We start from the raw sequence: 113181 nt of genomic DNA on the forward strand, positions 1-113181 counted from the left end.
GGCGGACCCGCCCGGCCGTCTCTGCCGGCAGAGACGGCGACACGGACGAAGGGGCCCGCGCGGGAGAGCCACCAGGCCCTCCCGCGCGGGCCCCGCTGGTCCGGCGGGCCGGAGCGCCGGCTACCCGGCCAGCTCCAGGCCGGTGGCGATGATGCGTTCCAATGCGGCCACGTGCTCGGGCGTCGCGTCCACCAGCGGGGCGCGCACGCTGCCCGCGTTGAGCCCGCGCAGCCGTACGCCCGCCTTCACCAGCGACACCGCGTAGCCCGGCACGAGGTCGCGCAGCTCGACCAGCGGCAGGTAGAACGAGGTCAGCAGCCGCTGGACCAGCACCTCGTCCCCGCCCGTCACCGCCTTGTAGAAGGCGAGCGCGATCTCGGGGGCGAAGGCGAACACCGCGCTGGAGTACAGGGGCACGCCGAGTCCCCTGTAGGCGGGAACCGTCAGCTCGGCCGTGGGCAGGCCGTTGAAGAAGGTGAAGTCGCGATCGGTCGCCTCCCGTACGCGCAGGATGATCCGCTGGAGCAGGTCGAAGTCGCCGAGGCCGTCCTTGAAGCCGATGACGCTGGGCAGTTCGGTCAGCGCGACGGCGGCCGTCGGGGTGAACCTGGCCGTGCCCCGCTGGTAGACGATGATCGGCAGGTCGGTGACGGCGGCGACCTGCCGTACGTAGTCGACCAGACCCGTCGCGGGGGCTGTCACCAGGTAGGGCGGCATCAGCAGCAGGCCGTCGGCGCCGGCCTCGGCGGCGGCCCTCGCGCACGACTGCGCGAACGGGAGCGACCCGCCCGCGCCCGACAGGACTGGCGCATGACCGGAGGCGGCTGCGACCGAGGTGGCGACCACGGTGGCGTACTCGTCCAGGCTCAGGGCGTTGAACTCACCGGTGCCGCAGGCGGCGAACACCCCTCCGGCCCCCGCGGCGACCCCCTTGGCGACATGCGCGGCCAACGCCTGGCCGTTCACGGACCCGTCAGTATCGAAGGGGGTCACCGGGAAGAAGAGAACACCATCAAGACGCATTTTTCCTCCAGAAATGCGCCGGATGATGATTTATCGGATGCCCTCCCGGCGCAGAGTGGCAGCGAACTTGCGGGTATGCCTGATGACGGCCTCGGCGATCCGCTCGATCTCTTCCTGAGGCAGCTCCGCGGGCATCGAGCAGCTGATGGCGTCGGTGGCGGGGATGCGGTAGTCCACGGCCACGGCCACGCAGGCGACGCCGGGGGTGCCCTGCTCGCGCTCGAGCGCGTAGCCCCGGGCGCGCACCTGGTCCAGCTCGTCGGTGAACTTGGTCAGGTCGGTGATCGACTGCTCGGTGAGCGCGGGCAGCGGATCCGGCAGCAGCGCCGCCACCTCGTCGTCGGTCAGCTGCGCCAGCAGCGCCTGGCCGAGCGCCGTGACACTGGCGGGAAGTCTGCGGCCCACCCTGGAGATCGCGTGCCTGTCGCGGGACTCCCTCGTCGCCAGGTAGAGGACGTGCCCGTCGTCGCGGCGGGCGAAGTGCACCGTGTGCCCGATCTCCTCGCGCAGGTCCTCCAGCGCGTCGTGCGCCAGCGGCAGCGCCGGGTCCTTGTCGAGGTAGGCGGTGCCCGTCAGCAGCGCGTGCGGCCCGATCCCGTAGGCCGAACTGCCCGTGTCGGCCTCGATCCACTTCAGCTCGACCAGCGTGCGCATCAGCGCGTGCAGGCTGCTGCGGGGGAAGCCGGTGCGCTTCTGAAGCTCCGACAGCGTCAGGCGTTCCGGTGAGGCGGCCAACGCCTCGAGGATCCGGACCGTCCGCTCCGCTGACTTGACCATCGAGGGCTCCATGGGTGCCAGAATAATGGATGCCATCCATATACATGGACATCTAACCCTTGATAGCGCCGCTGGTGAGACCCCGCATGAACTGCCGCTGGAAAGCCAGGAAGGCGATCACCGAGGGCAGCAGCGCCAGGAGCGAGGCGGCCAGCAGGATGCCGATGCCCACCTCCTCGTCCGAACGCAGCGAGCGCAGCGCGATGGGGAGTGTCCAGTGGCTCGACTCGTTGGCCACGATCAGCGGCAGGAGGTACTGGTCCCAGATCATGGTGAATCCGAAGACGCCGATCACGCCGAGCGCGGGCTTGCACAGCGGCAGGATGATCGTGAAGAAGGTGCGCAGCTCGCCCGCGCCGTCGATGCGCGCCGCCTCCTCCAGCTCGACCGGCACCTCCTTCATGAACTCGGTCATGACGAGGATGGAGAAGCCCCACGCGCCGACCGGCAGGATCATGCCCGCGTAGCTGTTGATCAGGTTGGCGTGGATGAGCGGCATGTCGGCGAGCACCAGGGAGAGCGGGATCGCGATGATCTCCTCGGGCAGCATCATCGTGGCCAGCATGATCAGCATGACGAACGTCATGCCCCTGAACTTCTTGCGGGCCAGCGAGTAGGCGGCGAAGACGCTCACGATCATCTGCAGCGCCAGGCCGAACCCGACGACCACGAAGGAGTTGAACAGGTAGAGGTAGACGTTCTTGTCGGCGGCCTGGGTGAAGTTCTCCAGCGTGAACTCGTCGGGCCACAGCGAGAAGCTGGTCGGGTCGAGCGTCTTGCTGAACGCGCTGACCAGCAGCCCGACCAGCGGTCCCGTGAAGACCAGCACCATCACCGAATAGACGAGAACCTTCCCCGTCGTCGCCAGCGGACCCTTCTTCGCCTCCAGGCCGAGCGCGCTGTCGAATCTCATGACGCCTGCCTTCTGCGCATCAGCTGGACCGAGACCGTGAGCACGAGCGTGGCGACGAACAGCACGATGCCGCCTGCCGCCGCGATGCCCAGCTCGCTCCGCTGGAAGCCGAGCTTGTAGATGAGGGTCATGAGCACCTCGGACGAGCCGTTGGGCCCTCCGTTGGTGAGCACGTAGACCTCGACGAACACCCGAAGGCCCCTGATGGCCGCCAGCGTGAACAGGATCCAGAAGACCGGCCGCAGCGCGGGCAGCGTGATGTGCCGCAGCCTGGACCAGGTGCTCGCGCCGTCCACCGCCGCCGCCTCGTACAGGGTCCTGTCGATCCCGACCAGCCCCGCCAGGAAGATCATCATGTCGTACGGCGTGCCGCGCCAGATGCTCATCCCCATGATCGACCAGAGCGAGGTGTCCTCGCTGGCCAGGAAGGGCTGGGGCTCGATCGCCACCCAGCCGAGGATGGAGTTGAGCAGGCCGGTGTCACCGGGGTGGTACATGATCCGCCACACCTCGGCCACCGCCGCCATGGTCGTGACCACGGGCAGGAAGGCGGCCGTCCTGACGAACCACAGGTAGCGGGCGGGGCCCTCGATCAGCAGCGCGAGCGCGAGGCCGAGAACGAGCGAGCCGACCGTCGTGCCCACCGCCAGCAGCACGCTGTGCCAGACGGCGCTGACGAACGCGTCGTCCGACATGATCGTGGCGTAGTTGTCCAGCCCCACCCACTCGTCGCCGAGGAACGGCTGGACCTTGAAGAAGCTCATCCTCAGGCCCTCGAACATGGGGATGAACTTGAAGTACAGGAAGAGGATCAGCGCGGGGGCCAGGAAGAGCCACGCGACGGCGGTGCCGCGCCACCGCCCCCTGCCGGGGCGGCGACGCGGTTCCGTCCGCTGAGACGGCCGCTCGAGGGTGGTGGTCACGATGCCTTCTGCGCCTGCAGTTCCGCGGTCAGCTTGGTGGCCAGGCCGTCCATGCCCGCCTTGACGTCGGCGCCGCAGTCGGCCCACACGGCGTTGATGGCGTCGGCCGTGGTCTGCCTGATGGGCGCCCAGTTCGGCACGGGCGAGCTGTAGACGGCGTCGGCGTAGGCCTCCTGGAAGACCTTCCATCGCGCGTCCGACCGCTCGGCCGCCATGTCCACGCCCTTGTGGACGGGCAGGCGCACGATCGCGCCCGGCGCATCCTTGTTCATGCCGATCCGCTGGCCCTCGGGGGAGACGGCGAACTCGGCGAACTTCTGCTGACCCTCCTCGTTGGCCGATCCGGCCATGAGGTAGACGTTCTCGCCCTCGCCGAGGGTGCCAGGACCGCCGGAGGGGCCCTTGGGTACCTTGACGACCTCGATCTTGTCGGTGCCGATGCTCTTGACGAACCTGGCCAGCACGTAGGGCCCGACCAGGTAGATGCCGCCCTGGCCCTTCTCGAAGACCTCGTGGGTGACGGTCGTGTCGTTGCTGACCGCGCCGGGGTTGACGGTCTTGGCGACGCAGAACTGGTCCTGCAGCCACTTGACCGCCTCGACGGTCTTGGGGTCGGAGACCGCGGGGGTGAACTTGCCGCCGCCCGCGTCGGTGAGGAAGTTGCCGCCGTTGGCGTAGATCAGCGAGGAGGCGTACCAGGACGCGTAGCCGCGCTTGGTGCCCGCCGGGGCGACGAAGCCGAAGGTGTCCTTCTGCCCGTTGCCGTCGGGGTCGTCCTCGGTGAAGGCCTTGGCCAGCTTGCCGAGATCGTCCCAGGTCTGCGGGGGCTCCAGGCCGACCTTCTCCCTCCAGTCCTTCCTGATGATCAGGGCGAAGGCCTGGGCGGAGAACGGCGCCGCGTAGTGCTTGCCGTCGCCGGCCGCCGCTGCCTGCCATGCGCGGTCGGCCAGCTGGTCGCCGCCCTTGAGCTTGGCCTTGTCGACCGGGCGCAGCCAGCCCTGCGACTGCATGTTGCCCAGCTGCGCGGTGTCGTTGATGACGATGTCAGGCAGGTTCTTCTGCGCCGCCTGCTGCTGCAGTTTGGTCTCGAAGTCGTCGAAGAGCGCGACGACCTTGGTCTTCACTCCGCTGGCCTTGGTGAAGGCGTCGGCCAGCTTCACGGCGGTCTTGGCCGAGTCGGAGTCGGGAGCCTGCCGGATCCAGATCTCCAGGGCGTCGTCGCCCGAACCCCCGCCGGAGCCGCAGCCGGCCAGGGTGACGGCGAGCGCCGTGACAATCGCGGCCCCGAGCAGATGACGTGGCATCAGACCGCCTCCTGTTCACATATGTGGACATGTTTCGCGGATGTGTTTCGCGTTCATGTGAACGTAACGAGTGGCCTGGATCACGTCAATATTCCATGGATGTGAATTCGCGTCATATGCGTGTACAACAGTCCCCATGCGAATCCTTGTCACCGGCGCCGCCGGCAAAGTCGGCACCCTGCTCCGCCCGCGGCTCGCCAGGGAGGGACGGATCGTCCGCCTGTCCGACGTGGTCCCGCTGGAGGCGGGCCCCGGCGAGGAGGTCGTGATCGCCGACCTCGCCGACGCCGACGCCGTGGCCGCCGCCATGAAGGGCGTCGACGCCGTGATCCACCTGGGCGGGCAGAGCCGGGAGCACCCCTGGGCCGACATCGTGCGGGCCAACATGGACGGCACGTACGTGCTCATGGAGGCCGCCCGCCAGGAGGGTGTCGGCCACGTCGTCCTGATGGGCAGCCATCACGCGGCGGGCTTCCACACCCGCCCCGCCGACGGCTCGGAGCTGCCCGACTACGCCTTCCCCAGGCCCGACACCCTGTACGGCGTGAGCAAGGTCGTGATGGAGGCGCTGGGCAGCCTGTACCACGACAGGTTCGGCATGAACGTGACGGTGGTCAGGCTCGGCACCTGCAACGAGGGCTCGGCCGACACCAGGGGCCTGTCCACCTGGATCTCACCCGACGACTGCGCCCGCCTGATGGAGGCGGCGCTGACGGCGACCGGCTACCACGTGGTGTGGGGGGTGTCGGACAACACCCGGCGCTGGTGGTCGCTGGAGGAGGCCAAGGCGATCGGCTACGAGTCGCTGGACGACTCGGAGACGCACGCGGGGCCGATCCTCGCCGAGCAGGGCGAGCCCGACCTGACCGAGCCGCTGCACCATCGGGCCGGCGGGGTGTTCACCCTGAACGAGCTCGGCGGCCGGTGGTGACGGCGAGGGCCGGTGATCACGACGATCACCGGCCCTTCGGCTTCACCCGCCGTCAGCCCGGCGCGGGCAGATTCAGCGCGGGCAGATTCAGCGCGGCGGGGCCGGCGTGCTCCAGCACCGTGCGCTTGACCAGGTTGGCGTTGACCAGCGGGCGGTAGGCGTAGACCTCGGCGGGGGCCCAGCCCACGTCGGTGGTGAACTCCAGCGCGGTCCACGCGGGCGGGGCGCTCCCCGTCGCGTCGGCCTTGGCCAGCTCGGCCGCCTTGGCCGCCTCGAACTTGCGCCTGGCCACGGCGACCACGTCGACGGGGCGGCCGTTGAACCAGGAACGCCTGTCGAAGAACCGGTGGGCGTTCCAGTTCTGGACCACGATGTCCTGCGGCCCGTCGTACTCGAAGGCGTTGTGCTCGGAGTAGACCCTGGATTCGATGCCCAGGCCGAGGTAGTGGCTCGGACCGCCGAGGTCGTTGCTGACCAGGGGCTGCTCTCCGGTCACCGACCCCCTGTAGTAGTTGTTGAAGACGTGCACGGCGCCGTAGCGGACGCGTGGCGAGCGCTGCGAGACGCCGTCGAAGAGGTTGCCGTAGTAGGTGACGCGCAGCTTGCCGCGATCCCTGTCGCCTCTGCCGTCGCCGGAGCCGACCAGCATGTTCTTGTCGTGGTTGACGAAGCGGTTGTAGGAGACGGTGATGAGGTCGGAGCCGTCCTCGATGTCGAGCAGGCCGTCGTGGCGGTTGACCGGCTTGCCGTTGGGGCCGGTGGGAGCGTCCCTGTCGAGGTGCTGCCCATCGGTGAAGGCGCAGTGGTCGATCCAGATCCTGGAGCCCGTGACGATCCCGAACGCCTTGAAGCGGGCGTTCCACGAGCCGCTCTCGCCGTCACCGGGGTCCCAGCTGGTGAAGTGATCGATGGGCGACTCCAGCTCGAGGCCGCGCACGATGATGTTCGAGCCGGTGTTGACCGAGAGGAAGACGCCCTCGAGGCGGGCGTCGGCGCCGATGCCGAGCAGCGTGGTGTCGCTCGGCACGGTGAGCTGGATCTGCCGCTTCTGGTTGTTCGAGCCGGTCTGCCTGAGCCTGCGCATCTGGCCGCACCACGCGTGGGCCTGGTCGCTCCACACCTTGCCTCCGACGAAGCAGGCCAGGTACTTGCCGAGGTCGTAGCCCGGCGCGTAGTCCTGCTCGCCGAGCAGGACGCCGTCGTCGGTCTGGTTGCCGTAGATCGTCCCGCGTACGTGGATCGTCTTGGGCCCGCCGGTGGCCAGGGCGTCCTTGAGCTCCTTGCGGGTGGTGACGACGTGGACAGGGCCGCCCGCGCCGCCGGTGGCGTGCTCGCCCCACCCGACGGGGCGGTCCGGATCGGGCAGCGGCGGGACGGCGTGCGCGGGTGGCGCCACGGCCAGCGCGCAGGCGAGTGCGGTGATCAGAGTGAGGGTGCGGCGCACGGTACTCCTTGAGAGGTCGGTGAGCCCGTACGGCTCTGGCGTCGCGGGGCCGTACGGGGAGAAGGAGGAGGGTCAGCCGCTCACGCGACCCCGCCCGCCAGCTCTGCGGCGGCCGCCCTGTCGAGCCGGCCGTCCGCCACGACGGTGACCACGCGCCTGCTCAGCGTGTGCGCGACCTCAAGAGGTCGCTCCCATGCCAGCGCGGGGCCCACGCCGGGATACTCCGACACCCTGACGAACCACGGGTCGGGAGGGCCGCACTGAACGAAGACCAGGCTCCACGCGTCGGACGCCATGGCCAGCCACCGCGTCACGCTTCCGTGGACGTCGCTCTCGCCCTCGGCCTCGGCGGTGAACACCTCCAGGCGCGTGGAGGCCGCGGGCGCCCGCCAGAAGAACCCGCCGTATCCCGCGCCCGGCCGTCCCTTGCACGCCGAGCTCCTGATCTCCAGCGGCTCGGCCACCGTGAGCGTGAAGGAGAAGTCCAGCGCCCACGCCTGGCCATGGGGGCGCGCCAGCACGGTTCTCTGCTCGCGCGCGACGGCCGCGCCGTCGGGCCCGAGCCAGGTCAGCGCCTCCCTGAAGCCCTGCTCGAGCTCCTCGAAGACGTCGTGCCGCTGGTGGCCGTGGTCGTCGAGCCAGGTGGGCCCGCTGCCCTCGACGAAGGTCCTGCCGCCCCAGAAGTTCACGCCGCCGACGTCCGCGACGGCCAGGCTGACACCGAGGTGGTGGACGTGGTCGGCGGGGCGGAACTCGCTCACCTCCACGCCCCCGAGCGTCCGCACCGGATGCAGGTAGGGCCTGGGGGAGTCGGTGACGGGCAGCGCGGGCCTCCAGACGTACGAGGCCACGGGGGTCGTGCCGGCCAGCAGCTCGCGCCTGCCCGCCCACGGCGCGCCCAGCTCGGAGAACAGGGCCAGCCGCTCGGCGCTCAGGTCGGTCAGCTCCCTGACGCCTTCGACCTCGCGGCGGCCTGGGTGGATCCTCTGGTGCTCCTCCGCGATCGGCAGCGGGTCGGGCGCGAGCCGCACCGCCTCGAGGAACTCCATGAACGCCCCCGTCCTGGCCAGCGGAGCCAGGAGCTCGGCGCCGGTCGTGACGTGCTCGACCAGGTTCTCCAGCAGGTCCGCGCGCGGGTGGACGGCGCCGTCGAGCTCGTCGGTGGTGTAGACGAGCCGCGCCGTGCCGCCGGTGCCGTGCACGACCAGGTAGGGCTCGGTGCGCCCCGTGGCGCACAGCGTCACCGCCACCGTGATCACCCGGCCGTCGGCGAGCCTGATCCTGGCGGCTGAGGTGTCGTCCGCCTCGATCGGGTTGGCGTGGAAGAGCTCGAGCTCCACCGAGGCGACGGAGCCGAGCTCCTCGGCCCCCGCGACCGCCAGCGCGGTGGCGGTCGCGTGGGCGAAGGGATTGGTGAGCGCGCCGTCCACCACGTCCTGGCCGTTCAGGCGGCGACGGCCGGACCACGGCGAGCGGGTGAAGTAGTCGGAGGGGCGCTCCCACGCCCCCGCCACCCCGATGCCGTGGATGTCGCCGAGCTCGCCGGAGGCGATGAGCTCGCGCAGCGCGGGCACGGCCGAGGAGCCGAGGCTCTGGAAGCCGACCTGGCAGCCGAGCCCGCTCTCCCGCTGGGCCGAGACGATCCGTTCGAAATCGGCGAGCGAGGCGGCGGGAGGCTTCTCCAGCAGGACGTGCGAGCCGGCCCGCAGGGCGGTGACGGCGAGGTCCGCGTGGGTGTTGATGGGCGTGCACAGGATCGTGATCTCGGCGCCCGTGCCCTTGACCAGCGCGGCGAGGTTGCCGGGGCCCGCCTGCTCCGGAGCGCCCAGACCGTGCAGCGCGGCGGCCTCCACGGGACGCACGTCGCAGATCCCCGCCAGCTCGACCAGGCCGCGCGCCGTGAGCCTGCGCAGGTTGTCCAGGTGCGAGCGGCCGTGGCCGTACGCGCCCGCGAGCACCACCCTCGTCACGCCGCCCACGTCAGCCCCAGCCCGGGGCGCCCTGCCGACCGCAGCGCGGAGCCCTCGATCACCACGGGGTACGGCTCGGCGAGCAGGCCGAGGTCGGCCAGCGACGCGTCCTCGACCAGCTCCACCATCGCGGGATGGGGCAACGTGAGGGCCAGTTGCCCTGACAGCTCCGTGAGCAGGTGCGGATAGACGGGGACGCCGAAGGTGCGGGCCAGCTCCGCGATCCGCAGGAACGGGGTGATCCCGCCGACCCTGACCACGTTGGGCTGGACCACGTCGCACGCGCCCGCCGTCAGCAGGTCGCGGAAGCCGTAGGTGGTGTAGACGTTCTCGCCCACCGCCACGGGGACATCGATGCTGCGGCGCAGCTCCACGTGGGCGGCGAGGTCGTCGGCCTGCAGCGGCTCCTCGATCCAGTGCGGGTCGTACGGCTCGAGCGCGGCGATCGCGCGCCTGGCCCTGTGCAGGTCCCAGCGCTGGTTGGCGTCGATCATCAGGAGCGTGCCAGGACCGACGATCTCGCGCACCGTCGCGACCCGCTCGACGTCCTCCGCCAGGTCGGGCCTGCCCACCTTGACCTTGACGGCGGGCAGGCCCGCCGCCGCCCAGCGTTTGGCCTGCCCGGCCAGCTCGTCGAGCGAGTAGTGCAGGTTGACGCCGCTGCCGTAGACGGGAACGCTCTCGCGGCGCGGTCCGAGCACGTCCACGAGAGAGTCCTGCCCGCAGCGCAGGTCCCAGAGCGCCAGGTCGATCCCCGCCAGAGCGATCGTGGTGATCCCTCCTGCCCCCGCCTCTCGCAGGTGCCGCCACAGCCGGTCCCAGACCAGCTCGGGGTGGGCGGGCAGGCCGATCAGCGCCTCGCGGACGTCATGGTCGAGCAGGGCCCGCACGGCGTGCGCGCCGATCTGCGGCGTCCAGGAGAACCCGGTGCCCTTGCGCCCGTCGGCCAGCGTGATCTCGCAGACGATCACATGGTTGTGCCGCACGTCCTCGCCCCACGGACGGCGCAGCGGCACCGACCTGAGCGTGGTCCTCAGGTCGGTGATCATGCCGATACCAGCCTGAGGCCGGTGCCGATCAGCTCGTCGAGCTCGCGCACGTGCTGGGGTGTGAGGTCGGTCAGCGGCGCCCTGACCGGGCCGACGTCCAGGCCCCGCAGCCGAAGCCCCGCCTTGACCAGGGAGACCGCGTAGCCGGGAACCCTGCTGCGCAGCTCGACCAGCGGCGCGTAGAACTCCTCCAGCAGCCGGTCGTGGCCGTTGAAGTAGGCGACGGCGATCTCGGGGGCGAAGGCGAACACCGCCGAGGAGTAGAGCTCGATGCCGAGAGCGCGGTAGGCGGGCATGGTCAGCTCGGCGGTCGGCAGGCCGTTGAAGAAGGTGAAGCCGGGGCCGATCTCCCTGCGCACCGCCAGCACGGTGCGCTGCAGCCTGTCGACGTCGCCCAGGCCGTCCTTGAGCCCGATCACGCCGGGGACGCGGGCCAGCTCCACCACCGTCTCGGGGTCGAGCACCACCGAGCCGCGCTGGTAGATGATCACCGGCAGCTCGGCGGCCACCGCGCGCACGTAGGCGGTGAACCCCGCTCCGGTGGCCTGCGCCAGGTAGGGCGGCATGAGGAGCAGTCCGTCCGCGCCGGCCGCGCGCGCGGCGCGCGCCTGCTCCAGCGCCGCGCCTAGCGGCCCGCCCGCCCCTGCCAGCACCGGAACCCTGCCCTGAACGGTGTCGGTCGCCACCGCCACGGCACGGGCGTGCTCGTCCTGCGACAGGGCGGAGAACTCTCCCGTGCCGCAGGCCACGAAGACCGCGCCGGGGTCGTTGGCCAGCCCCTTGCCGATGTGCTCGGCGAGCACGTCCTCCGCCAGCGCGCCTTCGGCGTCGAAAGGTGTCACGGGGAAGAACAGGACGCCGCTGAGATCCATGTCAGATGCTCCCTTGAGAGAGTTCGGTGCGCCAGCTGCGCTTGGCCTGCCAGCCGAGGAGTCGTTCGGCCTTGGCGGAGGAGAAGGCGGGGGCGCAGCCGGTGAGAGCGGAGGCGAACTCCGCCGTGGAGGGGATGACCTTCGGCAGCAGCTCGGCCAGCGGCTCGCGGGCGAGGGCGTCCGCCGCGCCGGCGAAGAACACCTCGCCGTTGGGCAGGTCGGGCAGCCGGTCGAGGAGGGTGATCACCAGGTCGGCCGCGTCCCGCGCGTCGATGTAGTTGAACAGCGAGACGCCCGCGATGTCGGGCCTGTCCAGCCGCTCGGTCACGGTGTGGCCCGACTGGGTGGGTGCGCCCTCCCACTCCTCGGGGGCGATCACGAAACAGGGCCTGACGGCGGCCATGCGCGTGGCGGCCGTGCGGGCGAAGGAGCGCATGGTCTCCTCGGCCACCAGTTTGGACAGGCTGTAGGCGTTCCACGGCCTGGCCGGATGGGCCTCGTCGATGGGCAGGTAGTCGGGCGCCCAGCCGTTCGGCGAGCCGTACCCGATGACGGTCGGGCTGCTGGCCACGATCACCTTGCCCACGCCGAGGGCCACCGCGGCGTCGCACACGTTGAAGGCCAGCTGCGTGTTGGTGCGGAAGGTCACCACGTCGCTCCGGCTGAACGGGGTGGCGATCGCGGCCAGGTGGACGACGGCGTCCGGGCGGAAGCGCGCGATCACCTCGTACGCCTCGCCCAGATCCGTCAGGTCGGCGGGTAGCTCGGCGGCGGCGTCGGCGGGGGTGCCCTGCGCCCTGTCCACGCCGATCACCTCGTGGCCTGCGGCGGCCAACGCGGACACGACGCTGCGCCCGAGGCGCCCCGCGCTCCCGGTGACAAGAGTTCTGCTCACGGGTTGTCTTTCCCTTCTGGCAGCCCCGAGCGCGCTCAGGATTGCAACCAGTTGCATGAAACACTGTCGGTGCCAGCCGGAAACGTCAAGAGCGCAATTTGGTGCAGCCCGTTGACCTGCGTCCTTCGGTGCTCTTCGGGTCTTCGCGCGGCCGCAACCGGTCGCAGGATCGGGGGTATCTGGCCTGGTGAGGGTGCAACCGCTTGCGTTAGGGTGCGGCGGAGGGCTGGAGGCGTCATGGCGGTGACGATCAGGGATGTGGCGCGGGCGTCGGGGGTGCATGTCTCGACGGTGTCGCGGACGTTCTCGGCTCCGCATCTGGTGAATGCGGAGACGCGTACGCGGGTGTTGGCGGTGGCTGAGGGGTTGGGGTATCGGCCTAATCGTGCGGCGCGGGCGTTGACGACGGGGCGGACGCATAATTTGGGGTTGATTGTGGCGGATATTGCGAATCCGTTTTTTCCGCCGTTGATCAAGGCTGCTCAGGCTCAGGCGCGGGAGCGGGATTATCACGTGTTCGTGGCGGACACGGATGAGGATCCGTTGTTGGAGCAGGAGTTGATCGAGACGTTGTGCAAGCAGGTGGATGGGGTGTTGTTGTGTAGTCCGCGGTTGTCGAATCGGGTGATCGAGCGGTTGCGGGCGCAGGTGCCGTTTGTGGTGGTGAATCGTCGGTTGAAGGGTTTGACGACGGTGTTGATGGATGTGGGGCAGGGTGCTGGGGTGGCGGTGGAGCATGTGGCGGGGTTGGGTCATCGCAGGATGGCGCTGCTGACGGGGCCGGCGGGATCGTGGACCAGCGGCGAGATACGCCAGGCGGCCACCGACAGGACCGCCGAGCTGGGCGTGGAACTGACGGTGATCGGGCCGAACGAGCCGACCGAGCACGGCGGGCTGGCCGCCGCCCAGGCGGTGGCTGCCTCGGGTGTGACGGCGGTCCTCTGCTACAACGACCTCGTCGCGCTGGGCCTGATCGAGGGGTTGAGGGAGCGCGGGGTGGACGTCCCCGGTGACGTGAGCGTCATCGGCGTGGACGACAGCCTGCCGGGCAGGCTGAGCAGGCCGAAGCTCACGACGATCACGATGCCCACCGCCGCCGCGGGCCGCATGGCCGTCGACCTGTTGCTCGCCACCATCGCGGGCCCTGCCGCCGGCGCGCCTCCGCGCACCACCGTCAGGCTGGAGACCGGCCTGCTGATCAGAGAATCGACTCAGAGAGTGAGTTCATCGTGATATTTGGGACCACGCCCGCGGGCGACACCGTGGACCGGCACGTCCTGTCGAACGGCAGGATGCGCGCGGCGGTCCTGACCCTCGGCGCGATCGTCCAGTCGATCGAGCTGCCCGACGGCGGCGACGTCGTCCTCGGCCTGCCCACCGTGGCCGACTACCTCGAGCGCAGCCGTTACTTCGGCGCCGTGGTCGGCAGGTACGGCAACCGCATCGCCAACGGCCGCTTCACCCTCGACGGTGTCACGTACCAGCTGCCGCTCAACAACAACGGCCACAGCCTCCACGGCGGGGAGCGCGGCTTCGACAAGCGCCTCTGGTACGCCGACCCTGACGGCGAGCGGGCCGTCAGGCTGACCTACGTCAGCAAGGACGGCGAGGAGGGCTACCCGGGCACGCTCACCACCTCGGTCACCTACACGCTCACCGACGAGGACGAGCTGCGCATCGACTACCACGCGACCACGGACGCGCCCACGGTGCTCAACCTGACCAACCACTCCTACTTCACCCTCGGCCGCCCCGCCGACGTGCGCGGGCACATCGTCACGATCGAGGCCGACCACTACCTCGACGTCGACGAGGGCAAGATCCCCCTCCCCGGCCCTCCCACGCCCGTGCAGGGCACGCCGTACGACTTCACCGTCCCGACGCGCGTGGGCGACAGGCTGGACGGCTGCTACGACCACTGCTACGTGCTGCGGCCGGGAGGTGTGGTGCGCGTGGAGGAGCCGGTCAGCGGCAGGGCGATGGAGGTGACGACCACCGAGCCTGGCGTGCAGTTCTACACCGGCCACATGCTGGACGGCGTCGCGACGCCGTACGACAGGTTCGCGGGTCTCTGCCTGGAGACGCAGCGCTTCCCCGACGCGCCCAACCGGCCCGACTTCCCCTCCGCGGTGCTGAGGCCGGGCGAGGAGCACCGCTCGACCACGGCCTACCGCTTCACCTGGTGAGGTAGCCCCGCTCGACCTCGGGAACCGTGACGCGCCCGACTCTCGCGTCACGGTTCCCTTCGTGCTGCTTCCACTGCAACCGCTTGTAGCAACCGGGTCATGTTTTCAAGATTGTTGGACCGTCGACATCTGATGGAAACGCGCTGACCTGCACTGATCATCGTGGCGATATATCGGTAACAGCGGGGTAACGCCTGCAAAGGGTTGACGTAACTTTCCTCGGCGCTATAGGAAAGCGCCATCCATTCACGTCACATCGGGAGGTCCCGTGATGACGACTGAGTCAAAAAATGTCCGGGCTCGATCCATGCAGGGGCCCCGCCGTGGTTGATTCGCTGTCGTTTCCCCCCGCTCCCCAGGGCAGGCGCAGGCGCACCGGCGTCAACCGCTCCCGTCGCGAGGCGCTGACGGCCTACGTCTTCCTGGCGCCGTGGTTCGTGGGCCTGTTCCTGATCACCATCGGTCCCATCGCCGCGTCGCTCTACCTGTCCTTCACCGACTACAGCCTCCTCGACGAGGCGAAATGGGTCGGGCTGGACAACTACACGACGATGTTCGAGCAGGACCCCAGGTTCTGGACGTCGCTGAAGGTGACCACGATCTACGTGGTCGTCTCGGTGCCCCTCCAGCTGGGCTTCGCCCTCGGGCTGGCGCTGCTGCTGGACCGCGGACTGCGGGGCCTGTCGTTCTACCGCTCGATCTACTACCTGCCCTCGCTGCTGGGCGGCAGCGTCGCGATCGCGATCCTGTGGCGGAAGATCTTCGGCGCCGACGGCCTGGTGAACTCGGTGCTCGGCCTCTTCGGCATCCAGGGCACCAGCTACGTCAACAACCCCGACACCGCGCTGGGCACGCTGATCCTCCTGCACGTCTGGACGTTCGGCGCCCCGATGGTCATCTTCCTGGCCGGCTTGCGGCAGATCCCGCGCAGCTACTACGAGGCCGCGGCCGTGGACGGCGCGACCACGCTCAGGCAGTTCAAGACGATCACCCTGCCGCTGCTGACGCCGATCATCTTCTTCAACCTCGTGCTCGAGGTGATCAAGTCGTTCCAGTCGTTCACGCAGTCGTTCATCGTGAGCAACGGCTCGGGCGGTCCCAACGACTCGACGCTCTTCTACACGCTCTACCTCTACGTCAACGGGTTCAAGGAGTACGAGATGGGCTACGCCTCGGCGCTGGCCTGGGTGCTCGTCCTCATCATCGCCGGTCTGACCGGGGTCAACTTCCTCGCGTCCAAGTATTGGGTCTTCTATGGCGACAGCAAGTAGGCGGCTGCCGGTCCTCTACCGGCGCCGCGTCACCAGGGGTGCCAAGCACCTGCTGCTCATCGGCTTCGGCCTGATCATGCTCTACCCACTGCTGTGGATGATCTCCAGCGCGCTCAAGCCGGAGGAGCTGATCTTCAGGGAGCCCGGACTGATCCCGAGCGAGATCACCCTCGAGAACTTCATCGAGGGCTGGACGGCGCTGGCCCACCCGTTCGGCTACTACATGTGGAACTCCGCCATCGTCACAGGGCTGTCGATCGTCGGCAACCTGGCCGCCTGCTCGATGGCCGCCTACGCCTTCGCCAGGCTGAACTTCCCGATGAAGAAGTTCTGGTTCGCGATCATGCTGGGCTCGATCATGCTGCCCCTGCACGTGGTGATCGTCCCGCAGTACATCATGTTCTCCAAGCTCGACATGATCAACACGGTGTGGCCGCTGATCCTGCCGAAGTTCCTGGCCCACGACTCGTTTTTCATCTTCCTGATGGTCCAGTTCATCAGGACGCTGCCGCGCGAGCTCGACGAGGCGGCCTCGATCGACGGAGCCGGATACTGGCGCACGTTCTTCCGCGTCATCCTGCCGCTCTGCACCCCCGCGCTCGCCACCACGGCGATCTTCACCTTCATCTGGACGTGGAACGACTTCCTGAGCCAGCTGCTCTATCTCAACAACCCCGACAACTTCACCGTTCCCGTGGCGCTGCGCACCTTCCTGGACTCCAGCGGTGAGTCGTCATGGGGGCCGATGTTCGCCATGTCGATCATCGCGCTCGGCCCGATCTTCGGCTTCTTCCTGGCCGGCCAGAAGTACCTGATCCGTGGTGTGGCCACCACGGGTCTCAAGTAGTCCTCTTCACCCCCTGCGAACGATCAAGAGGAAGGACGGAGAGATGCGCTCTCTCAAGACCACGGCTCTGCTCGCGGCGGCCGCGATGGCACTGGCGGCCTGCGGCGGAGGCGGCAGCGGCGGCGACGCCTCCGGCGACAAGGTCAAGCTGCGCTTCTCCTACTGGGGCAGCGACTCCAGGCAGAAGCTCACCGAGCAGGTCATCGCCGCGTTCGAGAAGAAGAACCCGACCATCGACGTGGTCGGGGAGTTCTCGGACTGGCCCAGCTACTACGAGTCGCTGGCCACCAAGGTGGCCGCCAACGACGCCCCCGACGTGATGACCATCGAGATCCGCGGCCTGGCCGAGTACGCGGGCCGCGGCGCGCTCGCCGATCTCACCGGCAAGGTCAACACCGCCGACCTCGACCCTCAGGTGCTGGCCTCTGGCAGCGTCGACGGCAAGCAGTACGCCATCCCCACCGGCGTCAACGTCTTCTCGATGCTGGCCAACAAGGCGACCATCGAGAAGGCGGGCCAGAAGCTCCCCGACGACAAGACCTGGACGTGGGACGAGTTCGTCAGCCTCTCCCAGAAGATCACCGCGGGGGGAGACGGCTCGGTCTACGGCGCCGAGTACAACTTCAACCCCGCCTACCTGACCATCTTCGCCGCGCAGCGCGGCGAGAAGTTCTACGACAACGGCAAGATCGGCATCACGCCCGACACGCTCAAGGCGTGGTGGGCGACCTTCACCAAGCTCATCGAGACCAAGGGGTCGCCCGACGCGGCGAAGATGGGTGAGATCGCCGCGGCGGGCCAGGAGCAGTCGCTGATCGCCACCAACAAGGGCGCCTTCGGCATGTGGTGGAGCAACCAGCTCGGCGCGATGTCCAAGTCGTCGGGGCAGGAGCTGACCCTGCTGCGCCTGCCGAAGCTGCCCGACGCGACGAACGCCGGCATGTTCCTGCAGCCCGCCATGCACTGGACCGCCTCCAGCAAGAGCGAGCACCAGGCCGAGGCGCACAAGTTCATCGACTTCCTGATCAACGACCCCGAGGCGGGTGGCCTGCTGCTGAGCGACCGCGGACTGCCGATCAACTCGAAGGTCCTCGAGGCGATCAAGAGCAAGCTGCCCCCCGCCGACCAGCAGACGCTGACCTTCCTCGACTCGGTCAAGAGCGAGCTGTCCCCTGTGATCGTGCCGCCCAAGGGCGGCTCGAAGATGGAGGACATCCTGAAGCGCTACTCCGAGGCCGTGACCTCGGGCCAGCAGAGCCCCGACGAGGCCGCCACCAAGCTGCTCGAAGAGGCCAACGCGGCCCTGGCGGGCTGACGATCACCTTCACCGCCGTACGGCTCGAGCGAGCCGTACGGCACACCCATCGGGGAGACAGATGAGATACGGCATCGCAGGACTCGGGCACCGCGCCCAGATGTACGTCGGCGCGCTGACGGGCGACTGGAGCGACACCGGCGAGATCGTCGCCTTCTGCGACACCAACCAGACCAGGATGGACTACTACAACGAGCTCGTGGGACGGCCGGTGCCGTGCTTCGGGCCTGATGACTTCGCCGCGATGCTGGAGCTGTGCGACGCGGTGATCATCACCACCGTGGACGCCACGCACGCCGCCTACGTCTGCGCGGCGCTGGACGCCGGCAAGCACGTGATCGTGGAGAAGCCGCTCACGACCGACGCCGCAGGCTGCGCGGCGATCGCCGCCGCCGCCGAGCGGAGCACGGCCTCACTGATCGTCACCTTCAACTACCGCTACTCGCCGCGCAACTCCGCGGTGCGGCGCCTGCTCATGGACGGCGCGATCGGCGAGGTCACCTCCGTGCACTTCGAGTGGGCGCTGGACACCATCCACGGCGCCGACTACTTCCGCCGCTGGCACCGCGACAAGGCCATCTCGGGCGGCCTGCTGGTGCACAAGTCCACCCACCACTTCGACCTGGTGAACTGGTGGCTGGCCGCCGCCGCGCGCAGCGTGTACGCCCAGGGCGAGCTGCGCTTCTACGGCGCGCAGAACGCCAAGGCCAGAGGCATGACGGCCAGGCCCGAGCGCGCTCATGGCGCGCCCGAGCTCGGCAGCGACCCCTTCCTGCTCGACCTGTCCGCCGACCCGAGGCTCAAGCGGCTCTACCTGGACGCCGAGCACGAGGACGGCTACCTGCGCGACAGGGACGTCTTCAGCGAGGGCATCACGATCGAGGACAACATGGCGGTCCTGGTGCGCTACGACAGCGGCGCGATGCTCACCTACTCGCTGAACGCCCACGCGCCCCACGAGGGCTACCGCGTCGTGTTCAACGGCACAGGAGGCCGGATCGAGCTGGAGGTGTGCGAGCGGTCGTGGACCTCCCCGCACGCCGCGATCGACCCGAGCGCCTCGTCGAAGGAGCACGCGGCGGGCTCGTGGGAGCGGCTCACGCTGCACCGGCACTGGCAGCAGCCCGGCGAGGTCCCGATCGAGCAGGGCGAGGGCGGGCACGGCGGCGGCGACAGGCTCCTGCTGAACGACCTCTTCCGAGGGGCGGGCGACGACCCCCTCGCCAGGCAGGCCGGCTACGTCGACGGGATCCGCAGCGTCCTGGTGGGCGCGGCGGCCAACGAGTCGATCCGCTCGGGCAGGGCGGTCCTGCTGGCCGACGGCGGCACGCGCATGGCTGAAAGCTGAGCCGTGCCCGGCCCCCTCGACTCGAGTCGCCTGCGACACCTCGGCGACTTCTCCGGGCTCGCCGAGATCGCCATGGCGCAACGGCAGCTGTTCCCCCCACCGGCCCCTGACCTGCGCGACAGGGCACGCGACGCGCTGGGCGTGCTCGCTCTGACCGCCGCGCACGTGCGCACCGAGCGAACCTGGACGGCGGGCGAGCTGTCGGGGGAGGAGGTCTCGTGGGAGGTCGGATTCGGTCCGAGGACACACGCCTACGTGCTGCGCCCGAGGCGCGCCGCGGACGGCGTGCTGCCCGGCGTCGTCGCGCTGCACTGCCACGCGGGGATGAAGTGGGCGGGCAAGGAGAAGATCGCCGACGGCCCCGAGGGTCCCTCACCCGAGGTCGCCAGGCTGAGAGCCACGCTCTACGACGGCAGGGCATGGGCGGCTGAACTGGCCCTGCGCGGGTTCACCGTGCTGGTGCCCGACGTGCTCGGCTGGGGCAGCCGCAGGTTCCCCGCCGCCGACATGCCGGACGGCGTGCCGGACGACCTGGACGCGCCGCTCAGCGAGGCCGACCGCTACGACGTGGCGGCCGCCCGCCACGAGCACGTGCTGGCCAAGTACTGCACCGTGCTGGGCACCTCGTACGCGGGCGTCGTCGCGGGGGAGGACCTCGCCGCGGCGGCCTACCTGCGCTCGCGTCCCGACGTGGGTGCCGTCGGCTGCGCGGGCCTGTCGGGCGGCGGGTTGCGGGCCTCGCTGCTCGGAGCCTTCGACCCCGACGTCGGGGCGGTGGCGGTGGTGGCCATGATCTCCTCCTACCGCGACCTGCTCGACGGCTTCGTGGCCCGCCACACCTGGATGCTGTACCCGCCGGGGCTGTCCCGATTGTGCGATCTTCCCGACCTGGTCGCGAGCGGCGCTCCGAGGCCGTTGCTCGTCTGGTACGGCGAGCGCGACGAGATCCTGCCGCTGAGCGGGATGCGGCGGGCACATGCGATGATCGCGGCACACTATCGGCGGGCTCCGGCCGGCTACACAGGGGTCTTCGCCGACGCGGGGCACAGGTTCGGCCTCGTCGCGCAGGAGCGGGTCTTCGGCTGGCTCGCCCGCCATTTGAAAGCAGACGGAGGTACGGCGTGGCCGTGACGATCAGGGATGTGGCGCGGGCGTCGGGGGTGCATGTCTCGACGGTGTCGCGGACGTTCTCGGCTCCGCATCTGGTGAATGCGGAGACGCGTACGCGGGTGTTGGCGGTGGCTGAGGGGTTGGGGTATCGGCCTAATCGTGCGGCGCGGGCGTTGACGACGGGGCGGACGCATAATTTGGGGTTGATTGTGGCGGATATTGCGAATCCGTTTTTTCCGCCGTTGATCAAGGCTGCTCAGGCTCAGGCGCGGGAGCGGGATTATCACGTGTTCGTGGCGGACACCGATGAGGATCCGTTGTTGGAGCAGGAGTTGATCGAGACGTTGTGCAAGCAGGTGGATGGGGTGTTGTTGTGTAGTCCGCGGTTGTCGAATCGGGTGATCGAGCGGTTGCGGGCGCAGGTGCCTTTTGTGGTGGTGAATCGTCGGTTGAAGGGTTTGACGACGGTGTTGATGGATGTGGGGCAGGGTGCCGGGGTGGCGGTGGAGCATGTGGCGGGGTTGGGTCATCGCAGGATGGCGCTGCTGACAGGCCCGCAGTCCTCCTGGACCAGCGAGGAGATGCTGGCCGCCGCCACGCTCGCCGCCCGCGAGCGCGACATCGAGCTGGTCGTGATGGGGCCGAACGAGCCGACCGAGCACGGCGGGCTGGCCGCCGCCCATGCGGTGGCGGCCTCGGGTGTGACGGCGGTCCTCTGCTACAACGACCTCGTCGCGCTGGGCCTGATCGAGGGGTTGAGGGAGCGCGGGGTGGACGTTCCCGGTGACGTGAGCGTCATCGGCGTGGACGACAGCCTGCCGGGCAGGCTCAACAGGCCGAAGCTCACGACGATCACGATGCCCACCGCCGCCGCGGGCCGCATGGCCGTCGATCTGCTCCTGGCCGCCGTCAACGCGGGCGACGCGGGCACGCCCACGCTCGCCAGGCTGGAGACCCACCTGGTCGTACGCGAGTCGACCGCCGCGCCCGCCCGCGACGGAGGACGCTCCGTCCTGACCCCGACATAAGGGATATCGGCGAGCCTCCACGCCATCGCCCCCGTCTCCGACGTACCTTTGGCATCATGGCCACCCGTACGCCGAAAAGCGCATCGAAGGGGCCGGCGAAGCGGTCGACCTCGTCACGCTCGACTCCGGCCAAGCGGACGACCGCCCAGTCCTCCGCGAGAACCAAGGCGAAGACGACGGCGTCGGCCCGCAGACCCCCCGCCACCCACCAGGACCCGATCAGCTGGGTCTTCACCATGATCGGCAAGCTGATCGTGGGGCTGTGGATGCTGGTGGCCAACGGCATAGGAGGAGCCGCCAGAGCCCTGGGCAACCAGGCGCGCGAACTCGACCCCGTGCACCGACGCGACGGCGTGGGGCTGGCGGTGCTGGCCGGCGCCATCGTGCTGGCCGCCATGACCTGGCGACAGTCCAGGGGCGCGGTCTCCGAGGTCGTCAACGCCGTCGCGCACGGCGTGTTCGGCTCGCTGGCGTGGGCGATCCCGCTGCTGCTCGGCCTGCTGGCCTGGCGCTTCCTGCGTCATCCCGACCAGAACGCCGACACCGGCCGCATGGTGATCGGCTGGGGCGCGCTGCTGACCGGCGTGCTCGGCGTCATCCACGTGGTCAACGACGTGCCGTACCCGGCGGGTGACTCCACCGACGGCATGGACAAGGTGTCGGCCGCCGGTGGCATGGTCGGCTTCATCGTCTCGGCCCCGCCCGCCAGCATCCTGCCCGCGTGGGTGACGATCCCGCTGCTGCTGCTCCTGTCGGGATTCGGCGTGCTCGTGATCACCGCGACGCCCGTGCACAGGATCCCCGAGCGGCTGGGCGAGCTGCGGCACATGCTGTTCGAGAAGAGCGGCACGCCCAAGCAGGGCGACCAGGTCAGGAAGCGGGTCAGGAGCAAGAAGCCCGACCTGCCCGACGGCGTGAAGCCGTACGACACACCGGTGATCGCCGAGAAGGACAAGCACTCTCCCGAGATCGTGCCCGGCCTGGTGGACGACGAGCCGCAGGAGGCCCCCGAGCCGCCGAAGCCGGTCGTGGCCGCGGCGCCCGAGCCGACTCCCGCGCCGCGCAAGGTCGAGCAGCTGGTGCTGTCGCCGCAGGCGGGGCCGTACATCCTGCCCGACCTGCAGTCGCTGAGCGCCGGCAGCGCGCCCAAGCAGGAGACCAAGGCGAACAAGACGGTGGTCAACGCGCTGACCAGCGTGCTGGAGCAGTTCACCATCGACGCGCAGGTGATCGGCTTCACCAGAGGGCCGACCGTCACGCGCTACGAGATCGAGCTCGGCCCCGCGGTGAAGGTGGAGAAGGTCACCGCGCTCACCAAGAACATCGCCTACGCGGTCAAGTCGGCCGACGTGCGCATCCTCTCCCCGATCCCCGGCAAGTCGGCGATCGGGGTCGAGATCCCGAACGCGGACAAGGACCTGGTGGCGCTCGGCGACGTGCTGCGCTCGCAGGTCGCGCAGGCCGACCACCACCCGATGATCGTCGGGCTCGGCAAGGACGTCGAGGGCCGCACCATCGTGGCGAACCTGGCCAAGATGCCGCACCTGCTCATCGCGGGCGCGACGGGCGCGGGCAAGTCCGTCTGCGTCAACGGCCTGATCACCTCGATCCTGCTGCGCGCCACGCCCGACGAGGTGCGCATGGTGCTGGTCGACCCCAAGCGCGTGGAGCTGTCGGTCTACGAGGGCATCCCCCACCTGATCACCCCGATCATCACCAACCCGAAGAAGGCCGCCGAGGCCCTCGAGTGGGTGGTGGGGGAGATGGACCGCCGCTACGACGACCTGGCCGCCAGCGGCTTCAGGCACGTGGACGAGTTCAACAAGGCGGTGCGCGCGGGCAAGCTGGTGCCGCCGCCCGGCAGCGAGCGGGTCTACCAGCCCTACCCCTACCTGCTGGTGATCGTCGACGAGCTGTCCGACCTCATGATGGTCGCCCCCCGCGACGTGGAGGACTCCATCGTCCGCATCACCCAGCTGGCCCGCGCGGCCGGCATCCACCTGGTGATCGCCACCCAGCGGCCCTCGGTGGACGTGGTCACCGGTCTGATCAAGGCCAACGTCCCCTCCCGCCTGGCCTTCGCCGTCTCCAGCCTCACCGACTCACGGGTCATCCTCGACCAGCCAGGCGCCGACAAGCTGATCGGCCAGGGCGACGCGCTGTTCCTGCCGATGGGCGCCAGCAAGCCGATCCGCCTGCAGAACGCCTTCGTCTCCGAGAAGGAGATCGCCGGGATCGTCGCGCACTGCAAGCAGCAGATGCAGGCCGAGTACCGCGACGACGTGGCGGCGGTCGCGGTCAAGAAGGAGATCGACGAGGAGATCGGCGACGACCTCGACGTGCTCATCCAGGCCGCCGAGCTGATCGTCACCACCCAGTTCGGCTCCACCTCGATGCTGCAGCGCAAGCTCAGGGTCGGCTTCGCCAAGGCGGGCAGGCTGATGGACCTGCTGGAGTCGCGTGGCGTGGTCGGGCCGAGCGAGGGATCCAAGGCTCGCGAGGTGCTGCTGAAGCCCGACGATCTGCCCGGACTGCTGGCCGACTTGCGCGGGGAGTGACCCCTGCGCACCCTTGCCCCCGGTTACTGATTGAATATGGGTAACTACGCAACGTCGGGGGCGGGGAGGCGTTCGTCGTGAACGAACAGACCATCGGAACGGTGCTGGCCGAGGCCAGGCACGCGGCAGGGCTGACTGTCGCGCAGCTGAGCGGCGTCACGAAGATTCGTGAGGCGCTGCTGTACGCCATCGAGCGGGACGACTTCTCACTGTGCGGGGGCGATTTCTACATCAGGGGCCACATCAAGGCCATCTCCAAGGCGGTCGGGCTCGATCCCGAGGCCATGGTCCATCTCTACAACGAACAGCACGGCGGGCTGCCGAGGCCGGTGAAGGCCGCGACCGTCTTCCAGAGCAGCAAGGGCGTCAAGCTGCGCGAGCGCGGCTCGCCCAACTGGACCATGGCGCTGGGCGTCGCGCTGGCCATCGTGGTCGTCTTCGGGGTCGTCAAGGTCATGGGCGGCACGGGGCAGATCCCCACGGCCGAGATCACACCCGTGTCCTCCTCGGGGCCTACCGTGCCGCCGAACGCGCCCATCCGGCCTGCTCCGGCGCGCCGTACGGCGGCGCAGTCGACGCAGAACGACAGCGACCTCGTCGTGGTGAAGGTGAAGGCGAACCGCTCGTCCTACATCAACGTGCGCGACTCGGAGGGCAAGCGCCTCTTCGCCGGCACGCTGAGGGCGGGCAGCAGCGACACCTGGACGGCCAAGGCGGGGCTCAATCTGGTGCTGCGTGACGCGGGGGCGGTCTCGCTGCAGGTCAACGGAAGGAACCTGGGCACACCGGGAGCCAGCGGCGAGTTGGTCAGGCGCTCCTACGGTCCGGCGACGCCTCGTCCGAGGTGACTAGTGCGGGGGAGGTGCGACGGTAGTGGCCAAGTGCCGATACCGTAGTGTCCACCATGTCATCCCGCCGAACCGTATCGCTGATCACTCTGGGCTGCGCGCGCAACGAGGTCGACTCCGAGGAGCTCGCCGCGCGACTTGACGCTGCCGGTTGGCAGCTGGGTGACGACGACCCAGACGTCGTCGTCGTCAACACCTGCGGCTTCATCGACTCGGCGAAGAAGGACTCCATCGACACGCTGCTGGCCGCGGCGGACTCGGGCGCCAAGGTGGTCGCCGCGGGCTGCATGGCCGAGCGCTATGGCAACGAGCTGGCCGAGGCGTTGCCCGAGGCCAGCGCGGTCATCTCCTTCGACGACTACACCGAGATCGGCGAGCGCCTCGACGACGTGCTCGCCGGCAAGGCGCTCAAGCCGCACACGCCGCGCGACCGCCGCACGCTGCTGCCCATCTCGCCCGTCGAGCGCGCCTCAGCCGCCAAGACCAACATCCCGGGCCATGGCGACCTGCCGGCGGGCCTGGCGCCGGCCAGCGGTCCTCGCGTGCTGCGCAAGCGGCTCGACGAGAGCCCTGTGGCCTCGCTGAAGCTGGCCTCGGGCTGCGACCGCCGCTGCTCGTTCTGCGCCATCCCCGCCTTCCGCGGCGCCTACGTCTCGCGTGCGCCCGAGGAGCTGCTCGCCGAGGCCGACTGGCTGGCCCACCGCGGGGTCAGGGAGCTGGTCCTCGTGAGCGAGAACTCCACCTCCTACGGCAAGGACCTGGGCGACCTGCGCGCCCTGGAGAAGCTGCTGCCGCAGCTGGCCGCCGTCGAGGGCATCGAGCGGGTGCGCGCCAGCTACCTGCAGCCCGCCGAGCTGCGCCCCGGGCTGCTCGACGTCATCGCCGCCAGCGAGGGCATCGCGCCCTACTTCGACCTGTCCTTCCAGCACGCCAGCGGCACCGTGCTGCGCAGGATGCGGCGCTTCGGCGACCCCGAGCGCTTCCTCGGCCTGCTGGAGCAGATCAGGGCCAAGGCTCCAGAGGCGGGCGTGCGCTCCAACTTCATCGTGGGCTTCCCCGGCGAGACCGACGAGGAGTTCGGCGAGCTGGTCGGCTTCCTCGAGGAGGCCAGGCTCGACGTCATCGGCGTCTTCGGCTACTCCGACGAGGACGGCACCGAGGCGGCGACCTTCGAGTCGAAGGTGGCGCAGGAAGTCGTCGACGAGCGGGTGCGCATCCTGACCGAGCTGGCCGAGGAGCTGACCTCCCAGCGTGCGGAGGAGCGCATCGGCACCGAGGTCGACGTGCTGATCGACGAGGACCTCGGCGACGGCGGCTACGAGGGCAGGGCCGCCCACCAGGGCCCCGAGGTCGACGGCTCCGTCACCGTGCAGGGCATCGGTCTGGTTCCCGGCCAGATCGTCAGGGCGGTCGTGATGGACGCCGAGGGGGTCGATCTGATCGCCCGGATCAAGGCCGGTCCATGACCCCTGACGAGCGCCGCGTGGTAAGTCCGTGGAACATCGCCAACGTCCTCACGGTCCTACGGTTGGCGCTCGTCCCCTTCTTCGTGATCTGCCTGTTCCTGCCGGGCGACGCGTGGCGGGTGGCCGCCCTTGTCGTGTTCGGCGTGGCTTCGCTCACTGACCATCTGGACGGCGAGCTGGCCAGGCGTTACCACCTGATCACCGATTTCGGGAAGATCGCCGACCCGATCGCCGACAAGGCGCTCACCGGCGCGGCGCTGGTGAGCCTGTCGGTACTCCAGGAGCTGCCCTGGTGGGTCACGCTCGTGATCCTCGCCCGCGAGCTCGGCATCACGGCGCTGCGGTTCGTGGTGATCAGACACGGGGTCATACCGGCCAGCTACGGCGGCAAGGTCAAGACCGCCCTGCAGATCGCCGCGATCGTGCTCTATCTGCTGCCCGGGGTGCCGGACGTGCTGCGCTGGGTGGTCATGGGGGCCGCGCTGGTCGTGACGGTCGTCACGGGAGCCGACTACGTCGTCCGCGCGATCAGGCTGAGGCAGGTGGCCAAGCGGGCCAGAGCGGAGTGAGCCGATGAGAACCGACGTGCTCGGCGCTGAAGGCGTGATCCGTCTCCTGATCGGCCAGGGCGCGACGCTCGCGGTGGCCGAGTCGCTCACCGGCGGTCTGCTCGGGGCGACCTTCACCGCGATGGGCGGCGCCTCCGCGGCCTTCAGAGGGGGCGTCATCTCCTACGCCACCGATCTGAAGCGCGAGCTGCTGGCCGTACCGGGAGAGCTGCTCGAGAGGGAAGGGGCGGTGCACCCCGAGGTGGCCGCGGCGATGGCGCGGGGGGTGGCCAGGCTCTGCGGCGCCACGTACGGCCTGGCGGTCACCGGGGTGGCAGGGCCCGACCCGCAGGACGGGAAGCCGGTCGGCACCGTTCACGTGGCGCTGAGCGGCCCTGAGGGCCAGATCTGGCACCGTGAACTGGCTCGCGGAGGGTCGCGAGGACGCATCAGGGAGAGGACCGTGGACGAGGCTGTAGATCTCCTCGCAGGTGTGCTGAAGGCGAACATGGGGGAACATTCCGGGTGATTACCGTGTTACGTCCCGAGCGAACATGCGAACCACGGTCTGACGCGGTGTCGGTGGATACGGGTACGGTGGAGCTGTGAGTGAGGTCCGTGAGCCATCTGCAAGCCCCGCGAGCCAGGCTGGCGGGCCCAACGATCCGCGCAGGCGCCCGATGATGACGGCGAGGAGTATGTACGAAGCGAAGAAGAAAAACGGGCGGCACGATCCGATCGCGCATGGCACGGTGAAGACCACCGCGCCGGGGAGGGAGCGACAGATGATTCTGCTGCGTCAGCTTCTTGGAGACGTTCTGAGGCGGCTGCGGGTGCGGCAGGGACGCACCCTTCGCGAGGTGTCGACGCTGGCGCGCGTGTCTTTGGGCTACCTGTCCGAGGTGGAGCGTGGTCAGAAGGAGGCATCCTCCGAGTTGCTTGCCTCGATCTGTGGTGCTTTGGGTGTCCCCCTGTCGCAGGTGTTGCGTGAGGTTTCCGACCAGTTCGCGCTGGCGGAGCTCCAGGCCGCTCCTGTGCTCGCGGACGTTCCCGAGCGCGAGCGCCTGCCGCTGTCGGAGACAGTGCCAGGGTCGATCTCCGACTCGGTCTTCCCCGAAGTCAAGGACATGGTCGCGGCCTGACCGCCGGTGGGGCTCAGTCCCGCTGGCAGTGGTCACACCACAGGATGAGGCGTTCCTGCGGTCGTGACCCCATTTCTCCTCGCCTGATGCGAGATCCGCATCGGCGGCAGGGTCTGCCCGCCCTGCCATAAACCCACGTCTCGTAGCCACGGCGGCGATCACCCGTGGTGACCGTGCTCGCGTGGTGCTTGTTGGCCTCCAGCAGCCGCCGCGCCAGCGAGACCAGGCCGTCGAGGTCATCGATGCCCCCGACGGGACGCCAGGGCGACACTCCCCTGAGAAACAGTGTCTCGGCGCGGTAGATCGTGCCTATCCCTGCGAGATTGCGCTGGTCGAGCAGCGCCTCCCCGATCGTCGTGTCCTGATGCTCCCGCAGCCGCCGTACCGCCTCCACCTGATCCCAGCCAGGGCCGAGCAGATCGGGGCCGAGGTGGCCGATCACCGTGTCCTCCCTCTCGGTGCTGAGCAGATCCACCATGCCCAGCCTGACGCCCACGGCCTGCCACTCGGCGTTGGCCAGCACGAGCCTGACCAGGTCACCGCCCGGCATGCGGCGGCCCTCCGGCATGACCACCCAGCGGCCGTCCATGCGCAGGTGCGTGTGGATCGTCAGGCCGCCCTCGACCCTGGTGAGCAGGTGCTTGCCGTACGAGGTGGTCTCCAGGACCGTACGGCCGGTCAGGTCGACGGTGGCGTGGCGCGGCACCCGGAAATCGGACCTGGTCAGCGCGCGGCCGTCGAGCGCCTCCCGCAGCCGTCGCGCGGTCCTGTAGACGGCGTCACCCTCGGGCATGCGCGCTCACCCACGTGTCCACGAGCGCGGTGAGCTCGTCGAGGGCTGCCTCCACCCTCGGACGGTCCCCGGTCGTGAGGAAGTCGTTCATCAGCCCCGCGTAGGCGGCGTTGACCAGCGTGGAGATGCGCAGCGCGTCGGCCGAGGAGACACCGCGCTCGCACAGCAGCTCGGCCACGAACGCCGACCGGTCGGCCAGCAGTCCTGGCACGTGTCCCGCGAGACGGCCCCCCGCCGCCAGTCCCTCGATCTCGCGGATGAGCCTGGCGACGGGAAGGTTGTCCTCCCGGAGCTGCCAGTCCCATGTGCGCCTGACGATCGTGCCGACGCTGTCGTCGCCCTGCCATCCTGGGAGCTCGCGCAGCCAGGCGCGGTGGCGGGCGTCGAGGCGCTCCATGGTCGCCGACAGGAGTTCGTCCTTGTCGGCGAAGTGGTGGGTGAGAACCCTGGTGCTCTTGCCCAGGTGCTCGGCCAGCGGACGCATGGACAGCGTCGACAGGCCGTGGTCGGCCAGGTAGTCGACGATGGAGTCGAGCAACTCGGCCCGCCGCCGTGGATCCGCCGTCCTCGCCACACCCTCCCCCTTCACCGCACGCCCCCTCGGGCGTTGTGAACTTCCAGTCTCTCGCGCCCCTGGGAAACGCGCGCCCCTGGGAAGTGCACATCCCCGAGAGAACCGTGCCTTCGGGAACGCGCTTGTGAAATCCGCTCCTCCAGGAAGGCCGCTCCTCCAGGAAGGCCGCTCCTCCAGGAAGGCCGCTCCTCCAGGAAGGCCGGACCCCGGGAGGCGAGCCCCCAGGGAGCGGGACTTCGGCAGGGTCTCTCGTTCGCGGAGCAGTATGAGGGTGACGAGTGTTACCTTATAAGGAAACGCTCGTTACCCTTATGGAGGCATCATGGGCCGCGCCTGGCCGGCGGCGTTGGTTTTCACCACGTTCACCTTCGCCACCGACGACTACGTGGTGGCCGGGGTGCTGCCTGAGATCGCCGCCGCCCTCAGGGTGAGCGAGGCGGCGGCCGGTCAGCTGGTCACCGCCTTCTCCCTGGCCTTCGCGCTGGCCGCGCCCGTCGCCTCGGTCGTGACCGCCACCTGGCCGCGCAGGAGGCTGATGTTCTGGGCGCTGCTGGTGTTCACGGGGGCCAACGGCGCGGCCGCCCTCGCCACGTCGTACGCCGCCCTGATGGGGCTCAGGGTCCTGGCGGCGCTGGCGGCGGCCGCCGTCGTGCCCGCGGCGTACGCGATCGCCACCTCCCTGGCCCCCGAGGGCAGGCAGGGCCGCTATCTGGCGCTGGTGATGGGCGGACTCACCGGTTCACTCGTGCTCGGCGTGCCGATCGGGACCTGGGTCGGCGGCGCGTACGGCTGGCAGGCAACTTTCGCACTCGGCGCGCTGATGGGCCTGATCTCGCTGGTGGCGGTGATGGCGACGCTGCCCGACGCGCCCGCTCAGCCCGCCATGCCGATCAGGGCCCGCCTCGCGCCGCTCGGTAGGGCGCCCGTGCTCGCGGGGCTGTTCGGCGTGACGGCCATCGTCCTCGGCAGCATGATGGTCATGACCTACCTCGCGCCCTTCCTCCGCGACCTGGCGGGCACCGGCCCCGCCGAGCTCGGCGCGGTGTTCGCGGTCGCGGGCGTGGCGGGACTCGCCGGTGGGCAGCTCGGCGGCAGGGCCGCCGACAGGTGGGGCGCCGACAGGGCGCTCCTCGCCGGGGTCACGGCGTTCACCGTCGTGATGGCCGCGTTCGTCGCCTGCTGGCTGCTGCGCCCGCTGCCGCTGCTCGGGCTGCTGCCGCTGCTGCTGGTGTGGGCCGTCGCCTCGTGGTGGATCCCGCCGCCCGCGCAGTCGCGCCTGCTGGCGCTGGCGGGAGAGGCGGGACCGCAGGCGCTCGCGCTCAACAGCAGCGCCGTGTACGTGGGGGTGTCGGCGGGCGGCGCCCTGGGCGGCCTGCTGATCGAGGGGTACGGCCCCGGCGCGCTGCCAGTCGGCGCCGCCGTCGCGGAGCTCGTGGCGTTGCTGTCGTTCTGGTGGGCGAGCCGTCAGTCCCAGGCGGCCGGGTCGGCGGCGAGCGAGCGGACCCGCTCGGGCAGCGCGCCGGTGGCGACCTGATCGAGCGTGACCTCCTCCAGGATGGCCCGCTCGGTGGCGCGCAGGGCGATCCAGACCTGCTGCAGCGACTCGGCGGGCCCCCGGTAGCCCACGTGCTCGGGACGCTCGCCCCTGACGTTGGCCAGCGGGCCGTCGACCGCGCGGATCACGTCGGCCAGCGAGATCTCCGCGGCGGGACGCGCGAGCACGTAGCCGCCCTCAGGCCCTCGCTGCCCGCGTACGAGCCCCGCGCGGCGCATCTGGAGCAGGATGTTCTCCAGGTACTTGGGCGGCATGTCCTGCTCTTTCGCCAGCTCGCCCACGGTGGTCGGGCCGGCGCCTGCTGCGGCGAGTTCAGCGGCGGCACGGAGGGCGTAGTCGACACGAGCGGAAAGGCGCATGTTGTCGATTATCCCTCCTGGTCAACACTGGTTATGCGCAGGGCGGCCATCACGGGCAGATGATCCGAGTACGGCAGGCGCGGCACGTCCGCCGATTCCACCCGCACCCCGCCGGTGACCAGCACATGATCGATGCGCTCCACCGGAGCGTCGGCGGGCGAGGTGGCGGGATTTCCGAGCGCGATCAGCGGGTCCGACAGCCCTGCCGACTCCAGCACCCGCATCTCCGGATCCCCTGGACGGGTGTTGAGATCGCCCGCCAGCACCACAGGACGCCGTCCGCCCGCGGACAGGTCGCGCACGAGCGCGGCGACCTCGGGGGCCTGCCCTGGAGGAGACTGCAGGTGGGTGTTGACGATGCCCACCTCGTTTCCGCCGACCTCGATCACCGCCGTCTGGGCCTGGGCGCCCGTCGGGTAGCCGTGCTTGCCCAGCGGGTGCGAGACGACCTGCCTGACCGGCAGGTTCGTCAGCAGCGCGTCGCCCCACACCTGGTCGGCGGCCGGCGCGAAGTAGGTCCGCAGGCCCAGGCCGCGCGCGATCCTGTCGAGGTCGTCGTGGCCGCCGTTGAGCAGCCAGCCCCTGTCGACCTCGCTGAGCAGTACCACATCGGGGCGCTTGGCCGCGGCCCACGCGGTGATGTCGTCCAGCGAGAGCCTGCCGTCGAGGCCGAAGCCCATCCTGATGTTGTAGGCGAGGAGCGTGAACGACGAACCCTCCTTGGGCTGGACGGCGGGCGCGCTCCGCCACCCGGCCGCCAACGAGAGCCCGGTGAGCACCACGGCCGCGACCACCGGCCGCCACAGACCGGCGAGCCGCCACAGACCGGAGAACTGTGCGGCCGCCCTGCGGGCGAGGGGCTCCGTGGTGCGCAGGGCGGAGGTGACGCCTACGAGGGCCGCGGCGACGGCCACGGCGGTGGCGACGAGGCCGTTGGGGAAACCGAGGTCCAGGTCGTAGGCCGCGTAGTAGCCGAACACGCCGACCAGGAACACCAGCCCGCCGCCCAGCACCCCCGCCCCCGGCCGTACGGCGGGCGGGCCTGGCCGGGCGGTCACGGCCAGCAGGCCGCCGACACTCAGGGGAACGAGTTGGCCGTGTCCGGTGGCGAGCATGAGGACCGTGCCCGCGACGAGGAGGGCGGCCAGGAGCAGGGCGGCTCGCTTCGAGGACACGGGACGGGCCGCGAGCCACACCATGAGCGCCACGCTCAGCCCGAACGACCCGAGCCCCAGCGCAGCCTCGCCCAGGGGCAGGCCGTGCCATGCGGCCGTCGACAGGCCCGCGCTCATGCCGACGAGCAGCAGCGAGGGGCCGAGCAGGAACCACGCGGCTCCCGGGGCGAGCTCCCCCGAGCCTGGGGCGACCTGCGAGAACGGCGAGGGCTCGCGACCGGGGGCGTGACCGCCGGACGCCGCCTGTCCGCCCGCGTCAGACGGGCTCTGCGCCCGAGCGCCGGTTGAAGGGGCCAGCGGGCCGCGGAAGGCGGGGAAGCGGAGGAGTGCCGCCAAGGGGGGAGAGCGGAAGAGCGCCGCGAAGGCGGGAGGGTGGAGAAGGGCCGCGAAGGCGGCGCTCAGGGTCAGGGTGGCGAGCCAGGAGAGGGGACCGTCGCGCCAGACGAGGTCCACGCCGTCGAGCAGCAGGTGGACCGCGACGGCGAACGCCAGACCTGCCGCGATGCCCGTCGGGACGGCCGCGCGGGGGAGGGTACGGCTGCAGCCGTACAGGAAGAAGAGGGCGGCGCTGACACCCACCGAGGCGAGCGCGAGCTGGGGCGTGCCGCCGTCGAAGGCCTGCAGGCCGAGTCGGGCGGCGACGAGGACGGCCGCGCCGCCCAGCAGCGACCAGCGGGGGCGCAGGAGGGGCGCGAGGCAGGGCAGCACGAACCACAGGGCGGCGTAGAGACCCATGAGTTCGGCGGGGGTCTCGCCCGCGCGGCCGAAGAGCGTGATCAGGGAGGGAAGGAAGACGCGCAGCACGTCGATCAGCAGCGCCAGGCCTAAGGCGAGCAGGAGCATGAGCCATCCTCACGTCCTGCGGGTCATCAGGCAAGAGGGCTAAGCTTTGCCCGTGGAGCGACGTCCTGGTGTGCCCAGGTTGCTGAGGGAGATCAACGACCGGGCCGCGCTGGAGTTGCTGCTCGACACCGGGCCGATGACGCGCGGGCAGATCGGTGATCTGACGGGCCTGTCCAAGGTGACCGCCTCCCAGACGCTCGCCAGGCTGGAGGAGCGCGGGCTGGTCGAGGTGGTCGGCGAGCAGGCCGGTGGAAGGGGCCCCAACGCCGCGCTCTACTCGGTGGTGCCCTCCAGCGCCTACGTCGCGGGGCTCGACGTCGGTCCCGAGCTGGTCTCGACCGCGATCGCCGACATCCACGGCCGCACGATCGCCGAGGTGACCGTCGCGCCCAACGGCCACGACGACCCCGTCTCCGTGGTGCACAGCGCGGTCGTCAAGGCCTGTCGCAGCGGCAAGGTGAGCCTGGCCAAGCTGCGCGGCGTGGTGATCGGCACGCCTGGCGTGGTCGACCCCCGCAGCGGCGACGTGCGCTTCTCCTTCGACCTGCCGGGCTGGCACGAAGGCATCCACGAGGCGCTGGCGGGAGACCTCAAGCGCGAGGTCACGATCGAGAACGACGTCAACCTGGCCGCCCTGGCAGAGCGCGCCGCGGGCGCCGCCAAGGGCGTCGACGACTTCGTGCTGCTGTGGGCGGGGCGAGGGCTCGGTCTCGCGGTGATGCTCGGCGGCAAGCTGCACAGGGGGCGGTCGGGCAGCGCGGGCGAGATCGGCTACCTGCCGGTTCCCGGGGTGCCGCTGGCCGAGGACATCAGGGCGGTGCCAGGGCGGCTGCCGTCGCTGGCGGGCGGTCTGCAGTCGCTGGTCAGCGCCGAGGCGGTGGCCGAGCTCGCCAGGGGGTATGGCTACGACGGCGTCGCCCAGGCCGTCGCCGACGGTGCGAGGGGCGAGCCGCTGCTCGACGAGATCGCGCACCGGCTCGCGCTGGGGGTGGCGTCGGTGTGCGTGGTGCTCGACCCCGGGCTCGTCGTCCTGGCCGGTGACGTGGGGAAGGCCGGGGGAGCGGCGCTCACGTCCCGCGTGGAGGAGGCCGTGGTCAGGATCTGCCCGATCAGGCCCGAGGTGGTCACCACCGCGGTGGAGGACAACCCGGTGCTGCGCGGCGCGGTTCTCGCCGCCCTCGACCAGGCCCGCGAGGAGATCTTCGCCTCCTGACCCCGGAGACCCCGAGAATCCGGCCTCCGAGAATCCGGAGATCGTGGACTCCCGGGGTCATCCCCGAGACCGGGGGAGCCGGGGCAGGTCAGGCGGTCAGGAGTTCGACGGCGGCCTGGGCGTTGGCGCGGGCGGCGCCGTACGTCGCGATGTAGGCGGCGCTCTCGGGACGCCAGATCGGCAGCCCCATCTCGATCACCGTGGTGTCGGCTCTCGCCGCGACCAGGCGCGAGACCAGCGTCCTGCTCTCCTCGTAGCGGTGGGCGTCCTTGACGACCACCACCAGCGACCGTCCGGCGGCGCGCTCGAGCAGCGCCTCGGCGTCGGCGTCCGACGGCTTGACGCGCACGGTCTCGGCCGAGGGCAGGGCCAGCCCCCAAGGGACGTCGCCGACGGCGATCGTGGGCGGGGTGTCGATCTCGATCACCAGCGGGTTCAGCAGCGCGGCGGTGGCGCCCGTGACGGTGACCGCCCTGCGGGCCGCGTCCAGGCCGACGACGCTCGCCTCGGCGGCGCCCGCCGTGCCGGAGCCGAACCAGGCACGCAGGTCGGCGACCCTGGCGGCGGCCTCCTCCAGCCGGGACAGCGGCAGCCGTCCTTCGCCCACGGCGGCGACGATCTCCGCGATGATCTGCCTGACGTCGTCGTAGGTCGGCAGCGGGCCCAGGCACAGCAGGTCGGAGCCCGCGGCCAGCGTGCGCACGGCGCCGCCGGCGAGACCGACGCTCTTGGTGATCGCGTGCATGTCGAGCGCGTCGGTGACGACCACGCCGTCGTATCCGAGCTCACCTCTGAGGAGCTCGGTCAGCGCGGCGGCCGAGAGGGTGGCGGGCTGGTCGCCGGTGATCACGGGAACCGCGACGTGCGCGGTCATGACGGACTTGGCGCCCGCCTTGATCGCGGCATGGAACGGCACCAGCTCGCGCTCGCGCAGCACGTCGAGCGGCACGTCGACCACCGGCACCGCCAGGTGGGAGTCCACACGGGTGGCGCCGTGGCCGGGGAAGTGCTTGACGCAGGCGGCGACGTTCACCGACTGCAGGCCCTGGAGGGCGGCGACGGTGTGCCTGGCGACGAGGGCGGCGTCGTTGCCGAACGAACGGGTGCCGATCACCGGGTTGTCGTCGGCGGTGTTGACGTCGGCGTCGGGCGCCATGTCGAGGTTCACGCCGCAGGCGGCCAGCTCGGAGCCGATCGCCCGGTAGACGCGGTGGGTCAGCTCGACGTCGTCCACGGCGCCGAGGGCGGCGTTGCCCGGGTAGGGGCTGCCGATGTGGTAGGCGAGGCGGGTGACGTCGCCGCCCTCCTCGTCCAGCGAGATGACGGGCTCTCCCGCGGCCTTCAGCGCGGTGGTGAGAGCGCTCAGCTGGGCGGGGTCGGCGACGTTGAACCCGAAGAGCGTGACGCCGCCGAGGCCGGCCTCCAGCTCGCGCAGGACCCAGTCCGGGGCCGTGGTGCCCTGGAAGGCGACGAGCAGCGTGCCGGCCGCGAGACGGCGCAGCCCCCGATCACTCTGGCTCATCTTGGAACTCCCCTTTTGGCGGTCGACCCCTCCCGTCTCCCTTGATGGGGCTCTTGCGGGGAGTGGGTGCGAATGGACGGTGGTCTGTGGCAGGGAGCCGGTACGGCCCGCGAGCCCGCGGTCCGGGACGCGGGCCGTACCTCCCTGCAGGTGGGCAGGGCCGGGTACGGCCGCCGCGCGGATGGTGCGGCGGCCGTACGAGCACCTGTGGGTCGGTCAGCCCTTCACGGCGCCGGCCACCAGGCCGGAGACCATGCGGCGCTGGACCAGAAGGAAGAAGATGACGACCGGGATGGTCATCAGCGTCGAGCCGGCCATGATGGCACCCCAGTCGACGCCCTTCTGTCCGAAGAAGTACTGGAGCGCGACCGGCATCGTGTAGCCCTCTGAGCTGGACATCAGGTAGAGCGCGAAGACCAGGTCGTTCCATGCGGTGATGAAGGAGAAGATGCTGGTGGCCACCAGACCGGGGGCGACGAGCGGGAAGAGCACCTTCCAGAAGGTGGTCATCCGGCTGGCGCCGTCGATCCAGGCCGCCTCCTCCAGCGTCTTGGGCACCGCGGCCACGAAGGTCCTCAGCATCCAGATCCCGAAGGGGAGGGTCACCGCCACCTGGGCGACGATGATGCCGAGCAGCTGGTCGCCGAGGCCGACGCGCCTGATCATCACCGAGAGCGGGATGAGCATGGCCTCGGCGGGCAGCATCTGCACCACCAGCAGGGTGATGAGGAAGCTCCCACGGCCCTTGAACCTGAACCTGGCGATGGCCGTCGCCGACAGCAGCGCGAACAGCGAGCCGATCAGCACCGTGCCGAGCGCCACGATCGCGCTGTTGCGCAGGTAGAGCCAGATCGAGTTGTTGGCCACGCCCTCGGTCAGCACCCGCGAGAAGTGCTCGAGGGTGAAGCTGGTCGGGAACGGGATGAACTCGGTGGTGAAGATCTGGTCGTTGGTCTTGAACCCGGTCGAGACCATCCAGTACACCGGGAAGATCGCGTAGAGGAAGACGAGGACTCCGGCGGTGTTCAGCAGGATCCTGCCGAGCCTCTTGCGCTGTGCCGGACTCACATCTCCTCCTGCTTCACGATCTGCCTGACGTAGAACACCGTGATGATCAGCAGGATGATCGTCAGCACGATGGAGATGGCCGCGCCCGTGCCCATCTTGGGCGGCGGCTTGAAGGCCTCGGCCACGGCGTACATCGACAGGTTGAACGCCTCGCGGTTGGTCGGGCCGTTCAGGAGGATGTGCAGCTGCGTGTAGACCTTGAAGTCCCAGATGATGGACAGGACGGTCAGCACGGCGAAGACGGGCTTCAGCAGCGGCAGCGTGATCTTCCTGAAGGTGCGCCAGGCGCCCGATCCGTCGACCCTGGCGGCCTCGTAGAGCTCGTTGGGAATGCCCTTGAGCCCGGCGAGCACGGACACCGCGATGAACGGGAAGCCCGCCCACACCACGCAGAAGACCAGGACGACGTAGACGGTGAACGCGTCGTTCAGCCACGGTTCGCCGGTCCAGTCGGCCCGCCCGAAGAGCGCCTGTGACAGCCAGTCGGGCAGCAGGTTCAGCGCCCAGTTGATGATGCCGGAGTCGGCGTCGAACAACGACCGCCAGATGGCGGCCTGGGCGACCGGCGGGATGGCCCAGGCGAACATGCAGCCGATGACCACGAACAGCGACATCTTCTTGCCCAGCTTGTGCAGCAGGACGCCGACCGCGGTGCCGACCACCAGGGTGAGGGTGACGGCGATCGAGGCGAACACCACGGTGTTGCGCAGCGAGGTCCAGAAGATCTCGGTGGCGAGGACCTTCTCGAAGTTGGCCCATCCGACCCACTCGGCGGCCTTGCCGCGGATCTGGGCGATGCCGAACTTCTGGAAGGAGATGATGACCAGCTGCACCATCGGGTACAGCAGGAGCCCGGCGATCACCAGCAGGCCGGGCACGAGCAGGACGTACGGGATGGCCCAGTTGGGAAGCCCGCTGGCCCTCGGGGGCCCGCCCGGCCGCTTTCGGCGGCGCCCCGGGGCGGAGGAGCCCCCGCCCCGGGCGACCGTGGTCGTGTTCGCCATGACTACTGGTTCAGGATCTCTTCGATTTCCTTGTTGGCGTCAGCGAGAGCCGTGGCTGTGTCCTTCTTGCCCTCGATGACCGCCCTTGCCGCGTTCTGGAGCACGGCCTTGGTCTCGTTGGCCTCGGTCCAGTTCGGGTCGGCGGGGAACGCCTTGGCCTTGGCGAAGGCGCGGGCGAAGGGGCCCTGCACCGGGTCCTCGGCGAGCGCGGCCAGCGTGTCGGGGTAGATGGGCAGCAGGCCGCCTTCCTTGGCGTACCTGTCGGCCCAGGTCTTGCTGGTGGCCAGCTTCAGGTACTCCTTGCCCAGGTCGGCCTGCTGGGTGCTGCCCCAGAGCGCGATGTCGTTACCGCCGAAGAAGGACGGGGCCTCGCCGCCGGCCTTGGCGGGAAGCGGGAAGAAGGCGAGCTTGTCGCCCTTCAGCTTGCCCTTGGAGTCGACCTCGATGCCGGGCAGGTCCCAGCCCGCGGTGAGGTACATGCCGACCTTGTTGTTGGCGAAGCGCTTGCGGATGTCGACCGTGTTCTGGGTCAGGCGCGACTTGCCTGACAGGCCTTCGGTGACCAGGCTGGTGTAGGTCTCGAAGCCCTTGACGAAGGTGGGGTCGCTCACCTTGCCGACCCACTTGTCGCCCTCCTTGACGGCGTACTCGCCGCCCTCGGCCCATGCGAAGGCGCCGAGCAGGTGGTTGGCGTCGGAACCGCCGTTGAAGGCGAAGCCGTCGACGTCGGCGCCCTTCTTGGCCTGGATCTTCTTGGCCGCGGCGACGAGCTCGTCCCAGGTCTTCGGGACCTCGATCTTGAGCTCCTTGAACCAGTCGGCGCGGTAGAGGACCGCGCGCGCACCGGCGCCCCAGGGCAGGCCGTACACCTCGTTGTCAATGGTCTCGAGGCCGAACAGGTTCTTCGGGATCGCGGCCTGGTCGCCCGCGTGCGCGATGTCGGTGATCGGCGCGAGCGCGTCCTGGCTCTGCCACAGCGGCACCTGGTCGTTGCCGATCTCGGTGACGTCGGGGCCCGTGCCGGTCGCGGCGGCGGCGAACTTGTCGTTCACCTGCGGCCAGGGGATCCACTCCAGCTTGACGTCAGCGCCGGTCTGCTTCTTGAACTCGGCGTTCAGCTCTTCCATGTACTTGGCGGCGGCGGGGTTGCTGTCGCCGAGGCGCCACACGGTGAGGGTCTTGCCGGCGTACTTGGGGCCTGCCTCGGAAGCGGCGGCCGAGCCGGAGGCGGCAGGCTCGGCGGTCTTCGTGGGCTCACTCGAGCCACAGGCGGCCAGACCCAGGGCCAGAGCGGCGGTGGTCGCCGTGGCGGCCGTGATCTTCGCGATCTTCACTAGGGTTCTCCCTTCCCGGCTAACGCGTCGGGGGTTGCGCTCATTCGATGCCGTAGAGATCACCGAAGCCTTGATCGCCGGCCTCGGTTGACTGCTGCTAAACTAACAAGAAACTTTCTTAAAAGAAACGGGCGTTAGCGGATCGTGACGAGAGGAGGGGCGTCCATGGCGCGGAACCCGGGAACCCCGCAGTTGTTGCGCAGACTGAACGACCGCACGGCGCTGGAACTCCTTCTTTCCGAGGGGCCACTCACCCGTGCTGAGCTGGGGGAACGCACAGGGCTCTCCAAGGTAACCGCAGGCCAGCTGTTGTCCCGACTGGAGGACAGGGGCCTGGTCGAGGTGGCGGGGCAGCGCGCGGGAGGCAGGGGTCCTCACGCCGCGCTCTATGGCGTCGTTCCCTCCAGCGCGTACGTCGCGGGCCTGGAGGTGCTGCCCGAGAGCATCACCGTGGGTGTGGCCGACATCACAGGGAAAATCGTGGTCGAGGTCACTGTCGACCCCTCCGACGGGCGCGACCCGGTCAGGACGGTGCGCAACGCCGTCCAGAGGGCCTGCGACACCGCCCATATCGGCATGTCCCAGCTGCGCGCCTTCGTCATCGGCACCAGGGGCGTGGTCGATCCGCGCACCGGCGACGTGCGTTTCTCCTATGACCTGCCCACCTGGCACGTCGGCGTGCTGGCCAGCCTTCGCGAGCGGCTCGGCGCCTCGGTCACGATCGAGAACGACGTCAACCTCGTCGCGCTGGCCGAGCACCGCCACGGCGCCGCCGTGGGCCACGACGACTTCGCCGTCGTCTGGGCGGGTGTGGGGCAGGGTCTGGGCGTCATGCTCGGCGGACGCCTGCACAGGGGCATCACCGGCGGCGCGGGCGAGATCGGCTGGCTGCCCGTGCCGGGCGAGCCGCTGCCCGTCGACGTCTCCCACCCGCAGTCGGGCTCCTTCCAGCGCCTGGTCGGCCAGGAGGCGCTGGCCGGCCTGGCCGACATCTACGGCGTCGCGGGCGCCACCGCCGCCGACCAGGTCCGTACGGCCACCGCCACAGGCAACGACGCCTACCTGAAGGAGGTGGCGGGACGGCTGGCCGTCGGGGTGGCCGCCGTCGCCGTGGTGCTCGACCCCGGGCTGATCGTGCTCAGCGGCGACCTCGGCCGCGCGGGAGGCCCCGCCCTTGCCGAGCGGGTGGAGCAGGCCGTCGCCAAGGTGTGCCCGAGCCAGCCGCGCGTGGCCGCCACGGCGGTGGCGGGCAACCCGGTGCTGAGAGGCGCGCTGGTCGCCGCGCTGGAGCAGGCCCGTGAACAGGTTTTCTCTGACACTGTGTGAGAATTTTCGACTATGCGCGACATCGTGTTGATCTCTGATCCCAGGGTGGCTGCCATCCCCGTGCGCGAGTGCGGGGAGCCGCTCGTGGACGTCCGGGGCAGGCTGCGGGTCGACTCGCGGCTGGCCGACGTGGACGGCGCCTACGCGCACCTGCGCTCGGGGCTGCTGGAGCGTCTGGAGAAGGTGGCGCTGCCCGAGGGCTACGAACTGCTGATCGTCGAGGGCTACCGGCCGATCACGACGCAGCGCACGTACTTCGAGGAGTACAGGACGCGGCTGCTCATCGACTTCCCCGACCTGTCGGCCGACGAGGCGCACGCGGCGGCCAGCAGGTACGTCTCGCCCGTCGAGGTCGCCCCGCACACGGCGGGGGCCGCCGTCGACCTGACGCTGTGCTCGCCCGAAGGGGTGGAGCACGACATGGGCACGGCGGTCAACGACAACCCCGAGGAGAGCGAGGGCGCGTGCTACACGGCCGCGGCCACCATCTCCGCGCAGGCCAGGGCGAACCGCGAGATCCTCGTGGCGGCGCTGGAGTCGGTGGGGCTGGTCAACTACCCGACCGAGTGGTGGCACTGGTCCTACGGCGACCGCTACTGGGCGATGTCCACGGGAGCCCCGCACGCCCTCTACGGGCCGACGAGCTTTCCTCCCGCCTCCTGAGCCTTGGGCGGGTGCGGGGGGCGGATCCGGTGCAGGCGCAGTGGGTCACCGGGTCCCGCCGTGACGAGGAGCCCCGCGTGGGCGGTGAGCGCGCGGCCGGGCGCCGTGCCGTACGCCTCCCACGGTCTTCCCGGGACCCGGGTGTGGAGCGCGCCCGCGTCGTCGAGGGAGAAGAGCCTGCCGTTCATGCCGGCCAGTGACACCGCGCCCGTCGAGAGGCCGTCGGGCTCCCATTCCGCCGCCCCGAAGGGCAGCCGCCACAGCGCGCCGTCCCCTGTCGCGACGTAGAACGCGCAGTCCGCGACCGCGAGGCCGACCGCGTCCGCGGGAGCGGGGCCGACGCGGCGCCAGCCGTCGTCCTCCCTGGCGACCAGGGCGCCCGAGGACGTCACGCCGTACAGGCCGACGCCCATCCCGCCGGCCGCCTCCCGGGGCACGACCAGGGCCCTGACCTCCGAGGGGCCCGACAGCGGCTGCCAGGACAGGTTCTGGCCGCACAGCTCACGGCACAGCAGCGCACCCGAGCCGTCCACGGCGTGGAGGACGCGTCCGAGCACCGCGAGACCCCGCACGTCCGCGACGGGGCCGATCACCTCCCACGAAGGTCGGCGCTCGCCCGACAGCCGGTCGAGGACGTTGCGGGTGACGCGCTCCACGACGGGGTCGTGCAGGGTGTTGCCCCAGTTGACGGTGGCCGAGGTGAAGACGGTGCCGAGGCCGCTGGTGAACACGCCCATGGTGGCCGCGCCGCCCTGGCCGTAGGCGCTCCAGTGCCGCAGGTCGGCGGTGGCGAGCACGACGAAGCTGGACGGCGTGCCGTCCAGGGAGTTCGCCCTGGGCACGCCGCGCACCTCCTCGTACTCGGCGGCGTCGGTCTCGTAGCCAAGGCAGCCCTGGCCGAACTTGTCGCCGTCGGTCAGTCCCGTGCCCTCGAAGGCCCAGTGCCCCGCGAAGCGGGCGGTGTAGGACTCCTCGAGCATGCGCGGCATGTGCTCGCCCCACGCCCCCGCGCCCGCCCTGAAGCTGACGCCGGTCAGCGTGTTCTCGGGGCGGCCGGCCGCCGACCACTCGACCGTGGCCAGGCGCGGGTCGGCGACGGGGTCGGACAGCGGGTCGCGGTGGCAGACCATGGTGCGGCCGCCGTCCTCCAGCCGGATCTGCCACCAGGCGGTGTTGCCGGAGAAGAAGGCCACGTTGCCGCCTCGCCGCACGAACTCCTCGACGGCGTCGCGCATGCCCGCCGACCAGTACTCGTCGTGCCCGTTGACCACCAGCAGCCGGTGGCGGGACAGCAGGCCGAGGCCGTCGTGCAGGTCGAGGTTGGAGCAGTAGGCCACCTCGTAGCCCGCCGGACGCAGCCAGCGCGTCAGGCCCTCCTCCCAGCGTTCGGGCGGCGGGCCGCCGCCCGGCCGGTCGAAGCTGACCGTGGAGGCGCGGGTGGGCGACTCGGTCCAGTAGACGCTCTGGTCGGGCTCGCCCGCCCTGTTGTAGGCCTGCCAGGTGGTGAAAGGCACGCTGACCAGGATCGGCGCGGTCGGCTCTGCCTCCCGGACGACGAAGTGGACCTCGTTGTCGGGACAGGGCGCCCCGCCCGGCAGCGAGCGGGGCCACGGCTCGGCGGGGCCGAAGCGGGCCACGTAGAGCGAGCTCGGCCACTCGCGGGGGATCTCCAGCGACCAGCGGGCGCCGGCCGGCCCCGTGTGGACGACGCGGTCGTCGGTGGCGTCGCTCACGACCACGGGCGAGGGACGGTCGAGCACGAACTCCAGCGTCTCGCCCTGGGCGAGGGAGGTCGCGAGAGCGTAGGCGCGCACGGTCATGCGGTAGCCGTCCCCACTAGCAGGGACTCCAGGTCGAGCAGGTAGCGCTCGATGTCCGGCCTGGACAGGTAGCGGGTGTCGGCGGTCAGCGAGACGCCCTCCGTGGTGACGTGCACGCAGAAGCGGCAGTCGAGGTTGTCCTGGCTCAGCGGCCAGGTCAGCGTGGTCTGCGCCCGCGCCTTCTCGATCTCGTCTGGCTCGCACGCGGCGGGTCCGGGATCGGCGAAGCGCAGGTCGTTGAAGCAGCAGTGCGGGTGCACCCGCTCGCCGCGCCGCGCGCTCTCCGCCCGGACGATCCTGGCCCGGTCGGCGGGGTCGTGATAGGCGCTGCGGTAGGCGCGCAGAGCGGCCGGACCCGCCGCCCTCAGCGCCTCGGCGAAGGGCAGGCCCACCTCCAGCGTGAACAGGCCCTCCATGGCCAGCGTGCTGACGACGGCCATGGTGTCGCGCCTGAACCTGTTGCTCACGATCGGCAGCACCGCGCTGATCTCCTGGCCCGTGTGGCGCCCCGCCAGCTCGGCCACCGCCGCGAGCAGGACCGTCGAGGTGGAGGCGCCGTGGGCGGCGGCGATCGAGCGTACGGCCAGGTCGAGCGCGGGCGAGTGGAGCAGGGCGCGCCAGATCGGCGGGTCCGAGCCCTTCACGGGCGTGGGGAACATGGTGGCCGCGATCCGCCGGTGCTCGCGCTCCCAGTGCGCGGCGGCGGCCGTGGCGACCCGCCGTCCCTGCTCGCCCTGCTGCCAGAGGGCCAGGTCGAGCGCTCGCGGCGCGGGCGCGGACGGCGGCCTGCCCAGCAGCAGCATGCGCAGGTCGCGTACCGCGACCTCGGCTCCTGCCCCGTCGGCGGCCAGGTGGCAGAACAGCAGCGTGACGTGGGTGACCCTGTCGCCGTCGGTCGTCAGGCCCACCCGCAGCGGCCACTCGCGCTCGTAGTCGAACCTGGTGGCCGCCGGCGCGCCGAACGTGACGGGCAGCCGTCCCGTCCTCTCCAGCCTCTGGTACGGCTCCCGCCGCGCCCCCAGTCTGGTCCTCAGCGAGCCGTGCCGCTCGACCAGCGCCCCCACGGCGGCGAGCACCTCGGGCACGCTCCTGTCGCCTGGGACCTTCACCACCCTGTCGAAGTTGAAGTAGTGATCGTCGGGCTCGGTGTGCAGGATCGCCTCCCAGATCGCCCGCTGGCCCCACGTCAGCGGCGCGGTTCCCTCGTCGGGACCGGCGAACTCGACGATCATCGGCTGGACAGGCGTCCGGCCAGCAGGTCCAGGTCGTCGAGTAACTCCAGCCCGTCCTCCGTGAGATCGACCTCGACGCCGAACTCGCTCTCGATCGCGTCGATGAGCCGCATCTGCCCCACGGAGGTCAGGCCGAGCGCCGACAGCGGCACGGTCGCCCGCAGGGCCTCCTGCGCGGTCAGCGCGCCGTCGGAGGACTCCTCGACCAGCTCGGCGAGTCTTTCCTTGATCATGTCAGCTCCCTGGCGAGGCGTTCGGCCTCCTCGTCGGACATCTGGTCCAGCTCCGCCACCAGCAGGTCCTCGACCGTCCCGGCCAGGCCCTCGACCGTCGGGCTCGCGAACAGCGCTCTGATCGGGACGTCCAGGTCGATCGCGGCCCTGATCCTGGCCACCACGCGGACGGCCAGCAGGCTGTGCCCGCCGAGCGCGAAGAAGTCGTCGTGCGCCCCCACCTTCTCCAGGTCGAGGACCTCGGCGAAGACGGCCGCCACCAGATGCTCGGCGTCGCCGTCCGGCGCCCTGTACTCCGCCCTGGCCGCCTCGGGCTCCGGGAGCGCGGCCCTGTCCACCTTGCCGTTGGGGGTCAGCGGAAGCGCGTCGAGGCGCACCCACCGCGTGGGCACCAGGTACGGCGGCAGCGTCGCGGCCGCGTGGTCGCGCAGCTCGCCGAGGTCGGCCTCGCCCACGACGTAGCCGACCAGCGTCTCGCCCTTCGCCGTCACCGCGGCGGCGCCGACGTCGGGGTGGGTCATGAGCGTGGCCTCGACCTCGCCGGGCTCGACCCGCTGACCTCTGATCTTCAGCTGGTCGTCGAGGCGGCCGAGGAACTCCAGCTGCCCGTCGGGCCGCCATCTGACCCTGTCGCCGGTCCGGTAGACCCGCTCGTGGGCGCTGTCCCGTGGGGCGTCGGTCGCGGTAAGGAGGATCCTGTCGCCGGTGAAGGGCACGAAGCGGTCCGCGGTGAGGTCGGGGCGGCCGAGATACCCGCGGGCCACACCCTCCCCTCCGACGCACAGCTCGCCAGGAGCGCCGGGCGGGACCAGGCGCCCTGCGGCGTCGACCACGTAGGCGGTGGTGGCGGCGATCGGGCGGCCGATGGGCGGCACGCCACGCGAGGCGTCGAGCGTGGTGGCCGTGGCGATGACGGTGGTCTCCGTCGGGCCGTAGGTGTTGACCAGCCTGACGCCCGGGCCGAAGCGTTCGTGCCAGCGGGCCACCGCGGAGGCGTGCGCCTGCTCGCCGCCGAGGATCACCAGGCGCAGCGTCGAGGGCCAGGCGACCGCGTCGATCTGGTCGACGAGGTGGTGCCAGTAGGCCGTGGGCAGGTCGAGGACCGTCACGCCCTCGAGGTGGTCGGGCAGGCTGAGCGCGCCGTCGGGCAGGACGACGACGTGGGCGCCGCTGGACAGCGCGGGATAGATCTCCTCGGCGTGGGTGTCGAAGCCGAGCGAGGCGAACTGCACCACCCTGTCGCCCGGACGCAGGCCGTACTCCTCCGCCATCCAGTCGACGCGGGCGGCCAGGTTGCGGTGGTCGACGACGACGCCCTTGGGCTCGCCCGTCGAGCCAGAGGTGTACAGCACGTAGGCGATCTCGGCGGGCGGCACGGGGGTGAGGGGCGCGCCAGGCTCGCAGGTATGGGCCAGCGGGGTGCCCTGCGGCAGCCGGTCGACCAGGTCGGGCGAGGTGAGCACGAGCGTCGCGCCGCTGTCGGTCAGCAGGTGCGCCAGGCGGGCGGTCGGGTGGGCGGGGTCGAGCGGCAGGTAGGCGCCGCCCGCTCGCCACACCGCGAGCAGCGCGGCGACGGCGTCGACGCCCCGGCCGAGGCAGACGCCCACCAGGTCGCCCCGCCGTACCCCCTTGCTCTGGAGGAGCCCGGCCAGCTCGGTGACCCGCAGGTCGAACGAGGCGTAGTCGAGATCGCCCACCGCGGGCAGCCCCGCGTGCCCGAGGACGGCCCGCGCCACCCTGTCGGGCACGGTCGGCGCGTCGAAGGATCCTGGTGATGGGACCGGTCCCTCCCGCGTGACCGGTGAGGGCCGGTCGGAGAGGGAAGCGGGAGGAACCGGCCGGCTCGGTGCGGGACCCCGCCCCCACGCGCGCAGCAGGGCGAGGTCGTCGGGGGACAGCAGCTGGGGCGGCAGATCTGGGTCCTGGCGCAGGAGGCGTTCCAGCCTGCGGGCCAGTGCCTGCACCGTGTCCGCGTCGAACAGGGCGGCGTCGTAGGACAGGACGAGCAGCAGCTCGTCGGGGTCCTGCCAGGCCTCCAGCATTAGGTCGAACTTGACCTGCGCGAACCCGTGGGGGAACGGCGCGGCCTCCAGCCCGGCGAAGGCGGCGGGCGCGCGGCCCGCGTCCTGGGTGTGCAGGATGGCCATCGTTTCGAACGAGGGCGCGCGCTCCAGCGGCGCTCCCTGGTGCGCGAAGGCGTCCACGACCGTGGCGCGGGTCCGCTCCACGAGCTCGCCGAAGGTGGGCGAGCCTGTCAGGTCGCCGCGGATCACGAGCGTGTCGGCGAAGTAGCCGACCACGCCCTCCAGGAGGGCGTCGTCGCGGCCCGAGGTGACGGTGGCCACGCAGACGTCCGTCAGGCCGCTCTGCGCTGCGAGCACCGCCTGGTAGGCGGCCATCAGCGTCATGAACATCGTCGCGCCCCGCGTCCTGCTGACCGCCTCGACCGGCAGCGTGAACGTGTGGAAGGCGGCCTGGCGCGGCGCGCCGGTGCGCGGCCTGTCGGTGGGCAGGTTCAGGGGCGGCTGACCCGCGAGCCGCTCCCTCCAGTAGTCGTCCATGGAGTCCTGGCCGAGCTGCCAGCGGGCGACGTCGCCGAACTGCAGGGGCGGCTCGGGCGGCCGCTCGCCGGAGTAGAGGAGGGCCAGCTCGTCGATCAGGATGTTGAGCGACCAGCCGTCGCCGAGGATGTGGTGCAGCACGACGCACAGCACGTGGTCCTCGGGGCCGGCGGGGACGAGCGTCACCCTGAACGGGGGGGCGCAGGCCAGGTCGAAGGGGGCGTTGACGCGCTCGGCCACCAGCCGCTCGGGCTCGCCCGCGACGATCTCGAAGGGCACCGGGCCAGGGGGCTCGACGACGACCACGGGCACGCCGTCCACCTCGGGGAAGCGCGTGCGCAGGCTCTCGTGCCTGGCGGCCAGCGCGTCCACGGCCAGGCGCAGCGCCGCCACGTCGAGCGGGCCGCGCAGGCGGCGCACGATCCACATGTTGTAGGCGGCGTCGCCGGGGTCGAGCCGGTGCAGGAACCACAGCCGCTCCTGGGAGCGGGAGAGCGGGACGGCCGCGCCCTGGGGACGCGGGCGAGGCCGGTCATCGGCGGGGCCTGGGGAGTCCTGCGCGGCGTCGAGAAGGGCGGCCATCGCCTCGACGGTCGGGCGCAGGAACAGCTCGCGGACGGGCACCCGTCCCGGCAGGCGGGAGGTGACGACGGTGGCCAGCAGGGAGTGCCCGCCGAGCGCGAAGAAGTCGTCCTCCGCGCCGACCTCCGTGACGCCGAGCACGTCGGCGAAGACCCGTGCGACCAGCAGTTCGTGCGGCGTCCTCGGCGGAGTGGAGGCCGGGACCGCCGACGCCTCGGGCGAGGGGAGGGCCTTGCGGTCCACCTTGCCGTTGGGCGTGAGGGGCAGGGCGTCGAGCTCCACAACCACCGAGGGCACCATGTAGCCGGGCAGCTGGGCGGCGGCGTGCTCCCTCAGCCCCTCCGCCTCGCCGACGACGTAGGCCACGAGCAGGTCGTCGCGGACGGCGGTGACGGCCTGCCGCACGCCGGGCCGCGACTCCAGTACCGCCTCGATCTCGCCCAGCTCGACCCGGTGGCCGCGCAGCTTCACCTGGTTGTCGGTCCTGCCGAGGAACTCCAGCGTGCCGTCGGGCAGCCAGCGGACCAGGTCACCCGTGCGGTAGACGCGCTCGCCCGCGTGCTCGGTGAACCGCTCGGCGGTCAGGTCGGGCCTGCCCAGGTAGCCGGTGGCCAGGCCCGCGCCGCCGATCAGCAGCTCGCCCGGGACGCCGAGGGGCGCGTCGACGTGGACGGTCGTGTTGGCGATCGGGCGGCCGATCGTCACCCTGGCGGGATCGGAGGGCACCTCCCACGCGGTGGACCAGATGGTCGTCTCGGTCGGGCCGTACATGTTGACGAGCCTGCCGACGCGCGAGCGCAGCTCGGCGGCCAGCTTCGGCGGCAGCGGCTCGCCGCCCGCCAGCGCGGTCACCGGGGGCAGCTCCCCTGTGAGCAGCACCCGCCAGCCCGAGGGCGTGGCCTGGACGTGCGTGACGCCCGTCGTCGTGATCAGCCGCGACAGCGCGGCGCCGTCGCGGGCGGTGTCGGCGTCGGCGATGACCACCGTGCCCCCCGTGACGAGCGGCAGGTACAGCTCCAGCGCGGAGATGTCGAAGGAGAGCGAGGTGAGCGCCAGCCAGACGTCGGAGGGCGTGGACCCCACGAGCGAACGCATCGCGAGCAGGAAGTTCGTCAGCGCCCTGTGCGGGACGACCACGCCCTTGGGGCGGCCCGTGGAGCCCGAGGTGTAGAGCACGTAGGCGGTGTCGTCGGGGCGCGGTCTGACGACGTGCGGCGCTCCCGAGGGGAGCTCGTCGGTGAGGACGAGCGCCGCGCCCGAGTCCTCCAGCACGTAGGAGACGCGGGACTGCGGGTAGTCGGGGTCCACCGGCAGGTAGGCGGCGCCCGCCATGGCCACGCCGAGCAGCGCGACCAGCATGTCAGGACCGCGCGAGAGCCGTACCGCGACCAGGGAGCCCGTGCCGACGCCCCGCTCGGCGAGCGCGCCCGCCAGGACCGCCGCCCTCTCTGTCAGCTCGCGGTAGGTCAGCGTGGTGTCGCCGCAGACCACCGCGACCGCGTCAGGACAGACGTCAGCGCGCTCCAGCACCAGGTCGACGAGGGTGAGGGGCGGCAGCTCCGCGGCCGTGTCGTTCCACGAGGCCAGCAGGGCGCGCTCGGAGGCAGGGGTCAGCTCCAGCTCGGCGACCGGCGACGACGGATCGGCCACGATCGACGAGACCAGGACGGCGAAGCGCTCCATCATGCGCTCGGCGGTCGCGCGCTCGAACAGTTCTTCGCTGTAGATGGCCACCCCGAGCAGGCCGCCGTCGTCCTCGGCGTACAGGTCGAGCGACAGGTCGAAGCGCGCGGGATGCCAGCCCAGCGGGAACGGCTCGGCCTCCAGGCCCGGCAGCGGATCGGCGATCTCGCCCTGCGTGTGCAGCGCGAACATGGTCTGGAACAGCGGGGTCCTGCTGAGGTCGCGCTGGAGGCCGAGCGCGCCGACCAGCCGCTCGAACGGCACCTCCTGGTGCGCCAGCGCCTGCAGCACGGTCTTCCTCGTCCGGCGGAGCAGCTCGGCGAAGCTCGGCTCGCCCGACAGGTCGCACCTGAGCACCAGCATCGTCGACAGGTAGCCGACCACCCGCTCCAGCTCGGTGCTCGTCCGCCCCGCCGAGGGCGTGCCCACGCAGAAGTCGTCCTGTCCGCTGTGCCGCGCCAGCAGCACCTGGTAGGCGGCCAGCAGCACCATGTACGGCGTGCACCGCGCGCTCCTGGCCAGCTCGGCCACCCCGGCGACCAGCTCGGGAGCCAGCCTGAACAGCACCTCGCCGCCCGCCGTGCCGCGCTGCGGAGGGCGCGGCCTGTCGGTGGCCAGCTCCAGCACCGGCGCCCCCGCCAGCCGCTCGGCCCACCACTCCTCCTCGGCCGCGAAGTCACGAGGGGCGGGGTTGAACGGGGGAGGGGCGGCGGGCAGCGGCCTGCCCGCGTAGCAGGCGGCGACCTCCTCGCGCAGCACGTTGAACGACCAGCCGTCGCCGTTGATGTGGTGCAGCACCACGCACAGGACGTGCTCGCGCGGCCCGAGCGGGATGACGCTCACCCTGAAGGGAGGTCGCCCTGCCAGGTCGAAGGGGGCGTTGGTGCGCTCGGACACCAGCTTGTCCGGATCGCCCTCGACCACCTCGAAGGCGATGCGGCCTGGAGGCTCGACGACCGCCACGGGGCGCCCGTCCACTTCGGGAAAGCGGCTGCGCAGCGCGTCGTGCCGGGCGGCGACGGCGGTGAAGGCCGCCTCCAGCCTGGTGAGGTCGAGCTCTCCGCGCAGCCTGTAGGCGTAGGCGGTGTTGTACGAGGGGTCGTCAGGATCGAGCCGATGGAGGAACCACAGGCGCTCCTGGGCGGACGAAAGCGTCACTAGCCCTTCCCCCGAATCTGGAAAGGTTCTTAACTGTTCGGGAGTCAACCACGGATCTTGACCTGCCCGCAAGGCCCGATAAACACGGGGTTTGCGCTCTTGTCACCTCCCCGTGACCGTGTAAGACTGTCGGCCGTCCGGTGGGTAAGGAAAGTTTCTTATCAGTATTTTCGGGGGTCTGTCGTGAGCGTGACCCTTCCTGATCTGCTGCGGGAGCGGGCCAAGGCCGACCCCGAGCGGGTGGCGATGACCGTCCACGGTGCCGGGTCGCTGACCTTCGGTGAGTGGGAACGCCGCTCCGCGGGCCTCGCGGCGGGGCTCGGCGTCGAGCCCGGCGACCGGGTGGGCCTGGTGTTCGGCAACGGCGACTGGCTGGAGTACGCGGTCGCCTTCCTCGGCGTGGTCAGGGCGGGGGCCGTGGCCGTCCCTCTGTCGGACCGGCTGGCCGGCGCCGACGTGGAGACGATGCTGGCGCACTGCGGCGCGTCCAGGACGCTGCGCCCAGGGGCGTTACCCTTCGCGGAGGGCTCGGCACCCGACCCTCCGCGCCCGCGCGACCTCGCCCAGATCCTCTACACCTCCGGCACCACGGGCAGGCCCAAGGGCGTCGCGGCCAGCCATGCCAACCTGGCCTACGGCTGCGGCGGCAGGCGCAGGCCCTTCATGCACAGCGCGCACCTGGCGCACGCCTTCCCGATCGGCACGAACGCGGGCCAGTGGATGCTCGTCAACGCTCTGGACGCCCATCCGCAGGTCGTGACGTTACCCAGATTCACCCCCGGCAGGTTCGCCGGGCTGATCGAGCACCACAGGGCGGGCACGGTCTTCCTCGTGCCGGCCATGGCCATCGAGATGCTCTCCGCCCGCGTCCACCACAAGCACGACCTGTCGAGCGTGCTGCTGCTCGGCTCGGCCGCGGCGCCGCTGCCCTCGCAGGTCGCCGTCGACCTCGGCGCCGCCTTCGGCAACGCCACGATCGCCAACTACTACACCTCGACAGAGGCGGCGCCCGCCCAGACCGTGATGCTCTTCGACCCTGACAGGCCCGCGAGCGTCGGGCGGCCCGCCTCGGGCGGCGCCGTCAAGATCGCGACGGCCAAGGGCGACCCGCTGCCACCCCGCGTGACCGGCGAGGTGTGGATGCGCTCGCCTGCCGTCACCCGCACCTACTACGGCGACGCGCAGGCCAGCGGCGAGGTGTTCAGAGGCGGCTGGGTCCGGATGGGCGACCTCGGTTACCTCGACGACGACGGCTACCTCTACCTGGTCGACAGGGAGAGCGACGTGATCAAGTCGGGCGCCTACAAGGTGTCGACGATCCACGTGGAGGACGTCGTCCACCAGCATCCGGACGTGGTCGAGGCGGCCGCGTACGGTGTGCCGCACCCCACGCTCGGCAAGGCCGTCGAGGTGGCGGTGGTCGGCCCCGTGGCCCACGAGGAGCTGCGGATCTTCCTGAAGGGGCGGCTGGCCCCGCACGAGCTGCCCGCCAGGCTCGTCACCCTCGACGCCCTGCCGCGCAACCAAGGCGGCAAGGTCGACAAGCGGAGGTTGAGGCATGACTGAGGTGTCACCCGCCCAGCACGGGATCTGGATCAACGAGCGGGCGGGTGCCTGGTCGGCGTACCACATGCCGCTGGTGATCAGGTTCGAGGCGCCCGTCGACGAGGGGGCGCTGACCAAGGCGGTCGCCGCACTGGTCGAACGGCATCCGCTGCTGGGCGCGGCCTTCGAGGAGCGCGACGGCCTGCCGTCGCTGGTGCCCGCCGCCGAACCGCCCTACCTCGCGCGTGAGGAGGTGAAGGGCCCCTTCGACCTGGCCAAGGGACCGCTCGTCAGGTTCGCGCTGCAGGGCGACGAGCTGAGAGTCGAGGCGCACCACGCGGTCTTCGACGGTCAGTCCAAGGAGGTGCTCGTCGCCGACCTGCTGGCGCTCTACAGGGGCGAGGTCCTGCCCCCGCTACCCCCTCTCGCGCCGAGCGAGGCGCCCGCTGAGGAGGCTCGCGCCTTCTGGGCCTCCAGATGGCGCGCGCCCGAGGAGGTGGTGGTGCCAGGGGGAGTGCTGCGCTCGCGGCGCGCGAGCCCGGGGCGCGTGCTGGAGTTCTCGCTCGACGTGCCGGAGGCCGAGGGGCTGACCAGGTTCGAGGTGGTGCTCGCCGCGGTGCACGCCGTCCTCGCCTCGTACGGCAACGCCGCCCCCGTCACGGCGATCGACCTGTCCACCCGCACCCCCGGCCAGGAGGGCCACATCGGGCCCTTCGTCACCGAGCTGCCCGTCTTCTCCGCCCCCGAGCACGGGACCCCCTTCGGGCGGTTCGCCCTGGCGCTGCGGGCCGAGCTGCGCGAGGTCTACCGGCACCGGCAGGTCCCCCTCGCCAGAGCGATCCCCGGGCTGAGGCCGCACGCCGCGCTCGCACCCGTGTCGGTCAGCTACCGGCGCGGAGGGCACGACGATCGTGTGGAGTGGCTGGCCTTCAACCAGGCCGTGCGGGGCGCCCTGCAGCTCCAGCTCCTCGACAGGCCCTCCGGGCTCGTCGCCAGCCTCCGCCACGACCCCGACGAGCTGCCCGATCCCGGACGGGTCGTGGCCGACCTGCGCTCCTGGCTGTCGGGAGATCTCTCCCGCCCGCTGAGCACGACGCAGGCCCCTCAGCCCGCCCCCGCGCCCGTGGCCGCCGACTCGGGACAGGAACGGCGGGTCGAGGGCGATCCGCTCCTCGCCGGCATCACCGCGATCTGGGAGGAGGTGCTCCAGCTGTCGCCGATCGAGCCGTACGACGACATCTTCGACCTGGGCGGGCACTCCCTCACGATCACGCAGATCATCGCCCGCATGCGCAAGCGCCTGGACGTCGAGGTCGAGCTGGACGACTTCTTCGACAACCCGACCATCGCGGGCGTCATCGGAGTGATCAGGCGGTGATCGACGCCGACCTCTCCCGCATGCTCGTGATCCGCGCCTTCGAGCGCACCCTCCTCGACCTGTACGGCAGGGGCCTGCTCAACGGCACCACCCACACCTGCCTCGGGCAGGAGTACGTCCCTGTCGCCATGGAGGGGCTGCTCGACCCGGCCGACCACGTCTTCAGCAACCACCGGGGACACGGCCACTACCTGGCCCGCTTCGACGACCCCGAGGGCCTGCTGGCCGAGATCATGGGCCGCGAGGGCGCGGTGTGCGCAGGGGTGGGCGGCAGCCAGCACATCCGCCGCGACCGCTACCTGTCCACCGGCGTCCAGGGGGAGAGCCTGCCGGTGGCAGCGGGCGTCGCGCTCCATCTCAAGCGCGCCGAGCCCGGCCGCCTGGCCTGCGCCTACGTCGGTGACGGCACGTTCGGCGAGGGCGCGGTCTACGAGGCGCTGAACCTGGCCGCGCTCTGGGCGCTGCCCCTGCTGGTGGTGGTCGAGAACAACGGCATCGCCCAGTCCACGCCCACCGACAAGCACCTGGCGGGCACGATCGCGGGGCGCGCCGCGGCCTTCGGCCTCCCGCACGAGCTGGTCGAGGGCGCCGACGTGGACGACATCAGGGCCAGGCTCGCGCCGCTCGTCTCCGGCGTGCGGGCGGGCAGGCCCGCCGTGGTGGAGTTCGTCACCCACAGGCTCGGACCGCACAGCAAGGGCGACGACACCAGGCCCGCGCACGCCGTCGGCGTCGACTGGCGGGACAAGTACGCCTCCCCGCGGCTCGACCGGCTCGAAGCAGCGGCCGTGTCGAGGATCGAGGCGGTCGCCGCCGACGTGATCGCCCGTCCGCTGTCACGGTGGGAGGCGCGATGAGGGTCGCGGAGAACCTCAACGCGGCGCTCCACGAGCTGATGGCGGCCGAGCGGAACCTCTACCTGCTCGGAGAGGACGTGGCCGACCCCTACGGCGGCGCCTTCAAGATCACCCGAGGGCTGTCCACCCGCTTCCCCGGCAGAGTGATGTCCACGCCGATCAGCGAGAGCGCCATCACCGGCGTCGCCGCGGGCCTGGCGCTGTCGGGCGACGCGGCGATCGTCGAGATCATGTTCGGCGACTTCGCCACGCTCGCCTTCGACCAGCTCCTGAACTTCGCCGCCAAGTCCGTCTCCATGTACGGCTCCCGCGTCCCCATGCGCATGGTCGTGCGCTGCCCTGTCGGCGGCGGCAGGGGCTACGGCCCCACGCACAGCCAGAGCCTGCAGAAGCACTTCGTCGGCATCCCCGGCCTGGCGCTGTACGAGATGTCGCCCTTCCACGACAACCTCGCGGTCCTCACCGAGATGCTGGCGCGCGAGGAGCCCTGCGTCCTGTTCGAGGACAAGGTCCTCTACACCAGGCCCATGCACGCCGTGCCCGAGCCGTTCTCCCTCGCGGTCGAGAACGGCGTGGCGAGGGCCTTCCTCGACGAGCGTCCCGACTGCGTGGTCGTCGCGCCAGGAGGCAGCGCCCCCATGGTGCTGGCGGCGATGCGCTCGCTGCTGCTCGAGGAGGAGATCGTCTGCACGCTGGTGGTGCCCTCCCGCCTGTACCCGTTCGACGTGGAGCTCCCCGACGCGCGGCGCGTCTTCGTCGTGGAGGAGAGCACCGCGGGCGGGACCTGGGGCGCCGAGGTCGCCCACCAGATCCACCAGCGGCACTGGGGACGGCTGGCAGGCCCCGTCACCCTCGTCCACTCCGCCGACTCCGTCATCCCCACCGCCGCCCACCTGGAGGAGTCGGTGCTGGTCTCGGAGCGGACGGTCCATCGCGTGATCATGGAGACGCTCCGTGGCTGAGCTGCGCGTGCCGAAGCTGAACACCAACGACAGCGAGTACCTGCTGGTGGAGTGGCTGGTCCAGGACGGGGACTCGGTCCACGAGGACGACCTGGTCGCCCTGGTCGAGACCTCCAAGGCGGCGGAGGAACTGCCCGCCGACGCCACGGGCGTGCTGCGCCACCGGGTGGCCGCGGGCGCCTGGTGCCGTCCCGCCCAGGTGATCGCCACGATCGGCGGAGACGCGGCGGTCGCGCGGCCCGAGCCTGCCCCGCCGCCCGCCGCAGCCGGGCAGCCCGAGCCCTCGGTGGCGCGGGACGGCCTGCCTCTGGTCACCGCCCCCGCCCAGGCGTTCGCCGACGAGCACGGCGTCACCGGCGAGCAGCTCAGGGAGCTCGGGCTCAAGGTCGTCAGGAAGGCCGACCTCGAACGGCTCCTCGGCCACGTGCGCGACCTGCCGAAGGTGCAGCGGGCCGTCGCCAGGGCCGTGGAACTGTCCCACAGCACCATCCCCGCCGCCTACCTGGCCGTCCGCATGAACCTGGCGGGGGCGATCGAGCACGCCAAGGCCGAGACCAGGGCCGTCAGACGCCCTGTCGGGCTGGCGGAGATCTTCGTCCAGGCCGTGGCGGGGCTGCACGAGCGCTTCCCGCTCTTCTTCGCCACCCTCGAGGGCGACCGGATCCGCCTGTCCAGGACCGCCGACATCGGCGTCACGCTCGACCTCGGCGAGGGCCTCTACGTGCCCGTGCTGCACGACGCGGGCGGCCGTACCACCAAGGAGCTGGCCGGCGCACTGATGCGCCACCGCCTGGCCGCCACCACCGGCGACTTCAGGCCCTCCGACCTCAGCGGCGCCAACTTCGTCGTCACCCTGCACACCGAGGGGGACGTGGTCATGGCGATCCCGATCGTCTTCCCCGGCACCGCCTGCGCGCTGGCCGTCACCGCCCCGGGGGAGGACGGCGGCGCCGACATCGGCCTGGCCTACGACCACCGGCTGATCAACGGCCGGGAGGCCGCACTCTTCATGCACGCACTCAAGGCCGCCGTCGAAGGGCTGAGCTGATGTCCGCCGTGGATCTGTCCGGAGCCAAGAGGGAGCTGCTGCGACGCAGGCTGCAAGGCGCGAAGGCGGCCGAGAGCATCCCCCGCCGCCCCGAGGGCAGTCAGCCTCCCCTGGCCCCCGCCCAGGAGCCGCTGTGGTTCATGGAGCACCTCACGCCAGGCACCGCCACCTACACCCTCACCACCGCGGTACGGCTGCGCGGCCCGCTCGACGAGGAGCGCCTGCGCGCAGCGCTCGACGAGCTGCCGAGAAGGCACGAGAGCCTGCGGCACCGCTTTCCCACCAGCGAGGACGGCCTGCCCGCCGTCCACGTGGCCGAGGAGAGCGAGGCGCCGCTCGCGCTCGCCACGGCGGCCGACGACGAGGAGGCGCTGGTTCTGATCGACGCGGCCGCCGCGGTGCCGCTCGACCTGGCGGAGGGGCCGCTGCTCAGGGCGCTCGCGGTGTCCATCGGGGGTGCAGAGCACGTGCTCGCGCTGCTGGTGCACCACATCGTGGCCGACGGGCAGTCGGCGCAGCTGCTCATGCGGGACCTCCTGGCGCTCTACAGGGGCGAGAGCCGGGAGGCGCCGGCCGTCAGGTACGGCGACGTCGCGCTGTGGCAGAGCGAGCGCTCCTTCGAGCGCGAGCTGGCCTACTGGATCGGACGGCTCGACGGGCTGCCGCGCGTCGAGCTGCCCCTCGACAGGCCGAGGCCCGCCGCGCAGTGCCTCGAAGGGGCCACCCACGTGCACGAGCTCGACCCCGAGCTGGTCGAGCGCGTGACCGCTCTCGGCAGGAGTCACGGGGCGACGCCGTTCATGACCCTGCTGGCCGCCTTCCATGTGCTGCTGGCCAGGCTCTCGGCCCAGGACGACGTGGCCGTGGGCACCCCCGTGGCAGGCAGGACGCGCCCCGAGCTGGACGACGTGGTCGGCATGTTCGTCAACACGCTCGTGCTGCGCGCCGACCTGGAGGACGACCCGAGCTTCGCCGACCTGCTCGGCAGGACGAGAGAGCTGGTCGTCGACGCCCTCGACCACCAGGAGCTGCCCTTCGCCAAGCTGGTCGAGGCGCTCGGCGTCCCGCGCGACCCGAGCAGGCAGCCGCTGGTCGACGCGCTGTTCTCGCTGCACGACCTGGCGGCGGGCGAGGACGACTTCCCGCTGCGCCCCGGCTCGGCCCGCCACGACCTCGAGCTCTACGTCGTCCCCAGCGGCGAGGGGCTGGCCTGCGCGTTCACCTACAAGACCACGCTGTTCTCCGCCCCCACGATCGCCAGGACGGCACGCCACTTCGAGGCGCTGCTCAGAGCGGCCGTCACCGACCCCTCCACGCCGGTGAGCCGCCTCTCCCTCGGCGACGTCTCCGAGATCGAGGCGTGGAACGCGACGGCGGCCGACTTCCCAGACCTGACCCTGCACGCCCTGGTCGAGGAGCAGGTGGCGCGGACCCCCGACGCGGTGGCCGTCACCTTCGAGGGCCAGTCGCTGACCTACAGGCAGCTCGACGAGCGCGCCAACCAGATCGCGCACAGGCTCGCGAGGCTCGGCGCGGGCGGGCTGGTCGCCATCTGCGCCGAGCGCTCGCTCGAACTCGTCGCGGGCCTGCTCGGCATCCTCAAGGCGGGCGCCGCCTACGTGCCGCTCGACCCGTCGTACCCGCAGGACAGGCTGACGTTCATGCTGGCCGACGCCGCCGCGCCCGTCGTGCTCACCCAGAGCGCGCTGATCCCGCTGCTGGCCTCGGGCGGCGCGACCATCCTGCCGCTCGACAACCCCCAGGTCTGGGACGGCCTGCCCACCGCGCCACCCGACGTCGCCCAGGGCGAGGCGGCGTACATGATCTACACCTCGGGCTCGACGGGCAAGCCGAAGGGCGTCCCCAACGGCCACCGCGGCATCGTCAACCGCCTCGACTGGATGCAGAAGCGCTACCGGCTCACCGCCGACGACGTGGTGCTGCAGAAGACCCCCGCGGGCTTCGACGTCTCGGTGTGGGAGTTCTTCTGGCCGCTGATCTCCGGAGCCCGTCTCGTCCTGGCCGCGCCCGACGGCCACCGCGACCCCGCCTACCTGCGTGACCTGATCAACTCCGAGCGCGTCACCACGCTGCACTTCGTGCCGTCCATGCTGGCGGTGTTCCTGGCCGAGGAGGGCGTGGACACCTGCGCCTCGCTGCGCACGATCATCTGCAGCGGCGAGGAGCTGCCCGTCGACCTGGCCGTGCGCTGCCTGCGGACGCTGCCGGCCGAGCTGCACAACCTTTACGGCCCGACAGAGGCGGCCATCGACGTCTCGTCATGGCAGTGCACCCTCGAGCGGCTCGAGGGGCGGGCCACCGTGCCCATCGGCTCACCCATCCAGAACATCACCCTGCACGTCCTGGACAGGCACGGCGCGCAGGTCCCCGTCGGCGTGCCGGGCGAGCTGCACATCGGCGGCGTCGGCGTCGCGCTCGGCTACCACGACCGCCCCGCGCTGACCGCCGAGAGGTTCTCCGGCGGGCGCTACCGCACCGGCGACGCCGCCCGCTGGCTGCCCGACGGCACCATCGAGTTCCTCGGCCGCCTCGACGACCAGGTCAAGCTGCGCGGCCTGCGGATCGAGCTCGGCGAGATCGAGACGGCGCTGCGCGAGAAGGCGGGGGCCGCCGAGGCCGTCGTCGTCGTGCGCGCCGACCAGCTGGTCGGCTACCTGGTGGGAGGGCCGTCCGAGCCCGCCCAGGTCAGGGCCGCGATCAGGGGATTCCTGCCGGAGTACATGCTGCCCTCGCTGTTCGTCCGGATGGAGGCGCTGCCGCTCACCCCGAACGGCAAGCTCGACCGTAAGGCGCTGCCCGAGCCCGTCCTGTCGGCCGACGCGGTCTACGCCCCTCCCTCGACGGAGGCCGAGAGGGTCGTCGCCGAGGTCTGGGCCGAGGTGCTCGGCGCTCCACGGGTGGGGATCGACGACGACTTCTTCGACCTCGGAGGCCACTCGCTGCTGGCCATCCAGGTCGTGGCGAAGCTGCGCAAGGCGGGGATCGGCCCCGTCGGCCTGGTCGACGTGTTCACCTACAGGACGGTGCGGGAGCTGGCCGCCTTCGCCGCCTCCTCCGAGCAGGGCGCGAGGCCGTTGCTCCAGCGGCTGACCCCGCCGAGGAGCGCGACGGTCAGCTACGTCTGCGTGCCGTACGGGTCGGGCAGCGCCATCGTCTACCAGCCGCTGGCCGACGCGCTCCCCGCCGACCAGGCGCTCTACGCGCTGGCCATCCCCGGCCACGACATCGGCCTGGACGAGGAGCCGATGGACTTCGACGAGCTGGCGGCCAGGACGACCGAGGAGATCCTGCGCATCGAGGGCCCCCTGGTGATCTACGGGCACTGCGGGGTCGGCGCGGCGCTCGCCGTCGAGCTGGCCAGAAGGGTCGAGGAGGCGGGGCGTGAGGTCGAGGCGCTCTACATCGGGGCGATCTTCCCCTTCGCCAGGCCGCGCGGCTGGCTGCGGTTCGGACTGATGGACCGGCTGCGCTCCAGCCAGACCGACATCAACAGGCTGAAGGCCCGCGGCGTCGACCTGGAGGAGCTCGAACCCGGCGTCGCCGACCGCATCATCGCGACCATGCGGCACGACTCCAAGGCCGCGGAGAAGTACTTCACCTCGCTCTTCCACGCCGACGACAGGCCCAGGCTGCGCGCCCCGATCATCTCGGTGATCGGCGAGCGCGACCCCGCGACCGACTACTACGAGGAGCGCTACACCGAGTGGGGCTTCCTCAGCGACACCACCGCGCTGGTCGTCCTGGACGAGGGCGGCCACTACTTCCTGCGCTACAGGGCCGACGAGCTGGCCGCTGTGCTGCGCACCCACCGGCGCCTCGAGGCGGGTGACCGTACGGGGAGCTGGTGGGTGCACGCCGTCTCCACCGCGGCGGACGCGGACGCGGCGCCCTCGCGCGACGAGATCGCGCCCAGCATGCGGCGCTTCCTCACCATCGCCTCGGGACAGCAGCTGTCGATGATCGGGTCGGCGCTCACCGGATGGGCGCTGCCGATCACGATCCTGGTCGACTCGGGCTCGGTCACGCAGTTCTCCATCCTGGCCGTGCTCAACCTGGCAGGGCTGCTCATCTCACCGCTGGCGGGCGCGATCGTCGACAGGGGCGACAGGCGCAGGGTGCTGGTCGTCGCCGACCTCTGCGCGGCGGGCATCCAGGCGGTGCTCGCAGGGCTGATCTTCTTCGGCGACCTCCAGCTCTGGCAGATCTACACCCTGATCGTCGCCCTCTCCGTCGCCACCAGCTTCCAGCGCCTGGCCTACACCTCGGCCGTGCCGCAGCTGGTGCCCAAGCGCTACCTCGGACACGCCGTCGGCGTCACCCAGATGACCAACGGCGTCGCCCAGCTGATCGTGCCGCTCATCGCGGCGGGGCTGCTGGCCTGGATCGGGCTCGGCGGCATCGTGGTCATCGACGTGATCAGCTACGCCTTCGCCCTCGCCGTGGTCCTGCTCGTCCGCTTCCCCGACACGCTGCCGTGGAGGCCGCGCGAGCCGCTGGCCACCGAGATCCGCCAGGGCTTCGCCTACACCTGGCACTCGGGCGGCCTGCGGGCGATGCTCGGCTGGTTCGCCGTGCTCAACATCTTCCTGTCACCGCTCCTGCTGCTGGTCTCGCCGCTGGTGCTGTCCTTCGCCACCCTGCGTGACGTCAGCGTGGTCTCGGTGGTCACAGGGCTCGGGGCGCTGCTCGGCGGGCTGACCATGGCGCTGTGGGGCGGCCCCGCCAGGCGCAGGTTCAGAGGGGTGCTGCTGGCCACCGTGGCGATCGCGGCGGGCAGCGTGCTCACCGGGCTCGCGCCCTCGCTGGCGCTGATCGGCGCGGGCGCGTTCGCGATCACGTACTTCCTGACCCTCATGAACGGCATCTACTCGCTGATCGTGCAGATCAAGGTGCCCTACCGCTACCACGGCAGGGTCTTCGCGCTGAACACCCTCGTCGCGTGGTCGACGCTGCCGATCGGGATGGGACTGGTCGCGCCGCTCGGCGCCGCGCTGTTCGACCCGCTGATGGCCGAGGGCGGCGCGCTCGCCTCCACGGTGGGCGCGGTGATCGGCGTCGGACCCGGGCGGGGGATCGCCCTGCTGTACCTGGTGTGCGCGGTCGGCATGCTGGCGGTGGTCGCGGGGGCGCTGCGGGTGGGACGGCTGGCCCGCTTCGACTCCGACGTGCCCGACGCGCTGCCGGACGACCAGGTGGGCGTGGAGACGATCACGGCGAGAAGGGCGGAGCGAGCCGCTACGTCAGGCGTTTGACCAGGTCGGGAAGGATCGCGGCGAGCAGGCTCAGCCGTGCGTGGGTCTGCTCGCGCTCGTCGGTGCCGGCGCGCCGCATGAAGTCCAGGTAGCCGCGGACCCAGCCGCCGAACACCCACGGCTCGGAGGGGATCACCCCGCCGCCCGACCGGTAGCCCTCGACGACGGCGTCGAAGCGGTCGAGGTCGACGTCGCCGCCCAGCCTGGCCGACCAGTCGAGGGCGACCCCCGCGGCCTCCTGCTCGGCGACGTACGCGCCGGCGGTGTCCCAGTCGATGAGCGCCAGGCTGCCGTCGGCGCGCAGGAGGGCGTTCTTCGGGTGCAGGTCGCCGTGGGAGCCCACCATGGTGCCCAGACCTGCGGGGCGCTCGGTGTCGGCTCGCAGCCGCGCGAGCTCCTCACCACCCCCGCCCAGCGGCCGTCCAGGCTCCCCGGAACCGCCGTCGAGCAGACCGCCTACACCTGCACCGGGGGCGGGCGCGCCGCCTGCGCCTGCATCTGGGTCGACCAGGGCGCCTGAGACTGCACCTGGGGCAGGCGTGCCGTCCGAGCCTGCACCGAGGCCAAGGGGGCCGCTGGAGCCTGTGTGGTGGACGGTGGCCAGCAGGGCGCCCATGCGGCGGCACAGTGCGGGGGTGAGGTCGTCGATGCCGGGCGCGCGGCCGTCCAGCCAGCGGTGCACGCGCACCACCGCCCCGCCCAGCTCGACCGTGTGGCGGCCGGTGGCCGTCTCGGGCACGGGCGGGGGGAGCGGCACCCCCGCGGCCAGCGCCCTGCGCTCGATCTCGATCGCCTCGGCGGAGGGCGCCCAGGTCAGCCGCTTCACCGCGTAGGCGCCGGTGATCGTGTCGAGCCGCCAGACCTGGTTGTGGTAGTAGCCGGCGACCCGCAATCCCGGCGTCACCGCCAGCCCGAGCCCGAACCTGTCGCAGACCGACGCAACGTCAAGATCGCTCACATGGGAAGTCTGCCTCAGTCCGCGAACGAATAGCTGACATTCGTCAGCTGTTCCGAAATTTCCCACAATCGGGCTGCGGCCGTCTCGTCCTTCGACGCGGGCGAGGAGTCGACGATCGTGGGATAGCCCCACACCTCGAAGGGCCCGTCCGGACCCACGTAGCTCCCGCCGGGCAGGCCAGGCACGGTCGCCGCGAACAGCAGCGGCAGCGCCCCTCGCTCGGCGCTCTGCGCGAAGAGCACGTTGAACGCCGTCTGTCCGAGCTCCGCGAGCTTGTTGCCGGCCATGCGCGGGCCTGCCGTCTGCAGGTTGGTCGAGGAGTAACCGGGGTGGGCAGCCACGCTGGTCAGCCGCCTGCCCGCCCGGCGCTCCAGCTCGTAGGCGAACAGCAGGTTGGCCAGCTTCGACTGCGAGTAGGCCGACCATCTTCGGTAGCCGCGCTCGGCGTTCAGATCGTCGAACCGCATCCTGCCGCCGACGTGCACGAGACTGCTCACCGTCACGACCCTTCCGCGCAGCCGCGGCAGCAGAAGCCCGGTCAGCGCGAAGTGCCCGAGGTGGTTGGTGCCGAACTGCATCTCGAACCCGTCGACCGTCTTCCTGTACGGCAGCGCCATCACCCCGGCGTTGTTGAGCAGGATGTCGACATCGCTCTCCACGGTCGCTGCGAACTCCCGCACCGAGGACAGGTCGGCGAGGTCCAACCGTCTAACCTCGATCGAGCCCTTGGGCCCCGCCGCGAGCATGCGGGACCTGGCCGCCTCTCCCTTGGCCGTGTCCCTGCAGGCCAGCACCGTGGTGGCGCCCCGCCGGGCCAGCTCGCCCGCCGCGATCATGCCGATGCCGCTGTTGGCGCCCGTCACGATCGCCGTCTTCCCCGACAGGTCGGGAATCTCCGCCGCAGTCCACACCATGAACCCCACGCTAACAAGGCGAAGATCCGGGCTCCGCGCAGGGCTCCGGAGCCCGAGAGAGCGGGTGCGGCGAGGCTTCGGGGGGTTCGTGTGAGGGGTGGAAGGTCGTCGAAGGGGTCAGGCGCGTAGGCGCAGGCCTCGGGGGGTGGGGTGGAAGCCCGCCTCCTCCAGCGCCGCCGCCAGCGGTGAGTCGGTGATCGAGCCGCCGTCGGCCCGCTCGACCGTGAGCTTTCCGAGCGCCCCGTCGCGTACGGCCAGCGCCAGCGCGTCCACCGCCGGCCGCAGCCGTCCGTCGTCGGCGAACGACAGCAACGTCTTGCCACCCCGCTCGACGTACAGCACGAGGTGCCCGTCCACCAGCACGACGAGCGCTCCCGCCTTGCGGCCCGGCTTGTGCCCCACCTCGCCTGGGCGAGTGGGCCACGGGAGCGCCGCGCCGTACGGGTTGGCGGGGTCGGCTGAGGCCAGCACCACCGCGCTCTGCCCCGACGCCGTGTCTTCGAAGGAGCCCGAGGCGTTGGGGGAGAGCGCCCGCATGCGGTCGACGGCGCCGGGCAGGGCGAACTGGGCGCCGCCGAGCCCTTCGACGAAGTAGCCGCGACGGCAGCGTCCGCTCTCCTCGAAGGCTCTGAGCACCTGGTACACCGCGGCGAACCCGCCCGGCAGCCGCTCGGCCATCACCGCGCCCCTGGTCACCACGCCGTGCCGTTCGAGCAGGACCTCGGCCTGGGCGTGCGCGCGCTGGGTGGTGTCGGGCGAGGGGGAGGGCAGCAGCCACCACCGGCCGCCCACCAGCGGAGAGCCGCTCCTGCTCGGCAGCACCGCCCGCCGCCGCCTGGTGGTGGCGGGCCGGTGGGCGGGACGGCCCGAGCCGAGCGTCGCCCTGAGCGGCGCGAGCGTGTCACCCGAGACCCTGCCCGACCACACGAGGTCCCAGAGGGCGGTGGTCAGCGTCAGGTCGTCCATCGAGCCGACCCGGTCGGACAGGCCGCGGAAGAACAGCGCGCCACCGCCGCCGAGCGCGTCGAGCACCTGCTCGTGCAGCGGCGTCATCGTGATCTCGGCAGGGGTGGGGAGCAGGAGAGGGGCGGTGTCGGCGAAGAAGAGCGAGACCCAGCCGTCGCCACCTGGCAGCGATCCCTGACCCGCCCAGATCACCTCGCCGGAGGAGGTCAGTTCGTCGAGCAGCGCGGGATGGTAGCCGGGCACCCTGGAGGGCAGCACCAGCGTCTCGAGCGAGGAGGCGGGCACTGCGGCGCCCTGCATCTGTTCGACCGCGTTGACCAGCGCGTCCATCGACCTGGCCGAACTGATCGCGCCGCCTGGCGTGGGCCTCGCCGCCTGACCGCCGCGGCCTGTGATGCCGTGCCACGTCGGCGCGAACAGGGCGAGCGTCTCGTGCGGGACCGGCTCGACCTCCTTGCGCAGCCGGGCCAGTGACCTGCGCCGCAGCAGCCTGAGAACCCCGGCGTCGCACCACTCCTCGCCGCGCCCTCCCGGCCTGAACTCGCCGTTCACCACCCGGCCCGAGGCGGCCAGCCTGCGCAGCGCGTCGGTGACCACGGCGACGCCGAGCCCGAACCTGGCGGCGGCCGTGCTCGCGTGGAAGGGGCCACGCGTACGGGCGTGCCTGGCGACGAGGTCGCCGAGCGGGTCGGCCACCGGCTCGAGGAAGGCGTGCGGGATGCCGACAGGCAGCGGCGCGCCGAGGGCGTCGCGCAGTCTGGCGGAGTCCTCGATCGCGGCCCACTGCTCCTCGCCGGCGACGCGCACGCTGATCGCCCTGCGCGCCCGCTCGAGGTCGGACAGCCAGCCTGGGTCGCCGCCTCGCACGCTCACGTCGGCCGCCAGCAGGGGGCCGTGCGAGCGCAGCAGGTCGGCGAGGTCCTCGGCGTCACGCAGCGGCCTGTCGAGCCTGGCCAGCTCGCGCTCGGCGTCGGCGATCACGTCAGGGTCGAGCAGCTCGCGCAGGTCCGCCTGGCCGAGCAGCTCGGCCAGCAGCGTCGTGTCGAGCGCGAGCGCCTGCGCCCGCCGCTCGGCCAGCGGCGCGTCGCCCTCGTACATGAACGCGCCGATGTAGTGGAACAGCAGCGACGCCGCGAACGGCGAGGCCTGCGAGGTCTCCACCTCCACCACCCGCACGCGCCGCGCCGCGATGTCGCGCATGAGGCGCACCAGGCCGGGCACGTCGAAGACGTCCTGAAGGCACTCTCGCATCGTCTCCAGCACCACGGGGAAGCTCGCGTACTTCGAGGCCACCCCCAGCAGGTGCGCAGCCCGCTGGCGCTGCTGCCACAGCGGGGTCCGCTTGCCCGGCGTACGGCGCGGCAGCAGCAGCGACCGCCCCGCACACTCCCTGAAGCGCGAGGCGAACAGCGCCGAGCCGCCCAGCTCCTCGGTGACGATCTGCTCGATCTCGTCGGCGTCGAAGGCGGCCACGTCGCTGGGGGGCTCGGCCAGCGTGTCGGGAATGCGCAGCACGATGCCGTCGTCGGAGTGCACGGCCTGCACGTCGACGCCGTAGCGCTCACGCAGCCGCCGGTTGATGGCCAGCGCCCAGGGGGCGTGCACCCGCGCGCCGTAGGGGGAGTGGATCACCACCCGCCAGTCGCCCAGCTCGTCGTGGAAGCGCTCGACGAGCAGCGTGCGGTCGTCAGGCACGTAGCCGGTCGCCTCGCGCTGCTCGTGCAGGTAGGACAGCAGGTTGCCGGCCGCCCACTCGTCGAGCCCCGCCGCCCGCATCCGCTCGACCGCCCCACCGGCCTTTCGCCCCGCCGTCTCCGACGAACCGTTCCCGGCCTCTCCTCCAGCGGTCGCCGGCGGGGCAGCCCCACCTCTCCGCCCGGAGACGGCCTCGTCCACCGAGGACCTCTTGCTGGGGGGTTCGGCGCCCTTCGCGCCGACGGGAGCCGCCTCGGCTGACAGCTCCCTCAGGAACGCGCCGATCGCCCTGCCCAGCTCGGCGGGGCGTCCTGGCGCGTCGCCGTGCCAGAACGGCAGCTTGCCCGGCTGGCCGGGAGCGGGGGAGACCAGCACCCTGTCGGAGGTGATGTCCTCGATCCGCCACGACGTGGCGCCGAGGACGAACACGTCGCCCGCCCTCGACTCGTAGACCATCTCCTCGTCGAGCTCGCCGACCCTCGACCCCTTCTCGCCGACCAGGAACACCCCGAACAGCCCGCGGTCGGGGATCGTGCCGCCGTTGGTCACCGCCAGCCGTTGCGCTCCTGGACGGCCCTGCAGCACGCCCGTCACCCTGTCCCAGACCAGGCGCGGACGCAGCTCGGCGAACTCCTCACTCGGATAGCGCCCCGCCAGCATGTCGAGCGTGGCCTCCAGGGCGCTCCTCGGCAGCGTGGCGTACGGCGCGGCCCGCTTCACGACCTCCTCGAGCTCGTCGACCGTCCAGTCCTCGAGCGCGGTCATGGCGACGATCTGCTGAGCGAGCACGTCGAGCGGGTTGCGCGGGTAGCGCATCTCCTCGATCTCTCCGCTCTGCATGCGCTCGGCGACGACAGCGGTCTGGATCAGGTCGCCGCGGTACTTGGGGAAGATCACGCCCTTGGAGACCGCGCCCACCTGGTGGCCTGCCCTGCCGATGCGCTGCAGGCCGCTGGCCACGCTGGGTGGCGCCTCCACACAGGCGACCAGGTCGACGGCGCCCATGTCGATGCCCAGCTCGAGGCTGGAGGTGGCCACCACGGCGGGCAGCCGTCCCGACTTCAGCGCCTCCTCGATCTGCGCCCGCTCCTCCTTGGAGACCGACCCGTGGTGGGCGCGCACGATCTCGGGGACCGCGCCCTTGCTCGCCCCGGCCTGCGCCATCATCTCCGCAGGCGCCCGTCGCGCCCCCGCCGCCGCGGTCGCCTCCCCACCAGGGCGCCGAGCAGCCGGTCCCTCCGCCGTCTCCGAACCGCGCGTTTCCGAACCGTCCGGACCGCCCGCCGTCGAACCGGCTGAACCGTCAGCCTGCGAACCGGACGGGCGGCGCGCCTCCGAACCGGGCCGAGGAGCCTCGAGATCTGCCGTCAGGCGGGGATCGTCGGGCCCCAGGTCCTCGTGGTCTTCGGGAACGGTCTCCCAGATCGACAGGTCGATCGCCTCGACGCCCTGCTGCCGCTCGTAGGCGAGCTCGTTCAGCCGCGTGCACAGCCGTTCGGCCAGCCGTCGCGAGTTGGCGAACACGATCGTCGAGCTGTGCGCCTCGATCAGGTCGAAGAGCCGCTCCTCCACGTGCGGCCAGATCGAGCGGCGCGCGGGCTCGGGCGCGAACGCCTCGGGATCGGGGACGGCCGGAGCCTCCAGCTCGGTCATGTCCTCGATCGGGACGACGACCTGCACCTCGATGCGCTTGTCGGAAGGCGGCTGCACCACGGCGGCGGGCCTGGCTCCGCCCAGGAAGGCGGCCACCTCGCTCACGGGGCGCACGGTCGCCGACAGCCCGATGCGCTGGGCGGGCCGTTCGAGGAGGGCGTCGAGCCGCTCCAGGCTGAGCGCGAGGTGCGCGCCCCGCTTGGTGGCGGCCACCGCGTGCACCTCGTCGACGATCACCGTCTCGACGCCGCGCAGCGCCTCGCGCGCCTGGCTGGTGAGCAGCAGGAACAGCGACTCGGGCGTGGTGATGAGGATGTCGGACGGCTTGGTGGCGAACCGCCTGCGATCCTCGGCAGGGGTGTCGCCCGAGCGGATCGCCACCGAGATCTCGGGGACGGCGAGGCCGAGCCTGCGCGCCGTCTGCTTGAGCCCTGCCAGCGGAGCTCGCAGGTTGCGCTCCACGTCGACGGCCAGCGCCTTGAGCGGCGAGACGTAGAGCACCCTGCACCTGCGAGCGCCTGCGGGGTCGGCCTCACCGGCTCGTTCGGCCGCCAGCCGGTCGAGCGACCACAGGAAGGCGGCCAGCGTCTTGCCCGACCCGGTGGGCGCGACGACCAGCGTGTTGTCGCCGCGCGCGATCGACTCCCACGCGCCCTCCTGGGCCTGTGTGGGAGCCAGGAATGCCCCGGTGAACCAGTCACGGGTCATCCTGCTGAAGTGGTCGAGCGCGCTCATCCCACCATGGTGCCTCGCCGTACCGACAAAACCTCGACGGGCCGTCCCGGACGGGCAGTTAGGAAGATCGCTGCCCGTTATTTACCCCTTTTTCGGTTTTATCCGCATAATGCACGCGTGCATAGCTATGACGAGCGCCTCACCAACCTGGTCTTCGACTACATGAGGCAGCGCCTCGCCCTCGATCCCGTTCCCCTCGACCACCCGGGCGAGAAGGACAAGCTGGACGCGGCGCTCGCCGGGCTCATGACGGCCAAGGGCAACGACCCCGCCAGGGTTCTGGACATCTACGACCAGCAGCTCTCGCGCGCGGTCATCTCCGCCGACAGCAACCGCTTCCTGTCCTTCATCCCCGCCGCCCCCACCAAGGCCGCGCTGCTGTTCGACATGGTCGTCTCGTGCGCCTCCCTGCAGGGCATCAGCTGGCTGGAGGCCTCGGGCGCCATCGCGGCGGAGAACCAGGTCCTGAGGCTCATCGCCGACCGCGCGGGCATGCCGGGCACCGCGGGCGGCTGCTTCGTCTCGGGCGGCAGCGCGGCCAACCTGTCCGCCCTGGTCGTCGCCCGCGACACGGCCGGCCTGCCGAACGCCAAGATCGCCGTCAGCGACCAGGCGCACTCGTCGATCTCCAACACCCTGCGCATCATCGGCGTCGAGGCGCTGGTCGTGCCGTCGGAGGACCACCGCCTCACGGGTGAGGCCCTCCGGCGCGCGCTCGAAGGCCAGGAGAACGTCATCGGCGTCGTCGCCACCTCGGGCACCACCAACGCGGGCATCATCGACGACCTCAAGGGCGTCGCGGAGGTCGCCCGCGAGCGCGGCCTGTGGTTCCACGTCGACGGCGCGTACGGCGGCGCGGGCCTGTTCGCCCCCTCCGTGCGCCACCGCTACGAGGGCATCGAGCACGCCGACTCCTTCGTCGTGGACCCGCACAAGTGGCTGTTCGCCCCGTTCGACTGCGCCGCGCTGATCTATCGCGACCCGCGCCTGGCGCGTGCCGTGCACACGCAGGACGCCTCGTACCTGGACGTCCTGCACACCGACGGCGGCGAGTGGAACCCCACCGACTACGCCTATCACCTGACCAGGCGAGCCCGCGGCCTGCCGCTGTGGTTCTCCTTGGCGGTCAACGGCACCGACGCCTACACCGAGGCCGTCGAGCGAGGGCTCACGCTGGCGAGGGAGAGCGCCGAGCTGATCAGGCAGAGCGACCACCTGGAGCTCATCCGCGATCCGGAGCTGTCCGCTGTGCTCTTCCGCCGCCGCGGATGGACCTCTCACGACTACTACGCCTGGTCGGAACGGCTGCTCGCGGGACAGGTCGGATTCGTCACCCCGACCGGCTGGGAGGGTGAGACCGTCGCCAGGTTCGCCTTCCTGCATCCGGGCACCACGATCGAGATCGTCGAGGAGATTGTCGCCACCATGCGCGATTGAGGCGGGAATTGCGGGGACATAGAGCGGGAGAGGTGAGCGACGTGACCATCGACCATTCGGCCATCGAGGCTGATCGCGAGCGCATCAGGCGGCAGTACCTCCTCCCGCACCGTCCCTCGAGCAGTGCGCGCGGCCTGCACCACTTCGCGCTGCTCTCCTCCGACGTGGAACAGACCATCCGCTTCTACCAGGACCTCCTGGAGTTCCCGCTCACGGAGATCTTCGAGAACCGCGACTACAAGGGGTCCAACCACTTCTTCTTCGACATCGGCAACGGCAACCTGCTGGCCTTCTTCGACTTCCCCGGCCTCGATCTCGCGCCCTACCAGGAGGTCCTCGGAGGGCTGCACCACATCGCGATCTCCGTGGACCCCGCCACATGGGAACGGCTGAAGGGCAAGCTGGAGATGGCCGGCGTGCCGCACCAGATCGAGAGCGGCGCCTCCATCTATTTCAGGGACCCCGACGGCGCCAGACTGGAGTTGCTCGCCGACCATCTCGGAGAGATGTACGGCTCGCGCGTGCTGTAGACGTCTATCTCCTCGACGCCCTGCGATCGCGCGGCCTGCCCTGCCGTGGTTGCCGCTTCAGGCCCGCGTGCCGTTCGGCGCGGTCGGCCTTGTCCTTCTGTACGGCGAGGCGCAGCTGGAGGAGCAGGCTGCGGCGACGCTCCCGATGTGTCCTGGCGGTGGCTGACGGCTTGGGAGCCGATTTGGGGGTTTTCGCCATGAGGCTTGTCCTACCCATTCGGCGGCGGGTTCCATACTTGGTGGCATGCGCCTGACCGAGTTCTGGAGACGGATGCGCGCCCACTTCGGCGATCCCTACGCTGAGTCGTGGGCCCGCGACTACGTAATCGCGCCCCTGGGGGGACGGACGGTCGAGCAGGCGCTCGCGCAGGGCGTGAGCGCGAAGGAGGTCTGGCGGGCGGTGTGCCAGGTGGAGGACGTGTCGAGCCGCCTGCGCTGAGCCGGCCGTGCAAGGGGAGCAAGCACGGCCGATGACGTTCGTCGTGGTCACGGGCGGGCCGGGTCTGGAGGGGCGGCCGGTCCCCGCGCACGACGCCGCCGCGAAGAGCTTCCGGTACCACCACGAGGTCTTCGTCGCGCCCCTGTGGCCTGAGATCTTCGAGAACGACGCCGAGCGCAGGCAGATGCTCGAGGAGGCCTCCCTGACCTACGACCGGGTCACGGAGGCGTACCTCGACTACGGCTACTCGCTGGTCGAGCTGCCCCGCCTCGCCGTACAGGAGCGGGTCGGATTCGTGCTCAGACACCTGCGGAGAGCTTGAGCAGCACGATCCCGCCGATGATCGCGGCGAAGGACACCAGCTTGGCGGCGGTGATCCGCTCCTTGTAGATCAGCGCGCCGAGAAGCACGGTGCCGATGGAGCCGACGCCGGTCCAGATGGTGTAGCCGACACCCACGTCGAGTGTCCTGAGCGCCAGGCTGAGGGTGAAGATCCCGCCGGCCGCCGCCATCAGTGTGAAGACGGACGGCCACAGCCGGGTGAAGCCCTGCGTGGCGTTGGTGCCGAGCGCGAAGGCGATCTCGAAGACGATCGCGATGGAGAGATAGATCCAGGCCATGACGGTCACTCCTCAGACTGTGGTGGAAGGGGAGAGGCGGTCGGCCAGCTTGAGGCCGAGGACGCCGCCGATGATCAGAAGGAAGGCCAGCACCTTCCACACGCTCAGTGACTCACCGAAGATCACGGTGCCGAACACGACGGTGCCGACCGAGCCGATGCCCGTCCAGACGGTGTAGCCGACACCCACGTCGAGTGTCCTGAGCGCCAGGCTGAGGAAGAAGATGCCGCCCGCCGCGGCGGCCACGGTGAGCAGGGAGGGGCCGAGCCGGGTGAAGCCCTCGGTGGCGTTGGTGCCCAGAGCGAAGACCACCTCGAAAACGGCGGCGATGAGAAGGTAGGCCCATGCTTGAGTTCTTGTATGCACATACATATTCTGTGCATACACATAGAATGGATGTCAACACGGGAGGAGAGCCGGATGGCGACGCTCGACGACGACATGTGGGTCGGAGTGGTACGGCTGCACGCCAGAGTGGAGCACGAACTGGCCGCGGCCCTGCAGCGGCACGGCCTCGGCCTGTCGGAGTATCGCGCGCTGTGCCACCTGTCGACCGCCAGGAGCGGCGAGCTGCGCATGCAGGAGCTGGCCGACCTGCTCGGGCTCAACCAGAGCTCCGTCACCCGCCTGGTCGGACGGCTGGAGGCCGCCGGGCTCACCCGCCGTGACCTGTGCGCCAACGACCGCCGGGGCGTCTACACCGTCATCACCGAGGCGGGGAGGGAGCGGAAGGAGGGGGCGAGCGACCTCTACGAGCAGACGCTCACCGCTGCCCTCGACCGCGCCGCCTCCGACGGCCTCACGGCCACGGTGTCCGCGCTGCGTGAGTCATTCGCCGTCGGCTAGGACCGCCGCGACCGCGCGTATCGTCCCTTCGAGGTCGTCGGACGTGCCGTGGCCGCCGGGCGACCACAGGAAGACCCACGCCGACGTCGACGGCGTCGCGAAAATGATCGTCTGCCGGCCCGTGCGCGGATGCCAGACCCACAGCACGGGATCGTCTCCACCGACCATGCGCCCGACGAGCGCGTGGGCGGGGAGCAGCTCGGCGAGCGCCTCCAGTTGGGTACGCCGCTGCCCGGTGTAGGTGCTCGTCACGTCGCCGCCTCTCGACCCTTTTCCCAAGGATCTCCCCAGCTCAGCGGCCATGGCAACACGCCCGGCGTAATGTCAGGGAATGTCTGGCGACTCGGCGTGTTCGGGGCGCCATCGAACAGTCGTTCGGCTACTATGAAACTCGCCGAACCGCTTCCTGCACGGCTCGGCGGAAAATTGTCGGTCCCACCGCGTAGCTTTCACTCGACCGACCAGACACGACCCTCCAGGGGAGTTCCCATGGCTATCAACGACCGCGAGAAGGCCCTTGAGACTGCCCTCGCACAGATCGAGCGGCAGTTCGGCAAGGGCTCCGTCATGCGCCTCGGCGATGACGTCAGGGCTCCCATCGAGGTGACGCCGACCGGTTCGATCGCACTCGATGTCGCGCTCGGCATCGGCGGCTTCCCCAGGGGCCGCATCATCGAGGTCTACGGTCCCGAGTCCAGTGGTAAGACCACGGTCGCGCTGCACGCGGTGGCCAACGCGCAGCGGGCGGGCGGCATCGCGGCGTTCATCGACGCCGAGCACGCCCTCGACCCCGAATACGCCAAGAAGCTCGGCGTCGACACCGACGCCCTGCTCGTCTCCCAGCCCGACACCGGTGAGCAGGCGCTCGAGATCGCCGACATGCTGATCCGCTCGGGCGCCGTCGACATCATCGTCATCGACTCGGTCGCGGCCCTGGTGCCCAAGGCCGAGATCGAGGGCGAGATGGGCGACAGCCACGTCGGTCTCCAGGCCCGTCTGATGTCCCAGGCGCTGCGCAAGGTCGCCGGTGCGCTCAACAACACCGGCACCACGGCCATCTTCATCAACCAGCTGCGCGAGAAGATCGGCGTCATGTTCGGCTCGCCCGAGACCACGACCGGTGGTAAGGCGCTGAAGTTCTACGCCTCGGTCCGCCTCGACATCCGCCGCATCGAGACGCTGAAGGACGGCACGGAGGCGGTCGGCAACCGCACCCGCGTCAAGGTCGTCAAGAACAAGATGGCGCCGCCCTTCCGCGTCGCCGACTTCGACATCCTCTACGGCGTGGGCATCTCCCGCGAGGGCGGCCTCATCGACATGGGTGTGGAGCACGGCTTCGTCCGCAAGTCCGGCGCCTGGTACACCTACGAGGGCGACCAGCTCGGCCAGGGCAAGGAGAACGCGCGCAACTTCCTGCGCAACCACCCCGACGTGGCCAACGAGATCGAGAAGAAGATCAAGGAGAAGCTGGGTGTGGGGCCGCGCGTCGACGCCCCGGCCGAGGCACCCGCGGCCCCGGCCGCTCCTCCGGTCGCCGCCGCGCCCTCCGGCCGTGGTTCCAAGGCCGCCGCCACGCCCAAGCCCGGTGACGTCTGATCCGGTCTGAGGCATGAGCATGTCGCCGGCCCCCGTCCCCCGCCCGAACCCCGCCGCCCCCCAGAGGGACGGCGGGCCCACCGCCAACGACCACGAGCAGGCCGAGCACCCGACCTCGGAACGGCACGGTGTCTGACGTGAGAGCGGAAGCGAACGACGAGGGCAGGGGCACGGCCGAGATGACGCCCGAGCCCGACGTCAGCGGGGCATCGACCGGCACGACGAGCGATGGCCAGGCTGCTGACCGCCCGGCGCCGGGCACCCGTGCGGAAGCGGCCCGCGCAGAGGCGGCCGGTGCGGCGAGTGGCAGGGCCGAGAGCTCGGACGGCACCTCGGGTCAGCCCGGTGGCGAAGCGGACGGCCCGTCGGCTCACATCGGTGTGGGCGAGGGTGCGGTCCCCGTGTGGGGTGAGGAAGGCGCAGCGGCCACCCGAAGCTGGGGACAGGGCGTCACAGAGGCCGACAACGGCTGGACCGCCAACGCCCCGTCGACCGCAGAGGGCTGGACCACCGACAACCCGGCGACTCGGGACGGTTGGACCACCAACGACTCGGCGCCGCAGAGCGGCTGGGGCTCGAACGCGCCCCCCGGTGGCTGGGGGTCGCACGACACGACGCCTCAGGACGGCTGGGGTTCGCAGGAGGCGTCGGCCCGGGAGAGCTGGGGCCTGGGCGGCGGGTCGGCCGATGACGGCGGCGGCTCGGCAGACAGCACCTGGGGCGGGGAGCGCTCGGCTGCTGGCGCGTGGAGTTCGGGCGGATGGGGCCCTGGCGACGAGGCGGGCCAGGGCGCTTGGTCTCGCGTCCCCGACGGCGTCGCCGACCTCGCCCGCCCAACCCGTGCCCGCAAGAGCCGCAGGGCGTCACGCGACACGGAGGACGACGGCCCGATCTGGCGCTTCGAACCAACCAGTCGTTCCCCATGGTCGTCAAATGCCACGACAAGCGACCACGCCCCTGAGCCTCCGGCAACCACCGAGCCTCGGGAAGTCACCGAGCCTCGGGCAGCCGCCCAGCCGTGGGGAGACACCTCCGAACCTCGGGCCGCAGTCGCCGAACCTCGGGCAGCCATCCCGCCTTCGGAGGACGCCTCCGAGTCTCGGGTGGACAGCATCGAGCCTGCCGTCGCAGCAACCTCCCGGCCGAGCGCCTCATCCGTAGGACACGCGGCTTCGACAGGTACTCCATCGAAGACGCAGCCCCGTAGGGCGGGCCCGTCGCCGAGAGAACAGTCCGCGCTGGGAGAGTCGCCTGCTACGGGAGAGCGGCCGACGCCAGAACATATCTCCGGGGGTGATTCGCCGACTTCGGAAGGCGTCTCTCAGGGAGGATGGCCGACTCCGGAAGGTGTTTCTGCGGGAGGGTGGCCGACTTCGGGGGGCGTCTTCGAGGGATCCTCTGAGCATTCGTCGTCCCCCAACACGTCCGACGAGGGCGGCGACAGGCCGCAGGCAGACAGCGGTCATCCGCAGACACCCGATGCCCTCCCGACTGCCTCCGAGGGCCGGCTTCCCGACGCCCCCAGGCTTCGAACCGATCACCGAGAGCGCCAAGCCGCCGAACTCGGGCGTGATGCCGAGCTTCGGGGTCGTGGGACCGAAGGAGCTGGACGCGGAATCGACCGTCGGGGGAACGAGGCCGGCGGGCATGGACGCGACGCCGACCATCCTGGGGCGTCGCGCGACTGGGGCGCGTGGCCGGATGTCACCCGGCGCACGAGCCGTCCGAAGCGCAAGGTGCGTGAGCGCGCTTCGGGGGTGGAGGGCGAGTGGGCCATCCCCGAGGGAGGTCTCGGCTCGGGCGACGACGGCGGTCGGTCACACGGCTGGCTGGACTCCGGTGACGATGGCGGCGGGCCGTACTCGGGGCTCGCTTCCGGTGATGACGGCGACCGCCCGCAGCGCGGCCTGGCCTCCGGTGACGACGGGTCGACCACCCGCCGTCGCCCGCGCAGAGCCACTCGCCGCGCCAACACCTCCCCTCGGGACGTCGGCGACCCCTTCGACTCGACTGGAGAGCCCCCCGAATGGGCGCGTGATCACGCTGCCCCGACCGGCCGGCCAGCCGATCACCGGGGAAGCTCTTGGGCTGCTCCGAGCGGTCAGCCAGCGGACCAAGCCCAGGGTTACGCGGGCGCTCCGACCGGCCAGCCGTCCGATCACTCCCAGGGCTATTCGGCTGCCTCGAAGCGTCAGCACGAGGACGACTCCCGGCGCTATGAGGACTCCGCTCCCACCACGGGGCTGTTCAGTGACGGCCCGGAAGGCTACGGGAGTCGTGAGGGCGATGAGGGTTCGGGGGGTGAGGGGTCTCGTGAACGGCGGCGCTCGGGTGGGCGGCGCGGTGGCGGTGGCGCGCGCCGGGGCTCGTCGAGGAGGCGTTCCGGCGGGCCGGATGGGCCCGACGAGGGTTCAGGGGCCGCCTCGGGTCCTCCGGCGAATCCCGAATCGGTCGCGAGGGCGATCTGTCTGAGGCTGCTCACCATGGGGCCCAAGACCAGGGCGCAGCTCGCCGAGGCGTTGCGGAAGCGCGAGGTGCCCGACGAGGCCGCCGACGCCGTACTCGATCGGTTCACGGAGTTGGGCCTGATCAACGACGAGGCATTCGCCGAGGCGTGGGTGGACTCACGGCACCACGGGCGAGGGCTGGCCCGGCGGGCGCTGGCGGCCGAGCTGCGGCACAGAGGGGTCGACAGCGACACGGTCAACGAGGCCGTGGAGCGGGTCGACTCCGACCAGGAGGCCGACACCGCTCGCAGGCTGGTGGAGCGCAAGCTGGCCTCGACGCGAGGGCTCGACGCGCAGGTCCGCACCCGACGGCTGGCGGGGATGCTGGCGCGCAAGGGGTATGGCGCGGGGCTGGCCTATCGGGTGGTTCGCGAGGCGCTGGAGAGCGAAGGCGTCGAAATCGAGAACGACTTCCCATAACGCCTGGATGACCTTGTCGGGCTTCTCTCCCTGCACGTGTCCGAGCGGCGTCTCTTGGGATCTCTCCATGCCTGCCGTGATGCCTGTGTTGCGGGTAGGAATGTCTGCGCTGCGGTCGGTGGGGCTGGGATGCCGGGTTGGCCCGGCTATGGCTCCGGTGGCCGGAAGCCGCTGCCTGCCGGGGCGGGACGCGCGTGGGGGTCTCGGGAACTCTTCGGGCGGTCTTGGGAATGGGGCGTCAGGACCGAGTTAGCAGGGTAAATGAGGGCGTGTCGGCTATATCCGGCAAGATCGTACGGTTTGTGTTCGATTCGACGGTAGGGCGCGCTTGACAGCACGTCTTTGCTTGCCCGTTACCTCTTCGACGCATAACCTCGACGGCAGTGAGGAGTTACTCCGCGCAGTGCGGATTGCCATACCGGTGAACTACGGACGAGCGAGCTCGATTGACCCAGGGAAGGCAAGGCGTCGGCTGTTCAGTCGGTGCCGCGTCTGCCTTGGCTTGATATTTGTCCTGGTGGCGACACCGTTGGGGCGATCTGTGCTGCGCGCGTGACCCCTCCTGGAGCGTTTGGGCACATCTATGACGCGAGGAGGGCGGGGCGCACATGGAGACGCCTGTCGTGGTGCTGGCGGTGGCAGTGCTCCTGCTGGCATGCGTGATGATCGTCGCGTTTGTCATACTCCTGCGCCGAACCGCCGCGCTGGCTCCGCCACCCGTCTCCCAACCGTCGCCCGATCAGTTGGCCGAGGTGCACAGCGAGCTGGAGGAGGCGCGGCGCGAAGCCGTACTGATCAGGGACAAGGCTCAGTCCGACGCCGGTGAGATCGTGCGCAGGTCGGAGATGGCCGCTGAGAGCGCCGCGCAGATGCGTAAGGAGGTCGAAGAGGAGAGCCGCATCCTCAAGAACGAGCTCAAGGAGTTGCGTTCCGACCTCGAACGCAGGGAGAGCCGTCTGGCCGAAAGAGAGCAGCGCCTCGACGAAGAGGCGCGCAGGCAGGTCGAACGCGCCAGGAAGCTGGCCGAGACCGAGACGGAGCTGGCCGACAGGCGCGAGGAGTTGCTGCAGGTCGAGGGTGAGCGCAGGGCGATCCTCGAAAGGGTGGCAGGGCTGACCTCCGAGCAGGCCAAGAGCGAGCTGGTCAGGGAGATCGAGAACCAGGCCAAGCGTGAGGCGGCGCTGATCGTCAGGGAGATCGAGGGCGAGGCCCGCAAGGAGGGCGAGAAGCGGGCCACCAAGATCGTGACGCTGGCCGTGCAGCGCATCGCGGCGGAGCAGACGGCCGAGTCCGTGGTGAGCGTCCTGCACCTGCCGGGTGACGAGATGAAGGGCCGGATCATCGGCCGTGAGGGGCGCAACATCAGGGCGTTCGAGTCGACGACCGGGGTCAACCTGATCATCGATGACACGCCCGAGGCGGTGCTGCTGTCGTGTTTCGATCCGGTGCGGAGGGAGACGGCGCGGCTCACGCTGGAGAAGCTCGTGCTGGACGGACGCATCCACCCGCAGCGCATCGAGGAGGCCTACGACCGCAGCCGCGCCGAGGTGCAGGACCTGTGCGCGAGGGCGGGCGAGGACGCGCTGGTGGAGCTCGGCATCACGGACATGCACCCGGAGCTGACGCTGCTGCTCGGACAGTTGAGGTATCGCACCTCCTACGGGCAGAACGTGCTGAAGCACCTCATCGAGTCCGCGCACATCGCCGGGATCATGGCGGCGGAGCTTCGCATGAGCCAGTCGCTGATGAAGCGATGCGCGCTGCTGCACGACATCGGCAAGGCGCTGACGCACGAGGTGGAGGGCAGCCACGCGCTGATCGGCGCGGAGATCGCCAGGCGGTACGGCGAGCACGAGGACGTCGTGCACGCGATCGAGGCGCACCACAACGAGGTCGAGGTACGCACGGTGGAGGCCGTGCTCACCCAGGCGGCCGACGCGATCAGCGGCTCCAGACCGGGCGCCCGCCGCGAGTCGCTCGAGGCGTACGTGAAGAGGCTGGAGCGGCTGGAGGAGATCGCCACCTCCTACGAGGGCGTGGAGAAGGTGTTCGCCATGCAGGCGGGGCGCGAGATCCGCGTCATGGTGAAGCCGGACGCCATCGACGACATCCAGGCGCAGGTGATCGCCCGCGACGTGGCCAAGCAGGTGGAGGAGGAGCTCACCTACCCTGGCCAGATCCGGATCACCGTCGTCCGCGAGTCGCGCGCGACAGAGTTCGCCCGCTAGATCCTTTTCATCCTGTACGGCACAGCCCAGCAGAGGCCACCGCGGTCACCGGTGACCGCCCGTCGCCCCACGCGTCCTCCAGCGGGACTCCGCTTCCCGCCGCTACGTCGCAACCCTCAGGGAGGGCAGCGGCTCAGTACATGCCGAAGACCTGCTGGTAGAAGGCCAGCTCGGCGGCGAGCGCGGCGGTGCGCGTCTCCATGCGGCGAAAGCCGTGCGACTCGCCCTCGAACGACAGGTACGTGCACGCCACCCCGCGCTCCGACAGCGCGTCGGCGAACGCCGACGACTGCGAAGGCGGCACCACGGGGTCGTCCAGCCCTTGGAGCAGCAGCATCGGGCAGGTCACGCCGTCGGCCAGCGCGAGGGGCTCGCGGCTGGCGTAGAGGGCGGGGTCCTCGGGGCCGACCAGCCACTCGGTGTAGCGCGACTCGAAGTCGTGGGTGGCGGCGTTGAGCGCGGCGAGCGCGCTGACCCCGTAGTAGGACACCCCTCCGGCGAACACGGAGGACCTGCAGCAGGCGGCCATCACCGTCCAGCCGCCCGCGCTGCCGCCCCTGACCGCGATGCGCGCCGGGTCGGCCAGGCCCTCGGCGGCCAGCCATTCGGCGGCGGCGACGGTGTCCTCGACGTCGACGACGCCCCACTGGCCGCGCAGCCTGTCGCGGTAGGCCCTGCCGTAGCCTGTGGAGCCTCCGTAGTTGACGTCGATCACCCCGATGCCGCGCGAGGTGAAGAACGCCTTCTCCAGGTCGAGCGCCGAGTTGCTGTGCCCGGTGGGCCCGCCGTGCACGAACACCACGTAGGGGGCGGGCCCCTCCGCCGTGGCCTCGGGGTTGGCGGGCCGGTAGAGGAACGCGTGGACGTGCCGTCCGAACTCGCTGAGGAACTCCACGGGCTCGGCGGAGGGCAGGTAGGCCACGTCGGGCAGTTCACCGATGTCGCGCCGCAGCCCCTCCACCCTGCCGGTCACCGTGTCGAGCCTGGCGATCGAGCGGGGGATCGCCGCGCCGTACGCCACTCCGACCAGGGTGGCGCCGTCGGCGGACAGGGCCGGGTCCCACCCTGAGTACGGCACGTCGAGGTCGCGCAGCTCGCCCGTCTCGGGGTCGAGGATGCCCAGCCGCAGGTCGCCCTGGCCGTGCAGGACCGCGAGCCGCCCGTCGGCCAGCACGAGGTACGGCCTGCCGCCCAGCTGCCACAGCGGCCAGGCGAACTCCTCCTCGGCGGGGTGCAACGCCTGGGAGGAGGTGCCGTAGAGGCCGATCTGGTAGAGGTTCCACCAGCCCGACCAGTCGGAGACCACATAGAGGTGGCTGTCGTCCTTCCACTGCGGCGCGAGGACCGACTCGGTGGAGCCTCCCTTGACGGTCCAGGAGTTGCCGTCGGCCAGGCGGGTGACGCGCAGCTCGGTGCCGTTCCACGGCATGCGCGGGTGGTTCCAGCAGATGTAGGCCAGGTGCAGGCCGTCGGGGGAGAGGGTGGGGAAGGCGTAGAAGTCGCTGCCGGTCACCAGTTCGCGTGGTTCGCCCCCTTCGAGGGGGACCGAGACGATGGAGCGGGTGACCTTGCCGTCGTGCCGTTCGCGCACGCACCACAGGTGGCTTTCACCCAGGTGCAGGTCGGCGTAGCGGGAGCCGTCGTCGGGGGTGAGCGGTGTGGGCTCACCCGAGGTGGCGAGATAGAGGCGCTGGTCGTCGAAGTTGACGAAGACCACGCCACGCGGGGTGACGAGGTAGGGCTGCCCGCCGTACTCGTGGACCCTGGAGCGGGCGTTCCACGGGGCGGGCAGCAGCGAGGTGCGGGTGCCGTCGGCGGCCCTGTGCACGATGGTGGTGCGGCCGCCCTCGTCGGGCCGGTCCTCGGTCCACCAGACCTCGTCACCCACGACGGACGGCCAGGCCAGACGCAGGCCCGAGCTCGCGACATCGGTGGTGGAGATGGGAGAAGGCCAGAGAGGCATAGCGGCATCCTGCCCGAAAACCATGCCTCCCGTGGCCCTTACTCCATCGTCGCCACAGCTTCGGCCCCCGCGCCGCTGCCCGCGCCCGGGCCGACGCCGAGAACCGACGCGCCCGGCGGGGCCACGGGCGGAGCCGCGGTCTTGCGGCTGCGCCTGCTGCGCTTCTCCAGCCAGTTGGCCAGTGCGCTCAGCGCCATGTTGAGGCCGATGTAGATGATGCCGATGACGATCGCGGCCGGGATCAGCGAGCCGAAGAAGGCCGCGGGCAGGATCTTGAACCCGGTGTTGAGCAGGTCGACGTAGGCGATGATGTAGCCGAGCGCGGTGTCCTTGAGCAGCACCACCAGCTGGCTGACGATCGCCGGCATCATGGCCGTCACCGCCTGCGGGAGCAGAACCAGGCGCATCACCTGGTTCTTGCGCATGCCGACGGAGTAGGCCGCCTCAGACTGCCCCTTCGGCACGGCGCGCACGCCCGCCCTGACCACCTCGGCCAGCACCGAGCCGTTGTAGAGCATCAGGGCGGTGACCAGGGCGATGAAGGCGTAGTCGCCGCCACCGAAGAGCGAGGGCGCCAGGTAGAAGATGAAGAAGATCAGCAGCAGCAGCGGGATGCTGCGGAAGATCTCGACGACCGCTCCTGCCGGGATCCTGATCCACCGGTGGTCGGAGAGCCTGGCCAGGCCGAACACCGCGCCGAAGATCAGCGCGAGCACGGCCGCGACCGCCGCGGCCCTCAACGTGCCGATCAGGCCGGGGATGATGTAGAACTCCCAGGTCTCGGCCTGGAGGAAGGGCTCCCAGATGCGGCCGTCCCACTGGTTCTTGGCGTCGAAGCCCGCGTAGATGAGATACAGGACGGTCCCGACCAGCACGACGCCGAGGACGGTCAGCAGGGCGTTGCGGACTTTCGCGCGCGGGCCGGGGGTGTCGAACAGGACCGAGGTGCTCATCGGACCACCGCCAGGCGCTGGGAGAGCCAGCCGGTGAAGAAGCCGATGGGCATGGTCAGGATCATGAAGCCCGCCACGATGCCCAGGAAGATCGGGATCGAGGCACCGGTGGTGTCAAAGATCTCCTTCATGTTCGCCGCGGACTCGGTGAGGAGCCCGCCCGCCGTGGCGACCGTCGTGTTCTTGATCATCGCGATGAACACGCTGCCCAGCGGGGCCACCACCGCGCGGAAGGCCTGCGGCAGGATGATCAGCGTGAGCGTCTGGAAGAACGTCAGCCCGATCGCCCTGGCCGCCTCGGCCTGCCCGGTGGGGACGGTGTTGATACCGGACCGCAGCGCCTCGCAGACGAAGGCCGCGGTGTAGGCCCCCAGGCCCAGCGACACGATCCAGAACGAGTTGGTGCGCGGCACACCCGAGAAGACCAGTCCGAGCGTGTCGCTCAGGCCCAGCGCGGAAAAGGCCAGCACCAGCGTCAGCGGCGTGTTCCGTACGACGTTGACGTAGACCGTGCCCGCCGCGCGCAGCACGGGGGTCGGCGAGACGCGCATCGCCACCAGCAGCGTGCCGACGATGAGTGCGAACACCCCGGCCACGAGGGAGAGCTTGATGTTCTCCAGGAAACCCTCGAGCAGCTGAGGGCCATATGTAATTAGTTCGTCCATCGTGCTCCACCGTCGATATGACAGCGGCGGCCGGGTCACCGGCCGCCGCGTCGTGTCTTCCTAGGCGCAACCCTCGGCAGGCGGCGCGCTGTCGGCCAGCTTGAGCCCCTGAATGCCGCCGAACCACTTCTCGAACAGCTGCTTCATGGTGCCGTTCTGCCACAGCTTCGCCACGGCCGCGTTGGCCGCCTCGCAGGTCTTGGTGTCGCCCTTCTTCAGGCCGATGCCATACTTCTCGTCGGTGAAGCCCTGGCCCAGGACCTTGAACTTGCCGCCGGAGGCCGCCGCCTGCTTGGCGAAGCCCGCCAGGATCAGGTCGTCGGTGGTCACCGCGTCAAGGTTGCTGCCCTGCAGCTTCTGGATGCACTCGGAGTAGTTGGCTGCGTCGACGGGCGTGGCGTCGATGTCGAGCTTGCCGTCCGGCGGCGGGTCGGTGATCCGCTTGTAGGAGTTCGAGCCGGACGCCTTGCAGATCTTCTTGCCCTTCAGATCCGTCGGGGCGTTGATCGAGGTGTCGTCACCGCGGGTCATCACGTCCTGGTGGGCGACGACGTAGGGCCCGCCGAAGGTCACCTTCTGCTTGCGCTCGTCAGTGATGGAGTAGGTGGCGAAGATGATGTCGACCGTGCCGTTGGCCAGGAAGGGCTCACGGTTGGAAGAGGCGGACTCCTTCCATTCGATCTTGACATCCTTGCCGCCGGCCATCTCCTTGAGCACGGCCTTGGCGACGTCAACATCGAAGCCCTCGGGCTCCGCGCCCTTCTTCAGACCCAGGCTGGGCTGGTCCCACTTGGTGCCGACCACGACGGTGCCGCCACCCTGCGCCTTCTCGACCACGCTGCCGTAGGTCTGCTCACTGCCGCCGCCGCAGGCCGCCAGGCTGCCTACCAGGACGCCAGCGGCCGCGAGAGCGGCTCCCGCACGTTGGATTCGCATGTGTGACACCTCTTCTAATGCGTAAGAATCTTGGAGAGGAAATCCTTGGCCCGTTCGGTGCGGGCGTTGGTGAAGAACTCGTCAGGGGTGCTCTCCTCGACGATCTGGCCCTCGGCCATGAACACCACCCGGTTGGCCGCCTTCCGGGCGAAGCCCATCTCGTGCGTGACGACCACCATGGTCATCCCGTCACGAGCGAGGGCCACCATGACGTCGAGCACCTCCTGAACCATCTCAGGGTCGAGCGCGGAGGTGGGCTCGTCAAAAAGGATCATCTTGGGGTCCATCGCGAGCGCCCTGGCGATCGCGACGCGCTGCTGCTGTCCGCCGGACAGCTGGGCGGGGTATTTGTCCGCCTGCGCGGCGATGCCCACGCGTTCTAGCAGCTCCATGGCCCGCGCGTTGGCCTTGTCCCTGGCGATGCCTCGCACCTTGACCGGGCCCAGCGTCACGTTCTCGCGGATGGTCTTGTGCGCGAAGAGGTTGAAGGACTGGAAGACCATGCCGACCTCGGAGCGCAGCGCGGCCAGCGCCTTGCCCTCGGCGGGCAGGGGTCTGCCGTCGAAGACGATCTGGCCGCCGTCGATGGTCTCCAGTCTGTTGATCGCCCTGCACAGCGTGGACTTGCCACCGCCTGAAGGACCGATCACGACCAGGACCTCGCCGCGGGAGACGGTCAGGTTGATGTCCTTCAGAACGTGCAACGCCCCGAAGTGCTTATTGACGTTCTCCAGCTTGACCAGCGGAGTCGAGTGGTCCGTCATGGATGACAACGTAGAGGGGTGAGATGCACCGGTCACTAACCGGGCGGTACCGATCCGATCACGGCAGCCTCATTTTACCCTCGGGCGCAAGTGTTGCACGGGAACGCCTACCCTTGAGAGTGCCATGAGGACCTATCAGGTGCGCACCTACGGGTGCCAGATGAACGTGCACGACTCCGAGCGCCTCTCGGGCCTGCTGGAGGACGCCGGCTACGTGCCCGCTCCCGACGGCGAGACCGCTGACGTGGTCGTGTTCAACACGTGCGCCGTCCGCGAGAACGCCGACAACCGCCTCTACGGCAACCTCGGCCATCTACGGCCCGCCAAGGTGAAGAACCCCGACATGCAGATCGCCGTCGGCGGCTGCCTCGCCCAGAAGGACCAGGGCGAGATCGTCCGTAAGGCGCCGTGGGTCGACGTGGTCTTCGGCACCCACAACATCGGCTCGCTGCCGGTGCTCCTGGAGCGGGCCCGCATCGCCGGCGAGGCGCAGGTCGAGCTCAAGGAGTCGCTCGAGGTCTTCCCCTCGACGCTGCCCACCAAGCGCGAGTCGCCGTACGCGGCGTGGGTGTCGGTCTCGGTCGGCTGCAACAACACCTGCACCTTCTGCATCGTGCCCGCGCTGCGCGGCAAGGAGAAGGACAGGCGCCCGGGCGACGTGCTGGCCGAGGTCCAGACGCTGGTCCAGCAGGGCGTCCTCGAGGTCACCCTCCTCGGGCAGAACGTCAACACCTACGGCGTCGAGTTCGGCGACCGGCTGGCCTTCGGCAAGCTGCTGCGTGCGTGCGGCGACATCGAGGGCCTCGAGCGCGTCCGCTTCACCTCGCCGCACCCCGCGGCCTTCACCGACGACGTCATCGCCGCCATGGCCGAGACGCCCAACGTGATGCACCAGCTCCACATGCCGCTCCAGTCGGGCTCCGACCGGGTGCTGAAGGCCATGCGCCGCTCGTACAGGGCAGAGCGCTACCTCGGCATCATCGAGCGGGTCCGCGCGGCCATGCCCGACGCGGCCATCTCCACCGACATCATCGTCGGCTTCCCCGGCGAGACCGAGGAGGACTTCCAGGCCACCCTCGACGTGGTGCGCCAGAGCCGCTTCGCCAACGCCTTCACCTTCCAGTACTCCATCCGCCCCGGCACCCCCGCCGCCACCATGGCCGACCAGGTGCCGAAGGAGGTCGTCCAGGAGCGCTACGAGCGGCTGGTCGCGCTCCAGGAGGAGATCTCGTGGGAAGAGAACAAGAAGCAGGTGGGCCGCACTCTCGAGGTGCTGGTCGCCGAGGGTGAGGGCCGTAAGGACGAGGCCACGCGACGCCTGTCCGGACGGGCCGCCGACAACAGGCTCGTGCACTTCGCGGTGGGCGACGAGACGCCCAGGCCGGGCGACATGGTGACCGTCGAGGTCACCTACGCGGCCCCGCACCACCTGGTCGCCGACCGCGCCCTCGGCCTGCGCCGCACCCGCGCGGGCGACGCGTGGCAGGCCCGCCAGGGCGCTCCCGCCCAGGCCAAGGGCGTCTCCCTCGGCATGCCCTCCATCGGCCGCCCCGCGCCCCTGCCCGTCGAGCCCTCCGGCTGCGCCGTCACCTCGTAGCGGACACCCGTCACCTTCGCGTGGACGGTCACCTTCGCATGGACGCGCGGGCGCTCGGTGAGGGGCGCGCGTCCCTTCCCACGCGGATGCGCCGTCACCTCGTGAGGTCGTCGAGGACCTCGTAGCAGTAGTCGCGCCGTAGGTCCTTGAAGGTCGCGCAAGGGTCGGGCAGCGGGCGCCGCGCCCGTGGCTCGGCCGGACGCGCGCTCGTGCTGCCCGGAGTGCGCGCCGTCGAGGGTCTGGGCGCCGTCGGAGCCGTGGCCTGCCCGTGGTCGCCCGCCGTCCTGCGCGGCGAGGGCGCCGTCCGGTACGGCGGAGCGGGCACCGGTCTGACCCACCCGCTGCCACGGGCCTGAGGCGGCACGAGCCTCGCCGCCTCCACGGAAGTTGATATTTCCGGACCAGGGGTAAGCGCCCTTATCCCCGCAGTCTCCGAAATCCTCGGACGATCATCGAAAATCCCGGAAAACGCCAGGAAAACGCCTAGTCCGGCGGTGCCGAGAACCCCGGCCACGCCCGCCACAGGAACCGCCCTGGTCCGCCAACCTGGGCGTATGGGTCCAAGAGTAGACAAGTCGTGATTCCTTCGTGATTGGTGTGCGGGCATTCCACTCCTGCGGTTAGTGTGGTCCATCGCCCGCGGAAGCCATCGCGTTTCCCCCCGATACGACCGCAGGGAGTTCTCTCATGCACGGGCACGTCCCCTCACCGACGGGCCAGCCTGATCAGGATCGCCTGGAGATCCTTTCCGGGCCTGGTCAGGATCACCGACCGCGAAGGAACAGCAAGCCCCTCGTCATCGCCGCCTCGGCGCTCGTCGCCCTGCTGGTGGCAGGCGGCGTCGGCTTCACGCTCCTGGGCGACGACAGGGCTCAGGGCGGCCCTGCCTCCCGGACCAGTGAGCAGGCCCAGCAGCCAGGGTCCGGATCGGAGTCCGGATCCGAGAACGAGGAGGGCCCCGGCGAGGACCTCGGCGACTCGGGCGAGTCCGCGGAGGGCGACGCGCTGCCTGTCGAGAGCGGTGAATCGGCCGAGGGCGACGCCGTCCAAGCCGATCCTCCCGCCGACTCTGACCCTGACTCTGACAGAGGGGCCGCGGGCCAGGCCACCGGCAGTGACGGCTCCTCCTCGAAGAACACGTCCAAGGACACGTCGAAGGACACCTCCAAGGAGCAGCAGAGCGCGGGGGGCGGTCCCGCCGACGGTCCCGCGGGCGAGGTCGCGGGCCAGTGCGCGGCTGACGGCTGCTGAGGCCGTACGGGCGGCGGCTCAGGTTCGCCCCGCGGAGGTCGCGCTCGGGTAGCGGGTGGCTCCCCGGGCAGTGGGTGGCTCCCGGGTATGCGGGCCGATTGGACCTTCAGCGCCCGGCGGTCGCGCCGTAGGGTCCCCGCATGACCACCGAGACAGCCACCCGCCTGCGCGACCTCCACACCAGGACGAGCCCGCTCATCCTGCCCAACGTCTGGGACGCCGCCTCCGCCAGAGCCGTGGAGGCGGCGGGCTTCCCCGTCGTGGCCACCGGCAGCTCGGCGATGGCGGCCGTGCTCGGCTACGAGGACGGCGAGCACACCCCGCCTGCAGAGATGCTCGCGGCGGTGGCCAGGATCGTGCGGGCGGTCGGCGTGCCCGTGACCGCCGACATGGAGCGCGGCTACGGTCTCAAGCCCGCCGAGCTGGTCGAGCGCCTGCTGGAGGCGGGCGCGTCCGGCTGCAACCTGGAGGACTCGGGCCGTGACGGTCTCATCGACAGGGAGGAGCAGGCCGACTTCCTCGCCGCCGTCAGGGCGGCGGCAGGTGCCGACCTGGTCGTCAACGCCCGTGTCGACACCTACGTCGCCGGAGACCGCACCACCGCGGACGCGCTGATCAGGGGCCGCCGCTACCTCGAGGCGGGCGCCGACTGCGTCTACCCGATCGGCCTGGCCGACGCCGAGGAGATCGGGACGCTGGCCGCCCAACTGCCGATCAACGTGCTGTTCCGGCCCGGCGCCCCTTCGCTGGAGGAACTGGCCGCGCTCGGCGTCGTCAGGGTCAGCTACGGCCACGGCCTGCACCAGGCGGCCCACTCCTACGCCGAGGGCCTGTTCGCCGCGGTCCGCGAGGGCCGCAACCCCTACCAGTAGGACGCCCCCCGCCGCGAGGGCCGTGCGCCTTGCCGGTAGGACGGCCCCCCGCCGCAGGGGGCCGTGCGCCTTGCGGTAGGAAGCCGCCCGCCGCGGGGGCCGTGGGGCTTGCCGGTAGGAAGCCGCCCGCCGCGGTGACGCTCGCGGTTGGGGGAGGTGGCGGCTCGGTTAGCCTGGGCGGATGCTTGTCGCCGCGGCCGTGTGCCCGCACCCCCCGCTGATCGTGCCCGAGCTCGCGGGGGCCGCCGCGCCCGAGCTCGACGGCCTGCGCGCCGCCTGCGCCGCCGCGATCGGGGCGGTGCTCGCCGTGGATCACGACCTGCTCGTCGTCGTCGGCTCAGACGAGCGGACCCGAGCGTACGGCGGGCAGGCCGCGGGCACGCTCGGATCGTGGGGCGTCGACGTCAGGGTCGGCGAGGGCGAGCCCGTCCTGCCACTGTCGCTGACGATCGGCCGCTGGCTGCTGGCCATGCAACCGACCAACGAACCGACCAGCGAATCGGCAGGCGAACCGACCAGCGAATCGGCAGGCGAACCCGCCGGCGAACCGACCAGCGAATCGACTGGCGGAACGGCCGCCGGAAGGGTCGGTACAGCAGCGGCCGGGCGGGGTCTGATGTTCCAGGGGGTGGCGTCGGACGCGAGCGTCGCCGAGTGCCTGGCTCTGGGCGCGGAGCTGGTCGAGGGGCGAAGGACCGCGCTGCTGGTCATGGGTGACGGCTCGGCCTGCCTCACCGAGAAGTCGCCCGGCTACCTGCATCCGGCCGCCGGCCCGTACAACGAAGAGATCGTGAGGGCGCTGGCCGAGGCCGACACGGGGGCGCTGGCCGCGATGGACCCCGCCGAGGCGGCCGCGCTCTGGGTGGCGGGCAGGGCCGCGTTGCAGGTGCTGGCGGGCGCGGCCGAGGGCGCCGCGCTGCGGCCCGCCCTGCTGGACGAGTCCTCTCCTTACGGAGTGGGGTACTTCGTGGCCACCTGGCTCGAAGGCCGGGCTCCCTGACGGCGGGCGTGGGGTGGGGTGCCTCGTGGGCCACCTGGCTCGATAGCCGGGCTCCCTGACGGCGGGCGCTCAGCGCCGTCTGGGCACGGGGACCGTCGTGAAGTCTCGGGCCAGCACCACCTCGCCGTCGTAGCTGCGCCGCACCTCCTCCAGGAAGGCGGGCTCCTCGGCCAGGCCGTACCGTTCGGAGAAATGGGTCAGCACCAGCCTGCGCACTCCCGCGCGGGCGGCGACCAGCCCCGCGTCGTAGGCGGTCAGGTGACCGTACTCCTCGGCCAGCGCGGCCTCAGACGACAGGAACGTCGACTCGATCACGAGCAGGTCCGCGCCGTCGGCCAGTTCGAACACCGGGTCGCAGAGCCTGGTGTCCATGACGAAGGCGGCCGACTGACCGGGTCGGGGCACGCTGCACTGCTCGAGGGTGACGCCGCGTACCGAGCCCTTCCGCTGGAGCTCGGTGATCTCGGGGCCCTTGATGCCGTGGGCCTTGAGCCTGTCGGGCAGCATCCTGCGGCCGTCGGGCTCCTGGAGGCGGTAGCCGTACGACTCGACGGGGTGTGACAGGCGGCGGGCGGTCAGCGGCGCGAGCTCGGCGACGGGGCCGGCGACGGGATGCTCGGTGATCTTGTCGGTGTCGGCGAAGACGGCCGCGTGCCTGAGCCTGCGCCAGTAGAGCTGGCCTGAGGCGGGGAAGACGGCGCGCACGGGATGGGCGACGCGGTCGCGGGCGATGCGCTGCACCACGCCCGGCACGCCCAGGCAGTGGTCGCCGTGGAAGTGGGTGACGCAGATCCAGTGGATGTCGTGCGCGCTGAGACCCGCGTGCAGCATCTGCCGCTGCGTGCCCTCGCCCGGGTCGAACAGCACGCCCTGTCCGTCCCAGCGCAGGAAGTACCCGTTGTGGTTCCGGTGTCTGGTAGGGACGGCGCTGGAGGTGCCGAGGACGACGAGTTCGCGGTTGGACACGAGCGCGATGCTAGACGCTCGGAGAGTCGACTGATCGCTCCCAGCACTCGAATCGCTCCCGTAGCCCCGCGATATCATCGGCCGTCACGCCGTGGTAGGCCAGTGCATGATCAGGTATGCGATTGAGGGCGGACAAGGCCACGGCGAACATGGTTGGGTCAAAGCCCGGATCGGCGTCGGCTGCCAGCCGCGTCAGGTCATCCATGGTGTAACGGCCGCTGCGTAGCACCGCGTCCACATCGACGAAGTCGCGGACTTCGGCCCTGCCATAAAGGGCGGCCACCTAGTTCCCGACCGCGTCGTCCGGATGAAGGACCGGACCGATCTCCAGCCCGACTGGTGGATGCGCGCGCCAGTCGACTCCCATCTCCACCTTCACGGAGCGACCGCCCTCATCGGTGACCAGAAGGCGGGCGAAGCCGGGATTCTCCTGGGTGATCTCAGCCTTCATGCCCGCTTCTCGGTACGCCGTCAGGGCCGTGCCGACCGCGGCGTCGAAGTCGCCTCCGGTCGATGTGAAAAGATCCACATCCTCTGAACGCCGACTGAGGAACCCGTGAGCCTGTACGGCATAACCGCCCGCGAGCGCGAAGCCGTAACGTTGGGTAGCCGACAAGCCGATCATCGTTACTCGTTCGTGGAGGGGATCCATGAGGCTAGGCCGCGCGGATCAGCTCGCGGAAACGGGCTTCCCATGCGTGCCTTGCCTGGACGGGTAGATAGAGTCTCGGCCAGATGCGGACGAGGACAGAGGCGTTCAGATAGGTGCGCAGGTCGTCGACGCGAGCCGCCTCGCGGATGACCCGCTCGTACATCAGGCCCAGCTGGGCGTCGTCATCCAGGTCGTAGACGCGTTGCTCGGACCAGTCGAGACGGGTGGGCAGCGCGACCACGCCGTTGATCGGCCCGGCCAGTTCGTGTAGATCAGCCGGCACGAGGTACCGCCGGTTGCTGGCGTATCGCGACCGAGGATTCACACTTCCAGTGTGCCCGTTCGTCAGCGCTCCTGCATCAAATGGTCAGCGTGACACGAACCTGGGCCCCGATCGGGTCTTACTCAAACGGGTTGCGGTGCCGGGTGGGGACCGCGCTGGACGTGCCAAGGACGACGAGTTCGCGGAAGGGACCGCAGACGATGCCAGATCCACCCGCGCGACATGGAGGAGCCGGAGTCCGCCGCCCATGCGCCGATCGGCCGCCGAACCGCGCTGCTCACCGCTGTGCTCGCCTCGATGATCTCGTCTGGCCGCGGATCCGCCGCTCGCCCGGCGCCGTGGTTCCGGTAGGGAGCCATGAGGGAGAACCTCCTGGACGACCCTCGTAGGATGTGATTCCTGGCAGTTCTACCTGTTGTGGTGAGGACATGATGACCACCGTTGGCGGCACCGTTGTCGGCACCGTCGCGTTCGCCGAGCTGCCGACGCCGGTCGGTCGCTTCGTGCTGGCCGTCACAGAGGAGGGCCTCGTCGCCTCCGGCTGGGATTCCAGGCCGAGGCTGAAGGACCTGGTCGAAGTCGACGATCCAGGCCGTACGGCCGGCGCCGTGGCGGAGCTGACCGACTACTTCGCCGGTCGGCTTCGCGCCTTCGAGACGCCCATCGACTGGCGGTTCGTCTCGCCCACCCCGCGCCAGGTGCTCCAAGCGCTGCACCGGGTGCCCTTCGGCACGGTCGTGACCTACGGCGAGCTGGCGCGGCGGGCGCATTCGAGTGTCCCCGCCCGCGGCATCGGCTCGATCATGGGCGCCAACCCCCTCCCGATCGTGGTGCCCTGCCACCGCGTGGTGGCGGGCAACGGGCTCGGCGGGTTCAGTGGCGGCGAGGGCGTGGAGACCAAGCGCTGGCTGCTCACCCACGAGGGCTACCTGCAGCCGACGCTGCTCGACCTCTGACGGTCACCGGGACCGCCGGGCGCGGCGGCCCCGGGCCCCGTCATCAGTCCTGCCGGCCGTCGATCCGGTCGGTGGCGTCCCTCGCCTTGTCGGCGCCGGTGTCGATGTGGTCGGTGTACTTGCCCCCCGTGGCCGAGTCCGCAGCTCCTGCGGCCTTGTCGATGTGGCTGTTCGCCGCGTCCTCGGCCGTGTTCTTCAGGCCGTCGAGCGGGTCGCCAGAGGAGTCCTTCCCCTGCGCGGGTGTTCCTTCGGCGTTCGTCGCCTGCTCGGGAACGTTGCGCGACTTCTCCTCGCCGCCCAGCATCTCCTTGACCTTGTCAAAGATCGACATGACAATCCCCCGATTTGTGTCGATGCACTGGGACGAGTCATACCCCGAGGGTTGACACACTTATCCGTGTGGGCAAGCAGCCAGTCATCGCCGTCGTCGGGCCGACCGCGGCCGGAAAGTCCGATCTCGCCGTGGATCTGGCACTCCGGCTGGGTGGGGAATGCATCAATACCGACTCCATGCAGCTTTACCGAGGAATGGACATCGGCACCGCCAAACTCACCCAGGAAGAGCGCAGAGGGGTCCCGCACCACCTCCTGGACATCTGGGACGTGACGGTCACGGCGAGCGTGGCGGAGTACCAGCGTCTGGTCAGGCCGCTCATGGACGCCATCGAGGTGCCGATCCTCGTCGGCGGCTCCGGCCTCTACGTCCGCGCGGCGCTCGACGACCTCGACTTCCCCGGCACCGATCCTTCGATCAGGGCCAGGCTCGAGGACGAGCTGGCCGGGGTGGGCTCGGGGGCGCTGTACGAGCGGTTGAGAGCGCTCGACCCCAAGGCCGCGGAGGCGATCCTGCCCAGCAACGGGCGCAGGATCGTGCGCGCCCTCGAGGTGATCGAGCTGACGGGGCGGCCCTTCTCGGCGAGCATGCCCTCCTACGACGCCCTGTATCCCAGTGTCCAGATCGGCGTGGAGGTGCCGAGGCCGGTCCTCGACGAGCGCATCGAGCTGCGCGTCCGGCGCATGTGGGAGGCGGGCCTGGTCGACGAGGTGCGCGGGCTGCTCCCGCTCGGCCTGGCGCACGGCCGTACGGCAGGCAGGGCCCTCGGCTACGCGCAGGTGCTGCGCTTCCTCCAGGGGGAGTGGAGCGAGGAACAGGCCTTCGAGGAGACCGTCAGGGCCACGCGCAGGTTCGCCAGGCGGCAGGAGTCGTGGTTCCGCCGCGACCCCAGGGTGGCCTGGCTGCCCTTCGACGCGGGGGACCTGCTCCAGCAGGCCCTCGATAGGGTTGTGGCATGAGATTTCTCAAAGGGCACGGCACCGAGAACGACTTCGTCATCCTTCCCGACCCTGACGGAGCGCTCGACCTGCCCCCCGCCACGGTGGCCGCGATCTGCGACCGCAGGGCCGGCATCGGCGCCGACGGCGTGCTCCACGTGGTGCGCACCAAGGCCAGCGACGAAGTGGCCGACCAGGCCGACAGCGCCGAGTGGTTCATGGACTACCGCAACGCCGACGGCAGCGTCGTCGAGATGTGCGGCAACGGCGTGCGGGTCTTCGCCCGCTACCTGGTCTCCGCCGGCCTGGCCTCGCCGGGCGAGTTCGCCGTCGCCACCAGGGGAGGGCTCAAGCTGGTCCGCATCGAGGCCGACGGTGACGTGCGCGTCGACATGGGCAAGCCCGTCGTGCTCGGTGAGAGCGTCACCACCGTCAGCGGCCACGAGTTCACCGGGCTGCACATCGACATGGGAAACCCGCACCTGGCCTGCGCCATCGGCGAGCCGGTCGTCCAGCTCGACCTCGGCCACCAGCCAGGCTTCGACCCGGGCGTCTTCCCCACGGGGGTGAACATCGAGCTGTTCAACCCGGTCGGGCAGCGCAGGGCCGTGATGCGCGTCTTCGAGCGCGGCTCGGGCGAGACCCGCTCGTGCGGGACGGGAGCCGTCGCCACCGCCGTGGCCGCCGCGCACCTGGCGGGTGAGAGCACCGGCACATGGAACATCGACGTGCCGGGCGGCCACCTGACGGTCACGCTGGAAGAGGAGACGAGCTACCTCGCGGGACCCGCGGTGATCATCGCCTCGGGCGAACTGAGCCTCTGACGACTCTTGCAGAATGATGTTCTGCTGAGCGATGCTGGCCGCATGGTCGACTCCAAGCACACGGCGGCGGCGGTCAAGGGCACGATCGGCAGGCTGGGCGGCGGCTTCATGGTCTCCAGGGAGGCCAAGGAGCTCTGCGCGCGAACCGGGCTCGGTCCGCGGGAGCTGTACTTCCGCGGCAGATGCGGCGTCCTCGGCGAGGTGGACGCCGACGTCGTCGCCTCGGTCGCCGTCTTCTTCCCCGCCGCCCACGTGCGCGAGAGCTGGGAGGGCGGCAGGAAGCTGCCCGTCGAGGAGGCGGTCGCGCTCTACACCGGGGCGTGTCACGCATGGGGCAGGCGCAGGCTGAGCGACGCCGAGGCCTGCGGACGCCTGGCCGAGCTGCTGGAGAGGGTGGCCGGCGCCGCCTCGGTGCTGGGAGCGCCGCTGTTCGCGGGCTGGAGGGCGGTGCCGCTGCCGGACGAGCCCATCGCCAGGGCCACCCAGCTCATGCACGTCGTGAGGGAGCTGCGCGGCGGCCTGCACGCCGTCGCCGTCCTCGCCAAGGGGCTCGACCCGCTGATGGCGACCCTGGCCGCCGACCACGAGGGCACGCCGCTCGGCATCTCCTCCGGCGAGAGCATGGCGCGCTTCTTCACCTGGCCCGAGCCCTACCCCGCGCTCGACGAGGAGACGATCGCGCGCAGGCGGGAGGCCGAGGATCTGACCGACGAGCTGATGGCGCCCGCCTTCTCCGTCCTGACCGAGGCGGAACGCGACGAGGTCGTCACCTTGATGCGTTTGGGGCATGTCCATTGACCTGGCAGACTGACTGCCCATGGACGTGGACATCTGGGCCTGGGTCGGCGAAACCCAGCAGCAGCTTTCTGAGGCAGGTAACGCCGGGTTCGCCATGGCGCTGGGTGATCTGCCCGCACAGGCTTACGAGGGGCGATACCCGCAGCTCGACGTGATGGCCCCGGCGATCGCGCAGCAGGCCGAGAGCGTCGACCTGCCCTGGCTGGAGTTCTACGCCCGCTACTGGCACCTCATCGGCCGTGTCGGCGACAGGGCGCAGGGCGCCGTCGCCATCGGCGACGCCGAAAGCCTCGTGGCGTTCGCCCAGCGCGAAGACGTGCGCGAGTGCCCCTCGGTCCCCGCGGCCGTCGAGGCGCTCGCCATCGCGCAGGCCAACGCCGACGGTCCCGGCTACGCCGCCGACCGCCTGGCTCTGCTCGGCCCCGCCATCGAGGCGCTCGAGCCGACCGACGCCGCCTACGCGGGCCTGGTGACGCAGTACGTCTCCGCGCTCACCGACGCGGGCCGCGCGGACGAGGCGGTCTCCTACGCCGAGACCGCGATCCAGCGCCTGGGCGCGGTCGGCCGCGCGGCGAGCTGGGAGCTGGGCGCCGAGAGCTCGCTCGCGCTGCTGGCCCTCGGCCGCGCCGACGACGCGCTGGCCGCCATCCAGGCCGCCGCCGACTTCAAGCCTGACGACCCGGTCGCCAAGCCCCACCGCGAGGGCGTGCGCCGCTCGCTCATCCTCGCCACCCTGGAGCGCACGGCCGAGGCCGTCGACGCGCTGCCCGACCTCGACGTCGTCGGCGACCACCCGCGCGACTTCGTGGAGTGGGCCCAGGCCGTCAACAAGCTGGCGGGCTCGGCGCAGATCACCAACACCTGGCAGCTGGGCAGGGTCCTGCGCCAGTGGATCGACTACTTCGGCATGATGGGCGGCTACCGCGCCCGCGTCGAGCTCGCGCTGATCGCCGGCGAGCTCGCGGTCGCGCGCCAGGGTGTGTGGCAGGCCGAGCTCCTCGCCGACCTGGCCGAGCAGGGCGCCGCCGAGCTGCGTTCGGCCGAGGGCGTGGCCGAGCGGGTCGCGGCCCTGCGCGCGGCCGCCGCGGCGACCACGGCTCCCGAGGCCACCAGCCCGCTGGAGGAGCGCGTCGCCTACTTCGACGCCGCCGACGGCATCAACGCCAACCCCGAGGAGTGGGTCGGCTGGCTGGCCCCGCTGTCGGGCAAGGACATCGAGGCCACCCGCCGCCACACCACCACGCTCGGCTTCCTCGGCTACCCGGTCACCGGCGCCGACATCTACTGGAAGATGCTCGTCGACACCGGCCAGATCGCCACCGCCGACGCCCAGGACCTCGACTTCCTGACCAATCTGCTCGTCGAGGCGCGCCAGGACGAGCGCCTCGAGCAGATGGCCGAGCTGCTGCCCGCCGCGGGCAAGCACCTCGCGCTGGCCAGGCTCCACATCGCCCGCGAGCGGTGGGAGCAGGCGGCCTCCGAGGCCGAGCAGGCCATGGAGGCGGGCGCCGGCATCGAGGCCAGGCGCGCGTTCGCGAGCGCATCCCAGCAGCTCGACCAGGACGCCAAGGGCGCTCTGGCGCTGCGCGAGGCCCTCGACAGCGACGACATGACCGACGAGGACGTCTGGCGCATGATCGTCATGGCGACCTCCGCCGAGGACTGGGAGACCGTCCGTATCGGCGCCAAGCGGGTCGGCATGCCGATCAAGTCGTCCGAGGGGCCGATCGAGGAGGAGCTGGGCCTGGTCAGGATCATCCTGCCCGCGCCCGACGGCGGCCAGCGCCAGGTGCTGTCCATCCGCACGGGCCCGGCCACGGCGAGGCTGGCCCTGCCGCAGCCGCGCGGCATGGAGTACAACGCGGGCGACCTCGTCGTCTTCGACCCGCAGCTGCTCGAGCCCGTCCCCGACGACCCCGAGGAGCAGCAGAACTTCGTGCCGCCGTTCGCGGCCGTGCGCATGCTGCGTCCAGGCGGCTACACCAGCTACTTCTTCGACGGCGCCGCTCCGAGCGAGGCCGACTGGGCCGAGTTCACCGAGGTCATGGCCGAGCGCGGCTGGCCGATGTGGGTCTACAGCGACGAGAACTACCGCGTCACCCACCCGACCACCGGCGAGCAGCTGCCCGGCGTGTTCGGCTGGGTCGCGGTCCCGCCGAACGTGGCGGCGGTCGAGGTCGACGCGCTGCTCGACGACGCCACCGAGCGCTGGGTGCACCCGCTGGCCTGGCTCGACCTGGCAAGAGAGGTCGACGTCGAGGTCGAGCGGCACGAGCGGATCACCAAGGAGTACGGTCTCTAGATGCTCGAACGGTTCAGCCTTCAGGGAAAGGTCGCCATCGTCACCGGAGCCTCGTCGGGGCTCGGGGTGGCCTTCGCGCGAGGGCTGGCCGAGGCGGGCGCCGACATCGTGATCGGCGCCCGTCGCAAGGACAGGCTCGAGTCGACGCGGCAGCTGGTGGAGGCGACGGGACGGCGCTGCGTGGCCGTCCCCACGGACGTGAGCGTCGTCGCCGACTGCGACGCGCTGGTCCAGGCCGCGCTGTCGGCCTTCGGGGCCGTCGACGTGCTGGTCAACAACGCGGGGGTGGGCACCGCTGTGCCCGCCACGCGAGAGACGCCCGAGCAGTTCAGGCAGGTCGTCGACGTCAACCTGCACGGCACCTACTGGATGGCCCAGGCCTGCGGGCGGGTCATGCGGCCAGGGTCGTCGATCATCAACGTGGGCAGCGTGCTCGGCGAGACGACGGCGGGGCTGCCGCAGGCGGCCTACAGCGCCTCGAAGGCGGCCGTGATCGGGCTGACCAGAGACCTGGCGCAGCAGTGGACGGGCCGCAAGGGCATCAGGGTCAACTGCCTGGAGCCCGGCTTCTTCCACTCGGAGATGACCGAGACCTACCAGCCGGGATACCTGGAGGCGACGCTGGAGGCGCGCGTGCCGATGCGCCGCGCGGGCGACCCCGCTGAGCTGGTGGCCGCCGCGATCTTCCTCGCCTCCGACGCCTCGTCCTACATCACCGGCGTCACCCTCCCCGTCGACGGCGGCCTTCTCACCACCTGACCGCCGCCGTCCGCCCTGCGGGCCGGCAGGCGGGCGTCGAGGTGCTGTCCGGGCAGGTCATCACGCGGACACGTGCGTACGCCATTCGCTTTGCCTCTGGGTGAATGCGTGCTTGGTGCCATTGCCTAGACTTTAACCGTGAATAGGAAACTCTTGGTGGGTTTGGCCTCTCTGGCGCTGGTGACCGGATGCGGGCCCACCCAGGCCGCCGACCACGAGTCCGACGTCGGCAAGCCGCCGTCAGCCGACATCGGCAAGGCGCGCGACGACCTGAAGAAGCTGGCCGTCAAGGGCCGTGCCCCGAAGACCGGCTTCGAGCGCGAGAAGTTCGGCCCCGCCTGGGCCGACGTCGACCGCAACGGGTGCGACACGCGCAACGACATACTCAAGCGGGACCTGCGCGAGGAGACGTTCAAGAAGGGAACGCACGACTGCATCGTGCTGACCGGGATCCTCGACGACCCGTACTCGGGCAAGACCATCAAGTTCACGCGCGGCCAGGACACCAGCATGGCCGTGCAGATCGACCACCTCATCCCGCTGTCGGACGCCTGGCAGAAGGGCGCCCAGCAGTGGAGCAAGGACAAGCGCAAGGAGTTCGCCAACGACCCGCTGAACCTGCTGGCCGTGGACGGCCCGCTCAACAACCAGAAGAGCGACGCCGACGCGGCGACATGGCTGCCGCCGCGCAAGGCGTACAGGTGCGCCTACATCGCCAGGCAGGTCAAGGTGAAGACGAAGTACGCGCTGTGGGTCACCGCGGCGGAGAAGGCGGCGATGGACGGGGTCCTGTCCTCCTGCTGACTCAGTCGTCGGCCCCGTCACTGTCGTCGGCCCCGTCACTGTCGTCGGCCCCGTCGCGGGCGTCGTCACTGTCGTCGTCACCGGCCTCGTCACGGGCGTCGTCACCGGCGTCGTCACGGGCGTCGGCTTCGTCAGTGGCGTCGGCCTGGTCGGTGTCCTGCTTGACGATCTTGCCGGTCTGCTCCGACACGTGGATCTCGTGCTCCTGCCCGCCCTTGGTCAGCTCGACCTCCCAGGTGCGCTCGCCGTGCTCGTCGTCGCGCTCCACATCCCCGACCGTCGCGCCGGGCACACGGGCCTTGGCGATCTCGACCGCCTGAGCCTCGGTGACGGGCGCGGCCGTGGCGGGCGCGCTGGTGGCAGGGACGGAAACGGTCGGGGCAGGAGTGCCGGGGACGGGAGTGGCGAACAGAAGCGCTGCGGCGATCAGTGTTGTCGTCATGGACACAGACTCGCCCCGGCGGAGATAGCGCCGCGCTAGGAGAGCGCTAAGGCCGGGCTAAGGGTGACGGTGACGGTCGCGCCGGGGCCGGGGGAGAGCTCGAGGGCGCCGCCGGCCGACTCGGCCGTCCTGCGGGCGATGTCGAGCCCGAGCCCGGTGGAGCCCGCGCCGCTGCGTCCGCGCTCCAGGGCCTGAGCGGGGAAGCCAGGGCCCTCGTCGGCGACGACGAGCCGCACCCCTGGCGTCAGCCGTACGGCGAGGGCCACGCCCTCGGGGGTGTGCGCGAAGACGTTGCCGAGCAGCGCGTCCACGCACGCGCCCAGCTCGGCCGCGCCCACCCGCACGGGCAGCGGGCCCTTCGCCAGGTCCAGGCGCATCTCGCGCCCCTGGTCCTCGGCCAGCACCGACCAGAACGCGGCCCGCTCGGCCACCACCTCCGCCGCGTCGCAGGACTGCTCGTTCGAGCGCTGCCTGGCCTCGGTGATGACCCTGGTGACCGCCCGCTGCAACTCGTCGATCCGCGCCGCGATCCTGGCCGCCTCGGCGGGGTCGGCGAGCGACTCCGCGTCCAGGCGCAGCCCCGTGAGCGGGGTGCGCAGGCGGTGGGACAGGTCGGCGACCGACTCCCGTTCGGCGGCCAGCAGGTCGTCGATGCGTCCGGCCAGGTGGTTGAGCGCGAGCGCCACCGACCGCACCTCCGGGGGGCCGTCCAGCGCGGCCCTCGCCGTCAGGTCGCCGCCGGCCAGACGGTGCGAGACCTGCGCCATCGCGCCGATCGGACGGGTGATCGCCAGCGCCAGACGGTCGGCCAGCACGATGCCGAGCGCGACCAGCAGCAGGCCGAGCGAGGCCAGGCCCAGCCAGGCCTCGCGCACACCCCTGGTCAGCTCGGCGTCGCTCACGAACACCCTGACGACGACCGTGCCCTCGGGGGTGAGCGCGGAGGAGAGCACCGCCCTGCCGCCGGCCGCGTGGGCGGTGACGCTGCGGCCCGTGGCGGCCAGCCGTACGGCGTCGGCGCGGGCGGCCGCGGCGCCCAGCACGCCGCCACCCGGCAGGAAGACGGTGACGGGGAACGGTCCGCCGCGCGCCTGCTCGACGGTCAGCGACAGCGCGGGCGAGCCCGCGGCGACCGCGACGGACTCGGCGGTGGCGGTGGCGCGGGACATGGCGCCGTTCTCGGCCACCGAGCGGATCAGCAGCGCCATCGGGACCAGCAGCGCGATCAGCACGAGCGAGGTGATCGCGGCGGCGAGCAGCGCCAGCCATCTCCTCACGACGGGTCCACGAGCTTGACGCCGACGCCGCGCACCGTGTGCAGGTAGCGCGGGCTCGCGGCGCTCTCTCCGAGCTTGCGCCGCAGCCACGACAGGTGGACGTCCACGGTCTTGTCGGCCCCGCCGTACGGCACCTGCCACACCTCGGTCAGCAGTTCGCGCTTGGTCACCACCTCGCCCGGCCGCTCGGCCAGGTAGTGCAGCACGTCGAACTCGCGCGGGGTGAGGTCGAGCGTGACGCCGCCGAGCGCCGCCGTCCTGGCCTTGGCGTCGAGGACCAGGGCGCCCACGGCGAGCTCCTGCCGCTCCCTCACCTGCCCCCCGCGCCTGAGCACCGCCCGGATGCGGGCGTCGAGCTGGGCGGAGCTGTACGGCTTGACGACGTAGTCGTCGGCGCCCGCGTCGAGCACGGGCACCATCTCGGCGTCGCCGTCGCGGGCGGTGGCCACGATGACGGGGACCTTGCTGACCGCCCGCAGCATGCGCAGGAGGTCGACGCCGTCGAGGTCGGGCAGGCCGAGGTCCAGCACGATCAGGTCGGGGCGGTCCTGTACGGCCAGCCGCAGCCCGTCGAGGGCGGTGGGGGAGGAGGAGACGGCGTGGCCCAGCTCGCGCAGCCCACGGCTGAGGGCGGTGCGGATGGTCACGTCGTCCTCGATGAGCAGGATGTCGGCCATATCCGTCAACCGTAGACGGTGCCCGACCGCTCCGACATCAGGCTTATCCCGGCGTTAACCTCGCCTTATCCCGAGATGGGGGAGGGTGAGCGGGTGAGACGACTCGTACTGGCCTGGGCGGCCGCCGCGCTGACCGCGACCGTGGCGGGGGTGGCGGTGCTGGGGCTGCTCGGCGGCTCCCTGGCGGGGACGGAGAGCCGTACGATGTCGGACGCCGACGTCCGCGCCGCCCTCTCCGCCGCCACCTCCGCCCCGCCCACCGGTCCGGCTCCCGAGAACCCCGACTCCATGCCCACCGGTTCGCCTACCGGCTCGATCCCGGCCAGCCCGGGCCCCTCGCCTGCGGGTCCTGGTCAGGAGAGCCCTGGAGCAGGGCAGGTCAGGGCGTTCAGGACCTCCGGTGGCACCGTGGTCGCCGCGTGCGACCGCGGGCTGGTGCGGCTGCGGTCGTGGAGCCCCGCCCAGGGCTACACCACCGACGACGTGGACACCGAGCCCGACGACCACGTCACGGTCGAGTTCGAGTCGGAGACCTCCGAGGTCGAGGTCGTGCTCCGCTGCGACGCCGAGGGCCGTCCCCTCATGACGTCTCGGCGCTGAGCGCCCGCTTGGTCAGCTCCGCCTGCTGCCTGATCCGCCCCAGGACGATGTCGTTGATGCCCTTCGCCGCGAACGTCGACACCATGTCGTCCAGCACCCCGTGGGCCAGATCGAGATCGCCCCTCCTCGCCACTGCCCTGGCCAGCCTGCGCATGACCATGTTCAGCGTGATGTTGTCGACGGTCGCCTGCCTGGCCACCGCGCCGAGCTGCTCGATGCTCTCGCCGGTGTCGGGCGGGCGCACGTGCAGCTTCTTGTCCGCGCCCAGGTCCTTGAACTCGCGCTCGGCGTTCAGCCCCTTCACCATCCGCGCGTAGACGGCCAGCGGGTGCTCGCCGTAGCACTCGATGACCTCCTCCAGCGCCTCGTTGCCCGAGCGCAGCGCGGGGGAGTCGGAGCCGAGCAGGGAGAACAGCTTGCCCTGCTCCTCGCCCAGCATCAGCTCGCCGACCCGCGCGTCGGTGGTGGTGATCGGGTGACGGACCCGCACCAGGCAGGGCGCGGAGACGATACGCGAGCCGTCGGCGCCGATGTACTGTCCGCGCACCTGGTAGTCGCCAGGCTGCTGGAAGTAGTGCCCGTCGCGCCCGTGCCCGATGTACGCGCTGCGGTACATCGCGGGGTTGCCGGAGTCGAGCCTGATCTCGGGGGAGTCGTCCACGCAGTGCCGCATCATCGGCCGGTACAGGACGGTCCTGCCCGACGGCTGGGTGATGGAGACCTGCGTGAACTCGGTGTCGGGGTGCAGATGGCCGTGGGTGGTCCTGGGCTCGCCCGCGTACGACAGTTTGAGCTCGACCACGACGGGCTCGCCGTACTCGAAGAAGTCCTTGGCCCGCACCTCGAGCAGCAGGCCCGACTGGTCGGAGACCGGCTGCTCGAAGGGGTCGATCTCGGCCGCCCCTGTGCCGAAGGCGTTGGCGCCCATGACGACGTCGCGGAAGAAGCCGTGACGCAGGTGGACCAGCTCGGGGTCGGTGAACTGGAAGGGGAAGGCCTGCCAGTAGGCGCGCTCCCCGCCCGGCTGGTAGTTCTGGACGTAGTTCATCCACGACAGGTCGCCGAAGCCGCCGTGCGGGCCGAGGGGCTGCGGCGGGCGCGACAGGTTCTTCTGCCACGAGTGCAGCAGGTTGAAGGCGTGGCCGAGCTCGTGCACGTAGGTGCGCAGCTGGGCGCGCTGGGCCTGCGGCGACTCGCCCTTGATCGCGTCGTGGAAGACGGCGGCGCCCTGCCGCTGGCAGGCGTCGTTGTAGTCGAACATGATGCCCCGGAATCCGCCGACGTGCTTGCTGGCGACCAGCAGCCACACCCGCCAGGCCGCCTGGTCGCCGAACGAGGCGAACTGCTGCGTCATCGCGTTGTGCAGCTCGGAGTCGTCCCACGCGAGGTCCTGGCCGGCGCCGTCCACCGGGATCACGCCTGGCTCGGCGATCCGCAGCTCCACTCCTGCCTCGGCGTACGCCTCGGCCACCGTCAGCGTCCGCCGTCCCGGCGGGCCCTGGAGCGCTCCCGTGTCGTAGGAGACGAAGGGCACCGCGCCCGCGACCGAGTCCTGCTCCAGCAGCACGCTCCTGAAGTACGGCGAGGCGCGGTGCAGCCCGTAGGTGCGTCCCGCGACCGTGGCGGTGGCGCTGTCCTCGGTGATCGTGACGGTCACGTGCCGGTCGGGCGCGGCGAAGGTGAAGGCGCCCTGGCCCTCGACCCGATCACCCTGCCTGGTGGTGGAGTGGACGACGAACGAGCCGTGGTACGCGGTGGTCGAGCCCGTCGTGGTGAACAGGTCGCCGCTGAGCCGTCCTGTGGGCCTCTTTCCGTCGACGTCGACCCTCAGGTCGAGCTGGGATTCACCGTCCTGGCCGCGGTACAGGCCGCTGATGGGGGGCATATCAGGACCATTCCCCCGCTCCTGAGGGCTGTCAATGGGCTCCGCGGACTTGCAGCGAGGCGAGCAGCTCCTCCGAGGCCATGGTGATGGCCTCCACGGCCCTGTCGAACGCCTCCGCGTTGTGCGCGGCGGGGGCGCGGAACCCGGAGATCTTCCTGACGTACTGCAGGGCCGCGGCGCGCACGTCCTCCTCGGTGACGTCCTCGGTGTACGGCGGGCGCAGCGTCTTGATGCTTCTACACATGGTTGGCACGCTACCCGCGCGAGGGCCGGCGGTAGAAGCCGGTGCGCGGGGAGATCTTCCGAGCGCCCGGTCACCTGATCGGACCGAGCCCGCCGCCGGTGGCGCGACTATGCTCTCGGCGCGTGAGAAGAGGACTCTTAATAGCGGCGGCGGTGGCGGTCCTCGTCGGCCTGATCACCGTGCTGACCAGTTTCTCCCGGGTCAGCACCGAGCCCGACGAGGTGGTGCTCCACTACGCGGGCGGCACATTCGAAGCGATCAAGTTCGAGCGATGCATCAACCCCTCCAGCGGCGCCACCTGGCTCGGGCCGGGCGACACCGACTACCACTACCCGTTCGGCCAGCGGACCTTCGACTTCTCGGGCGGTGACAGCGCGGAGTCGGGCGGCATCAGCATCGTCTCGAGGGACAACGTCGAGATGAAGGTGTCGGGGTCGGCGACCTTCACGCTCAACACCGACTGCAAGGTGCTGACGCAGTTCCACGAGAAGATCGGGCGCAAGTTCGGCGCCTACTTCGAGGACGGGGACTCCCGCGGCTGGACCAAGATGCTCAACTTCTACTTCAAGCAGCCGCTCGACCGGGCGATGGACGCCGCCTCCCAGGAGTTCGAGTGGAAGAAGTTGTTCAACGACCCCACGGTCAAACAGCAGTGGGAGCAGCGGGTCGGCCAGCTGGCCAGGCAGTTCATCAAGGAGACGGCGGGCGCGGACTACTTCTGCCAGCCCAACTACGCGGGGGTCGGCGACTGCGGTGACGTGGTGCTGACCATCCAGAAGCCGCAGCCGCCCGAGAGCCTGATCAACGCGCTGGCCGCCGAGCAGGCCGCCAAGCAGCAGAACCTGGCCCAGCAGCAGATCAACGCCAAGGTGAAGACCGAGCTGGAATCCATCCAGGACCTGGTGCGGGTGCTCGGCCCGAACGGCGCGATCCTCTGGAAGGCGGTCCAGGACGGCAAGGTCGACGTGGTCCCCGTCCCCCAGAACGGCACCATCAACATCACCCCGAGGCGCTGAGCCGCCGCCTCGGGGGTCAGAGGGGCTCGTCCGAGCCGAGTTCGCGGCCGAAGTCGAGGGCGATCTTGCGCATCCCCTCCGCCAGCTCGTCCCTGTCGAGCGCGTCGATGCGCTCGGCGGGGCCCGAGACCGACATGGCGGCCACCACCCTCGCCCCGTCCCGCACGGGCACGGCGAGGCAGTGCACGCCCAGCTCCTCCTCGCCCAGGTCCATGGCGTACCCCCTCGACCTGACCGTGGCCAGCTCCTGCCGCATGGCCTCGTGGGAGGTGATCGTGTTGGCCGTACGGCGGGGCATGCCGGTCCGCTCGAACAGCGCCATCGACTCGCCGTCGGCCCTGTCGGCGAGCAGCACCTTGCCCACCGCCGTGCTGTGGGGCAGCACCCGCCTGCCCACCTCGGCGAACATCCGCAACCTGCGCGGCGAGGGCACCTGGGCGACGTAGACGATGAAGTCGCCCTCCAGCACCGCGAGGTTGGCCGTCTCACCCGACAGCTCGACCATCCTGGTGAGGTACGGCCGCGCCCACACCCCGACCATCCGCTCCGCGACCCCGCCCAGCCTCACGAGCGCACCGCCGAGCGCGTAGCGGCGGTCCGACTCCTGCCGGACGTAGCCGCGCGACAGGAGCGTCTGGAGCAGGCGGTGAATCGTCCCGTACGGCAGGCCGGTGCGGGCCGCGATCTCCGACAGGCCGGCCTCGCCGCCGTGCGCCGCGAGCGCCTCCAGCACGTCCAGCGCCCTGTCGACCGACTGCACGCTCACGCCACCCTCCCCGCCCCCACAACGAACTCGGCCTCTGCCTTGGATGTGGCCTCTGCCGCGAATCCGGCCCCAGGTGCGAATCCGCCTTCTGCCTCGACCTCGGTCCCAGCTGCGAACCCAATCCCAGTTGCGAACCAGGTCCCAGCCTCGAACCAGGTCCCAGCCTCGAACCAGGTCCCAGCCTCGAACCAGGTCCCAGCCTCGAACCAGGTCCCAGCCTGGAACCCGGCGCCGGCCCCGACCGTCGTCAGGGGCTCGGCGTCCCCCCTCTGTGGGTTCACGAGCGGGGCTTTCCGCAGGCGGCGTCCAGGAACGAAGGGCTGACCCCGCGCAGGGAGGCGTCCAGGATCTCGGCCGTGTGCGCCACCCTGATCTCCCCACCCGCCCGCCGCATCGCCGCCGCGATCTGCATCGTGCAGCCGGGGTTGGCCGACACCAGCAGCTGCGCGCCCGTCGAGCGCACCCGCTCCGCCTTGCGGTCTCCCAGGTCGCGGGCGGCCGAAGGCTCGAAGATGTTGTAGGTGCCCGCCGACCCGCAGCACAGGTCCGACTCGGGGATGTCCCGCAGCGACAGCCCTGGAATGCCGCGCAACAGCTCACGGGGTTGTGCCCTGATCCCCTGGGCGTGCGCGAGGTGGCAGGCGTCGTGATAGGCGACCGTGACCGGCAGCGGATGCCGCTCGGCCACCGGGCCCAGCTCGGCCAGCCACTCGGCCAGGTCCACGGTCCTGAGCGCGCGGGCCCTTCCCGCCCACTCGGGCGAGTCGGCGAGCAGCTCGGCGTACTCCTTCATCGAGGAGCCGCACCCCGCCGCGTTCACCACGACCGTGTCGACCCCCGCGCGCTCGAATGTCCTGATCGTCCGCTTGGCGAACCTTCTGGCCTGGTCGTCCCGTCCCGAGTGCACGCTCAGCGCCCCGCAGCACCCCTGGTGCGGCGGGATGACGACCTCGCAGCCCTCCATCGCCAGCACCCGCGCCGTGGCGGCGTTGACCTGGGGGAAGAACTCGTTCTGCACGCATCCGGTGAGCATCCCGACCAGCGCTCTGCGCTCGCCGACCGCCCGGACCCGTCCCGGCAGCCGCTGCCGCCTGCCCGGGACAGGGGCGAGCGCGATCATCGCCCCGAGGCTCGGGTGCGCCCGTTCGAGCAGCGGCTGGAGCCGTCTGGCCAGCCCGAGCGTCGGCCGCAGCGCGCGCAGCCTGCGCGGGTAGGGGAAGAGCCCGAACACCAGCCCGCGCACCGCCCGCTCCCTCGGCTCGCGGACGTGCTCCCGCTCCACCTCGGCACGGGTCTGCTCGATCAACCTGTCGTACTGCACGCCCGAGGGGCAGGCGGTCACACACGCCATGCAGCCGAGGCACGCGTCGAAGTGGCCGGCCATCTCCGGGGTGATCGGGGTGCCCTCGACGTGCTGGCTCATCAGATGGATGCGGCCGCGCGGCGAGTCCATCTCCTCGCCCCACAGGACGTAGGTCGGGCACGAGGGCAGGCAGAACCCGCAGTGCACGCAGTCCTTGATCAGCTCGGGGTCCATCGCGTCAGATCCCTCCCACATACCTGCCGGGGGACATCCTGCGCCCGGGGTCGAAGCGTTCCTTCACGCGCCGCATCAGCGGCAGCGCGCTGATCTCGCCCCACCTGTCGAGACCCTCCGCGTACGGCGAGGCCAGCACGCTCACGCGCCCGCCCACCTCCGCCAGCCGCGCCCGAAGCCCCGCCACGAGCCCGGCGAGCCCTGCGGAACCGAGCCCTTCGAGACCCAGCCTTTCGGGACCGAGCTTTTCGGGAGACTCGGGAGACCTCTCGGGAGACTCGGAAGACCTCTCGGAAGCGCGCTCGGAAGAGCTCTCCGAAGGGGAGAGGGCGAGCCAGAGGACGCCCGAGGCGAGGGAGCCCCTGACCGTCGCGCCCAGCCCGTGGACCGCCTCCAGCACAACCTCACCCCGCGAAGGAGGGAAGCGCAGCTCCATGAGCACGTCGCCGTCGGGAAGCGCGCCCCACCACGAGGGTGGCTCGGCGCCGACCGTCGCGCCCGGCATCAGGGCGGCGACGGCCTCGGCGCGGGACTCGGCGGCCGACCCCTCCACCAGGACGGCCAGCTCGCAGGCCGCGTCGTCGCCCGCGCGGTTGACCTCGACGGCGGTGGGCTCGGCCTGGGAGGTGGCCAGGACGGTGGCGAGGGTGGCCTTCCGTTGGGGTGGCCCGCCCCGCGCGCTCGGTGAGGCGTATCCCTGGACGGGGCCCGGCCCCGTGCCGGGGGTGGCGCTCTCGTCGGCGTGCCGTACGGGTAGGTGGGCTTGGATCCAGCGGCGCTCGGAGGCGAGCGGGTGCAGCCGGAAGGTGGCCTCCGCGATCACGCCGAGCGTGCCGTACGAGCCGGTGAAGAGTTTGCCGAGGTCGTAGCCCGCCACGTTCTTGACCACCTTGCCGCCCGAGTGGGCGACGGTGCCGTCGGCCAGGACGACCGTGATGCCGATGAGCAGGTCGCGGGCGCCGCCGTAGCGGAACGAGCGCGGGCCGGGGAGCGCGGTGGCGAGGGTGCCGCCGACGGTCGCGCCCTCCACCGGGACGTCGAGCGCCAGCTCCTGCCCTCGCGCGGCGAGCGTCCGCGCGAGGGCCTCCATGGTGACGCCCGCCTGCGCGCGCACCACCAGGTCGCCCTCCGCGTGCTCGAGGACCTGGTTGAGGCAGCAGGTGTCGAGCAGCACGTCGCACCGCTCGGGCGGCGGCCCCCAGTGCAGCTTGGAGCCCCCGCCGACCGGGACGACGGCGAGGTCGTGCTCGGCCGCCGCCGTCATGATCGCGGCGACCTCCTCGGTGGTCTCGGGCAGCGCCACCCATCGGGGAAGCACGCCCGCCACCTCGTCCTCGGGCCCCGCCTGTCTGACGGTGACCCCCGAAGGCATCAAAACTGCTCCGCCTTTCCAGACTCGACCAGCGGATGAACGCCCTTGCGCACGCCCGGCACCTCTCCGCACAGCCGAGGCGTCGGGAAGATCTTGCCGGGGTTGGACAGCCCGCGAGGGTCGAAGGCGCACCTGACGAGCTGCATGGTGTCGAGATCGGCGTCGGTGAACATCCTGGGCATGTAGCGGGCCTTGTCGACGCCCACGCCGTGCTCGCCGGTGATGGAGCCGCCGTGCGCGATGCACAGGTCGAGGATCCTGCCCGAGACGATCTCGGCCCGCTCGCCCGCCCCCGGCTCGGTGTCGTCGAAGAGCACCAGCGGGTGCAGGTTCCCGTCGCCCGCGTGGAAGACGTTGGCGACCTTGATGCCGTGCTCGCGCGACAGGCTGTCGATCCCCGCCAGCACCTCGGGGAGCGAGGTGCGCGGCACCACGCCGTCCTGCACGATGTAGGCGGGGCTGATGCGGCCGACCGCCGCGAACGCCGACTTGCGTCCTCTCCAGATCGCCGCCCGCTCGGCGGGATCCTCGGCCACCCGCAGCTCGAACGCCTTCGAGCAGATCTGGCTCAGCAGCGCGAACTGCCTCTCGACCTCGGCCGAAGGACCGTCGAGCTCGACGATCAGCACGGCGCCCGCGTTCTCCGGATAGCGACAGGCCACGGCCGCCTCGGCGGCCGCGATCGCCAGCGCGTCCATCATCTCGATCGCGGCGGGCAGGATGCCGGCCGCGATGATCGCCGACACCGCCTCGCCGCCCTGCTCGATGTCCTCGAAGGCCGCCAGGACGGTGGTCACGGCCTCGGGAGCGCGGCTGAGCCGTACGGTGACCTTGGTCGTGACGCCGAGTGTCCCCTCCGAGCCGATGAAGGCGCCGAGCAGGTCGTAGCCGGGATCGGCGCGGTCGAGGGTGACGATGTCGCCGTCGGGCGTGACGATCTCGCACGCCTCGACGTGGTTGACGGTGAAGCCGTACTTCAGGCAGTGGGCGCCGCCGGAGTTCTCCGCCACGTTGCCGCCGATCGAGCAGACCTGCTGGCTGGAGGGGTCGGGCGCGTAGTAGTAGCCCTGGTCGCGGACCGCCTCGGTGATCGCCAGGTTCGTCACGCCCGGCTCGACGACGGCCCTGCGGTTGGGCAGGTCGATCTCCACGATCGCGCGCATCTTCGAGGTCACGATCAGCACGCCGTCGGTGCGGGGCAGCGCGCCGCCCGAGAGGCCGGTGCCCGAGCCTCTGGCCACGAACGGCACGCCGTACTCGTTGCACAGCCTGATCACGCCCGCGACCTGCTCGGCGTTCTCCGGCAGGACGGCGACGCCCGGCGTGGCGCGATGGTAGGTGAGGCCGTCGCACTCGTAGGTGCGCAGCCGTACGGGATCGGTGATGACCGCCTCCGGCTCCAGCACCTCGCCGAGCCTGCCGATCAGCTCTGCCAGCACCGCGCCACCTCCTCGGAAATTCGCAGACTACGGCATACGGGCGTAGGCGGGCAGGGTGAGGAACTCGGCGAAGTCGTCGTCGAGCGCGACCTCCTTGAACAGCGCCTCGGCCTGGGCGTACAGGGCCTCGTCGTAGCCGGGCTCGGCGGCGATCTTGGCCAGCTCCTCCGCGATGATCTGCTCGACCAGCTCCTTGGTCACCACCGCGCCGGTGTCGGCGAGCTCGATGCCGTTGTGGATCCACTGCCAGATCTGGGAGCGGGAGATCTCGGCGGTGGCCGCGTCCTCCATGAGGTTGTGGATGGCGACCGCGCCGAGCCCGCCCATCCAGGCGGCGAGGTAGCGCAGCGCGACGTCGACGTTGTTGCGCAGGCCGTTCTCGGTGATGTCGCCAGGGGTGGCGGAGACGGCGAGCAGGTCGGCGGCCGAGACGTCGACGTCCTCGCGCAGGCGGTCGAGCTGGTTGGGGCGCCGGCCGAGCACGGAGGTGAAGACCTCGCCGCAGATGGGCACCAGGTCGGGGTGGGCGACCCAGGAGCCGTCGAAGCCGTCGCCCGACTCGCGGGTCTTGTCCGCGCGGACCTTCTCCAGCGCCACCGCGTTGACCTCGGGGTCCCTGCGCGAGGGGATGAAGGCGGCCATGCCGCCGATCGCGTGGGCGCCGCGCTTGTGGCAGCTGCGCACGAGCAGCTCGGTGTAGGCGCGCATGAAGGGAGCGGTCATCGTCACCGCATTGCGCTCGGGCAGCAGGAACTCCCTGCCCCGCGTGCGGAACTTCTTGATGACGCTGAAGAGGTAGTCCCAGCGTCCCGCGTTGAGCCCGGCCGAGTGGTCGCGCAGCTCGTAGAGGATCTCCTCCATCTCGAAGGCCGCGGGGTAGGTCTCGATCAGGACGGTGGCCCTGATCGTGCCGTGGTCGATGCCGAGCTCTTCCTGGGCGTGGACGAAGACGTCGTTCCAGAGGCGGGCCTCCAGGTGCGACTCCATCTTCGGCAGGTAGAAGTAGGGGCCCTTGCCCTTGGCGATCTGCCTGGCCGCGCAGTGGAAGAAGTAGAGGCCGAAGTCGAACAGCGAGGCCGAGACCTGCCGGCCGTCGACCAGCGCGTGCTTCTCGTTCAGGTGCCAGCCGCGCGGCCTGACCACGATGGTGGCCAGTTCGGCGTCGGGCTTCAGGGTGTAGCTCTTGCCGCCGGTCTCGAAGTCGATCGCGCGGTCCAGGGCCTCGCGCAGGTTGAGCTGGCCGCTGACGCAGTTCTCCCAGAGCGGGGAGTTGGCGTCCTCGAAGTCGGCCAGCCACACCTTGGCGCCGGAGTTGAGCGCGTTGATCGTCATTTTGCGGTCGACCGGCCCGGTGATCTCGACCCTGCGGTCCTCCAGCCCCGGCGCGGGCGGCGCCACCCGCCACTCGCTCTCGCGGACCGCCTTCGTCTCGGGCAGGAAGTCGAGGGTGCCGCCCGCCGAGAGCTCGGCCTGCCTCGCCTGCCTGGCCTCCAGCAGCTCCAGCCTTCGGGCGTCGAACTTCCTGTGGAGCCCTGCCACGAAGGCGAGCGCCTCCGGCGTGAGGATCTCCTCGAACCGTTCGAGCATCGGGCCGGTGATCTCCATCGGAGCCTCTTTCCGCATAGTGGAAAACTTCTTCTGAATTATGGAAGTGACGCTACTTCACAGGGTTGGTCGGGGACAAGGTAGGGGTGATCCCCGATGCCCTCCTGCCCAGCGCAAGGGAGGATTGGCCCCATGAACAAGAAGGGCGTGATCGCCGCAGCGGGACTCCTGGCCTCCGCGACGTTGCTGACCGGATGCGGACTGGCGGGCATCGGCGGGCCCACGGAGGAGAAGACGGTCTCCTACGAGGTGAAGGACGACGTCGTCAGGCTGACCGTCAAGGGCGACGCGGGCGCCATCGTGGTGAACGGCTCCGACAGGACCGGCATCAAGGTCACCGAGAACATGCACTGGCGCAACGAGCAGCCGAAGCCCTTCCACGAGGTGAACGGCGACGCCCTCCAGCTGTCCTACGACTGCAAGAAGGGCTGGAACTCCTGCTGGATCGACTACACGATCGAGGTGCCCAAGGGCATGATCGTGAAGACCGACAACGGGGCGGGCGACATCACGCTGCGCTCGCTGTCGGGCGAGATCGAGGTGACCACGGGCGCGGGCGACATCGACGCCAACGGGCTGACGGGCAAGCGCCTGTTCGCCGAGACCGGCGCGGGCGACATCAAGCTGAAGTACGCGAGCTCACCCGACAAGGTCGAGCTCGAGACCGGCGCGGGCACCTCGACCCTCTATCTCCCGCAGGGCGCCTACGACGTCACCACCAGCACCGGCGCGGGCAGCGCCGACGTGAAGGTCACCGACGACGCCGCCTCGCCGCGAAAGGTCGTGGTTTCCTCGGGCGCGGGCGACGTGAAGGTACTGCCTGTTTAACCAGGTGACTGAATGGGCGCAGTTCGGGGATGATTCTGGTACGTCCAGACGTTGCCCATTAGAGATGACACGAATGCAAAACGACTTCGAAGTAGGCGAGTTCGACCTTGAAGAGCGCCAGGCGCTCCGGCGCGTGGCTGGGCTCTCCACCGAGCTCCAGGATGTCACCGAGGTCGAATACCGCCAGCTGAGGCTGGAGCGGGTCGTCCTGGTCGGTGTCTGGACCTCCGGCACGGCCGACGACGCCGACAACTCCCTTCTAGAACTCAAGTTGCTGGCCGAAACGGCCGGCTCCCAGGTGCTCGACGGCCTGATCCAGCGGCGGCAGAAGCCCGACCCCGGCACCTACATCGGCTCGGGCAAGGCGCTCGAGCTGCGTGACGTGGTCGAGTCGACCGGCGCCGACACCGTGATCTGCGACGGAGAGCTGAGCCCCGGCCAGCTGCGGCAGCTCGAGGAGATCGTCAAGGTCAAGGTCATTGACCGTACGGCGCTGATCCTCGACATCTTCGCCCAGCACGCCAAGAGCCGCGAGGGCAAGGCCCAGGTCGAGCTGGCGCAGCTGCAGTACCTGCTGCCGCGCCTGCGAGGCTGGGGTGGCAACCTGTCCAGGCAGGTCGGTGGTCGTGCCGCCGGCGGCGTGGGCATCGGCGGCCGCGGCCCCGGTGAGACCAAGATCGAGCTGGACCGGCGCCGCATCCGCGAGCGCATGGCCAAGCTCCGCCGTCAGATCTCCGGCATGTCGACCTCGCGTGAGACCATGCGGGCGCACCGCCAGGGCCGTGAGGTCCCTGCGGTCGCGA

The 113181-nt window shown here is 70.8% G+C and carries 99 protein-coding genes (1 of these 99 only partly in view); 50 read left to right on the forward strand and 49 right to left on the reverse strand.

Annotated features, from left to right (window positions below):
- Nucleotides 1–120: 120 nt before the first annotated feature.
- From ABFX50_RS06340 to ABFX50_RS06360, 5 genes are read right to left on the reverse strand one after another with little or no spacing between them, the layout of a single operon-like run.
- Entirely contained in the window at nucleotides 121–1023 is a 903-nt protein-coding gene (locus ABFX50_RS06340; protein ID WP_346144101.1) for a 5-dehydro-4-deoxyglucarate dehydratase, read from the reverse strand.
- 30 nt (nucleotides 1024–1053) lie between these two features.
- Nucleotides 1054–1800 (reverse strand): IclR family transcriptional regulator, encoded by a 747-nt coding sequence (locus tag ABFX50_RS06345; protein ID WP_346144103.1) that lies wholly within the window; start codon nucleotides 1798–1800, stop codon nucleotides 1054–1056.
- A gap of 52 nt (nucleotides 1801–1852) precedes the next feature.
- Nucleotides 1853–2713, reverse strand: a complete 861-nt coding sequence (locus ABFX50_RS06350) for a carbohydrate ABC transporter permease (protein ID WP_183657466.1) — start codon at nucleotides 2711–2713, stop codon at nucleotides 1853–1855.
- Nucleotides 2710–3636 (reverse strand): carbohydrate ABC transporter permease, encoded by a 927-nt coding sequence (locus ABFX50_RS06355; protein ID WP_312895869.1) that lies wholly within the window; start codon nucleotides 3634–3636, stop codon nucleotides 2710–2712. Before ABFX50_RS06355 ends, ABFX50_RS06350 begins: the two co-directional genes overlap by 4 nt.
- Entirely contained in the window at nucleotides 3633–4940 is a 1308-nt protein-coding gene (locus ABFX50_RS06360; protein ID WP_183657468.1) for an ABC transporter substrate-binding protein, read from the reverse strand. Before ABFX50_RS06360 ends, ABFX50_RS06355 begins: the two co-directional genes overlap by 4 nt.
- 136 nt (nucleotides 4941–5076) lie before the next feature.
- On the opposite strand from ABFX50_RS06360, the gene ABFX50_RS06365 reads away from it, so the two are divergent.
- The gene (locus ABFX50_RS06365) at nucleotides 5077–5871 is read left to right on the forward strand and encodes an NAD-dependent epimerase/dehydratase family protein (RefSeq protein WP_346144106.1); all 795 of its coding nucleotides are present in this window, start codon (nucleotides 5077–5079) and stop codon (nucleotides 5869–5871) included.
- A gap of 52 nt (nucleotides 5872–5923) precedes the next feature.
- Here ABFX50_RS06365 and ABFX50_RS06370 read toward each other — a convergent pair whose 3' ends face one another.
- The 5 genes from ABFX50_RS06370 to ABFX50_RS06390 all read right to left on the reverse strand — a co-directional run bounded on the left by ABFX50_RS06370 (nucleotide 5924) and on the right by ABFX50_RS06390 (nucleotide 12101).
- On the reverse strand, nucleotides 5924–7315 hold the full coding sequence (locus ABFX50_RS06370) for a pectate lyase family protein (RefSeq protein ID WP_346144108.1): 1392 nt from the start codon (nucleotides 7313–7315) through the stop codon (nucleotides 5924–5926).
- 80 nt (nucleotides 7316–7395) lie between these two features.
- Nucleotides 7396–9285 (reverse strand): DUF6807 family protein, encoded by a 1890-nt coding sequence (locus tag ABFX50_RS06375; protein ID WP_346144110.1) that lies wholly within the window; start codon nucleotides 9283–9285, stop codon nucleotides 7396–7398.
- Nucleotides 9282–10334: a mandelate racemase/muconate lactonizing enzyme family protein gene (locus tag ABFX50_RS06380; RefSeq protein ID WP_346144112.1), complete on the reverse strand. Its 1053-nt coding sequence runs from the start codon at nucleotides 10332–10334 to the stop codon at nucleotides 9282–9284. Before ABFX50_RS06380 ends, ABFX50_RS06375 begins: the two co-directional genes overlap by 4 nt.
- A complete protein-coding gene (locus tag ABFX50_RS06385; protein ID WP_346144114.1) occupies nucleotides 10331–11206 on the reverse strand; it encodes a 5-dehydro-4-deoxyglucarate dehydratase in 876 nt (291 codons plus the stop codon). The genes ABFX50_RS06380 and ABFX50_RS06385 overlap by 4 nt, the downstream gene beginning before the upstream one ends.
- Nucleotide 11207: 1 nt before the next feature.
- The gene (locus ABFX50_RS06390) at nucleotides 11208–12101 is read right to left on the reverse strand and encodes an NAD-dependent epimerase/dehydratase family protein (RefSeq protein ID WP_346144116.1); all 894 of its coding nucleotides are present in this window, start codon (nucleotides 12099–12101) and stop codon (nucleotides 11208–11210) included.
- A 237-nt stretch (nucleotides 12102–12338) separates the two neighbouring features.
- Here ABFX50_RS06390 and ABFX50_RS06395 point away from each other — a divergent pair, with 237 nt between their 5' ends.
- The 14 genes from ABFX50_RS06395 (at nucleotide 12339) to ABFX50_RS06460 (ending at nucleotide 27768) form a co-directional block, all read left to right on the forward strand.
- Nucleotides 12339–13334, forward strand: a complete 996-nt coding sequence (locus tag ABFX50_RS06395; RefSeq protein ID WP_183657482.1) for a LacI family DNA-binding transcriptional regulator — start codon at nucleotides 12339–12341, stop codon at nucleotides 13332–13334.
- On the forward strand, nucleotides 13331–14287 hold the full coding sequence (locus ABFX50_RS06400; protein WP_346144119.1) for an aldose epimerase family protein: 957 nt from the start codon (nucleotides 13331–13333) through the stop codon (nucleotides 14285–14287). The genes ABFX50_RS06395 and ABFX50_RS06400 overlap by 4 nt, the downstream gene beginning before the upstream one ends.
- A gap of 290 nt (nucleotides 14288–14577) precedes the next feature.
- On the forward strand, nucleotides 14578–15558 hold the full coding sequence (locus ABFX50_RS06405) for a carbohydrate ABC transporter permease (protein ID WP_428834684.1): 981 nt from the start codon (nucleotides 14578–14580) through the stop codon (nucleotides 15556–15558).
- A gap of 76 nt (nucleotides 15559–15634) precedes the next feature.
- Complete coding sequence (locus ABFX50_RS06410; protein ID WP_246453378.1) at nucleotides 15635–16405, forward strand: carbohydrate ABC transporter permease; 771 nt, start codon at nucleotides 15635–15637, stop codon at nucleotides 16403–16405.
- A 43-nt stretch (nucleotides 16406–16448) separates the two neighbouring features.
- Nucleotides 16449–17720 (forward strand): ABC transporter substrate-binding protein, encoded by a 1272-nt coding sequence (locus ABFX50_RS06415; RefSeq protein ID WP_346144121.1) that lies wholly within the window; start codon nucleotides 16449–16451, stop codon nucleotides 17718–17720.
- Nucleotides 17721–17781: 61 nt separating this feature from the next.
- A complete protein-coding gene (locus ABFX50_RS06420) occupies nucleotides 17782–19068 on the forward strand; it encodes a Gfo/Idh/MocA family protein (RefSeq protein ID WP_346144123.1) in 1287 nt (428 codons plus the stop codon).
- Between the two features lie 3 nt (nucleotides 19069–19071).
- Nucleotides 19072–20199: an alpha/beta hydrolase family protein gene (locus tag ABFX50_RS06425; protein ID WP_346144125.1), complete on the forward strand. Its 1128-nt coding sequence runs from the start codon at nucleotides 19072–19074 to the stop codon at nucleotides 20197–20199.
- Nucleotides 20190–21206, forward strand: a complete 1017-nt coding sequence (locus ABFX50_RS06430; RefSeq protein WP_346144127.1) for a LacI family DNA-binding transcriptional regulator — start codon at nucleotides 20190–20192, stop codon at nucleotides 21204–21206. The genes ABFX50_RS06425 and ABFX50_RS06430 overlap by 10 nt, the downstream gene beginning before the upstream one ends.
- A gap of 56 nt (nucleotides 21207–21262) precedes the next feature.
- Nucleotides 21263–23764, forward strand: a complete 2502-nt coding sequence (locus tag ABFX50_RS06435) for an FtsK/SpoIIIE family DNA translocase (protein WP_346144129.1) — start codon at nucleotides 21263–21265, stop codon at nucleotides 23762–23764.
- Between the two features lie 77 nt (nucleotides 23765–23841).
- Nucleotides 23842–24612, forward strand: coding sequence for a helix-turn-helix domain-containing protein (locus ABFX50_RS06440; RefSeq protein ID WP_346144131.1), 771 nt, complete (start codon nucleotides 23842–23844; stop codon nucleotides 24610–24612).
- 56 nt (nucleotides 24613–24668) lie between these two features.
- Entirely contained in the window at nucleotides 24669–26078 is a 1410-nt protein-coding gene (rimO, locus tag ABFX50_RS06445) for a 30S ribosomal protein S12 methylthiotransferase RimO (RefSeq protein ID WP_183657502.1), read from the forward strand.
- Entirely contained in the window at nucleotides 26075–26647 is a 573-nt protein-coding gene (gene pgsA / locus ABFX50_RS06450) for a CDP-diacylglycerol--glycerol-3-phosphate 3-phosphatidyltransferase (protein ID WP_346144133.1), read from the forward strand. The genes rimO and pgsA overlap by 4 nt, the downstream gene beginning before the upstream one ends.
- A 4-nt stretch (nucleotides 26648–26651) precedes the next feature.
- Nucleotides 26652–27155 (forward strand): CinA family protein, encoded by a 504-nt coding sequence (locus ABFX50_RS06455; RefSeq protein WP_183657508.1) that lies wholly within the window; start codon nucleotides 26652–26654, stop codon nucleotides 27153–27155.
- A 256-nt stretch (nucleotides 27156–27411) separates the two neighbouring features.
- Nucleotides 27412–27768, forward strand: a complete 357-nt coding sequence (locus ABFX50_RS06460; RefSeq protein ID WP_183660494.1) for a helix-turn-helix domain-containing protein — start codon at nucleotides 27412–27414, stop codon at nucleotides 27766–27768.
- A gap of 13 nt (nucleotides 27769–27781) precedes the next feature.
- On the opposite strand, the gene ABFX50_RS06465 is transcribed toward ABFX50_RS06460, so the two are convergent.
- Together ABFX50_RS06465 and ABFX50_RS06470 are read right to left on the reverse strand one after the other, a co-directional pair.
- Nucleotides 27782–28561 (reverse strand): DNA-formamidopyrimidine glycosylase family protein, encoded by a 780-nt coding sequence (locus ABFX50_RS06465; protein WP_346144136.1) that lies wholly within the window; start codon nucleotides 28559–28561, stop codon nucleotides 27782–27784.
- Entirely contained in the window at nucleotides 28548–29135 is a 588-nt protein-coding gene (locus tag ABFX50_RS06470) for a TetR/AcrR family transcriptional regulator (protein WP_346144138.1), read from the reverse strand. Before ABFX50_RS06470 ends, ABFX50_RS06465 begins: the two co-directional genes overlap by 14 nt.
- 322 nt (nucleotides 29136–29457) lie before the next feature.
- On the opposite strand from ABFX50_RS06470, the gene ABFX50_RS06475 reads away from it, so the two are divergent.
- Nucleotides 29458–30669, forward strand: coding sequence for an MFS transporter (locus ABFX50_RS06475; RefSeq protein ID WP_346144140.1), 1212 nt, complete (start codon nucleotides 29458–29460; stop codon nucleotides 30667–30669).
- On the opposite strand, the gene ABFX50_RS06480 is transcribed toward ABFX50_RS06475, so the two are convergent.
- Both ABFX50_RS06480 and ABFX50_RS06485 read right to left on the reverse strand, forming a co-directional pair.
- A complete protein-coding gene (locus tag ABFX50_RS06480; RefSeq protein ID WP_183657517.1) occupies nucleotides 30600–31049 on the reverse strand; it encodes an RrF2 family transcriptional regulator in 450 nt (149 codons plus the stop codon). The two genes, ABFX50_RS06475 and ABFX50_RS06480, sit on opposite strands and share 70 nt — an antisense overlap.
- An 8-nt stretch (nucleotides 31050–31057) precedes the next feature.
- Nucleotides 31058–33067 (reverse strand): endonuclease/exonuclease/phosphatase family protein, encoded by a 2010-nt coding sequence (locus ABFX50_RS06485; protein WP_346144143.1) that lies wholly within the window; start codon nucleotides 33065–33067, stop codon nucleotides 31058–31060.
- Nucleotides 33068–33119: 52 nt separating this feature from the next.
- Between ABFX50_RS06485 and ABFX50_RS06490 the strand changes: the two genes are divergently transcribed.
- Nucleotides 33120–34280 carry an ROK family transcriptional regulator gene (locus tag ABFX50_RS06490; RefSeq protein WP_183657523.1) on the forward strand — a complete coding sequence of 387 codons (1161 nt, stop codon included), beginning with the start codon at nucleotides 33120–33122 and terminating at the stop codon, nucleotides 34278–34280.
- Between the two features lie 88 nt (nucleotides 34281–34368).
- Here the strand turns inward: ABFX50_RS06490 and ABFX50_RS06495 are convergent, their stop codons facing one another.
- From ABFX50_RS06495 to ABFX50_RS06510, 4 genes are all read right to left on the reverse strand, one after another.
- A complete protein-coding gene (locus tag ABFX50_RS06495; protein WP_346144145.1) occupies nucleotides 34369–35802 on the reverse strand; it encodes a glycoside hydrolase family 3 protein in 1434 nt (477 codons plus the stop codon).
- A 216-nt stretch (nucleotides 35803–36018) separates the two neighbouring features.
- The gene (locus tag ABFX50_RS06500; protein ID WP_346130373.1) at nucleotides 36019–36870 is read right to left on the reverse strand and encodes a carbohydrate ABC transporter permease; all 852 of its coding nucleotides are present in this window, start codon (nucleotides 36868–36870) and stop codon (nucleotides 36019–36021) included.
- Nucleotides 36867–37874: a carbohydrate ABC transporter permease gene (locus ABFX50_RS06505; RefSeq protein ID WP_346144147.1), complete on the reverse strand. Its 1008-nt coding sequence runs from the start codon at nucleotides 37872–37874 to the stop codon at nucleotides 36867–36869. The genes ABFX50_RS06500 and ABFX50_RS06505 overlap by 4 nt, the downstream gene beginning before the upstream one ends.
- A gap of 2 nt (nucleotides 37875–37876) precedes the next feature.
- A complete protein-coding gene (locus tag ABFX50_RS06510; RefSeq protein ID WP_346144149.1) occupies nucleotides 37877–39208 on the reverse strand; it encodes an extracellular solute-binding protein in 1332 nt (443 codons plus the stop codon).
- A 165-nt stretch (nucleotides 39209–39373) separates the two neighbouring features.
- Between ABFX50_RS06510 and ABFX50_RS06515 the strand changes: the two genes are divergently transcribed.
- Both ABFX50_RS06515 and ABFX50_RS06520 read left to right on the forward strand, forming a co-directional pair.
- Nucleotides 39374–40534, forward strand: a complete 1161-nt coding sequence (locus ABFX50_RS06515; RefSeq protein ID WP_346144151.1) for an ROK family transcriptional regulator — start codon at nucleotides 39374–39376, stop codon at nucleotides 40532–40534.
- A 12-nt stretch (nucleotides 40535–40546) separates the two neighbouring features.
- On the forward strand, nucleotides 40547–41197 hold the full coding sequence (locus ABFX50_RS06520) for a M15 family metallopeptidase (protein WP_346144153.1): 651 nt from the start codon (nucleotides 40547–40549) through the stop codon (nucleotides 41195–41197).
- On the opposite strand, the gene ABFX50_RS06525 is transcribed toward ABFX50_RS06520, so the two are convergent.
- From ABFX50_RS06525 to ABFX50_RS06540, 4 genes are read right to left on the reverse strand one after another with little or no spacing between them, the layout of a single operon-like run.
- Nucleotides 41164–43017 carry a N,N-dimethylformamidase beta subunit family domain-containing protein gene (locus tag ABFX50_RS06525; protein WP_346144155.1) on the reverse strand — a complete coding sequence of 618 codons (1854 nt, stop codon included), beginning with the start codon at nucleotides 43015–43017 and terminating at the stop codon, nucleotides 41164–41166. The genes ABFX50_RS06520 and ABFX50_RS06525 overlap by 34 nt on opposite strands.
- Nucleotides 43014–44249, reverse strand: coding sequence for a condensation domain-containing protein (locus ABFX50_RS06530; RefSeq protein ID WP_346144157.1), 1236 nt, complete (start codon nucleotides 44247–44249; stop codon nucleotides 43014–43016). The genes ABFX50_RS06525 and ABFX50_RS06530 overlap by 4 nt, the downstream gene beginning before the upstream one ends.
- Complete coding sequence (locus tag ABFX50_RS06535) at nucleotides 44246–44482, reverse strand: acyl carrier protein (protein ID WP_346130382.1); 237 nt, start codon at nucleotides 44480–44482, stop codon at nucleotides 44246–44248. Before ABFX50_RS06535 ends, ABFX50_RS06530 begins: the two co-directional genes overlap by 4 nt.
- Nucleotides 44479–50466: an amino acid adenylation domain-containing protein gene (locus ABFX50_RS06540; RefSeq protein ID WP_346144160.1), complete on the reverse strand. Its 5988-nt coding sequence runs from the start codon at nucleotides 50464–50466 to the stop codon at nucleotides 44479–44481. Before ABFX50_RS06540 ends, ABFX50_RS06535 begins: the two co-directional genes overlap by 4 nt.
- A 183-nt stretch (nucleotides 50467–50649) precedes the next feature.
- Here ABFX50_RS06540 and ABFX50_RS06545 point away from each other — a divergent pair, with 183 nt between their 5' ends.
- The 6 genes from ABFX50_RS06545 to ABFX50_RS06570 are packed head-to-tail and all read left to right on the forward strand — an operon-like array spanning nucleotide 50650 to nucleotide 61529.
- On the forward strand, nucleotides 50650–52032 hold the full coding sequence (locus tag ABFX50_RS06545) for a class I adenylate-forming enzyme family protein (RefSeq protein ID WP_346144162.1): 1383 nt from the start codon (nucleotides 50650–50652) through the stop codon (nucleotides 52030–52032).
- Nucleotides 52025–53389: a condensation domain-containing protein gene (locus ABFX50_RS06550; RefSeq protein ID WP_346144164.1), complete on the forward strand. Its 1365-nt coding sequence runs from the start codon at nucleotides 52025–52027 to the stop codon at nucleotides 53387–53389. Before ABFX50_RS06545 ends, ABFX50_RS06550 begins: the two co-directional genes overlap by 8 nt.
- The gene (locus ABFX50_RS06555) at nucleotides 53386–54246 is read left to right on the forward strand and encodes a thiamine pyrophosphate-dependent enzyme (RefSeq protein ID WP_346144166.1); all 861 of its coding nucleotides are present in this window, start codon (nucleotides 53386–53388) and stop codon (nucleotides 54244–54246) included. Before ABFX50_RS06550 ends, ABFX50_RS06555 begins: the two co-directional genes overlap by 4 nt.
- Nucleotides 54243–55208, forward strand: coding sequence for an alpha-ketoacid dehydrogenase subunit beta (locus tag ABFX50_RS06560; RefSeq protein WP_183657559.1), 966 nt, complete (start codon nucleotides 54243–54245; stop codon nucleotides 55206–55208). The genes ABFX50_RS06555 and ABFX50_RS06560 overlap by 4 nt, the downstream gene beginning before the upstream one ends.
- On the forward strand, nucleotides 55201–56256 hold the full coding sequence (locus tag ABFX50_RS06565) for a 2-oxo acid dehydrogenase subunit E2 (RefSeq protein WP_346144169.1): 1056 nt from the start codon (nucleotides 55201–55203) through the stop codon (nucleotides 56254–56256). Before ABFX50_RS06560 ends, ABFX50_RS06565 begins: the two co-directional genes overlap by 8 nt.
- Complete coding sequence (locus ABFX50_RS06570) at nucleotides 56256–61529, forward strand: non-ribosomal peptide synthetase/MFS transporter (protein WP_346144171.1); 5274 nt, start codon at nucleotides 56256–56258, stop codon at nucleotides 61527–61529. The genes ABFX50_RS06565 and ABFX50_RS06570 overlap by 1 nt, the downstream gene beginning before the upstream one ends.
- Here ABFX50_RS06570 and ABFX50_RS06575 read toward each other — a convergent pair.
- From ABFX50_RS06575 to ABFX50_RS06585, 3 genes are all read right to left on the reverse strand, one after another.
- Entirely contained in the window at nucleotides 61513–62487 is a 975-nt protein-coding gene (locus ABFX50_RS06575) for a phosphotransferase enzyme family protein (RefSeq protein ID WP_346144173.1), read from the reverse strand. The genes ABFX50_RS06570 and ABFX50_RS06575 overlap by 17 nt on opposite strands.
- A gap of 14 nt (nucleotides 62488–62501) precedes the next feature.
- Nucleotides 62502–63401, reverse strand: a complete 900-nt coding sequence (locus ABFX50_RS06580; protein WP_346144175.1) for an oxidoreductase — start codon at nucleotides 63399–63401, stop codon at nucleotides 62502–62504.
- A gap of 117 nt (nucleotides 63402–63518) precedes the next feature.
- On the reverse strand, nucleotides 63519–68450 hold the full coding sequence (locus ABFX50_RS06585) for an Lhr family helicase (RefSeq protein ID WP_346144177.1): 4932 nt from the start codon (nucleotides 68448–68450) through the stop codon (nucleotides 63519–63521).
- Nucleotides 68451–68567: 117 nt separating this feature from the next.
- Between ABFX50_RS06585 and ABFX50_RS06590 the strand changes: the two genes are divergently transcribed.
- Nucleotides 68568–69887: a pyridoxal phosphate-dependent decarboxylase family protein gene (locus ABFX50_RS06590; RefSeq protein WP_346144179.1), complete on the forward strand. Its 1320-nt coding sequence runs from the start codon at nucleotides 68568–68570 to the stop codon at nucleotides 69885–69887.
- A 41-nt stretch (nucleotides 69888–69928) separates the two neighbouring features.
- A complete protein-coding gene (locus ABFX50_RS06595) occupies nucleotides 69929–70417 on the forward strand; it encodes a VOC family protein (RefSeq protein WP_183657570.1) in 489 nt (162 codons plus the stop codon).
- 4 nt (nucleotides 70418–70421) lie between these two features.
- On the opposite strand, the gene ABFX50_RS06600 is transcribed toward ABFX50_RS06595, so the two are convergent.
- Nucleotides 70422–70616, reverse strand: a complete 195-nt coding sequence (locus tag ABFX50_RS06600) for a hypothetical protein (RefSeq protein WP_183657573.1) — start codon at nucleotides 70614–70616, stop codon at nucleotides 70422–70424.
- Between the two features lie 45 nt (nucleotides 70617–70661).
- Between ABFX50_RS06600 and ABFX50_RS06605 the strand changes: the two genes are divergently transcribed.
- Together ABFX50_RS06605 and ABFX50_RS06610 are read left to right on the forward strand one after the other, a co-directional pair.
- Complete coding sequence (locus tag ABFX50_RS06605; protein ID WP_183657576.1) at nucleotides 70662–70856, forward strand: DUF3046 domain-containing protein; 195 nt, start codon at nucleotides 70662–70664, stop codon at nucleotides 70854–70856.
- A gap of 31 nt (nucleotides 70857–70887) precedes the next feature.
- On the forward strand, nucleotides 70888–71178 hold the full coding sequence (locus ABFX50_RS06610) for an AAA family ATPase (RefSeq protein ID WP_346144182.1): 291 nt from the start codon (nucleotides 70888–70890) through the stop codon (nucleotides 71176–71178).
- Here the strand turns inward: ABFX50_RS06610 and ABFX50_RS06615 are convergent.
- Both ABFX50_RS06615 and ABFX50_RS06620 read right to left on the reverse strand, forming a co-directional pair.
- Entirely contained in the window at nucleotides 71156–71476 is a 321-nt protein-coding gene (locus ABFX50_RS06615; protein ID WP_183657581.1) for a DMT family transporter, read from the reverse strand. The two genes, ABFX50_RS06610 and ABFX50_RS06615, sit on opposite strands and share 23 nt — an antisense overlap.
- A gap of 12 nt (nucleotides 71477–71488) precedes the next feature.
- Complete coding sequence (locus tag ABFX50_RS06620) at nucleotides 71489–71842, reverse strand: DMT family transporter (RefSeq protein WP_346144184.1); 354 nt, start codon at nucleotides 71840–71842, stop codon at nucleotides 71489–71491.
- A gap of 54 nt (nucleotides 71843–71896) precedes the next feature.
- On the opposite strand from ABFX50_RS06620, the gene ABFX50_RS06625 reads away from it, so the two are divergent.
- A complete protein-coding gene (locus ABFX50_RS06625) occupies nucleotides 71897–72322 on the forward strand; it encodes a MarR family winged helix-turn-helix transcriptional regulator (protein WP_346144185.1) in 426 nt (141 codons plus the stop codon).
- On the opposite strand, the gene ABFX50_RS06630 is transcribed toward ABFX50_RS06625, so the two are convergent.
- Nucleotides 72305–72574, reverse strand: a complete 270-nt coding sequence (locus ABFX50_RS06630) for a hypothetical protein (protein ID WP_346144186.1) — start codon at nucleotides 72572–72574, stop codon at nucleotides 72305–72307. The two genes, ABFX50_RS06625 and ABFX50_RS06630, sit on opposite strands and share 18 nt — an antisense overlap.
- Before the next feature lie 237 nt (nucleotides 72575–72811).
- Between ABFX50_RS06630 and recA the strand changes: the two genes are divergently transcribed.
- The 4 genes from recA to rny all read left to right on the forward strand — a co-directional run bounded on the left by recA (nucleotide 72812) and on the right by rny (nucleotide 79073).
- Nucleotides 72812–73918 carry a recombinase RecA gene (gene recA, locus ABFX50_RS06635; protein WP_183657590.1) on the forward strand — a complete coding sequence of 369 codons (1107 nt, stop codon included), beginning with the start codon at nucleotides 72812–72814 and terminating at the stop codon, nucleotides 73916–73918.
- Nucleotides 73919–73931: 13 nt separating this feature from the next.
- The gene (locus ABFX50_RS06640; protein ID WP_346144188.1) at nucleotides 73932–74054 is read left to right on the forward strand and encodes a hypothetical protein; all 123 of its coding nucleotides are present in this window, start codon (nucleotides 73932–73934) and stop codon (nucleotides 74052–74054) included.
- 43 nt (nucleotides 74055–74097) lie between these two features.
- On the forward strand, nucleotides 74098–76845 hold the full coding sequence (recX, locus tag ABFX50_RS06645) for a recombination regulator RecX (protein ID WP_346144190.1): 2748 nt from the start codon (nucleotides 74098–74100) through the stop codon (nucleotides 76843–76845).
- Between the two features lie 608 nt (nucleotides 76846–77453).
- Nucleotides 77454–79073 (forward strand): ribonuclease Y, encoded by a 1620-nt coding sequence (rny, locus tag ABFX50_RS06650; RefSeq protein WP_183657592.1) that lies wholly within the window; start codon nucleotides 77454–77456, stop codon nucleotides 79071–79073.
- Between the two features lie 133 nt (nucleotides 79074–79206).
- Here the strand turns inward: rny and ABFX50_RS06655 are convergent, their stop codons facing one another.
- From ABFX50_RS06655 to ABFX50_RS06675, 5 genes are read right to left on the reverse strand one after another with little or no spacing between them, the layout of a single operon-like run.
- Nucleotides 79207–81036, reverse strand: a complete 1830-nt coding sequence (locus ABFX50_RS06655) for a S9 family peptidase (RefSeq protein WP_346144193.1) — start codon at nucleotides 81034–81036, stop codon at nucleotides 79207–79209.
- A 38-nt stretch (nucleotides 81037–81074) separates the two neighbouring features.
- Nucleotides 81075–81989: an amino acid ABC transporter permease gene (locus ABFX50_RS06660; RefSeq protein ID WP_346144195.1), complete on the reverse strand. Its 915-nt coding sequence runs from the start codon at nucleotides 81987–81989 to the stop codon at nucleotides 81075–81077.
- Nucleotides 81986–82654 (reverse strand): amino acid ABC transporter permease, encoded by a 669-nt coding sequence (locus ABFX50_RS06665; RefSeq protein ID WP_183657598.1) that lies wholly within the window; start codon nucleotides 82652–82654, stop codon nucleotides 81986–81988. The genes ABFX50_RS06660 and ABFX50_RS06665 overlap by 4 nt, the downstream gene beginning before the upstream one ends.
- Nucleotides 82655–82714: 60 nt before the next feature.
- Entirely contained in the window at nucleotides 82715–83590 is an 876-nt protein-coding gene (locus tag ABFX50_RS06670) for a glutamate ABC transporter substrate-binding protein (protein ID WP_346144198.1), read from the reverse strand.
- 14 nt (nucleotides 83591–83604) lie between these two features.
- The gene (locus ABFX50_RS06675) at nucleotides 83605–84354 is read right to left on the reverse strand and encodes an ATP-binding cassette domain-containing protein (protein WP_183657602.1); all 750 of its coding nucleotides are present in this window, start codon (nucleotides 84352–84354) and stop codon (nucleotides 83605–83607) included.
- Nucleotides 84355–84478: 124 nt separating this feature from the next.
- On the opposite strand from ABFX50_RS06675, the gene miaB reads away from it, so the two are divergent.
- From miaB to ABFX50_RS06700, 5 genes are all read left to right on the forward strand, one after another.
- Entirely contained in the window at nucleotides 84479–85951 is a 1473-nt protein-coding gene (gene miaB / locus ABFX50_RS06680) for a tRNA (N6-isopentenyl adenosine(37)-C2)-methylthiotransferase MiaB (RefSeq protein ID WP_346130422.1), read from the forward strand.
- 146 nt (nucleotides 85952–86097) lie between these two features.
- Entirely contained in the window at nucleotides 86098–86307 is a 210-nt protein-coding gene (locus tag ABFX50_RS06685; protein ID WP_346144201.1) for a hypothetical protein, read from the forward strand.
- 331 nt (nucleotides 86308–86638) lie between these two features.
- Nucleotides 86639–87202, forward strand: coding sequence for a prolipoprotein diacylglyceryl transferase (locus ABFX50_RS06690; RefSeq protein ID WP_346144203.1), 564 nt, complete (start codon nucleotides 86639–86641; stop codon nucleotides 87200–87202).
- Nucleotides 87203–87342: 140 nt separating this feature from the next.
- Nucleotides 87343–88074 carry an isocitrate lyase/PEP mutase family protein gene (locus ABFX50_RS06695; protein WP_346144205.1) on the forward strand — a complete coding sequence of 244 codons (732 nt, stop codon included), beginning with the start codon at nucleotides 87343–87345 and terminating at the stop codon, nucleotides 88072–88074.
- A gap of 181 nt (nucleotides 88075–88255) precedes the next feature.
- The gene (locus ABFX50_RS06700) at nucleotides 88256–89074 is read left to right on the forward strand and encodes a class III extradiol ring-cleavage dioxygenase family protein (RefSeq protein ID WP_346144207.1); all 819 of its coding nucleotides are present in this window, start codon (nucleotides 88256–88258) and stop codon (nucleotides 89072–89074) included.
- A gap of 69 nt (nucleotides 89075–89143) precedes the next feature.
- Here ABFX50_RS06700 and ABFX50_RS06705 read toward each other — a convergent pair whose 3' ends face one another.
- Genes ABFX50_RS06705 through ABFX50_RS06720 form a run of 4 tightly spaced genes read right to left on the reverse strand, consistent with a single transcriptional unit; the run spans nucleotide 89144 to nucleotide 91017 of the window.
- Nucleotides 89144–90040: a ribonuclease Z gene (locus ABFX50_RS06705; RefSeq protein WP_346144209.1), complete on the reverse strand. Its 897-nt coding sequence runs from the start codon at nucleotides 90038–90040 to the stop codon at nucleotides 89144–89146.
- A 10-nt stretch (nucleotides 90041–90050) separates the two neighbouring features.
- Nucleotides 90051–90323 carry a hypothetical protein gene (locus ABFX50_RS06710; protein ID WP_346144211.1) on the reverse strand — a complete coding sequence of 91 codons (273 nt, stop codon included), beginning with the start codon at nucleotides 90321–90323 and terminating at the stop codon, nucleotides 90051–90053.
- Complete coding sequence (locus tag ABFX50_RS06715) at nucleotides 90324–90665, reverse strand: nucleotidyl transferase AbiEii/AbiGii toxin family protein (protein ID WP_346144213.1); 342 nt, start codon at nucleotides 90663–90665, stop codon at nucleotides 90324–90326.
- Between the two features lie 31 nt (nucleotides 90666–90696).
- The gene (locus ABFX50_RS06720) at nucleotides 90697–91017 is read right to left on the reverse strand and encodes a hypothetical protein (protein WP_346144215.1); all 321 of its coding nucleotides are present in this window, start codon (nucleotides 91015–91017) and stop codon (nucleotides 90697–90699) included.
- 386 nt (nucleotides 91018–91403) lie between these two features.
- On the opposite strand from ABFX50_RS06720, the gene ABFX50_RS06725 reads away from it, so the two are divergent.
- Nucleotides 91404–91931 carry a methylated-DNA--[protein]-cysteine S-methyltransferase gene (locus ABFX50_RS06725; RefSeq protein ID WP_346144217.1) on the forward strand — a complete coding sequence of 176 codons (528 nt, stop codon included), beginning with the start codon at nucleotides 91404–91406 and terminating at the stop codon, nucleotides 91929–91931.
- Between the two features lie 43 nt (nucleotides 91932–91974).
- On the opposite strand, the gene ABFX50_RS06730 is transcribed toward ABFX50_RS06725, so the two are convergent.
- On the reverse strand, nucleotides 91975–92262 hold the full coding sequence (locus ABFX50_RS06730; protein WP_346144219.1) for an antitoxin: 288 nt from the start codon (nucleotides 92260–92262) through the stop codon (nucleotides 91975–91977).
- A 68-nt stretch (nucleotides 92263–92330) separates the two neighbouring features.
- Between ABFX50_RS06730 and miaA the strand changes: the two genes are divergently transcribed.
- The 6 genes from miaA (at nucleotide 92331) to ABFX50_RS06760 (ending at nucleotide 98690) form a co-directional block, all read left to right on the forward strand.
- Nucleotides 92331–93224, forward strand: a complete 894-nt coding sequence (miaA, locus tag ABFX50_RS06735; RefSeq protein WP_346144221.1) for a tRNA (adenosine(37)-N6)-dimethylallyltransferase MiaA — start codon at nucleotides 92331–92333, stop codon at nucleotides 93222–93224.
- On the forward strand, nucleotides 93221–94027 hold the full coding sequence (dapF, locus tag ABFX50_RS06740) for a diaminopimelate epimerase (protein WP_183657626.1): 807 nt from the start codon (nucleotides 93221–93223) through the stop codon (nucleotides 94025–94027). The genes miaA and dapF overlap by 4 nt, the downstream gene beginning before the upstream one ends.
- A 42-nt stretch (nucleotides 94028–94069) precedes the next feature.
- Nucleotides 94070–94825 (forward strand): SCO6745 family protein, encoded by a 756-nt coding sequence (locus tag ABFX50_RS06745; RefSeq protein ID WP_346144223.1) that lies wholly within the window; start codon nucleotides 94070–94072, stop codon nucleotides 94823–94825.
- A gap of 19 nt (nucleotides 94826–94844) precedes the next feature.
- Complete coding sequence (locus tag ABFX50_RS06750; RefSeq protein ID WP_346144224.1) at nucleotides 94845–97127, forward strand: tetratricopeptide repeat protein; 2283 nt, start codon at nucleotides 94845–94847, stop codon at nucleotides 97125–97127.
- Complete coding sequence (locus tag ABFX50_RS06755; RefSeq protein ID WP_183657630.1) at nucleotides 97128–97886, forward strand: SDR family NAD(P)-dependent oxidoreductase; 759 nt, start codon at nucleotides 97128–97130, stop codon at nucleotides 97884–97886.
- A 138-nt stretch (nucleotides 97887–98024) separates the two neighbouring features.
- A complete protein-coding gene (locus tag ABFX50_RS06760) occupies nucleotides 98025–98690 on the forward strand; it encodes an HNH endonuclease family protein (protein ID WP_346144226.1) in 666 nt (221 codons plus the stop codon).
- Between the two features lies 1 nt (nucleotide 98691).
- On the opposite strand, the gene ABFX50_RS06765 is transcribed toward ABFX50_RS06760, so the two are convergent.
- The 3 genes from ABFX50_RS06765 to ABFX50_RS06775 are packed head-to-tail and all read right to left on the reverse strand — an operon-like array spanning nucleotide 98692 to nucleotide 101086.
- Complete coding sequence (locus tag ABFX50_RS06765) at nucleotides 98692–99132, reverse strand: PepSY domain-containing protein (RefSeq protein ID WP_346144228.1); 441 nt, start codon at nucleotides 99130–99132, stop codon at nucleotides 98692–98694.
- Between the two features lie 35 nt (nucleotides 99133–99167).
- A complete protein-coding gene (locus ABFX50_RS06770; protein ID WP_346144230.1) occupies nucleotides 99168–100409 on the reverse strand; it encodes a sensor histidine kinase in 1242 nt (413 codons plus the stop codon).
- Nucleotides 100406–101086: a response regulator transcription factor gene (locus ABFX50_RS06775; RefSeq protein WP_183657641.1), complete on the reverse strand. Its 681-nt coding sequence runs from the start codon at nucleotides 101084–101086 to the stop codon at nucleotides 100406–100408. The genes ABFX50_RS06770 and ABFX50_RS06775 overlap by 4 nt, the downstream gene beginning before the upstream one ends.
- Nucleotides 101087–101179: 93 nt before the next feature.
- Between ABFX50_RS06775 and ABFX50_RS06780 the strand changes: the two genes are divergently transcribed.
- Nucleotides 101180–101686 (forward strand): hypothetical protein, encoded by a 507-nt coding sequence (locus ABFX50_RS06780; RefSeq protein ID WP_346144232.1) that lies wholly within the window; start codon nucleotides 101180–101182, stop codon nucleotides 101684–101686.
- On the opposite strand, the gene ABFX50_RS06785 is transcribed toward ABFX50_RS06780, so the two are convergent.
- Complete coding sequence (locus tag ABFX50_RS06785) at nucleotides 101667–103571, reverse strand: hypothetical protein (protein WP_346144234.1); 1905 nt, start codon at nucleotides 103569–103571, stop codon at nucleotides 101667–101669. The genes ABFX50_RS06780 and ABFX50_RS06785 overlap by 20 nt on opposite strands.
- 31 nt (nucleotides 103572–103602) lie before the next feature.
- Nucleotides 103603–103815, reverse strand: a complete 213-nt coding sequence (locus ABFX50_RS06790) for a DUF2277 domain-containing protein (protein ID WP_183657650.1) — start codon at nucleotides 103813–103815, stop codon at nucleotides 103603–103605.
- Between the two features lie 122 nt (nucleotides 103816–103937).
- Between ABFX50_RS06790 and ABFX50_RS06795 the strand changes: the two genes are divergently transcribed.
- Nucleotides 103938–104831: an SPFH domain-containing protein gene (locus ABFX50_RS06795; RefSeq protein ID WP_346144236.1), complete on the forward strand. Its 894-nt coding sequence runs from the start codon at nucleotides 103938–103940 to the stop codon at nucleotides 104829–104831.
- Nucleotides 104832–104847: 16 nt separating this feature from the next.
- On the opposite strand, the gene ABFX50_RS06800 is transcribed toward ABFX50_RS06795, so the two are convergent.
- The 5 genes from ABFX50_RS06800 to aceB form a co-directional block, all read right to left on the reverse strand.
- Complete coding sequence (locus tag ABFX50_RS06800; RefSeq protein WP_379506694.1) at nucleotides 104848–105591, reverse strand: IclR family transcriptional regulator; 744 nt, start codon at nucleotides 105589–105591, stop codon at nucleotides 104848–104850.
- Between the two features lie 283 nt (nucleotides 105592–105874).
- A complete protein-coding gene (locus ABFX50_RS06805; RefSeq protein WP_346144240.1) occupies nucleotides 105875–107134 on the reverse strand; it encodes a (Fe-S)-binding protein in 1260 nt (419 codons plus the stop codon).
- Between the two features lie 4 nt (nucleotides 107135–107138).
- On the reverse strand, nucleotides 107139–108506 hold the full coding sequence (locus ABFX50_RS06810) for an FAD-binding oxidoreductase (RefSeq protein ID WP_346144242.1): 1368 nt from the start codon (nucleotides 108504–108506) through the stop codon (nucleotides 107139–107141).
- Nucleotides 108506–109945 (reverse strand): FAD-binding oxidoreductase, encoded by a 1440-nt coding sequence (locus tag ABFX50_RS06815; protein ID WP_346144244.1) that lies wholly within the window; start codon nucleotides 109943–109945, stop codon nucleotides 108506–108508. Before ABFX50_RS06815 ends, ABFX50_RS06810 begins: the two co-directional genes overlap by 1 nt.
- A 27-nt stretch (nucleotides 109946–109972) precedes the next feature.
- Nucleotides 109973–111550, reverse strand: coding sequence for a malate synthase A (gene aceB / locus ABFX50_RS06820; protein ID WP_346144246.1), 1578 nt, complete (start codon nucleotides 111548–111550; stop codon nucleotides 109973–109975).
- 132 nt (nucleotides 111551–111682) lie between these two features.
- On the opposite strand from aceB, the gene ABFX50_RS06825 reads away from it, so the two are divergent.
- Nucleotides 111683–112378, forward strand: coding sequence for a DUF4097 family beta strand repeat-containing protein (locus ABFX50_RS06825; protein ID WP_346144248.1), 696 nt, complete (start codon nucleotides 111683–111685; stop codon nucleotides 112376–112378).
- Nucleotides 112379–112442: 64 nt separating this feature from the next.
- On the forward strand, nucleotides 112443–113181 hold the 5' portion of the coding sequence (gene hflX, locus ABFX50_RS06830; RefSeq protein WP_183657666.1) for a GTPase HflX. The gene runs 668 nt beyond the window's last position; only the first 739 of its 1407 coding nucleotides appear in the window; it begins with the start codon at nucleotides 112443–112445; its stop codon lies off the right edge, out of view.

Origin of the sequence: Nonomuraea recticatena (genome assembly GCF_039533245.1) — a bacterium.
Lineage (GTDB): Bacteria > Actinomycetota > Actinomycetes > Streptosporangiales > Streptosporangiaceae > Nonomuraea > Nonomuraea roseola.

What these genes read in the sequence shown, in the direction of transcription:
- ABFX50_RS06340 (WP_346144101.1), bottom strand. Translation starts at nt 1,023, where the DNA reads ATGCGTCTTGATGGTGTTCTCTTCTTCCCGGTGACCCCCTTCGATACT.
- ABFX50_RS06345 (WP_346144103.1), bottom strand. Translation starts at nt 1,800, where the DNA reads ATGGTCAAGTCAGCGGAGCGGACGGTCCGGATCCTCGAGGCGTTGGCC.
- ABFX50_RS06350 (WP_183657466.1), bottom strand. Translation starts at nt 2,713, where the DNA reads ATGAGATTCGACAGCGCGCTCGGCCTGGAGGCGAAGAAGGGTCCGCTG.
- ABFX50_RS06360 (WP_183657468.1), bottom strand. Translation starts at nt 4,940, where the DNA reads ATGCCACGTCATCTGCTCGGGGCCGCGATTGTCACGGCGCTCGCCGTC.
- ABFX50_RS06365 (WP_346144106.1), top strand. Translation starts at nt 5,077, where the DNA reads ATGCGAATCCTTGTCACCGGCGCCGCCGGCAAAGTCGGCACCCTGCTC.
- ABFX50_RS06380 (WP_346144112.1), bottom strand. Translation starts at nt 10,334, where the DNA reads ATGATCACCGACCTGAGGACCACGCTCAGGTCGGTGCCGCTGCGCCGT.
- ABFX50_RS06385 (WP_346144114.1), bottom strand. Translation starts at nt 11,206, where the DNA reads ATGGATCTCAGCGGCGTCCTGTTCTTCCCCGTGACACCTTTCGACGCC.
- ABFX50_RS06395 (WP_183657482.1), top strand. Translation starts at nt 12,339, where the DNA reads ATGGCGGTGACGATCAGGGATGTGGCGCGGGCGTCGGGGGTGCATGTC.
- ABFX50_RS06405 (WP_428834684.1), top strand. Translation starts at nt 14,578, where the DNA reads ATGTCCGGGCTCGATCCATGCAGGGGCCCCGCCGTGGTTGATTCGCTG.
- ABFX50_RS06410 (WP_246453378.1), top strand. Translation starts at nt 15,635, where the DNA reads ATGCTCTACCCACTGCTGTGGATGATCTCCAGCGCGCTCAAGCCGGAG.
- ABFX50_RS06415 (WP_346144121.1), top strand. Translation starts at nt 16,449, where the DNA reads ATGCGCTCTCTCAAGACCACGGCTCTGCTCGCGGCGGCCGCGATGGCA.
- ABFX50_RS06420 (WP_346144123.1), top strand. Translation starts at nt 17,782, where the DNA reads ATGAGATACGGCATCGCAGGACTCGGGCACCGCGCCCAGATGTACGTC.
- ABFX50_RS06435 (WP_346144129.1), top strand. Translation starts at nt 21,263, where the DNA reads ATGGCCACCCGTACGCCGAAAAGCGCATCGAAGGGGCCGGCGAAGCGG.
- rimO (WP_183657502.1), top strand. Translation starts at nt 24,669, where the DNA reads ATGTCATCCCGCCGAACCGTATCGCTGATCACTCTGGGCTGCGCGCGC.
- pgsA (WP_346144133.1), top strand. Translation starts at nt 26,075, where the DNA reads ATGACCCCTGACGAGCGCCGCGTGGTAAGTCCGTGGAACATCGCCAAC.
- ABFX50_RS06455 (WP_183657508.1), top strand. Translation starts at nt 26,652, where the DNA reads ATGAGAACCGACGTGCTCGGCGCTGAAGGCGTGATCCGTCTCCTGATC.
- ABFX50_RS06460 (WP_183660494.1), top strand. Translation starts at nt 27,412, where the DNA reads ATGATTCTGCTGCGTCAGCTTCTTGGAGACGTTCTGAGGCGGCTGCGG.
- ABFX50_RS06465 (WP_346144136.1), bottom strand. Translation starts at nt 28,561, where the DNA reads ATGCCCGAGGGTGACGCCGTCTACAGGACCGCGCGACGGCTGCGGGAG.
- ABFX50_RS06475 (WP_346144140.1), top strand. Translation starts at nt 29,458, where the DNA reads ATGGGCCGCGCCTGGCCGGCGGCGTTGGTTTTCACCACGTTCACCTTC.
- ABFX50_RS06480 (WP_183657517.1), bottom strand. Translation starts at nt 31,049, where the DNA reads ATGCGCCTTTCCGCTCGTGTCGACTACGCCCTCCGTGCCGCCGCTGAA.
- ABFX50_RS06485 (WP_346144143.1), bottom strand. Translation starts at nt 33,067, where the DNA reads ATGCTCCTGCTCGCCTTAGGCCTGGCGCTGCTGATCGACGTGCTGCGC.
- ABFX50_RS06495 (WP_346144145.1), bottom strand. Translation starts at nt 35,802, where the DNA reads ATGAGCCAGAGTGATCGGGGGCTGCGCCGTCTCGCGGCCGGCACGCTG.
- ABFX50_RS06505 (WP_346144147.1), bottom strand. Translation starts at nt 37,874, where the DNA reads ATGGCGAACACGACCACGGTCGCCCGGGGCGGGGGCTCCTCCGCCCCG.
- ABFX50_RS06515 (WP_346144151.1), top strand. Translation starts at nt 39,374, where the DNA reads ATGGCGCGGAACCCGGGAACCCCGCAGTTGTTGCGCAGACTGAACGAC.
- ABFX50_RS06520 (WP_346144153.1), top strand. Translation starts at nt 40,547, where the DNA reads ATGCGCGACATCGTGTTGATCTCTGATCCCAGGGTGGCTGCCATCCCC.
- ABFX50_RS06525 (WP_346144155.1), bottom strand. Translation starts at nt 43,017, where the DNA reads ATGACCGTGCGCGCCTACGCTCTCGCGACCTCCCTCGCCCAGGGCGAG.
- ABFX50_RS06530 (WP_346144157.1), bottom strand. Translation starts at nt 44,249, where the DNA reads ATGATCGTCGAGTTCGCCGGTCCCGACGAGGGAACCGCGCCGCTGACG.
- ABFX50_RS06535 (WP_346130382.1), bottom strand. Translation starts at nt 44,482, where the DNA reads ATGATCAAGGAAAGACTCGCCGAGCTGGTCGAGGAGTCCTCCGACGGC.
- ABFX50_RS06550 (WP_346144164.1), top strand. Translation starts at nt 52,025, where the DNA reads ATGACTGAGGTGTCACCCGCCCAGCACGGGATCTGGATCAACGAGCGG.
- ABFX50_RS06560 (WP_183657559.1), top strand. Translation starts at nt 54,243, where the DNA reads ATGAGGGTCGCGGAGAACCTCAACGCGGCGCTCCACGAGCTGATGGCG.
- ABFX50_RS06570 (WP_346144171.1), top strand. Translation starts at nt 56,256, where the DNA reads ATGTCCGCCGTGGATCTGTCCGGAGCCAAGAGGGAGCTGCTGCGACGC.
- ABFX50_RS06580 (WP_346144175.1), bottom strand. Translation starts at nt 63,401, where the DNA reads ATGGTGTGGACTGCGGCGGAGATTCCCGACCTGTCGGGGAAGACGGCG.
- ABFX50_RS06585 (WP_346144177.1), bottom strand. Translation starts at nt 68,450, where the DNA reads ATGAGCGCGCTCGACCACTTCAGCAGGATGACCCGTGACTGGTTCACC.
- ABFX50_RS06600 (WP_183657573.1), bottom strand. Translation starts at nt 70,616, where the DNA reads ATGGCGAAAACCCCCAAATCGGCTCCCAAGCCGTCAGCCACCGCCAGG.
- ABFX50_RS06605 (WP_183657576.1), top strand. Translation starts at nt 70,662, where the DNA reads ATGCGCCTGACCGAGTTCTGGAGACGGATGCGCGCCCACTTCGGCGAT.
- ABFX50_RS06610 (WP_346144182.1), top strand. Translation starts at nt 70,888, where the DNA reads ATGACGTTCGTCGTGGTCACGGGCGGGCCGGGTCTGGAGGGGCGGCCG.
- ABFX50_RS06615 (WP_183657581.1), bottom strand. Translation starts at nt 71,476, where the DNA reads ATGGCCTGGATCTATCTCTCCATCGCGATCGTCTTCGAGATCGCCTTC.
- ABFX50_RS06625 (WP_346144185.1), top strand. Translation starts at nt 71,897, where the DNA reads ATGGCGACGCTCGACGACGACATGTGGGTCGGAGTGGTACGGCTGCAC.
- recA (WP_183657590.1), top strand. Translation starts at nt 72,812, where the DNA reads ATGGCTATCAACGACCGCGAGAAGGCCCTTGAGACTGCCCTCGCACAG.
- ABFX50_RS06640 (WP_346144188.1), top strand. Translation starts at nt 73,932, where the DNA reads ATGAGCATGTCGCCGGCCCCCGTCCCCCGCCCGAACCCCGCCGCCCCC.
- recX (WP_346144190.1), top strand. Translation starts at nt 74,098, where the DNA reads ATGACGCCCGAGCCCGACGTCAGCGGGGCATCGACCGGCACGACGAGC.
- rny (WP_183657592.1), top strand. Translation starts at nt 77,454, where the DNA reads ATGGAGACGCCTGTCGTGGTGCTGGCGGTGGCAGTGCTCCTGCTGGCA.
- ABFX50_RS06655 (WP_346144193.1), bottom strand. Translation starts at nt 81,036, where the DNA reads ATGCCTCTCTGGCCTTCTCCCATCTCCACCACCGATGTCGCGAGCTCG.
- ABFX50_RS06660 (WP_346144195.1), bottom strand. Translation starts at nt 81,989, where the DNA reads ATGAGCACCTCGGTCCTGTTCGACACCCCCGGCCCGCGCGCGAAAGTC.
- ABFX50_RS06665 (WP_183657598.1), bottom strand. Translation starts at nt 82,654, where the DNA reads ATGGACGAACTAATTACATATGGCCCTCAGCTGCTCGAGGGTTTCCTG.
- ABFX50_RS06670 (WP_346144198.1), bottom strand. Translation starts at nt 83,590, where the DNA reads ATGCGAATCCAACGTGCGGGAGCCGCTCTCGCGGCCGCTGGCGTCCTG.
- ABFX50_RS06675 (WP_183657602.1), bottom strand. Translation starts at nt 84,354, where the DNA reads ATGACGGACCACTCGACTCCGCTGGTCAAGCTGGAGAACGTCAATAAG.
- miaB (WP_346130422.1), top strand. Translation starts at nt 84,479, where the DNA reads ATGAGGACCTATCAGGTGCGCACCTACGGGTGCCAGATGAACGTGCAC.
- ABFX50_RS06690 (WP_346144203.1), top strand. Translation starts at nt 86,639, where the DNA reads ATGCACGGGCACGTCCCCTCACCGACGGGCCAGCCTGATCAGGATCGC.
- ABFX50_RS06695 (WP_346144205.1), top strand. Translation starts at nt 87,343, where the DNA reads ATGACCACCGAGACAGCCACCCGCCTGCGCGACCTCCACACCAGGACG.
- ABFX50_RS06700 (WP_346144207.1), top strand. Translation starts at nt 88,256, where the DNA reads ATGCTTGTCGCCGCGGCCGTGTGCCCGCACCCCCCGCTGATCGTGCCC.
- ABFX50_RS06715 (WP_346144213.1), bottom strand. Translation starts at nt 90,665, where the DNA reads ATGATCGGCTTGTCGGCTACCCAACGTTACGGCTTCGCGCTCGCGGGC.
- ABFX50_RS06725 (WP_346144217.1), top strand. Translation starts at nt 91,404, where the DNA reads ATGATGACCACCGTTGGCGGCACCGTTGTCGGCACCGTCGCGTTCGCC.
- ABFX50_RS06730 (WP_346144219.1), bottom strand. Translation starts at nt 92,262, where the DNA reads ATGTCGATCTTTGACAAGGTCAAGGAGATGCTGGGCGGCGAGGAGAAG.
- dapF (WP_183657626.1), top strand. Translation starts at nt 93,221, where the DNA reads ATGAGATTTCTCAAAGGGCACGGCACCGAGAACGACTTCGTCATCCTT.
- ABFX50_RS06745 (WP_346144223.1), top strand. Translation starts at nt 94,070, where the DNA reads ATGGTCGACTCCAAGCACACGGCGGCGGCGGTCAAGGGCACGATCGGC.
- ABFX50_RS06750 (WP_346144224.1), top strand. Translation starts at nt 94,845, where the DNA reads ATGGACGTGGACATCTGGGCCTGGGTCGGCGAAACCCAGCAGCAGCTT.
- ABFX50_RS06755 (WP_183657630.1), top strand. Translation starts at nt 97,128, where the DNA reads ATGCTCGAACGGTTCAGCCTTCAGGGAAAGGTCGCCATCGTCACCGGA.
- ABFX50_RS06765 (WP_346144228.1), bottom strand. Translation starts at nt 99,132, where the DNA reads ATGACGACAACACTGATCGCCGCAGCGCTTCTGTTCGCCACTCCCGTC.
- ABFX50_RS06775 (WP_183657641.1), bottom strand. Translation starts at nt 101,086, where the DNA reads ATGGCCGACATCCTGCTCATCGAGGACGACGTGACCATCCGCACCGCC.
- ABFX50_RS06785 (WP_346144234.1), bottom strand. Translation starts at nt 103,571, where the DNA reads ATGCCCCCCATCAGCGGCCTGTACCGCGGCCAGGACGGTGAATCCCAG.
- ABFX50_RS06790 (WP_183657650.1), bottom strand. Translation starts at nt 103,815, where the DNA reads ATGTGTAGAAGCATCAAGACGCTGCGCCCGCCGTACACCGAGGACGTC.
- ABFX50_RS06805 (WP_346144240.1), bottom strand. Translation starts at nt 107,134, where the DNA reads ATGGACCCCGAGCTGATCAAGGACTGCGTGCACTGCGGGTTCTGCCTG.
- ABFX50_RS06810 (WP_346144242.1), bottom strand. Translation starts at nt 108,506, where the DNA reads ATGCCTTCGGGGGTCACCGTCAGACAGGCGGGGCCCGAGGACGAGGTG.
- aceB (WP_346144246.1), bottom strand. Translation starts at nt 111,550, where the DNA reads ATGGAGATCACCGGCCCGATGCTCGAACGGTTCGAGGAGATCCTCACG.
- ABFX50_RS06825 (WP_346144248.1), top strand. Translation starts at nt 111,683, where the DNA reads ATGAACAAGAAGGGCGTGATCGCCGCAGCGGGACTCCTGGCCTCCGCG.